Origin of the sequence: Achromobacter sp. ACM03, assembly GCF_014851665.1 — a bacterium.
GTDB lineage: Bacteria > Pseudomonadota > Gammaproteobacteria > Burkholderiales > Burkholderiaceae_B > Achromobacter > Achromobacter aegrifaciens.
Genome location: NZ_JACVAD010000006.1, coordinates 1 through 112032, shown reverse-complemented (window position 1 = coordinate 112032; position 112032 = coordinate 1). Strand labels below are relative to the sequence as shown.

General features: G+C 66.1%; 109 protein-coding genes, 4 tRNA genes and 1 pseudogene (1 of these 114 only partly in view). 42 read left to right on the top strand and 72 right to left on the bottom strand.

The window, feature by feature from the left end; translation table 11 throughout:
* Positions 1-630: the final stretch of a sensor histidine kinase gene (locus IB257_RS24130; protein WP_192493002.1), read on the top strand. 750 nt of this gene lie to the left of the window's left edge; 630 of the gene's 1380 nt are visible here — the last part of the coding sequence; its start codon lies off the left edge, out of view; it ends in the stop codon at positions 628-630.
* A gap of 194 nt (positions 631-824) precedes the next feature.
* Positions 825-2486, top strand: a complete 1662-nt coding sequence (locus IB257_RS24125; protein ID WP_054451052.1) for an MFS transporter — start codon at positions 825-827, stop codon at positions 2484-2486.
* Positions 2487-2577: 91 nt separating this feature from the next.
* Here IB257_RS24125 and IB257_RS24120 read toward each other — a convergent pair whose 3' ends face one another.
* The gene (locus tag IB257_RS24120; RefSeq protein WP_082400689.1) at positions 2578-3549 is read right to left on the bottom strand and encodes a fimbrial protein; all 972 of its coding nucleotides are present in this window, start codon (positions 3547-3549) and stop codon (positions 2578-2580) included.
* Between the two features lie 473 nt (positions 3550-4022).
* Positions 4023-4232 (bottom strand): hypothetical protein, encoded by a 210-nt coding sequence (locus tag IB257_RS24115; RefSeq protein WP_054451050.1) that lies wholly within the window; start codon positions 4230-4232, stop codon positions 4023-4025.
* Between the two features lie 148 nt (positions 4233-4380).
* Between IB257_RS24115 and IB257_RS24110 the strand changes: the two genes are divergently transcribed.
* Positions 4381-5280, top strand: coding sequence for a recombination-associated protein RdgC (locus IB257_RS24110; protein WP_054451049.1), 900 nt, complete (start codon positions 4381-4383; stop codon positions 5278-5280).
* Between the two features lie 76 nt (positions 5281-5356).
* Here IB257_RS24110 and IB257_RS24105 read toward each other — a convergent pair whose 3' ends face one another.
* The 5 genes from IB257_RS24105 to IB257_RS24085 all read right to left on the bottom strand — a co-directional run bounded on the left by IB257_RS24105 (position 5357) and on the right by IB257_RS24085 (position 9475).
* Positions 5357-6793 (bottom strand): diguanylate cyclase, encoded by a 1437-nt coding sequence (locus IB257_RS24105; RefSeq protein ID WP_192492918.1) that lies wholly within the window; start codon positions 6791-6793, stop codon positions 5357-5359.
* Positions 6794-6934: 141 nt separating this feature from the next.
* The gene (locus IB257_RS24100) at positions 6935-8227 is read right to left on the bottom strand and encodes an aspartate carbamoyltransferase (RefSeq protein WP_054451047.1); all 1293 of its coding nucleotides are present in this window, start codon (positions 8225-8227) and stop codon (positions 6935-6937) included.
* Between the two features lie 97 nt (positions 8228-8324).
* On the bottom strand, positions 8325-8738 hold the full coding sequence (locus tag IB257_RS24095) for a hypothetical protein (RefSeq protein ID WP_054451046.1): 414 nt from the start codon (positions 8736-8738) through the stop codon (positions 8325-8327).
* Between the two features lie 3 nt (positions 8739-8741).
* Positions 8742-9173, bottom strand: coding sequence for a BPTD_2524 family lipoprotein (locus IB257_RS24090; protein ID WP_054451045.1), 432 nt, complete (start codon positions 9171-9173; stop codon positions 8742-8744).
* Positions 9174-9343: 170 nt separating this feature from the next.
* Complete coding sequence (locus tag IB257_RS24085; RefSeq protein ID WP_042792633.1) at positions 9344-9475, bottom strand: entericidin A/B family lipoprotein; 132 nt, start codon at positions 9473-9475, stop codon at positions 9344-9346.
* A gap of 180 nt (positions 9476-9655) precedes the next feature.
* Between IB257_RS24085 and IB257_RS24080 the strand changes: the two genes are divergently transcribed.
* Together IB257_RS24080 and IB257_RS24075 are read left to right on the top strand one after the other, a co-directional pair.
* Entirely contained in the window at positions 9656-10015 is a 360-nt protein-coding gene (locus IB257_RS24080; RefSeq protein ID WP_054451044.1) for a hypothetical protein, read from the top strand.
* Between the two features lie 66 nt (positions 10016-10081).
* Complete coding sequence (locus tag IB257_RS24075; RefSeq protein ID WP_054451043.1) at positions 10082-10489, top strand: hypothetical protein; 408 nt, start codon at positions 10082-10084, stop codon at positions 10487-10489.
* A 12-nt stretch (positions 10490-10501) separates the two neighbouring features.
* Here the strand turns inward: IB257_RS24075 and IB257_RS24070 are convergent, their stop codons facing one another.
* The 4 genes from IB257_RS24070 to IB257_RS24055 all read right to left on the bottom strand — a co-directional run bounded on the left by IB257_RS24070 (position 10502) and on the right by IB257_RS24055 (position 13076).
* Positions 10502-11773: a TIGR03862 family flavoprotein gene (locus tag IB257_RS24070; RefSeq protein ID WP_192492917.1), complete on the bottom strand. Its 1272-nt coding sequence runs from the start codon at positions 11771-11773 to the stop codon at positions 10502-10504.
* 286 nt (positions 11774-12059) lie between these two features.
* Complete coding sequence (locus IB257_RS24065; protein WP_054451041.1) at positions 12060-12404, bottom strand: hypothetical protein; 345 nt, start codon at positions 12402-12404, stop codon at positions 12060-12062.
* A 194-nt stretch (positions 12405-12598) separates the two neighbouring features.
* Positions 12599-12675: transfer RNA gene (locus IB257_RS24060), tRNA-Met, on the bottom strand.
* 20 nt (positions 12676-12695) lie between these two features.
* Positions 12696-13076 (bottom strand): hypothetical protein, encoded by a 381-nt coding sequence (locus IB257_RS24055; protein WP_192353280.1) that lies wholly within the window; start codon positions 13074-13076, stop codon positions 12696-12698.
* Between the two features lie 169 nt (positions 13077-13245).
* On the opposite strand from IB257_RS24055, the gene IB257_RS24050 reads away from it, so the two are divergent.
* Positions 13246-14685 (top strand): PLP-dependent aminotransferase family protein, encoded by a 1440-nt coding sequence (locus tag IB257_RS24050; RefSeq protein WP_054451039.1) that lies wholly within the window; start codon positions 13246-13248, stop codon positions 14683-14685.
* Positions 14682-15245, top strand: a complete 564-nt coding sequence (locus tag IB257_RS24045; protein WP_192492916.1) for a DedA family protein — start codon at positions 14682-14684, stop codon at positions 15243-15245. The genes IB257_RS24050 and IB257_RS24045 overlap by 4 nt, the downstream gene beginning before the upstream one ends.
* A gap of 6 nt (positions 15246-15251) precedes the next feature.
* Here IB257_RS24045 and IB257_RS24040 read toward each other — a convergent pair whose 3' ends face one another.
* Positions 15252-15479: a hypothetical protein gene (locus tag IB257_RS24040; RefSeq protein ID WP_223283424.1), complete on the bottom strand. Its 228-nt coding sequence runs from the start codon at positions 15477-15479 to the stop codon at positions 15252-15254.
* 244 nt (positions 15480-15723) lie between these two features.
* Positions 15724-15969 carry a hypothetical protein gene (locus IB257_RS24035; RefSeq protein WP_054451036.1) on the bottom strand — a complete coding sequence of 82 codons (246 nt, stop codon included), beginning with the start codon at positions 15967-15969 and terminating at the stop codon, positions 15724-15726.
* 184 nt (positions 15970-16153) lie between these two features.
* Between IB257_RS24035 and IB257_RS24030 the strand changes: the two genes are divergently transcribed.
* The 5 genes from IB257_RS24030 (at position 16154) to IB257_RS24010 (ending at position 19819) form a co-directional block, all read left to right on the top strand.
* Entirely contained in the window at positions 16154-16759 is a 606-nt protein-coding gene (locus IB257_RS24030) for a hypothetical protein (RefSeq protein WP_054451035.1), read from the top strand.
* Positions 16760-16868: 109 nt separating this feature from the next.
* A complete protein-coding gene (locus tag IB257_RS24025) occupies positions 16869-17327 on the top strand; it encodes an Lrp/AsnC family transcriptional regulator (RefSeq protein WP_054451034.1) in 459 nt (152 codons plus the stop codon).
* A gap of 42 nt (positions 17328-17369) precedes the next feature.
* Positions 17370-17678, top strand: a complete 309-nt coding sequence (locus IB257_RS24020) for a hypothetical protein (RefSeq protein ID WP_054451033.1) — start codon at positions 17370-17372, stop codon at positions 17676-17678.
* Positions 17679-17724: 46 nt separating this feature from the next.
* The gene (gene pdxA, locus IB257_RS24015) at positions 17725-18705 is read left to right on the top strand and encodes a 4-hydroxythreonine-4-phosphate dehydrogenase PdxA (RefSeq protein WP_175214011.1); all 981 of its coding nucleotides are present in this window, start codon (positions 17725-17727) and stop codon (positions 18703-18705) included.
* A gap of 136 nt (positions 18706-18841) precedes the next feature.
* On the top strand, positions 18842-19819 hold the full coding sequence (locus tag IB257_RS24010) for a bile acid:sodium symporter family protein (protein ID WP_054451031.1): 978 nt from the start codon (positions 18842-18844) through the stop codon (positions 19817-19819).
* A gap of 64 nt (positions 19820-19883) precedes the next feature.
* On the opposite strand, the gene IB257_RS24005 is transcribed toward IB257_RS24010, so the two are convergent.
* The 12 genes from IB257_RS24005 to IB257_RS23950 form a co-directional block, all read right to left on the bottom strand.
* Positions 19884-21266: a replicative DNA helicase gene (locus IB257_RS24005; RefSeq protein WP_054451030.1), complete on the bottom strand. Its 1383-nt coding sequence runs from the start codon at positions 21264-21266 to the stop codon at positions 19884-19886.
* The gene (locus IB257_RS24000; protein WP_192492915.1) at positions 21263-22102 is read right to left on the bottom strand and encodes a hypothetical protein; all 840 of its coding nucleotides are present in this window, start codon (positions 22100-22102) and stop codon (positions 21263-21265) included. Before IB257_RS24000 ends, IB257_RS24005 begins: the two co-directional genes overlap by 4 nt.
* Positions 22103-22229: 127 nt before the next feature.
* The gene (rplI, locus tag IB257_RS23995; protein WP_054451028.1) at positions 22230-22685 is read right to left on the bottom strand and encodes a 50S ribosomal protein L9; all 456 of its coding nucleotides are present in this window, start codon (positions 22683-22685) and stop codon (positions 22230-22232) included.
* A 14-nt stretch (positions 22686-22699) separates the two neighbouring features.
* Entirely contained in the window at positions 22700-22972 is a 273-nt protein-coding gene (rpsR, locus tag IB257_RS23990; protein WP_006218308.1) for a 30S ribosomal protein S18, read from the bottom strand.
* Between the two features lie 110 nt (positions 22973-23082).
* Positions 23083-23406 (bottom strand): primosomal replication protein N, encoded by a 324-nt coding sequence (gene priB / locus IB257_RS23985; protein ID WP_054451027.1) that lies wholly within the window; start codon positions 23404-23406, stop codon positions 23083-23085.
* A gap of 51 nt (positions 23407-23457) precedes the next feature.
* Positions 23458-23835: a 30S ribosomal protein S6 gene (rpsF, locus tag IB257_RS23980; RefSeq protein ID WP_013392507.1), complete on the bottom strand. Its 378-nt coding sequence runs from the start codon at positions 23833-23835 to the stop codon at positions 23458-23460.
* A gap of 192 nt (positions 23836-24027) precedes the next feature.
* Complete coding sequence (locus IB257_RS23975) at positions 24028-24951, bottom strand: DUF817 domain-containing protein (RefSeq protein WP_192492914.1); 924 nt, start codon at positions 24949-24951, stop codon at positions 24028-24030.
* A 7-nt stretch (positions 24952-24958) separates the two neighbouring features.
* On the bottom strand, positions 24959-25756 hold the full coding sequence (gene folE2, locus IB257_RS23970) for a GTP cyclohydrolase FolE2 (RefSeq protein ID WP_054451025.1): 798 nt from the start codon (positions 25754-25756) through the stop codon (positions 24959-24961).
* A 193-nt stretch (positions 25757-25949) separates the two neighbouring features.
* Positions 25950-27812, bottom strand: coding sequence for a 1-deoxy-D-xylulose-5-phosphate synthase (gene dxs, locus IB257_RS23965; RefSeq protein ID WP_175162470.1), 1863 nt, complete (start codon positions 27810-27812; stop codon positions 25950-25952).
* 53 nt (positions 27813-27865) lie between these two features.
* Positions 27866-28777, bottom strand: coding sequence for a polyprenyl synthetase family protein (locus tag IB257_RS23960; RefSeq protein WP_054451023.1), 912 nt, complete (start codon positions 28775-28777; stop codon positions 27866-27868).
* A 7-nt stretch (positions 28778-28784) separates the two neighbouring features.
* Positions 28785-29051, bottom strand: coding sequence for an exodeoxyribonuclease VII small subunit (locus IB257_RS23955; RefSeq protein WP_054451022.1), 267 nt, complete (start codon positions 29049-29051; stop codon positions 28785-28787).
* Positions 29052-29143: 92 nt separating this feature from the next.
* A complete protein-coding gene (locus tag IB257_RS23950) occupies positions 29144-29998 on the bottom strand; it encodes an IclR family transcriptional regulator (protein ID WP_175181706.1) in 855 nt (284 codons plus the stop codon).
* 155 nt (positions 29999-30153) lie between these two features.
* On the opposite strand from IB257_RS23950, the gene IB257_RS23945 reads away from it, so the two are divergent.
* The 3 genes from IB257_RS23945 to IB257_RS23935 all read left to right on the top strand — a co-directional run bounded on the left by IB257_RS23945 (position 30154) and on the right by IB257_RS23935 (position 33728).
* Positions 30154-31122 carry a tripartite tricarboxylate transporter substrate binding protein gene (locus IB257_RS23945; RefSeq protein WP_192492913.1) on the top strand — a complete coding sequence of 323 codons (969 nt, stop codon included), beginning with the start codon at positions 30154-30156 and terminating at the stop codon, positions 31120-31122.
* Positions 31123-31325: 203 nt separating this feature from the next.
* On the top strand, positions 31326-32336 hold the full coding sequence (locus tag IB257_RS23940) for an acyltransferase (RefSeq protein ID WP_054451019.1): 1011 nt from the start codon (positions 31326-31328) through the stop codon (positions 32334-32336).
* A 243-nt stretch (positions 32337-32579) separates the two neighbouring features.
* A complete protein-coding gene (locus IB257_RS23935; protein ID WP_054451018.1) occupies positions 32580-33728 on the top strand; it encodes an aromatic ring-hydroxylating dioxygenase subunit alpha in 1149 nt (382 codons plus the stop codon).
* A gap of 75 nt (positions 33729-33803) precedes the next feature.
* Here the strand turns inward: IB257_RS23935 and IB257_RS23930 are convergent, their stop codons facing one another.
* The 5 genes from IB257_RS23930 to IB257_RS23910 all read right to left on the bottom strand — a co-directional run bounded on the left by IB257_RS23930 (position 33804) and on the right by IB257_RS23910 (position 39838).
* Positions 33804-34934, bottom strand: coding sequence for a TIGR03364 family FAD-dependent oxidoreductase (locus IB257_RS23930; protein WP_175214010.1), 1131 nt, complete (start codon positions 34932-34934; stop codon positions 33804-33806).
* 95 nt (positions 34935-35029) lie between these two features.
* A complete protein-coding gene (locus tag IB257_RS23925) occupies positions 35030-36052 on the bottom strand; it encodes a putative 2-aminoethylphosphonate ABC transporter substrate-binding protein (protein ID WP_054451016.1) in 1023 nt (340 codons plus the stop codon).
* Positions 36053-36145: 93 nt separating this feature from the next.
* Positions 36146-36967, bottom strand: coding sequence for a phosphonoacetaldehyde hydrolase (gene phnX / locus IB257_RS23920; protein ID WP_054451015.1), 822 nt, complete (start codon positions 36965-36967; stop codon positions 36146-36148).
* Between the two features lie 23 nt (positions 36968-36990).
* The gene (locus tag IB257_RS23915) at positions 36991-38757 is read right to left on the bottom strand and encodes a putative 2-aminoethylphosphonate ABC transporter permease subunit (RefSeq protein WP_225589135.1); all 1767 of its coding nucleotides are present in this window, start codon (positions 38755-38757) and stop codon (positions 36991-36993) included.
* 7 nt (positions 38758-38764) lie between these two features.
* Positions 38765-39838 carry a putative 2-aminoethylphosphonate ABC transporter ATP-binding protein gene (locus IB257_RS23910; protein ID WP_175162474.1) on the bottom strand — a complete coding sequence of 358 codons (1074 nt, stop codon included), beginning with the start codon at positions 39836-39838 and terminating at the stop codon, positions 38765-38767.
* A 147-nt stretch (positions 39839-39985) separates the two neighbouring features.
* Between IB257_RS23910 and IB257_RS23905 the strand changes: the two genes are divergently transcribed.
* Positions 39986-40849 carry a LysR family transcriptional regulator gene (locus IB257_RS23905; protein ID WP_054451329.1) on the top strand — a complete coding sequence of 288 codons (864 nt, stop codon included), beginning with the start codon at positions 39986-39988 and terminating at the stop codon, positions 40847-40849.
* Positions 40850-40887: 38 nt separating this feature from the next.
* Complete coding sequence (locus IB257_RS23900; RefSeq protein WP_192354507.1) at positions 40888-41457, top strand: phosphonate degradation HD-domain oxygenase; 570 nt, start codon at positions 40888-40890, stop codon at positions 41455-41457.
* Here the strand turns inward: IB257_RS23900 and IB257_RS23895 are convergent.
* On the bottom strand, positions 41435-42568 hold the full coding sequence (locus IB257_RS23895; RefSeq protein WP_175181724.1) for an MFS transporter: 1134 nt from the start codon (positions 42566-42568) through the stop codon (positions 41435-41437). The genes IB257_RS23900 and IB257_RS23895 overlap by 23 nt on opposite strands.
* Before the next feature lie 214 nt (positions 42569-42782).
* Here IB257_RS23895 and IB257_RS23890 point away from each other — a divergent pair, with 214 nt between their 5' ends.
* Positions 42783-43715, top strand: coding sequence for a LysR family transcriptional regulator (locus IB257_RS23890; protein WP_054451011.1), 933 nt, complete (start codon positions 42783-42785; stop codon positions 43713-43715).
* On the opposite strand, the gene IB257_RS23885 is transcribed toward IB257_RS23890, so the two are convergent.
* Positions 43709-44563, bottom strand: coding sequence for a sulfurtransferase (locus IB257_RS23885; protein ID WP_192492912.1), 855 nt, complete (start codon positions 44561-44563; stop codon positions 43709-43711). The genes IB257_RS23890 and IB257_RS23885 overlap by 7 nt on opposite strands.
* A 37-nt stretch (positions 44564-44600) precedes the next feature.
* Positions 44601-45455 carry a DMT family transporter gene (locus IB257_RS23880; RefSeq protein ID WP_054451009.1) on the bottom strand — a complete coding sequence of 285 codons (855 nt, stop codon included), beginning with the start codon at positions 45453-45455 and terminating at the stop codon, positions 44601-44603.
* Between the two features lie 151 nt (positions 45456-45606).
* On the opposite strand from IB257_RS23880, the gene htpX reads away from it, so the two are divergent.
* A complete protein-coding gene (gene htpX / locus IB257_RS23875; protein WP_013392481.1) occupies positions 45607-46488 on the top strand; it encodes a protease HtpX in 882 nt (293 codons plus the stop codon).
* Between the two features lie 226 nt (positions 46489-46714).
* Entirely contained in the window at positions 46715-47842 is a 1128-nt protein-coding gene (locus IB257_RS23870; RefSeq protein ID WP_192492911.1) for a lactonase family protein, read from the top strand.
* Positions 47843-47881: 39 nt separating this feature from the next.
* Here the strand turns inward: IB257_RS23870 and IB257_RS23865 are convergent, their stop codons facing one another.
* On the bottom strand, positions 47882-49273 hold the full coding sequence (locus tag IB257_RS23865; protein ID WP_119450578.1) for an L-serine ammonia-lyase: 1392 nt from the start codon (positions 49271-49273) through the stop codon (positions 47882-47884).
* Positions 49274-49465: 192 nt separating this feature from the next.
* On the opposite strand from IB257_RS23865, the gene IB257_RS23860 reads away from it, so the two are divergent.
* Positions 49466-51127 (top strand): Na/Pi cotransporter family protein, encoded by a 1662-nt coding sequence (locus IB257_RS23860; protein WP_054451007.1) that lies wholly within the window; start codon positions 49466-49468, stop codon positions 51125-51127.
* A 75-nt stretch (positions 51128-51202) separates the two neighbouring features.
* On the opposite strand, the gene IB257_RS23855 is transcribed toward IB257_RS23860, so the two are convergent.
* The 3 genes from IB257_RS23855 to polA all read right to left on the bottom strand — a co-directional run bounded on the left by IB257_RS23855 (position 51203) and on the right by polA (position 55738).
* Complete coding sequence (locus IB257_RS23855) at positions 51203-51991, bottom strand: dienelactone hydrolase family protein (protein ID WP_125470911.1); 789 nt, start codon at positions 51989-51991, stop codon at positions 51203-51205.
* A gap of 72 nt (positions 51992-52063) precedes the next feature.
* Positions 52064-52903, bottom strand: a complete 840-nt coding sequence (locus tag IB257_RS23850) for a ZIP family metal transporter (RefSeq protein WP_054451005.1) — start codon at positions 52901-52903, stop codon at positions 52064-52066.
* Positions 52904-53020: 117 nt separating this feature from the next.
* Entirely contained in the window at positions 53021-55738 is a 2718-nt protein-coding gene (polA, locus tag IB257_RS23845; RefSeq protein WP_192492910.1) for a DNA polymerase I, read from the bottom strand.
* A 64-nt stretch (positions 55739-55802) separates the two neighbouring features.
* On the opposite strand from polA, the gene IB257_RS23840 reads away from it, so the two are divergent.
* Positions 55803-56429, top strand: coding sequence for a TIGR00730 family Rossman fold protein (locus IB257_RS23840; protein WP_042792592.1), 627 nt, complete (start codon positions 55803-55805; stop codon positions 56427-56429).
* 88 nt (positions 56430-56517) lie between these two features.
* Here the strand turns inward: IB257_RS23840 and IB257_RS23835 are convergent, their stop codons facing one another.
* Both IB257_RS23835 and IB257_RS23830 read right to left on the bottom strand, forming a co-directional pair.
* The gene (locus tag IB257_RS23835; protein ID WP_054451003.1) at positions 56518-57942 is read right to left on the bottom strand and encodes a M20 family metallopeptidase; all 1425 of its coding nucleotides are present in this window, start codon (positions 57940-57942) and stop codon (positions 56518-56520) included.
* 43 nt (positions 57943-57985) lie between these two features.
* Entirely contained in the window at positions 57986-58969 is a 984-nt protein-coding gene (locus IB257_RS23830) for a tripartite tricarboxylate transporter substrate binding protein (RefSeq protein WP_082400683.1), read from the bottom strand.
* Between the two features lie 129 nt (positions 58970-59098).
* Here IB257_RS23830 and IB257_RS23825 point away from each other — a divergent pair, with 129 nt between their 5' ends.
* Positions 59099-60037 (top strand): LysR family transcriptional regulator, encoded by a 939-nt coding sequence (locus IB257_RS23825; RefSeq protein WP_192492909.1) that lies wholly within the window; start codon positions 59099-59101, stop codon positions 60035-60037.
* 13 nt (positions 60038-60050) lie between these two features.
* On the opposite strand, the gene IB257_RS23820 is transcribed toward IB257_RS23825, so the two are convergent.
* From IB257_RS23820 to IB257_RS23805, 4 genes are all read right to left on the bottom strand, one after another.
* The gene (locus tag IB257_RS23820; RefSeq protein WP_054451000.1) at positions 60051-60839 is read right to left on the bottom strand and encodes a 1,6-dihydroxycyclohexa-2,4-diene-1-carboxylate dehydrogenase; all 789 of its coding nucleotides are present in this window, start codon (positions 60837-60839) and stop codon (positions 60051-60053) included.
* A 22-nt stretch (positions 60840-60861) separates the two neighbouring features.
* Positions 60862-62208 (bottom strand): MFS transporter, encoded by a 1347-nt coding sequence (locus IB257_RS23815; protein WP_054450999.1) that lies wholly within the window; start codon positions 62206-62208, stop codon positions 60862-60864.
* Positions 62209-62318: 110 nt separating this feature from the next.
* Positions 62319-63233, bottom strand: a complete 915-nt coding sequence (locus tag IB257_RS23810; RefSeq protein WP_175214004.1) for a dioxygenase — start codon at positions 63231-63233, stop codon at positions 62319-62321.
* A 42-nt stretch (positions 63234-63275) separates the two neighbouring features.
* Positions 63276-64502, bottom strand: a complete 1227-nt coding sequence (locus IB257_RS23805) for a muconate cycloisomerase family protein (protein ID WP_054450997.1) — start codon at positions 64500-64502, stop codon at positions 63276-63278.
* 153 nt (positions 64503-64655) lie between these two features.
* Between IB257_RS23805 and cynR the strand changes: the two genes are divergently transcribed.
* Positions 64656-65567: a transcriptional regulator CynR gene (cynR, locus tag IB257_RS23800; RefSeq protein WP_192492908.1), complete on the top strand. Its 912-nt coding sequence runs from the start codon at positions 64656-64658 to the stop codon at positions 65565-65567.
* A 76-nt stretch (positions 65568-65643) separates the two neighbouring features.
* Here cynR and typA read toward each other — a convergent pair whose 3' ends face one another.
* The 8 genes from typA to scpB all read right to left on the bottom strand — a co-directional run bounded on the left by typA (position 65644) and on the right by scpB (position 77246).
* The gene (gene typA, locus IB257_RS23795) at positions 65644-67467 is read right to left on the bottom strand and encodes a translational GTPase TypA (protein WP_054450995.1); all 1824 of its coding nucleotides are present in this window, start codon (positions 67465-67467) and stop codon (positions 65644-65646) included.
* A complete protein-coding gene (gene truB / locus IB257_RS23790) occupies positions 67464-68216 on the bottom strand; it encodes a tRNA pseudouridine(55) synthase TruB (RefSeq protein ID WP_054450994.1) in 753 nt (250 codons plus the stop codon). Before truB ends, typA begins: the two co-directional genes overlap by 4 nt.
* 37 nt (positions 68217-68253) lie before the next feature.
* The gene (gene rbfA / locus IB257_RS23785) at positions 68254-68655 is read right to left on the bottom strand and encodes a 30S ribosome-binding factor RbfA (protein WP_054450993.1); all 402 of its coding nucleotides are present in this window, start codon (positions 68653-68655) and stop codon (positions 68254-68256) included.
* A gap of 24 nt (positions 68656-68679) precedes the next feature.
* Positions 68680-71721, bottom strand: a complete 3042-nt coding sequence (infB, locus tag IB257_RS23780; protein WP_054450992.1) for a translation initiation factor IF-2 — start codon at positions 71719-71721, stop codon at positions 68680-68682.
* Between the two features lie 91 nt (positions 71722-71812).
* Complete coding sequence (gene nusA, locus IB257_RS23775; RefSeq protein WP_054450991.1) at positions 71813-73291, bottom strand: transcription termination factor NusA; 1479 nt, start codon at positions 73289-73291, stop codon at positions 71813-71815.
* A complete protein-coding gene (gene rimP, locus IB257_RS23770) occupies positions 73288-73791 on the bottom strand; it encodes a ribosome maturation factor RimP (protein ID WP_054450990.1) in 504 nt (167 codons plus the stop codon). The genes nusA and rimP overlap by 4 nt, the downstream gene beginning before the upstream one ends.
* A gap of 390 nt (positions 73792-74181) precedes the next feature.
* Complete coding sequence (locus IB257_RS23765) at positions 74182-75966, bottom strand: pseudouridine synthase (RefSeq protein ID WP_054450989.1); 1785 nt, start codon at positions 75964-75966, stop codon at positions 74182-74184.
* Positions 75967-76001: 35 nt separating this feature from the next.
* A complete protein-coding gene (gene scpB / locus IB257_RS23760) occupies positions 76002-77246 on the bottom strand; it encodes an SMC-Scp complex subunit ScpB (protein WP_054450988.1) in 1245 nt (414 codons plus the stop codon).
* A 62-nt stretch (positions 77247-77308) separates the two neighbouring features.
* Between scpB and IB257_RS23755 the strand changes: the two genes are divergently transcribed.
* Positions 77309-77385 (top strand) — tRNA-Met (locus tag IB257_RS23755).
* Positions 77386-78037: 652 nt separating this feature from the next.
* Here IB257_RS23755 and IB257_RS23750 read toward each other — a convergent pair.
* The 3 genes from IB257_RS23750 to IB257_RS23740 all read right to left on the bottom strand — a co-directional run bounded on the left by IB257_RS23750 (position 78038) and on the right by IB257_RS23740 (position 80217).
* Entirely contained in the window at positions 78038-78943 is a 906-nt protein-coding gene (locus IB257_RS23750) for a LysR family transcriptional regulator (protein WP_119450881.1), read from the bottom strand.
* 121 nt (positions 78944-79064) lie between these two features.
* Positions 79065-80063 carry a GTP-binding protein gene (locus IB257_RS23745; protein WP_192492907.1) on the bottom strand — a complete coding sequence of 333 codons (999 nt, stop codon included), beginning with the start codon at positions 80061-80063 and terminating at the stop codon, positions 79065-79067.
* A 78-nt stretch (positions 80064-80141) separates the two neighbouring features.
* Positions 80142-80217: transfer RNA gene (locus IB257_RS23740), tRNA-Asn, on the bottom strand.
* 208 nt (positions 80218-80425) lie between these two features.
* On the opposite strand from IB257_RS23740, the gene IB257_RS23735 reads away from it, so the two are divergent.
* The 4 genes from IB257_RS23735 to IB257_RS23720 all read left to right on the top strand — a co-directional run bounded on the left by IB257_RS23735 (position 80426) and on the right by IB257_RS23720 (position 84123).
* Positions 80426-80501, top strand: a tRNA-Thr gene (locus IB257_RS23735).
* A 130-nt stretch (positions 80502-80631) separates the two neighbouring features.
* Positions 80632-81291, top strand: coding sequence for a response regulator (locus tag IB257_RS23730; RefSeq protein WP_054450985.1), 660 nt, complete (start codon positions 80632-80634; stop codon positions 81289-81291).
* Positions 81288-82616, top strand: coding sequence for an ATP-binding protein (locus tag IB257_RS23725; protein WP_192330022.1), 1329 nt, complete (start codon positions 81288-81290; stop codon positions 82614-82616). The genes IB257_RS23730 and IB257_RS23725 overlap by 4 nt, the downstream gene beginning before the upstream one ends.
* A gap of 64 nt (positions 82617-82680) precedes the next feature.
* Positions 82681-84123 (top strand): DegQ family serine endoprotease, encoded by a 1443-nt coding sequence (locus tag IB257_RS23720; RefSeq protein WP_054450983.1) that lies wholly within the window; start codon positions 82681-82683, stop codon positions 84121-84123.
* Positions 84124-84146: 23 nt separating this feature from the next.
* Here the strand turns inward: IB257_RS23720 and maiA are convergent, their stop codons facing one another.
* The 3 genes from maiA to IB257_RS23705 are packed head-to-tail and all read right to left on the bottom strand — an operon-like array spanning position 84147 to position 86300.
* Positions 84147-84791: a maleylacetoacetate isomerase gene (gene maiA / locus IB257_RS23715; protein ID WP_054450982.1), complete on the bottom strand. Its 645-nt coding sequence runs from the start codon at positions 84789-84791 to the stop codon at positions 84147-84149.
* A 55-nt stretch (positions 84792-84846) separates the two neighbouring features.
* Positions 84847-85824, bottom strand: a complete 978-nt coding sequence (gene ispH / locus IB257_RS23710) for a 4-hydroxy-3-methylbut-2-enyl diphosphate reductase (protein WP_125473831.1) — start codon at positions 85822-85824, stop codon at positions 84847-84849.
* Positions 85824-86300: a peptidylprolyl isomerase gene (locus tag IB257_RS23705; protein WP_119450885.1), complete on the bottom strand. Its 477-nt coding sequence runs from the start codon at positions 86298-86300 to the stop codon at positions 85824-85826. Before IB257_RS23705 ends, ispH begins: the two co-directional genes overlap by 1 nt.
* A 50-nt stretch (positions 86301-86350) precedes the next feature.
* On the opposite strand from IB257_RS23705, the gene radC reads away from it, so the two are divergent.
* The 6 genes from radC (at position 86351) to IB257_RS23675 (ending at position 92542) form a co-directional block, all read left to right on the top strand.
* Positions 86351-87028 (top strand): DNA repair protein RadC, encoded by a 678-nt coding sequence (radC, locus tag IB257_RS23700; RefSeq protein ID WP_054450979.1) that lies wholly within the window; start codon positions 86351-86353, stop codon positions 87026-87028.
* Positions 87029-87110: 82 nt separating this feature from the next.
* Entirely contained in the window at positions 87111-87737 is a 627-nt protein-coding gene (gene kynB / locus IB257_RS23695; RefSeq protein ID WP_054450978.1) for an arylformamidase, read from the top strand.
* Positions 87738-87916: 179 nt separating this feature from the next.
* The gene (gene kynA, locus IB257_RS23690) at positions 87917-88765 is read left to right on the top strand and encodes a tryptophan 2,3-dioxygenase (RefSeq protein WP_054450977.1); all 849 of its coding nucleotides are present in this window, start codon (positions 87917-87919) and stop codon (positions 88763-88765) included.
* A gap of 259 nt (positions 88766-89024) precedes the next feature.
* Complete coding sequence (locus IB257_RS23685) at positions 89025-89291, top strand: type B 50S ribosomal protein L31 (protein WP_054450976.1); 267 nt, start codon at positions 89025-89027, stop codon at positions 89289-89291.
* A 123-nt stretch (positions 89292-89414) separates the two neighbouring features.
* The gene (locus tag IB257_RS23680; RefSeq protein ID WP_054450975.1) at positions 89415-91145 is read left to right on the top strand and encodes a glycosyltransferase family 39 protein; all 1731 of its coding nucleotides are present in this window, start codon (positions 89415-89417) and stop codon (positions 91143-91145) included.
* Positions 91142-92542, top strand: coding sequence for an MATE family efflux transporter (locus IB257_RS23675; protein ID WP_119450886.1), 1401 nt, complete (start codon positions 91142-91144; stop codon positions 92540-92542). The genes IB257_RS23680 and IB257_RS23675 overlap by 4 nt, the downstream gene beginning before the upstream one ends.
* A 33-nt stretch (positions 92543-92575) precedes the next feature.
* Here the strand turns inward: IB257_RS23675 and paaK are convergent, their stop codons facing one another.
* From paaK to paaA, 9 genes are all read right to left on the bottom strand, one after another.
* On the bottom strand, positions 92576-93889 hold the full coding sequence (gene paaK / locus IB257_RS23670; RefSeq protein ID WP_054450973.1) for a phenylacetate--CoA ligase PaaK: 1314 nt from the start codon (positions 93887-93889) through the stop codon (positions 92576-92578).
* 111 nt (positions 93890-94000) lie between these two features.
* Positions 94001-94471: a hydroxyphenylacetyl-CoA thioesterase PaaI gene (paaI, locus tag IB257_RS23665; RefSeq protein WP_054450972.1), complete on the bottom strand. Its 471-nt coding sequence runs from the start codon at positions 94469-94471 to the stop codon at positions 94001-94003.
* A gap of 2 nt (positions 94472-94473) precedes the next feature.
* Positions 94474-95262, bottom strand: a complete 789-nt coding sequence (paaG, locus tag IB257_RS23660; RefSeq protein ID WP_119450887.1) for a 2-(1,2-epoxy-1,2-dihydrophenyl)acetyl-CoA isomerase PaaG — start codon at positions 95260-95262, stop codon at positions 94474-94476.
* A gap of 14 nt (positions 95263-95276) precedes the next feature.
* The gene (gene paaN, locus IB257_RS23655; RefSeq protein WP_192492906.1) at positions 95277-96941 is read right to left on the bottom strand and encodes a phenylacetic acid degradation protein PaaN; all 1665 of its coding nucleotides are present in this window, start codon (positions 96939-96941) and stop codon (positions 95277-95279) included.
* A gap of 48 nt (positions 96942-96989) precedes the next feature.
* On the bottom strand, positions 96990-98078 hold the full coding sequence (paaE, locus tag IB257_RS23650; protein ID WP_054450969.1) for a 1,2-phenylacetyl-CoA epoxidase subunit PaaE: 1089 nt from the start codon (positions 98076-98078) through the stop codon (positions 96990-96992).
* 13 nt (positions 98079-98091) lie between these two features.
* Positions 98092-98598 (bottom strand): 1,2-phenylacetyl-CoA epoxidase subunit PaaD, encoded by a 507-nt coding sequence (paaD, locus tag IB257_RS23645; protein WP_054450968.1) that lies wholly within the window; start codon positions 98596-98598, stop codon positions 98092-98094.
* The gene (gene paaC / locus IB257_RS23640) at positions 98595-99359 is read right to left on the bottom strand and encodes a 1,2-phenylacetyl-CoA epoxidase subunit PaaC (protein ID WP_119450888.1); all 765 of its coding nucleotides are present in this window, start codon (positions 99357-99359) and stop codon (positions 98595-98597) included. The genes paaD and paaC overlap by 4 nt, the downstream gene beginning before the upstream one ends.
* A gap of 15 nt (positions 99360-99374) precedes the next feature.
* Positions 99375-99659, bottom strand: coding sequence for a 1,2-phenylacetyl-CoA epoxidase subunit PaaB (paaB, locus tag IB257_RS23635; RefSeq protein ID WP_006388300.1), 285 nt, complete (start codon positions 99657-99659; stop codon positions 99375-99377).
* A gap of 83 nt (positions 99660-99742) precedes the next feature.
* The gene (gene paaA / locus IB257_RS23630) at positions 99743-100732 is read right to left on the bottom strand and encodes a 1,2-phenylacetyl-CoA epoxidase subunit PaaA (RefSeq protein ID WP_192492905.1); all 990 of its coding nucleotides are present in this window, start codon (positions 100730-100732) and stop codon (positions 99743-99745) included.
* A 173-nt stretch (positions 100733-100905) separates the two neighbouring features.
* Here paaA and paaX point away from each other — a divergent pair, with 173 nt between their 5' ends.
* Positions 100906-101835 carry a phenylacetic acid degradation operon negative regulatory protein PaaX gene (paaX, locus tag IB257_RS23625; RefSeq protein ID WP_119450889.1) on the top strand — a complete coding sequence of 310 codons (930 nt, stop codon included), beginning with the start codon at positions 100906-100908 and terminating at the stop codon, positions 101833-101835.
* Positions 101836-101863: 28 nt separating this feature from the next.
* Here the strand turns inward: paaX and IB257_RS23620 are convergent, their stop codons facing one another.
* A complete protein-coding gene (locus tag IB257_RS23620; RefSeq protein ID WP_192492904.1) occupies positions 101864-102490 on the bottom strand; it encodes an NAD(P)H-hydrate epimerase in 627 nt (208 codons plus the stop codon).
* 180 nt (positions 102491-102670) lie between these two features.
* Here IB257_RS23620 and IB257_RS23615 point away from each other — a divergent pair, with 180 nt between their 5' ends.
* From IB257_RS23615 to IB257_RS23605, 3 genes are all read left to right on the top strand, one after another.
* Entirely contained in the window at positions 102671-104032 is a 1362-nt protein-coding gene (locus IB257_RS23615) for an acyclic terpene utilization AtuA family protein (protein ID WP_054450963.1), read from the top strand.
* A gap of 12 nt (positions 104033-104044) precedes the next feature.
* Positions 104045-104371: a DUF4387 domain-containing protein gene (locus IB257_RS23610; protein ID WP_013392433.1), complete on the top strand. Its 327-nt coding sequence runs from the start codon at positions 104045-104047 to the stop codon at positions 104369-104371.
* Positions 104372-104442: 71 nt separating this feature from the next.
* A complete protein-coding gene (locus IB257_RS23605; protein WP_225589124.1) occupies positions 104443-105393 on the top strand; it encodes a tripartite tricarboxylate transporter substrate binding protein in 951 nt (316 codons plus the stop codon).
* Positions 105394-105396: 3 nt separating this feature from the next.
* On the opposite strand, the gene IB257_RS23600 is transcribed toward IB257_RS23605, so the two are convergent.
* Both IB257_RS23600 and orn read right to left on the bottom strand, forming a co-directional pair.
* The gene (locus IB257_RS23600; RefSeq protein ID WP_192492902.1) at positions 105397-106371 is read right to left on the bottom strand and encodes a sigma-54-dependent Fis family transcriptional regulator; all 975 of its coding nucleotides are present in this window, start codon (positions 106369-106371) and stop codon (positions 105397-105399) included.
* 13 nt (positions 106372-106384) lie between these two features.
* Positions 106385-106930: an oligoribonuclease gene (orn, locus tag IB257_RS23595; RefSeq protein ID WP_042792554.1), complete on the bottom strand. Its 546-nt coding sequence runs from the start codon at positions 106928-106930 to the stop codon at positions 106385-106387.
* Between the two features lie 63 nt (positions 106931-106993).
* On the opposite strand from orn, the gene IB257_RS23590 reads away from it, so the two are divergent.
* Both IB257_RS23590 and rsgA read left to right on the top strand, forming a co-directional pair.
* Entirely contained in the window at positions 106994-108244 is a 1251-nt protein-coding gene (locus IB257_RS23590; protein WP_054450959.1) for a M48 family metallopeptidase, read from the top strand.
* A complete protein-coding gene (gene rsgA / locus IB257_RS23585; protein ID WP_054450957.1) occupies positions 108241-109146 on the top strand; it encodes a ribosome small subunit-dependent GTPase A in 906 nt (301 codons plus the stop codon). Before IB257_RS23590 ends, rsgA begins: the two co-directional genes overlap by 4 nt.
* Positions 109147-109282: 136 nt before the next feature.
* On the opposite strand, the gene IB257_RS23580 is transcribed toward rsgA, so the two are convergent.
* Positions 109283-110014, bottom strand: a complete 732-nt coding sequence (locus IB257_RS23580) for a CoA pyrophosphatase (protein ID WP_119450892.1) — start codon at positions 110012-110014, stop codon at positions 109283-109285.
* Between the two features lie 135 nt (positions 110015-110149).
* On the bottom strand, positions 110150-110530 hold the full coding sequence (gene rplS, locus IB257_RS23575; protein ID WP_006218237.1) for a 50S ribosomal protein L19: 381 nt from the start codon (positions 110528-110530) through the stop codon (positions 110150-110152).
* A 298-nt stretch (positions 110531-110828) separates the two neighbouring features.
* On the opposite strand from rplS, the gene IB257_RS23570 reads away from it, so the two are divergent.
* A complete protein-coding gene (locus IB257_RS23570; protein ID WP_054450952.1) occupies positions 110829-111701 on the top strand; it encodes a DMT family transporter in 873 nt (290 codons plus the stop codon).
* Between the two features lie 88 nt (positions 111702-111789).
* Here IB257_RS23570 and IB257_RS23565 read toward each other — a convergent pair.
* Positions 111790-112032, bottom strand: a pseudogene (locus tag IB257_RS23565) (hypothetical protein); the annotation flags it as partial.

The window sequence follows — 112032 nt, the reverse complement described above, 5'->3', positions numbered from 1 at the left end:
CTGGCCCTGCGCGACGCCAGCCCCGAGGAAATGCAGTCCAGCCTGCGCCAGCTCGTGACCGGTTCCGAGCGCGCCACGCGCCTGGTGAACCAGTTGCTGTTGCTGGCCCGGGCCGAAAACCCCAGCGCCATCGGCATGACCCGCACGGACATCAACGCCATCGCCTACGAACAGGCCATGCACTGGGTGCCGCAGGCGCTCTCGCTGAGTACCGACCTGGGCTTCGAAGGCTCGGACCACCCGGTCGAGATCAACGGCAACCCGCTGCTGCTGGCCGAACTGCTCAACAACCTGGTGGACAACGCGCTGCGCTACACGCCGCGCGGCGGCCACATCACGGTGCGCACGCAGATCCTGGGTGCGCATGCGGTGTTGGAGGTAGAGGATTCCGGCCCCGGCATCCCGCCTGAAGAGCGCGAACGGGTGTTCGACCGCTTCTACCGCGTGCTGGGCACCCAGTCCGACGGCAGCGGCCTGGGGCTGGCCATCGTTCGGGAGATCGCCCAGAAGCACCAGGCCAGCGTCGAAATCGGCGATCACCCCACGACGTATTCGAACCTCCCCGGTATGCGGATTCGGGTGATCTTTCCGCTTTACGCCGAGTTGTCAGACCTCTCCGACGTCTCCTAGGACTATCCCTAGCCTCCCAGGGAGCAGTTACTTTCAGTTTCAATTTTAAGACTCAAGTAAGTATCCCGTCAGAACCTCGTCAGCCTCACCCCCCAATGTTGCATATAGCTCAATGTCGGCTCGCCGGCGGCGGGCGCAGCACGGCGGACCACCGCCGGCCATAAAACCGAGGAGACATCATGAGCACAACAACCATGGCAGGCCGCGGTCCATCCGCGGATCCGCGCCCGATGACCAAGGATGAACGCCGCGTCATCTTTGCGTCGTCGCTGGGCACGGTTTTCGAGTGGTACGACTTCTACCTGTACGGCTCGCTAGCCGCCATCATCGCGCAACACTTCTTCTCGGGCGTGAACCCCACCGCGGGCTTCATCTTCGCCCTGCTGGCGTTCGCCGCCGGTTTCGCCGTGCGTCCGTTCGGCGCACTGGTGTTCGGCCGACTGGGCGACCTGGTCGGACGCAAGTACACCTTCCTGGTCACGATCGTGATCATGGGCCTGTCCACGTTCCTCGTGGGCGTGCTGCCCAGCTACGCCAGCATCGGCCTGGCCGCTCCCGCCATCCTGATCGTCCTGCGCCTGCTGCAAGGCCTGGCGCTGGGCGGTGAATACGGCGGTGCGGCGACCTATGTCGCCGAACACGCGCCGCATGGCCGCCGTGGCTTCTACACGTCCTGGATCCAGACCACCGCGACCCTGGGCCTGTTCCTGTCGCTGCTGGTCATCCTCGGCATCCGCACGTTCATGGGCGAAGACGACTTCAAGGCCTGGGGCTGGCGCATTCCGTTCCTGATCTCGGTCGTCCTGCTGGGCATCTCGGTGTGGATCCGGTTGCAGTTGAACGAATCGCCGACCTTCCAGCGCATGAAGGACGAAGGCAAGGGTTCCAAGGCGCCGATCGCCGAATCGTTCGGCCAGTGGAAGAACCTGAAGGTCGTGATCCTGGCGCTGCTGGGCTTGACCGCCGGCCAGGCCGTGGTCTGGTACACGGGCCAGTTCTACGCCCTGTTCTTCCTGACGCAGACGCTGAAGGTCGACGCCAACACCGCCAACATCATGATCGCGATCGCGCTCCTGATCGGCACGCCCTTCTTCGTGATCTTCGGCGCGCTGTCCGACAAGATCGGCCGCAAGCCCATCATCATGGCCGGCTGCCTGATCGCCGCGGCGACGTACTTCCCGATCTTCCAGGGCATCACGCACTTCGCCAACCCGGCGCTGGAAAAGGCCCAGGCTTCGGCGCCGGTCACCGTGATCGCGGACCCGGCCACCTGCTCGTTCCAGTTCAACCCCGTGGGCACCGCCTCGTTCACCAGCTCTTGCGACGTGGTCAAGTCGTTCATGGCCCGCAACTCGGTGAACTACAAGAACGAAGCGGCCCCGGCCGGCTCGGTCGCCAAGGTCAAGATCGGCAACGACGAGTTCGCCTCGTTCGACGGCAAGGCCCTGGCGCCCGCCGACTTCAAGGCCAAGGCCGCCGAACTGGACAAGTCGCTCACCACCGCCATCCGCAGCCACGGCTACCCCGCCAAGGCTGATCCGGCCCAGAGCAACAACGTGATGGTCGTGGTGCTGCTGACCATCCTGGTGATCTACGTGACCATGGTCTACGGCCCGATCGCCGCCATGCTGGTGGAAATGTTCCCGACGCGCATCCGCTACACGTCGATGAGCTTGCCTTACCACATCGGCAACGGCTGGTTCGGCGGCTTCCTGCCCCCGGTCGCCTTCGCCGTGGTCGCCGCCACCGGCAACATCTACGACGGCTTGTGGTATCCGATCATCATTGCAGTCATGACCCTGGTCATCGGCACGCTGTTCGTGCGCGAATCCAAGGACAACGACATCAACGCTTAAAAGGCCATCCCCCGCCGGACGGGACTGCTGCGCCCGCCCGGCCTTTCAAAAGCTCCTTATGGAGCTTTTTTTTTTGCGCGCGCATTGGGGGCTATGGATAGCTCATCGTGAACGTCGCCCGGCCATTGGCCGATCCACCCTTGACCGTGGCCCCGGTTTGCACGTAGCTCGCCGACAGCGGGATCAGGAACGTGCCATTGGCGGCCGCCCCCGCGTACCAACGATTGGGGTTGTCCTGCGCAGCCGAGTCGGGGCCATAGCTGATAAGCGTCGTCCCGCTCTTGACCTGAATGCCTAAACCCTGCGCCGTTGACCCCGAGGTCAGCGACAGCACGGCCGTGCGGTTGGAAGGCGCAGTCTGGTCGGTCAAGGTCAGATGGATGTCGGTGGTGCGGCCGGCGTCGCCACCCGAGCACTGCAATGCGATGTTGAAGCTCTCGGACTTCGAAGTGCTTCCCACCCCAGAGAACTTGCTGGCTGGAATGGTGCCGAGCGGGACGGGAATGGACGGCGTGGCGACTTTGCAGGTAGGGATCACCGGCTTGACGGTGACACTGCCCCGCCAACTGTAGCGCAAGTACTGTTCAGCGCCGACCTTCCATTCCGCGAATATCCCGCTCAACGTTCCGCCGGTTGTGATCGGCCCGGTCTTCACCAGTTCGACCAGAAGGCTGTGAGTACCCATCGTGCCCGACCATGAGTCGGTGCACGAAGACGGCCACCAGACTTTGGTGCAAGATCCCGAGCTTGTGAACTTCAGCCTGTAGCCGATCCCCGAAATCCCAGAATCGTAGAGATTGTTTCCCTGGTAGGTCTTCGAACCCACGAAATCAATCCTGAACGTACCGGAACTGCAGCCACCGCTACCGCCACTGGATGCATTGACAGAACCGCTCCAAAGCGTGGCGCCGACAGTAAGCGCAGGGTCGAAGGCAATAGAAGCGGGACCTTGAAGCGTGAACGCGTACGGATTCGTACAAATTGCCGCCGAGCTGTCGTTTGCAAACAAGTGCGACAGGACAATTGCGCCAGCCGCAGCCAGGAGCCGGACTGCTTTCTTCATGTTTCACCTCGCATCACGCATCACCTCGCCGAAAAGTACGAGTTCTGAGTACCGAAGACCGGCATCGACAAACCTCGATAGCGAGAGAAAAGTGTATTTTTTCGACCCGAGGCGGAAAATCAGCCCAGTCCCAGACCAAGGTCGCCAACGATAGGCCCGGTCCGAATTCGCCTATGTCGCTCCATCGCAATTGAGTCCGCACTTTCAGGACCATGTCAGACCCGCGCCATTAGACTGGGCGCTCAGATTACGGCCTTGCGCCAGATTGACCGACGATTGATCCCCCTGTCGGCCGATTGCAGGGCCAGTGTTCTGACACCGATACCGCGTTCCCCGCGAGCCTTTTATGACGCGGTATTGCGTGCTCCCGTACCGGCCCGGCCCTCAATGAGCCGGGCCGCTTTTTTTTGCCTGCGCGCGCAAAAATGGCGACCCTGCGGTCGCCATCGGCGGATCTTGCAGACAGCCCGCAGTCAGCGGCGCATGCCGACGCCGATCGCCACCACGCCGGCCACGATGGCCGCAATGCCGGCCCAGGCCGGAATCGCCACCGACTTCTCGGTCTCGGCGGTGGCCTTCACCGAACCGATCTGCAGCACGGTCTCCTCGGACTTGTAGTTGAAGCCCTTGTAGGCCAGGGCGGCGATACCCAGGCCGATCAGAATGGCGCCGATGATCTTCATTTTTTATCTCCAGTTCGACTTGCTGCGCGGACAGTAGCGCATCGGCCCGCCGCTGTCAGTGACAGAAGGTGTCGCGTCACGCTGCGGTATTGCCGCACTTCGGCAAAGCGGCCGGGTCGTATAGAATCAACCCTTTTGGCCGACGCTCATGTGGTTCAAGAATCTCAAGATTTATCGCCTCTCCTCGCCGTGGACGCTGGTCGGCGACCAGCTTGAAGAAACGCTCGCGCGGCATGCCTACCAAAGCGGCAACAACCTCGAAATGCAAAGCCTGGGCTGGGTTCCTCCGCGCGAGAACGGCGGCCTGGCGCATGTGGTCAACGGCCAGATCCTGCTGAGCCTGCGCGCCGAAAAGAAGCTGCTGCCTGGCACCGTGGTGAACCAGGTCGCCAAGGCCCGCGCCCAGGAAATCGAAGAGCAGCAAGGCTACAAGCCGGGCCGCAAGCAAATGAAGGAAATCAAGGAACGCGTCACCGACGAGCTCCTGCCGCGCGCCTTCAGCGTGTACCGCGACACGCGCGTCTGGATCGATCCGCAGAACCATTGGCTGGTGATCGACGCGGCCGCCTCGGCCAAGGCCGACGAAGTCATCGGCCTCCTGGCCAAGTGCGTGGATCCGTTCCCGCTCGAAAACCTGTACGTGGCGCAGTCGCCGGCTTCGGCCATGACCGGCTGGCTGGCCGAGGACGAGGCTCCGGCCAACTTCTCGATCGACCAGGACACCGAGCTGCGTTCGTCGGGCGAAAGCGGCGCAGCGATCCGCTACGTCAAGCATTCGATCGACGCCGATGACGTGCGCCGCCATATCCAGTCGGGCAAGCAGTGCACCCGCCTGGCCATGACCTGGGCCGACCGCATTTCGTTCGTGCTGACCGAAGGCCTGGACGTCAAGCGCGTCGCGCCCCTGGACGTGCTGAAGGAAGGCAACGAAGGCGTGGCCGCCAACGACGACGAGAAGTTCGATTCCGACATGATGCTGATGACGGGCGAATTGGCCAAGATGATGGCCGAACTGGTCGACGCGCTCGGCGGCGAAAAGAAGGTGTAAGCCGCGGGCGCCATGGCGCCAGGCAAACCGCGGGCCGCCCCTGACCGGGCGGCCTTTTTCATGCGCGCGCCGGGCCTCAGGCCGCCACGGCGCGGTCGCGGCCGGCCTGCTTGGCCTGGTAGAGTGCCTGGTCGGCGCGGTCGATCAGATAGGCATAGTCCGGGTGGCCGTCGAAGGTCGCCACGCCAATGCTGGCCGTGATATGCAGCGGCCCCGCCTCGGGGATGTTGAACACATGGCGGCGGATCTCCGCGCCCAGCTTCTCGGCCGTCGCCAGCGCGGCCTCCTGCTGCGCATCCACCAGCACCACGAGGAATTCCTCGCCGCCGTAGCGGAACACGAAATCGCTGGAGCGGCACGATTGGTGCAGCACTTCCGCAAACTGGCGCAACACCTGGTCGCCGCCCGAATGGCCGTGCTGGTCGTTGATGGCCTTGAAATAGTCGATGTCCAGCAACAGGACGGAGAATGCGCTGCGCTGGCGCCGCGCGATCGAGATTTCGCGCCCGACCACCGAGGGCAGGAAGCGCCGGTTCAGCACATTGGTCAGGGGATCGCTGCCGCTCTCGATCTCGGCCACCATGTCGAACAGGCCGTTGAGCAGATGCTTGATGCGCGCCACCAGTTCCTGCAATTCGCGCACGTGGTCCGGCATCGAGGCGGCGAGCCCCTGTTCTTCGCCCCGCATCAATTGCGGCAGCACTACCGAGTCCAACTGCGCGACGGCGTCCGTGATCTGCTGCAGGCCCGGAGCGCTTTCGAACATCGCCCCGCCCTTGTGCTGCAGCCACAGCCCGAATTCCGAGGCCGCCAGCCGCGGCAGGCTTTGCCCTGGCGCACGGTAATGCAAGCCGATCAGCACCGCCTGGCTCCACTCCAGCAAGGCGGCGCGCTGGCGTTCGCGTTCCGTGGAAATGTTCTGGCCCAGGGCGAAAAGGCGATAGGCCTCGTCGTTGCGGGCGCCGCGGCTGATGTCGCGCATGAAGGCGCGGCTCATCTGCTCGACCGCCAGGTCGAACAGATTGCACACGTACTGGGTGGCGACCGATGCGGCCATGCCGTCCAGGTCGCTGGCGCGCAGGCGCAGCGCGATCTCGTTCTTCAGGATGCGGGCGCCCGCCATCACCAGATGGATCGGAATGTGGACGCGGGCGTGCACCTCGCCCACTTTTTTCTGCGTAGCCATCAGGACGGCGATGTCGCCCTGGTCGCGCACGCACAGCAGCCCCTTGAGCCAGCGGGTCATGCCCGCGTGCAAACGGCTGGATACGATGTCGTGGGACAGGCGGGGGCCGGCTTCGGCGTCGGCCAGCAGCGTGGAATAAAAGGCGTCGACCAGGGCGGACAGGCTGTCGCCCACCACTGCGGCGACCTGCCCGCGCGTATAGGCGTCAACCGACTGGTAGACCGCTATCCAGGCCTGCTCGTCGGATGCGCTCAGGTAGCACGCCTGGCCGGATGCGCCGGCGTGCCGATCGGAAGATGGCGCGACGCCAACACTGCTAGTAGACATAGATAATCCGTCCGTAGGCCCTACGGCGTGTCCGGAAACGACACGCGACAGAAAAAGCCAGCGCGGATTATGCTTGAAAACCCCGGCTCCAGGCCGCGTAGCGGCTGGAGTCCAAGGGGTATTCGACCCGGCGCCGCGCGCTTATTCGAGTCCGTGGAAAGCGGAATCGTCCGGACCCACGTGCGACGGATGCTGCCAGGTCACGTCGCGCAAGGAGTGCTGCACCAGGCCCTCCACGCCCAGCAGCACTGCGAAGATCGCCATGCGGATGGGAATGCCGTTATCGGTCTGGCGGAAGATGGCCAGGCGCGGATCGTGGTTCAGGTCCACGCTCAGGTCGTTGGCGCCGGGACGGCTGTCGCGCGGCAGCGGGTGCATCACGATGGTATCGGGGCCGCAGTAGGCGTCGATGATGGCGCGGCTGATCTGGAAATCCGGCGTGTAGCCTTCGTTTTCTTCGTTGGCGAAGCGCTCTTTCTGCACGCGCGTCGCGTAGATCACGTCGGCGCCGGCCAGGCCTTCGGCCAGCGTGCTCTTCTGCTCGATGATGTTGCCGTTGCGGCTGGCCTGCTCGATGATGTAGGCCGGCATTTCCAGGCCCTTGGGCGACACCAGCGAGAACTTCACGTTCTTGTACAGCGCCATCAGCTTGATGAGCGAGTGCACGGTGCGGCCGTACTTCAGGTCGCCGACCATGGCGATGTGCGCGCCGTCCAGCAGTTTGCCCAGGCGCGAGAACTCGGTCAGGATCGTGTACAGGTCCAGCAGGGCCTGGCTAGGGTGTTCGCCCGGGCCGTCGCCGCCGTTGACCACGGGGATGTTGGTGGCGCGCGCGAATTCCGCGACCGAACCCTGGTCCGGATGGCGGATGACCATGGCGTCGACGTAGCCGCTCATGACGCGGCTGGTGTCGTAGATCGACTCGCCCTTGGCCATGGACGAGAACGTGAAGCCGGTGGTGTCGCAGACCGAGCCGCCCAGGCGGCAGAATGCCGAACCGAAGCTCACGCGGGTACGGGTGCTGGCCTCGAAGAACAGGTTGCCCAGCACCGCGCCTTCCAGCACGCGCGACACTTTCTGGCGGCGGGCGATGGGCTGCATCATGTCGGCCACGCGGAACAGGTCCTCGACCGATTCACGGGTGAACTGGTCCACCGACAGCAGTTGGTGCTTGCCTTCCACGGCGATGCGGTCACGCAGCGGACCTTCTTGTACGCTTTGCGTATATTTTTCCAGCAAAACACCGTTCTGGACGATTTCGCTGACGAAGCGCTGCACCACTTCCGGCATGGCGCGGAATTCCTGCGAGCCCTCGGGCAGCAACCAGGTATCAAGCGCCCGGCGTTTGACGCCGATGCGGGTCGCGAACACGTCGCGGGTGAGATTCAGGCGCCGCATGGCGTCGCGCAGGAAGGCTTGCTGGGAAATGGTCATGACGGGCCCCGAACAGGAGATTTATATACGCACTGCGCATATTATTCTCAACGCAAATTCAAGTCCAACACTTTTGCGCACACGGGTTTACCCGCAACTACCGCCTCGCATAGGCGGTCGTCGTCTGAGGCGCATCCGTGACCGCCTGTCCAGCCGCCAGCCAGCAGGCGGCGCAGAAGGCAAGCGCACTGATCAGATAACAAACCATGGCCAGAAGCTGCGCGGGCCAGTGGGCACGCGTCAGATGTCCGGTGTAGCCCTGGCGCAACAGGCTGACCTGCGCCAGGTAGGCAAACAGAATTCCCAGGCAGGCGGCCAGCAGGCCGCCCAGCAGCAGCGCCAGCGGCAGTTGCAGATCCGGCGCGGCGATATCGCCGCCGACCACGCCCAGCGAAAACCCCGTCAGGACCAGCGCCGCGCCCCCATTGAGCCAGCCCAGGAAGCGGAACGCCCCCGCCAGCAGCGAGAACGACAGGCCGCTAGCACGGATCTGCTGGGCGCGGGCATCCATGGATCAGCCTTCGCCGCCCTTGCGGCAGACCGGCGTTGCGCTCTGGATGGAGGCGCGGGCAGCGGCGATTTCAGCAGCGTCCCAACGCCCTTCGCCCAAGACCGTGATGGTTACCTTGGCGGTGGAGGGGCTGGCGCTTTCGGCGGCAATCAGTTCCAGCACCTTGGCGGGTTCCGTCACCTTATAGAGCTGCACTTCGTCCGGCGCACCCTTTTCGCCCTTCACGTGGCGCCAGGCATAGGCGACGTTATAGGCGTGCTGCACTTGCACGTGGCAGGTGCGCACGTACTCGCCGGCCCGGCGGAAAGCCGCTTCGTAGTTGGTATTGACGGTGAAGGTCTCCGTGACGACGGCATCGGATTCGTAGACCCCTTTGCTCGCGCAGCCGGCCAACAAGGCCGCAAACGCCATTCCCAACCACAAAGACTTGCGCATGACACTTCCCACGATCGAATTCAACTCCGCGAATTATGCCAGGGGGAAAGCCCTCGCACCGCCTCCCGCTTGCAGCCCCTCCCTACGTGCGCGCCAACAAAAAAGCCGCGAGAGGGATGCCAAGGCATGTCTCGCGGCTTCCAGGCCGGATTGCGGCGCAGGGCGCGGGCCTACTTGGTGGCGGCGCCCTCTATCTTCTCGCCGCCCCGCTGGATGTCCTTGCCTGCCCCCGCTACGGTGTTGCAACCGGCCGAGAGCGCGGCGATCGAAAGCAACATGACGAGAAAGACTTTGTTCTTCATAGACATCTCCTGTCTGGGCTTGGAAAGTGAAGCCAGCATACCCCAAAGACCCTCATTTGCGCATCGACCGGACCGGCTCGCGGCGGCTCCCCTATGGGAGGCTGAGCCGGGATCAAACACCGTTGGAAAGGCTTGCGTTCGCCTGTCGCGCATTTAGCGCCAATCGATTAGGATGCGGACATGACCAAGAAACACACATCGCAAAGCGCCGGCTCGGCCCACCAGGGCTGGGGCTGGGAACAGCCGCAGTGCCGCGGGCAGGCGGCTTTGGCGCTCTTCATCGACGATCTCCATCGCATTTTGCAGGCGCATGCCGCTGGCAAGCTGGCTGAAAGCAGCACGCTCGCCGACGCGCAGCAGAACGTGAACGAATTGCTGGCCCGCTACAACGAAATTGGCGCCGCACCGGATATTTTCCTCGGCCAATCGGTCGAACTCAAAGAGGGCGTCGACCGCGATGGGGTGTCCCATACGGTACCGATTTTTTCGGCACGCCTGAAAAAGTCATTGGTATCGATGCTGGGCCAAGGCCCGGCCTGAAACGCCGCCCGGCTTGCCTGCAGGCTCAGGGCCATAACCAGAACAGTCACCACAGGAGACCGCACAATGAAGAATACCGACAACGTCGTAGAGTTCCTGCGCCTGCTGTCGCTGGATGTCTCCCTGGGAGCCGCCGCCCAGCATGCGGCCAGCCAGGCAGACGCGCCGCTGGCCCTGGCCCGCCTGGCCACCGCTCACGGCTTGCCTTGCAACGCATCGGACTGGTCGGCCTTTGCCCGCAGCTGCCTGGACAGCTCCGACCTGACCGAACAGACCGCAGTCCCCGAAGAAGCCACCATCTGGCAACTGGTGCAGGATCCCGCGCACGGCACGGACATTCCGGCCAGCGCGATTACCCGCGTCATCGGCATCGTCACGCAACCGGAAGGGGGCGAACCCGTCGTGGGCCACGTCGTCGGCGATCTGGCGCCGCGCGCGCCGCTGGGCCTGGCGCCCTATTCCTCGGGCTCCTGAGCTCATGCGGCTTCAGGCATCCGCCTGGCCGCGCCCACCCGATCGCAAGAATTCAATCGCTCCGGCCGCGGCGGCCACGCCGCTCGCCATGCAGGCCGTCAGCAGATAGCCGCCTGTCGGCGCCTCCCAATCCAGCATTTCCCCTGCGCAGAACACGCCTGGGATTTCGCGCAGCATCAGGCCGGAATCCAGCGCGGCGAACGACACGCCGCCTGCGGTGCTGATCGCTTCGTCGATAGGCCGCGCACGCAGCAGACGCAGCGGCAAGGCCTTGATGCGCAGGCCCAGCAGCGCGGGGTCGCGGAAATCTTCCGCCGAGGCGCATTCGCGCAGCAACCCCGCCTTGACCCCGGTCAGCCCCAACCGGCTTTGCAGATGGCTGGACATTGACCGCGAGCCGCGCGGGTGCGTCACGGCAGCCATCACTTTCTCCTGCGACCAGTCCGGAGCCAGATCCAGCATGGCGACGGCATGGCCTTGGGCATCGATACGGTCGCGCAGCGGCGCGGACAGGGCATACACCAGGCTGCCTTCTATGCCGGTTTCCGACACAACGAACTCTCCCTGACGGGCGGGAGCCACGCCGGCTGCGGTTTCGCAGGCCATGGCCACGGATTTCACGGGCTGTCCCGCATAGCGTTCGCGAAAATGATCCGACCACGCCACGTCGAATCCGCAATTGGCCGGCCGTAGCGGCGCGACCGTAACGCCGTGCGCTTGCAGGCCGTCGACCCAGGCGCCATCCGATCCCAATTTGGCCCAGCTGCCTCCGCCCAGCGCCAGCACCACGGCGTCAGCCGCGTAGCACTGCTCGCCCTCGGGCGTATCAAAGCGCAGCGCGCCCGGGCCAGGCCGGGAACCCGCCGGCCATCCCAGCCAGCGGTGCCGCATGTGCAGGCGCACGCCGCCGGCGCGCAGCCTGGCCAGCCAGGCCCGTAACAGGGGCGCCGCCTTCATCTCCTGGGGAAAAACCCGGCCGGACGAACCCACGAAGGTCTGGATGCCCAGTCCGTGGGTCCATTCCCGCAATCCGTCCGCGTCGAGCGCCTGCAGCCAAGGCGCGACATGGGACGCGCGGTCGCCGTAACGCGCCAGGAACGGCTCGGCCGGCTCGCTGTGGGTCAGATTCAGGCCGCCCCGCCCCGCCATCAGGAACTTGCGGCCGACCGATGGCATCGCATCGAACACATCCACCTGCACGCCTTGCGCGCTCAGGCGCTCGGCGGCCATCAGACCGGCGGGACCGCCGCCGATGACGGCGACGCGCGCGACAGCTGGACTCATGGCGTCGGCGCCTTCAGGCCGCAGGAATGGATACGCGTAGCACTAAGCATGGGGAACGGACCGGGAGGGAATGGCAAAACAGGGGCGGGCACGCCAGGGAGGGAAAAGATTGTCGCATAGCCGGACCGTCGTGCAGGAGGGAAGCAATAAACGCCCCAGTGGGGCGTTTATTGACCGGCGTTACCAAGTCATTGTTCTGGCAGGGAAAACCCGAAATGCGCAGAGGCTATCCCAAGGCTTGTCCACAGTTGCTGTGGGTAATTCAACCTGGGCTCGCGGCCAGGATTCAGGCGTGGGCGGCAGACTGCATCGGGCCGGACCAGGGTTCGGCGTCGATCTGGAAACGCAGTTCCTGGTATTCGCCATCCACCGAGACGGACGGCAACAGGCCCGCACCCAGCGCCTGGCCCAGCGCACGGCGGCAAAGGGTTTCAGGATCGTCGGGCAAGGACTGGAACACCCCGTCCGGTATGCGCAGGCGCAGCATCGCCTGGGGATCGCCACGTTCGGCGGGCCTGCCGATATGGATATGGGCGGGATAGCCGTGGGGGCACCAGATGCCCACGTGGTACTTGCCGTCAGCGCCCGTATCGGCGACATAGCCGGGATGATCGTATTTTGCTGTTCCCATGGACCCTCCTCGAGTGCGGCAACCTAGCGCGCGTGACCCATGGTAGCGCAGGGCTGCGGGCCTGTGCGGCCGTGAACACCAGGGAAAGTCCGGACTGGAACAAAGGTTTGACGCAGAGCAAGCGGCGCGGGAAATCCTGCCGCAAGGCGAAAAAAAAGCCGCGATGAAAATCGCGGCTTTCTTCTGCTTGAAACTGGTTGCGGGGGCAGGATTTGAACCTACGACCTTCGGGTTATGAGCCCGACGAGCTGCCAGACTGCTCCACCCCGCGTCTGATGTGTGAATCATACATCATTTTGAAATCTTGTGCAGCGCACCGAGGGAATTTTTTCGGTTTTTGGCTAAATCCAGCCGAAAAAATGCGGCCGCCGCCTGAAAAAAGCGCTGCGCATAGCCCGGTACGTCCAGGCATATCACCTCGGCCTGGCCGATGGCCGTGACCTGCGCCACGCCGCCGTAGCCCAGGCCATGCCCCTCACCCGCATTAATGCGCACCGATACCGCGCGAGGCAGTCCGCCCGCGGCTTCCGGGCCATTCACGGGTTCCTCGATCCGCACGCTGCCGCTGACGCACACCAGCGTGGCGCCGGCGCGCAGGACCAGTTTCCGGCTGGCGCCGGCGGCAAGTTCCAGGCGGCGGGCCTGGGCATCTGGGGTGTAAGTCGCAATCATCGTCGTCTCCTGTGGGACAACTACAGACTACGCGCGCCCTGCTATGCGCAACAGTCACACCCCCGAGGTTTCTGTACCGATGCAGATCCTCGATTTCCGCGCTGTTATGGTGTACTTTGCTTGAATCTGTGCCTAGTCTCACACCAACCTCGGGGAGCATGATCGGCGCATGGATCCGCAACCGCTCTATCTACGCCTGGCCAACCATTACCGGCGCGCCATCCAGACCGGCGTGCTGGCGCCCGCCCAGCGCATGCCCTCGGTCCGCACGCTGGTGCGCACCCACCACGTCAGCCTGTCCACGGCCTTGCAGGCCTGCCGCCAGCTGGAAGACGACGGCCTGATCGAAGCGCGGCCCCGCTCGGGCTACTTCGTGCTCAAGCCCCGCCGCAACACTATCCCGCCCGTGGACGAGCCGGACATCCGCCAGGCACTGGGCGCGGCGCAATACGTGGGCATCCACGATCGGGTCTCGGACTTCGTGGCCAAGTGCGAAGCGCATCCGGTCAGCGCCAACTTCGCCCTGGCCGCGGCAGTGCCCGAAGCCTATCCGCTGGAAGAACTTAAGCAGGCCATGATCCGCGCTCTGCGCCAGTCGCCGCAGGTGCTGGTCAGCCCGGTTCCGCCGCAGGGGCATCCGGACCTGCGCACCGTGCTCGCCCGCCGCGCACTGGCCAACGGCATCAACGCCACGCCGGACGACGTCATCGTCACGCATGGCTGCATAGAAGCGCTGAACCTGGCGCTGCGCGCGGTGGCGCGCCCCGGCGACACGATTGCGGTCGAATCGCCCGCCTACTTCGGCCTGCTGCAGATCCTGGAAAGCCTGGGCATGCGGGCGCTGGAGATTCCCACCAGCCCGCAGCACGGCCTATCGATCGAAGCGCTGGACCTGGCGTTCCAGACCCACGGCAACATCCGCGCCGTGGTGGTGGTGCCCAATTTCCAGAACCCGCTGGGCTGCGTCATGCCCGACGCGGAAAAGGCGCGGCTGGTTGCGCTGTGCGAACGCCAGCAGGTGCCCCTGATCGAAGACGACACCTACGGCGCGCTGACGGACGACGACACGCCGCTGGCCGCCGCCAAGTCCTGGGACGCGACCGGCAACGTCATCTATTGTTCGTCCATGCACAAGACGCTGGCGCCAGGCATGCGCCTGGGCTGGCTGCTGGGCGGCCGCTGGAAGGCCCGCATCGCCATGCTGAAGTTCGCCCAGAGCCGGCCCAACGAACCATTGGCGCAAATTGCCGTGGCCGAGTTCATGGGCTCGCGCGCCTACGACCGCCATCTGTCGCGCCTGCGCCGGCACCTGAAGATGCAGCGCGACCAGACGGCCGAGACCATCGCTGCGCACTTCCCTTCCGGCACCCGCCTGAGCGTGCCGCAGGGCGGCATGCTGCTTTGGGTGGAGATGCCCGACGGACGCTCAGGCATGGACGTGTTCGAAGCCGCGCTCCGGCAAGGCATACGGGTCGCGCCGGGCGCCATGTTCTCCAATGGCACACGCTACAACCATTTCCTGCGCATCAGCTGCGGACAACGCACCACGCCCGAGATCACCGCTGCGCTGCAAACGCTCGCGCGCATCGTGGGCGAGCGGCCCAGATGAATCCCGCCCTGCACCAGTTCATCGTCGACTACGGCCTGTGGGCGGTGCTGGCCGGCACGCTGCTCGAAGGCGAAAGCGTGGTCGTTTTCGCCGGCTTCCTGGCACACCAGCACCTGCTGCACCTGCCCTATGTGGTGCTGTGCGCGTTCGCCGGTTCATTCCTTGCGGACCAGGCCCTGTTCCTGCTGGGCCGCCGCTATCGCGATCATCGCTATGTCCGGCGCATCCGCGAGAAGCCCGCTTTCGAAAAGGCCTTGGCCGCGGTGGACCGCTATCCGCACGGCTTCATCCTGAGCCTGCGTTTCCTGTACGGCCTGCGCACGGTGGGGCCAGTGGCGCTGGGCGTGTCGAATGTGCCGCCGCTGCGCTTCCTGGTGCTCAACGCCATCGCCGCCGCCATCTGGGCGGTGTGCTTCAGCGCCCTGGGCTATCTGTTCGGCCAGACGATCGAATCCATGCTGGGACGCCTGCACGGCGTCGAGACCAAGCTGGCCGTGGCCATCGCGATCGGCGTGCTCATCTGGCTGGCTTATCACCTGCTGGGCAGGCGCCGCAAATAACTGCGCTCAGACCACCAGCTTGCCGCTGGCGCGCAGCACATAACGGCGCCGCGCGTTGCGGTACCAGCGGCCCACCAGGGGCAAGCGCGCCAGGCGGCGCAGGATGGGGTGGCGCTGGTCGAAGTCGTGCCAGGCCTTGAAGCCATGCCCCATGCGCTCCCAGCTCTGGCGCGCCTCGGGGGAAAGTTTGCCGGGGTCGAACGCCGCCAGCTTTGCTGCTTCCGAGACGCGCATCGCGATCGATCCGCCCCGGCATTCCAATGAATACTGATTCCGCATGGGGCCGCATATTACCCGGCTTGCGTGACCTGCGGCAGCGTGCAGCAAGCGCTGCCGCAGCGAGCAAATGGAGCCAGCTTTGACCGCTCCATGCAAGCCTTTGTAATTAAAGGAAAATGAACATCTATGCCCGCACTATCCCAAGGCTTGTCCACAGAAGTTGTGGGTAACTCCCGCAAGCCTGGACCCGCAAGCCAGCCTATTTCAAGGCGCCCAGAATCATGTCGCGCACGCTCTCGAAACCGGCCACGTACTGCGGATTCTCGGAGCGGGCCAGCAGGCTGGAATAGTTCTGTTCGAGCTGGGCTTCGATGGCCTCGCGCAGGCCGGGCGAAGCCTTGGCCAGATGCAGCATCGACAGCACGGTCGAATTCAGCGCATCGATGCGGCCGCCTTGATGCGAAATGGTATGCACGATGACGGCGATTTGTTCCTGGATGTCCATGTGTAAGCCTCCTGGCATTGAAGTCGGCGCAAATCCTAGCACGGCGCCACGCCGGCCCATGCTAGGCAAGCCCTGCGCGCCGCGCTAGCATGAAGCGTAGCCGCAGAGGCACGGCGGCGCACGTCACCGGCTCCGTCTCCAGGGCTGCGCGCCCGCGAGCATCCGGTGCAACCGGAGGCCTCCGATGAAGACGATCCAGAACTACGTTGCGCCGGACGCCCAGTCCATGCGGCGCCTGCAGGACCGGCTGGGATACAGCGACGCGCGCATGGCGGAGCTGGCCGGACTCGACGCAGCCATTCCCTGGCACAGTTTCATCGGCGGCCCCGAACCGCGCTCGCTGGGCCGCCAGCGCCTGTTCTACGTGGCGGCCCGCCTCACCTTGGACGAAGCGCAATGGCAGCGCGTGCTGGCCGCCATGCATGACCTGGGCGCGCGTTTCGATTATCAGGACACCCGGCATCCCGACGCCCTGCCCGCGCCGGAACCCGTCGCCGACGAAGAGCGCAAGTTCGGCATGTTGCTGGTCAGCCGTAACGGCTCCTTCCACGAAATGGAGCAGTTGCGCGAATTCGCGCATTTCGCGCACGAGGCCGATGTCAGCCGCTATGTGCATTCGGCCTTCTACGATAGCGACATCGATCTGTGCCGCTTCAGCTTCGCCGACCACGACGGCCTGGACGATGCCAGCCGCGATCGCATCTTCGATGCTGCGCGCAAGACCATCACGCGCTTCGAGTTCGACGGGCGCATCTATCAAGGCGGCATTCCACCCGAATCCGATGGCTAGCGCCTGGCGCCATGCTGGCGTGCGAGGGCCGGCTGCGCATTGACGCGGGCAGGCCCGGGCCTGTACCGTCGGCACTCGCGCCCTCTCGCTCCATGCCGCCCATTTCCGTATGAACGAACGACTCGACGCCATCGACCGGCAACTGCTCAGCCTGCTGCAAGCCAATGCGCGCGAACCCGCGGCCATCCTGGCGCGCAAACTCGGCCTGGCCCGTACCACGGTGGTGGCGCGCATTGCGCGGCTCGAACGCGAGCACATCGTGGCGGGCTATGGCGTGCGCCTGGGGCGCTTGCTGGAAGAAGCGGCGGTGCGCGCCTATTGCTTCATCAGCGTGCTACCCAAGACTCCCGCCGCGGTCATACGCGAACTGGAGAAGATGCCCGAAGTCGAGGAGGTCTCCTCGGTCAGCGGCCCCTACGATTACCTCATCTTCCTGCGCTGCGAAACCCACGAACAGCTGGACGAACTGCTGGACCGCATCGGCCTGATCGACGGGGTCAAGCAGACCCAGACTTCCATCGTCCTGAGCCGCAAGCTCGATCGCCGCAGCGCCGTGGCCGCACCATGAAATGATGGTGTAATTGAGGTAATCGCCATTCCAGGACGCCTCATGTTTGCACGCCTTGCCCCCGCCGCCGTATTGCTTGCCCTGCTGACCGCCTGTTCCAGCATGAGCGAGGTCACGCCCGCCGGCAAGGACACCTACAGCGTCACCCACAGCTCCGGCTCGCAGATGATGACCTGGGTGGAAATCAAGAACCAGGCCCTGCTGCGGGCCGAACAGTATTGCCAGTCGATCGACCGCAAGCTGGTCAAGCCCAAGATCACCTCCAACCACGCGACCGGCCTGGGCCCCAAGCGCGCCACCGTGACCTTCGAATGCGGCGTCATCGAGCCGCCCAAGAATTCCTCGAAGTAAGGCGGCGGCCCACCCAGATCCGCAACACAACCTCAGTCCCCGCATCGTGAACACCTCCCTGCCCGTAGGCATCACCATGGGCGATGCCGCCGGCATCGGTCCCGAAATCGTCGTCAAGGCCTACGCGCAAGGCCTGAACGCGCCTTGCGTGGTGTATGGCGATGCGGGCGCACTGCGCCGCGCCGCCGCCCAGCTGGGCGCAAGGCTGGAGATCGTCGAGGTCGCCGACGTCGGCCAGGCAGCGCCGGGCGCGGACCACATCAACGTCATCGCCTGCAGCCCCGCCCTGCCCGCCGACCTGCCCCTGGGGCAGATCAGCGCGGCCGCGGGACGCGGCGCCTACGATTATGTCTGCGCCGCCATCGACGACGCGCAGGCCGGCCGCATCCGCGCCATCGTCACCGCGCCGCTGAACAAGAAATCCATGCATGCCGCCGGCATCGACTATCCCGGCCACACCGAGATCCTCGCGGAACGCTCGGATACGCAAGACTTCGCGATGATGCTGGCCAACGACGAGTTGCGCGTGCTGCTGGTGACCATACACGTGGCGCTGGCCGACGTGATCCCGCGCATCACGCCGCAGGCGGAACTGACTGCCATGCGGCTGGCCGACCAGGCCTGCCGCCAGATGGGCATCGCCCAGCCGCGCGTCGCGGTCGCGGGCCTGAATCCGCACGCGGGCGAAGGCGGCAAGTTCGGCCGCGAAGACATCGACATCATCGAGCCCGCAATCGCCGCTGCCCGCGCGCAAGGCATAGACGCGAGCGGGCCCTGGCCCGGCGACACGATCTTCATGCGCGCCCGGCGCGGCGAGTTCGATATCGTGGTGGCGCAATACCACGACCAGGGACTCATTCCGGTCAAGTACCTGGGCCTGGACCACGGCGTGAACGTGACGGTAGGCCTGCCTTTCGTGCGTACCAGCGTGGACCACGGCACTGCCTTCGACATCGCGGGCAAGGGCCTGGCCGACCATGCCTCGCTGGTCGCGGCGTTCGACCTGGCGCTGGCCATGACGCCCTGAGCGCCGCGCTGCGGCGCTGCTGCGACCTGCAGCGCTGACAACTGGCTGTCAGGAAGCAAGACGTCCCGGGGACTACAATACTGCCCGTTTACGGCGCCCGCGGCGCTTTCCGTCCGCCCTCCCCCTTCCATCCCTCATGTCACGCCTTGCCCGCCTTCTTCCCGATCGCTTCACCCTCTATCTGATCTGCACCGTCATCATCGCCAGCATCGTGCCCGCTCATGGGCAAGGCGTGGTGGTGTTCGGCTGGATCACCAACATCGCGGTCGGCCTGCTGTTCTTCCTGCACGGCGCGCGCCTGTCGCGCGAGGCCATCATCGCCGGCCTGACGCACTGGAAGCTGCACCTCACGATCTTCTCCGCGACCTTCCTCATGTTCCCGCTGCTGGGCCTGGCGCTCAAGCCGGTGCTGGAACCGCTGGTCACGCCCGAACTCTATCTGGGCATCCTGTTCCTGTGCTGCCTGCCCGCCACGGTGCAATCGGCCATCGCCTTCACCTCGATGGCGCGCGGCAACGTGCCGGCTGCCGTGTGCAGCGCCTCCGCCTCCAGCCTGCTCGGCATCTTCATCACCCCGCTGCTGGTGGGCACGGTAGTCGCCAACGCGGGCAGCGCGCCGATCTCGTTCGACGCCGTCGGCAAGATCATGCTGCAACTGCTGTTGCCCTTCGTGCTGGGCCAGTTCGCCCGCCGCTGGATCGGCGCCTGGGTGCACAAGCGCAAGGCCATGCTGAAGTTCGTCGACCAGGGCTCCATCCTGCTGGTGGTCTACACGGCGTTTTCTGAAGCCATCAACGAAGGCCTGTGGAGTTCGACCCCGATCCCCGCGCTGGCCGGCCTGGTGGTGGCTTGCGCCGTCATCCTGGCGCTGGCGCTGGGTCTGTCGGCCCTTGCCGGCCGCGTGTTCGGCTTCAATGTCGAAGACCGCATCACGCTGCTGTTCTGCGGCTCGAAGAAAAGCCTGGCCAGCGGCATTCCGATGGCGCAGGTGCTATTCGCCGGCCACGCCGTGGGCGCGATCGTGCTGCCGCTGATGCTGTTCCACCAGATCCAGCTGATGGTGTGCGGCGTGCTGGCCGCGCGTTTCGGCAAGCGCCCCGAGGCGCAAGCCTGAAGCGGGTTCGCAGCCGCAATGAAAAACCGCGCCGAGGCGCGGTTTTTTCTTGGACCGGACAGGTTCAGTACATGTCGCGCGGCTGCGCGCCCGAGAAGTTCAGGAAGCGCGTGCTGGAGCCCTGGAAGGTCAAACGCACGGAACCAATGGGACCGTTACGCTGCTTGCCGATGATGATCTCGGCGGTGCCCTTGTCCGGCGAATCGGGGTTGTAGACCTCGTCGCGGTAAATGAACAGGATCACGTCCGCGTCCTGTTCGATAGCGCCGGATTCGCGCAGGTCGCTCATCACGGGGCGCTTGTTGGGACGCTGTTCCAGGCTTCGGTTCAGCTGCGACAGCGCGATCAGCGGGCAGTTCAGTTCCTTGGCCAGACCCTTGAGCGAGCGGCTGATTTCCGACACTTCGGTGGCCCGGTTTTCGCCCGAGCCATTGCCCGACATGAGCTGCAGGTAGTCGATGATGATCAGGCCGAGCTGGCCGCATTGGCGCGCCAGGCGGCGCGCGCGCGCCCGCACTTCCATCGGGCTGAGCGCCGGCGATTCGTCGATGTAGACCTGCGCGTCCTGCATCAGCTGGACTGCGTGGGTCACGCGTGGCCAGTCCTCGGCGATCAGCTTGCCGGTCCGCATGCGATGCTGGTCCAGCAGGCCCACGGAGCCCAGCATACGCATGGCCAGCTGGACCGCGCCCATTTCCATGGAGAACACCGCCACCGGCAGCCCTTCCTCGATGGCGACGTGTTCGCCGATGTTCATCGAGAACGAGGTCTTGCCCATGGATGGGCGGCCGGCCACGATGATCAGGTCGCCGCCCTGCATGCCCGAGGTCATCTTGTCCAGATCGGTGAAGCCCGTGGGCACGCCGGTCACGTCGGAGGTGCTCTCGCGGTGATAGAGCTCGTCGATGCGCTCCACCACCTGCGTCAGCAGCGGCTGGATTTCCTGGAAGCCCGCGGCGCCGCGTGCGCCTTCCTGGGCGATCTGGAACACCTTGGACTCGGCCTCGTCCAGCAGTTGGCGCGCTTCCTTGCCCTGCGGGCTCATGGCGGCCGCGGAGATCTCGTCGGCGATCGCGACCAGCTTGCGCAGCATGGCGCGCTCGCGCACGATCTCGCCATAACGGCGGATGTTGGCGGCCGACGGCGTGTTGTGGGCCAGCGCGTTCAAATAGGCCAGGCCGCCGGCATCCTCGGCCTTGCCGGCGCTGACCAGCGACTCGTGGACGGTGATGACGTCCGCCGGGCGCGCCAGCCCGATCAGGCGGGCAATATGGTGCCAGATAAGCCGGTGGTCGTGCCGGTAGAAATCCTCTTCGACCAGCACGTCGGCGATGCGGTCCCAGGCTGCGTTGTCCAGCAGCAGGCCGCCCAGAACCGACTGTTCCGCCTCGATGGAATGGGGGGGAACGCGCAGGTATTCGAGCTGGGAGTCGGCAGGTGTATTCATGACTTCAATAGTAACGGCTGCAGGATGTCCGCGACGCGGAAGAATCCCTGGATATCGCGCGAGGGCAATCGGCCCAGCACCACGCGCAAGGGCGCGGCAATGCCGCAGAGCACGCGCGCCAGGCGCGTCAGGCGGGCTCGGACCTCGGGGTCGGGGTTGCTTTCGAAATAGACTTCGAACGCCAGTTTACCCAGCGTGCGGGCCGCGTCGTCCGGCAATTTACGCAAAGACACCAGAGAGGCCAGCATCTGGAACAGGTCATAGGCCTGGGCCAGCGGGCGCGACAGGGTCGAACCGATGTTCTCTTCGAAATCGATGCGCCACAGCTCGCCGTCCTGCAGGGTGATGTTGCGGATCTGGGCGCCGCCATGCCACATGCCGCGGGCATGGAAAGCGGCCAGGTCTGCTGCCGCGGCGCGCGCCAGCCACAAGCGGGACGTCGTGTCCTCGTTGCGGATCAGGTCGGCCAGGTCTTCGCCCACGTATTCCAGCACCAGCAGGCCTTGCTCCTGCCACCAGACCTCGGGCACGCGGCAACCGGCCCTGAGCAGTTGCGCCAGGCGCTGCGACTCGTGCGTCAGGCCGTTGCGCAGCAACACGCCCGGACGTGGAAACTCGCCGAGGAAAATCTTGCATCCCACGCCCAGGAACAGGGCGCGCACATAGCGCAGCGCGTAGCTCACGCCCTGACCGATGCCGGGACGGCGGCGCTTGATGATGCAGCGCACGCCATCTATCGTCACATCCCTCACCGAAGGTTCACGCGACGCATCCACGCTATCCAACCAGGCTCGCAGGCCGGGGGGCGCGTTGTGGTGAACGGGGGGCTGAGTCAAGACGTCCTCTGAGGAATGCGGCGCGGGGCCTGGATCGTGGAGTCCGAAGACTACACGCAATACGCGATGGACAAAAAGAAAAAAAGCCGGCGCGCGGGCCGGCTTCTTTTTTACTGCGGGTACCGGCTTAGGACAGTTCGCCTTCGACCAGGATCGTCACGTCGACCAGAACGTCGGCGTGCAGGGCAACCTGGGCCGGGAACTCGCCGATCGACTTCAGCTGGCCGTTGGGCAGGCGGATTTGCGCCTTTTCCACGGCTTCGAAGCCGGCCTTGCGCAGGCCTTCAGCGATGTCGGCGTTGGTGACCGAGCCGAACAGACGGCCGTCGACGCCAGCCTTCTGGACGATCTTCAGCTGGAAGCCGGCGACGCGCTCGCCCAGAGCCTGGGCGGCGGCCAGCTTTTCAGCCTGGGCCTTTTCCAGTTCGGCGCGGCGCGCTTCGAATTCCTTCAGGGCGGCGTCGGTTGCGCGACGGGCCTTGCGCTGGGGGATCAGGAAGTTGCGGGCGTAGCCATCACGCACGCGGACGACTTCGCCGAGGTTACCCAGGTTGACGACTTTTTCGAGCAGAATAACTTGCATTTCAGTGCCCCGGATTAGTTGTGGTTGTCGGTGTAAGGCAACAGGGCCAGGAAGCGCGCGCGCTTGATGGCGGTGTCCAGCTGACGCTGGTAGATTGCCTTGGTGCCGGTCAGGCGAGCCGGGATGATCTTGCCGTTTTCTTGCACGAAGTCGCGCAGGGTGTCCAGATCCTTGTAGTCGATCTCTTCCACGCCGGCAGCGGTGAAGCGGCAGAACTTACGACGCTTGAAGAGCGGGTTCTGCTGCGTGAATTTGCGTTTTTCCTTGCGTTTTCCGAAGAAAGCCATGATATGTGCCTCTTTGTTTGAGGGGGCCGGGTTCTACCCAAAACGGGCCCAAACCCCCATAACCTATCCGTAATCAGAAGGCGCTCATCGCGCCTCTTGCCCAATTCCCTTCAAGCCACCAGCGGATCGCGCCCTGCGCTGCCGCTGATCCTGCGTGCCTGCTGCAAATGCAGCTTGACCTTCACCGAGTCCTTGCGGGTGGGAGCCAGAAACCCCTGCACCAGCAATTCGGACCCTAGCGCGGTGTCCTTCAGCAGCAACGCCAGATCGCCCAGTGCCACGGCCGCGATAGTCAGTTCGACGCGGCGCGGGTGGCCTGCTTCGATGACTTCGGACTCGTGCGCCAGCACCATTTCCAGTGCGGGCAAACCGGCGGGAGTGTGGCGCAAAGGCTCGCATTCGAGAACGCGGGCGCTGAGTTCCAGCTTGTTCATCCTGCCAGGCACCGAGGGGACTTCATGGGATGAGCTCTGCGTGAGCCCTGCTTACTCGGCCTGAGCCGGCGCTGCTGCTTCAGCCGAAGCCTTGCGGGCTTCTTCGCGTTCGACCGACTTCATCATGATCGAGGGCGTGGCTTGAGCCTTCTTGGTCTTGATGACCAGGTGGCGCAGAACGGCGTCGTTGTAGCGGAACGAGTGTTCCAGCTCATCCAGCGTGGCTTGGCCGCACTCGATGTTCAGGCAGACGTAGTGAGCCTTGACGAGCTTCTGGATCGGGTAGGCCAGTTGACGGCGACCCCAGTCTTCCAGGCGGTGAACCGAGCCGCCTTGGCCCGTGACCAGCGCTTGGTAACGCTCGACCATGGCGGGCACTTGCTCGCTTTGGTCGGGGTGAACGATAAACACCACTTCGTAGTGACGCATGAGTAAAACTCCTTGAGGATGTCTCGCTGGCCGACCGTCCTGCGCCCCCGCTTTCCATCAGGGGCGGATCGCAATATGCATCTTGAACAGTGGCCCGCAAGGGGCAGCCCGCTACCCAAAAACCATGGGCGGTCGAGCAAGAAAGCTCTCGATTATCACCGATTGAGCGGTCAGACGCAAGCCAGAGGCCGGTCAGGAAATAAGGGACGGACTATTTCCATCGCCCTGCCCCGCCTGCCGCGGCAAATCGGCAACATCGATTTCATGGGGACGGTTGACCACGCCGACCATCACGTAGCTGATGATCATCAGCAGGAACCATGAGCCCAGCTTGGCGATGGACACGAGTTGCCAGCCCTGCGACTGGTTTGGATAGCGCCAGGCGTTGGCGAAGGTGCCGATGTTCTCGGCGAACCAGATGAACAGGGCCACTAGCACGAAACCCAGCAGCAGCGGCATGCGGCGGTAGACTCGCCAAATGCGGAAATACACCCAGGTGCGGGCGAACAGGATGGCGGTCAGCGCGAACAGCGCCCACCGGATATCCATGATGTAGTGGTGCGCGAAGAAGTTCAGGTAGATCAGCACCGACAGCGCCACGCAGGCCGCCAGCGGCGGATGCGCGCGGAAGCGGAAGTCGAACAGGCGCCAGACGCGGGCGAGATAGCTGCCCACCGCCGCGTACATGAAGCCCGTGAACAGCGGCACGCCGCCGATGCGCAGCACGCTGGCCTCGGGATAGATCCACGAACCCGCGGCGGTCTTGAACACTTCCATGCCCGTGCCCACCACATGGAACAGCAGGATCACGCGGGCTTCGCTCCAGGTTTCCATGCGCAGCGCCAGCAGCAGCGCCTGGATGCCCAGCGCGGCCAGGGTCAGGAAGTCGTAGCGGGCCAGCGCGGCGTCTTTCGGATACCACCAGTGCGTGCCCAGCAGCAGCGCGCACATCAGGCCGCCGAACAGGCAGGCCCAGGCCTGCTTCACGCCAAAGCGGAAGAACTCGTAAAGGGCCACGCCAAAACGGCCGCGGCCGGCCAGATTGCTGGCCAGCCGCGATTCCCACTCCTGCAGCCCCGCGATGAGCGGCCAGTCATTGGCCGCCGGATGGCTCACGGAAAGCTCAGCCTTCCACGACGGCGTAGGCCGAGTGGTTGTGGATGGATTCGAAGTTCTCGGCTTCCACGCGGTAGCGGGCGATGCCGGGATGCGCGTTCAGGCGGGCAGCCACGTCGCGCACCAGGTCCTCGACGAACTTGGGATTGTCGTAGGCGCGCTCGGTGACGTACTTCTCGTCCGGGCGCTTGAGCAGGCCCCACAGTTCGCACGAGCCTTCTTCTTCGATCAGGCGGATGACGCCGTCCATGCCGATGTCGGCATTCAGGATGGCCGACACCGTGACGTGCGAGCGCTGGTTGTGCGCGCCGTATTCGGAGATGGCCTTGGAGCAGGGACAGAGGCTGGTGACGGGCACCTGCACGATCAACTCGAACTCGACCTCGTCGCCCTGGGCGCGGGCGATCCATTGCACTTCGTAGTCCAACAGGCTTTGCACGCCGGAAATCGGGGCGGACTTGTTGATGAAGTACGGGAAGGCGGCGGTGATGTCGCCGCGCTCGGCATGCAGCAGCGGCAGCATGTCGGCAGCCATGGCGCGGAACAGGGTCGGCGTCATGGGGATGCTGCGGTACTTTTCCAGCAGGGCCACGAAGCGGGACATGTGCGTCCCTTTTTCTTCGGGCGGCAGCGCCACCGTGAGCGTCCAGTTGGCCACGGTGCCCTGGGGCGAGCCGTCGCCGCTTTCAATCAACATGGGGTGGCGCACGCCACGGATGCCCACGCGCTGAATCGGGATGTGCCGGGTGTCCGCCGAACTCTGGACGTCGGGCATCACGATGGCGGGGTCGATCGGAGAATTCATTTCGGCTTACCTGTCTAGGCAATCAGTCGTGAAAACGCACGGGCCTAGGAATCTTTGAGAAGGGGGCCATTATCGCCCATAGTCCGCGGATCGCCAGGGAAAACCCTTTTATCCGTAGGTTGGCGGGGCCGGAACAGTGTGTTTCATTGCCGCGGACAGTGGCCTGGCCCCTGCCCGCGGAATCGGGCCGGATTCAGCCCAGCAGATTGGCGTAACGGGCGCGGATCGCGCTTTCGATGCCCGCCGCGTCCAGGCCGATGCCGGCCCACAGCGCCGACTGCTCGCCGTGGTCGATGAACTCGTCGGGCAGGCCCAGTTGCAGGACCGGGATCGCAACCCCCGCCGCGCTCAGCGTTTCCAGCACCGCGCTGCCGGCGCCGCCCATGATGGAAGCGTCTTCCAGCGTAACCAGGGCGTCATGGCGGCTGGCCAGGTCGAGGATCAGTTCGCGGTCGATCGGCTTGACGAAGCGCATGTCGGCCACGGTGGCATCGAGCTTTTCAGCCGCGCCCAACGCGGCCTGAAGCAGCATGCCGAATCCCAGGATGGCGATCTTGCGGCCCTCGCGGCGCACCACGCCGCGGCCGAGCTCGACCGTGTCCAGGCCGGGCGCTTCAGCCGCGCCGCAGCCCGCGCCGCGCGGATAGCGCACCGACGCCGGGCCGGGATACTGATAACAGGTCGACAGCAGCAGCCGCGTTTCGTTTTCGTCCGAGGGCGTGGCCACGACCATGTTGGGCACGCAGCGCAGAAAGGCGATGTCGTAATTGCCCGCATGCGTGGCGCCGTCCGCGCCCACCAGGCCGGCGCGGTCCAGCGCGAAGGTCACGTCCAGGTTCTGCAGGGCCACGTCGTGGATGAACTGGTCGTAGCCGCGCTGCATGAAGGTGGAGTAGATCGCGACCACGGGCTTCTGGCCTTCGCAGGCGATGCCCGCGGCGAACGTCACGGCGTGCTGCTCGGCGATGCCCACGTCGAAGTAGCGCTGCGGAAAGCGCTTTTCGAATTCCACCAGCCCGCTGCCCTCGCGCATGGCGGGCGTGATGGCGACCAGGCGGGAATCCTGTTCGGCCATGTCGCACAGCCACTGGCCGAACACCTGCGTGAAGCTGCGCTTGCCCGGCGCCTTCGATTGCTGGATGCCGACGGCCGGATCGAACTTGCCCGGACCGTGGTACAGCACCGGGTCGGCCTCGGCCAGCTTGTAGCCCTGGCCCTTCTTGGTGACCACGTGCAGGAACTGCAGGCCTTCCAGGGCCTTGAGGTTCTGCAGCGTGGGCACCAGCGCGTCCAGGTCGTGCCCGTCGATCGGGCCGACGTAGTTGAAGCCGAATTCCTCGAACAGCGTGGCCGGCGTGACCATGCCCTTGGCATGCTCTTCGAAGCGGCGCGCCAGTTCCAGCACCGGCGGCACGTGTTGCAGCACCGCGCGGCCGACGTTCTTGGCGGCCGCATAGAAGCGGCCCGACATCAGGCGCGCCAGGTAGCGGTTCAGCGCCCCCACTGGCGGCGAGATCGACATGTCGTTGTCGTTCAGGATCACCAGCAGGTTGATGTTGGGCGTGACGCCGGCATTGTTCATGGCTTCGAAGGCCATGCCGGCGGACATCGCGCCGTCGCCGATGATGGCGATGTGCTGGCGCTGCACGCCGGCGTTGCGCGAGGCCACCGCCATGCCCAGCGCCGCGGAGATGGAAGTGGACGAATGCGCGGTGCCGAAGGCGTCGTACTCGGATTCACTGCGCTTGGGGAAACCCGAAATCCCGCCCTGCTGGCGCAGCTTGGCCATGCCGGCGCGGCGGCCAGTCAGGATCTTGTGCGGGTAGGACTGGTGGCCTACGTCCCAGACGATGCGGTCATGCGGCGTGTCGAACACCTGATGCAGGGCCAGGGTGAGCTCGACCGTGCCCAGGTTGGACGACAGGTGCCCGCCCGTTTTGGACACCGATTCCAGCACGAAGCCGCGCAGCTCGTCGGCCAGCTTCTTCAGCTCGCGGCGATCCAGGCGCTTGAGGTCAGCCGGGGATTGAATGCGGTCCAGTAAATCTGTCGTCATGCTTTTATGTGGTTCGTTGGCCCGGCCTGCCTCCAGCCCGGGCTGGTCCCGGTTCAGCGGTCTCGTAGGACGATGAAGTCGGCCAGTTCAGCCAGGCGCGATCCGGCCTCGCCCAGCGGAGCCAGGGCGGCCAGCGCGTCCTCACGCAGTTCCTGGGCGAACGCGCGCGCGCCGTCCAGGCCCAGAAGCGATACATAGGTGGGCTTGTTCTCGGCGGCGTCCTTGCCCGGCGTCTTGCCCAGGCTGGCGCTGTCGGCGGTCACGTCCAGGATGTCGTCGACCACCTGGAAGGCCAGGCCCACCGCCTGCGCGTAGGCGTCCAGCGCCTGGCGCGAGGCCGAGCTGGCGCCCGCCACGATGCCGCCCAGGGCCACGCTGCAAGCCAGCATGGCGCCCGTCTTCATGCTGTGCATGGTTTGCAGTTCGTCGCGCGACAGCGCGCGGCCGACGCTGAACAGGTCAATGGCCTGGCCGCCGGCCATGCCCTGGCTGCCGGCGGCGCGCGCCAGCGACTGGGTGGCCTGCACGATCAGCGCGGGCGCGATCGGCATGGAAGCCAGCAGATCGAAGGCCAGCGGTTGCAGCGCATCGCCCGCCAGCATGGCGGTGGCTTCGTCGAACTTCACGTGGGTGGTGGGACGGCCGCGGCGCAGCGTGTCGTCGTCCATGCAGGGCAGATCGTCATGCACCAGCGAATAGGCGTGGATCAGTTCCACCGCCGCGGCGGCGCGGTCCAGCGAGGCCTGCACGGCCAGCACGCTGCCGCTGACGGGGCAGGCCTGCCCCGCCGCGTAGACCAGCGCGGCGCGCACCCGCTTGCCGCCGCCAAGCACGGCGTAGCGCATGGCTTCATGCAGCCGCGCGGGCAACGCGTCCGCCGGGGGGAGCAGATCGTCCAGGACGTCTTCGACGTGCTGGACACGGCCTTGCAACCATTCCGGGAAGGCGAGTTGAATTTGCTTCATCGGGTTCTTATTCGTCATCCAGCGCCGCCGGGTCCAGCGGACGCAGCAAGTCGCCCTCCAGGACCTTGACCTGCTGTTCGGCCTGCGCCAAGCGTTCCTGGCAGACCCGCGTGAGCGCCACGCCGCGCCGGTAGGCGGCCAGCGACTGCTCCAGCGGCAACGAGCCGTCTTCCATGGCCGCTACCAGCGATTCGAGTTCGGCCAGCGCCGTTTCGAAATCCTGGGGCAAGGGACGGTCATCGATCTGCGGATCGGCTTGTGAAGATTTGGCCAAACGGGTCTCCGAGGGCGCTAGGGGTGGATCAATCCGTGAATTGTACGAGATACCCGCAAGGCCGTCGGGCTTGCCGCCGCGCGCGGCGCGTCTCAGGCCGCAGCGCCTGCCAGCCCCGCAATGGCGCCCTGCAGCAGCGGCGCCACGCGCGTACGCAGGTCCGCCTCGGGCAAGAGGCTGGCGGGCCCGCCGCAGCTCATGACGAAGACGCCCTCGCCCGTGATGGAGGCAAACGGCACGGCGACCGCATTGATCCCCGACTGCCATTCGCCGATGGCGTAGCAGCAGCCCGTGTCGCGCAGTTCGGCGCGGGCGCGCTCCATGGCGGCCGCGTCCGGCGCGGTCTCGCCCAGCCGGGCCAACGCGTCGGCGCAGGCCTGGGGCGGCAGGCTGGCCAGGTAGGCCCGGCCCATGGCGCTGTCCAGGCTGGCGCGATAGCCGACGGGCAGGCGCAGGTAGAGCGCCGAAGACCCATGGATGGCCTCGACGTAGGTCATGGCATCGCCATCGAAGGCGCCCAGGGCCACCGCGCCGCCGGTGGCGCGCGCCAGCTCGGTCATCGAGGCCTTGGCCAGTTCGCGCACCTCCAGCCCGGCCAGCAGACCGAAGCCCAGCGCCAGCACGCCATAGCCAGGCGAATATTTGCCGGTGTCCGGGTGATAGCGCAGATAACCCAATTCAGTAAGGGTGTAGGTGATGCGGCTGATGGTGGGCTTGGGCAAACCGGTCAGGCGCGCCAGGTCCAGATTGCCCAAGGCCGTCACGCCATGGCGAAAACAGCGCAGTACATCCAGCCCGCGCGCCAGTGCGGTAATGAAATCAGGCGAGTTGGCGCCCACGCCCGCGCCGGCGGCGCGCTTGCGGCGCGCGGGCAGGCTGAGTTCGACCTTGCCGTCCGGTTTGGCGGCGGGATGGGCGATGCGCTTGGCGTCAGAAAAAGATTGCATTTCTATTCGCTTCGTTTTTATAGTTTATTTCGAATAACAAAATTAAATTCCATTTTACGGAATTTAATGCACCCAAGGAGACTTGGCAAGCGCTACCCGCAGCGCCAAGCCAGGCCCGACCATCCACTCATGCACGCGATTTCAAGGGGAAAAACATGATTCGCACTAGCTTCAAACTGCTGGCCACCCTGCTGCTCAGCGCCGCCGCGGTGGGCGCCCAGGCCGAAACCTATCCGGCCCGGCCGATCAAGGTGGTCTCGCCCTTCCCCGCCGGCGGCGCCACCGACGTGCTGACCCGCATCCTGGCCGAGCGCATGGCCAAGACGCTGGGCCAGCCCATGATCGTCGAGAACAAGGCAGGCGCCGGCACCTCGATCGGAGCGGCCTTTGTTTCGCGCGAAGCGCCGGACGGCTACACCATCCTGATGGCGACCAACTCCACGCTGGTCACCAACCGCTATCTATACAAGGAACTGCCCTACGATCCCGATGGCTTCGCCCGCATCGGCATGGTCGGCGTCGGGCCGCTGGTCCTGCTGTCCAGCCCCAAGCGGCCGTTCAACAGCACCCAGGACGTGGTGGCCTACGCCAAGCAGAATCCAGGCAAGCTGACCTTCGCCACCTTCGGCCCGGGCACGTCCTCGCACCTGGCGGGCGAACTCTTCAAGGAACGCGCGGGCATCGACATCCTGCACGTGCCCTTCAAGGGCGCGACCCAGGCCCTGCCCGCCCTGGTCAGCGGCGACGTGGACCTGTTCTTCGACATGGTGGCCACCGGCATGCCGCAGGCCGATGCCGGCAAGGTCAAGGTCTTCGCCATCACCAGCCCGGGCCGCCTGGCGACGCAGCCCAAGCTGGCGACGCTGGCCGAACAAGGCTATCCCGCGTTCGACATGACCGCCTGGTTCAGCTTCGTGGCGCCCAAGGGCACCCCCGCCCCCGTGATGGAAAAGCTGCAGCAGGCCCTGGCCGAGACCCTGCAGGACGAGACCATCAAGAAGCGCATGCTGGACATGGGCATCGACCCGCGCTCGGGCACGGCTGCCGAACTGGACAAGCAGATCAAGACCGAACAGCCGATCGTGGCGCAACTGATCAAGCAGGCCAATATCGTCCTGCAATGATGGCGCGGCTGGTTTCGTGACAAAACGTAGGCGGGCCCGCGCCCGCCCGTGAATGCGCCGCGCCGCGCGGCGTCCGCCGGCAGAGGGCTCCAGCGCCCCTGCCGGTTTTTCATGCGCGTCGATATGCCCTCTAACCCCTGGATACAGAACCAGGACGCTGCCCGCTGCTATGGTGAAAAAGTAGACACCGCCATGGGAGCCCGATGCCGTACGCCGAAGAGAAATATGCGCGCCTGGATGCCGCCCGCTGGTTGGCGGCGGTAGCCGTCGTGCTGCTGCACAGCGCCGCCATGGTGGTAAGCAACCCCGCAGTGTACGGCGGGGGAGCGTGGCTGGCGGCCAATCTGTACGACTCGGCGGCGCGCTGGTGCGTGCCCGTGTTCGTCATGGTCAGCGGCGCCCTGCTGCTGGATCCCGACAAGCCGCAGGACGCGCGCCAGTTCTACAGCCGGCGCATGGCGCGGATCTGCGCGCCGCTCTTGTTCTGGACGTTTTTCTATCTGGCCTGGCGCACGGCGCTGGATTGGTGGGACGACGGCCGCATCGATTTTTCGTTCTGGCCGCGCAAGCTGGTGCAGGGCGAGCCGTACTACCACCTGTGGTACCTGTACATGATCGTGGGCCTGTATCTGTTCGCGCCGCTGGTGCGCGTCCTGTATGCGCGCAGCACGCCGCGCGCCCGCGCCTTGTGGGTGGTCGGCATCCTGGGCGTGGCGATCCTGGACGCGCTGTACCGCCGCGCGCTGGGCGCGCCCGCGGGCTTCTTCCTGACCTGGTTCCTGCCCTATCTGGGCTACTTCGTGGCGGGCCGCCTGATCTTCGACGGCCAGATGCGCATCCCGCGTCCCGGCCTGATGCTGGCGGCCAGCGTCGCCGCGACCGCGCTGGGCGTGTACACGATGTCGAGCAACCGCGCGCTGGATACCTACTTCTACGATTACTTCAGTCTCACGGTGCCGTTCATGTCGCTGGCCGCATTCCAGTGGATCGTTGGGTCGCCGCGCCTGCCGCGGCTGGCCTCGCTGGCGCCTTTGACCTTCGGCGTCTACCTGATCCATCCGCTGTTCCTGGACGTGGCGCATCGCGCCGGCGCCTTGACGGGCGCGCGCAACGAGGCCTGGACGCTGCCCATGCTGGCGGTGGCCGTGTTCATGTTGTCGGCGGCCAGCAGCTGGCTGATGAGACGCCATCCGGCCACCCGGCGCTTCGTCTGAAAGGCCTACATCTTCAAGGGGTTATGCCTCGCGCAGCGCGTGCACGACGGCTACGGCATAACTTCACGAAGCTTCGCAGATCTTCACGGGCGCGGGGTAAGGGCTTGGGGTACAATTCACGGCTTATTTGATCGGCCAGACACCGATTTTTCTTCGCGCCAGCACGGAACGCATCCTGCGGATTTCAAAGCCGCCAGGCAAAAGCCCCTCCGTCCTGGCTTTTTTATCCGAGCGGGGGGAATCATGACCGACATCGGTCGGATGGCACATGTAGTGCCAGCTCGCACCCAGCTACCCGTCAGCGCGTATTTTGACGAAGCCCTCTTTGCCCGCGAGCAAGAACTCATTTTCAAGCAATCCTCACAATACGTCGGCCACCAGAAAGTGGTGCCCGAAATCGGGGATTGGCGTACGTTGGTCCAGGAAGACGGAGGACGCGTGCTGGTTCGCAACCAGCAAGGCGTCGAACTCATCTCAAATGTCTGCCGCCACCGCCAGGCGCTGATGCTTGGCGGCGAAACCGGCAATGTGGCCGGCAACTGCAATACGCATGGCAATCTGAAGGCAACCGGCGGCAATATCGTCTGCCCCTTGCATCGTTGGACGTACAACAACCAGGGCGAGTTGTTGGGCGCGCCCCAGTTCGCCACCACGCCCTGCATGAACCTGCAGAAGTTCCGCCTGCGCGACTGCCATGGCCTGCTGTTCGAAGGCCCGCGCGATCCGGCCGCCGACATGGCGCCGCTGTTCTCGCGCCCGGAATTCGACTTCGGCGACTACGTGCTGGACCACGTCGAAGTGCACCAGTGCAACTACAACTGGAAGACCTTCATCGAGGTCTACCTCGAGGACTACCACGTCGGTCCGTTCCATCCGGGCCTGGGCCGCTTCGTCACCTGCGACGACCTGAGCTGGGAGTTCAACGACTGGTACAGCCTGCAGAAGGTCGGCGTGCACAACGCCCTGGCGCAGCCGGGGTCCGACGTGTACAAGCAATGGCACGACCGCCTGCTGGCGTTCCGCGAAGGCGATGCGCCTGATTTCGGCGCGGTCTGGGTCACGTACTTCCCGACCCACATGATCGAGCTGTATCCGCATGTGCTGGTGCTCTCCACGCTGTACCCGAAGGGCCCGCAGGAAACTGTGAACGTGGTCGAGTTCTACTACCCCGAGGAAATCGCCGCCTTCGAACGCGAATTCGTCGAGGCGCAGCGCGCCGCCTACATGGAAACGGCGATCGAGGACGACGAGATCGCCGAGCGCATGGACGCGGGCCGCAAGGCGCTGATGCTGCGCGGCGTGAACGAAACCGGTCCCTACCAGTCGCCCATGGAAGACGGCATGCAGCACTTCCATGAATGGTATCGCCGCATCATGCAGGAGCGGGTCTGAAGCCTGGCTCCGGCGCCTGTCCCATGCAAAAAGGCCTCGCACATGCGAGGCCTTTCTTCTTTCCGGCTGCCGCGATCAGCGGCCCAGCACACCCGCCACCGTGCGCTCGCCGATGGCCAGTCCCACCGTCATGCCCACGCCCGAATGCATCACCGCAACCGTCGTGGCCGGGTCCACCGGCATGACCGAGAACGGCGCGGGGCCATGCGCACCATAGACGCCCTGCCAGCGCTCCAGCACGCGCAGGCGCGCGCCCAGCGCCTGGGTCGCCAGGTCCAGCATGGCATTGTCGACCGCCTCGTCGTTGAACGGCGGCGCGTCCTGGCCGTAGCGGTGCGAATCGCCGATGATCAGTTCGCCATAAGGCGTGGGGCTGATCAGCAGGTGGATGCCGTTCTCCAGCAGCATGGGCGTGCGCGCCTGGATCACGTCGCGCAACGCCAGCGCCGACGGCAGGTCCGAGAATGCGCCGTAATGCACGCAGGACAGGCCGGTCAGCAAGGGGCGGTCCAGCGCGATGGGATTAGTCTCGAACGCGGCGCGCAACATCTGCAGGCGCGTGACCTCCAGGTTCATCGGCGCAAAGCGCTCGGGCAGCAGGGTCAGGTAGTCATGCCCGGGGCAGACGAACACGTGTCCGCCCTTGAATTCGCCAGCCGAGGTACACACCAGCCCGCCCTCGACCGCGCGCGCCAGCGTGCCGGTGATGAACTGCACACCCAGCGATTCCGCGAGGTAGCGCGTGATGGCCGGCAGCGCCTCGCGCGAATAGATCTGCAGATCGTCATGACCTTGCAAACCCGCGCAGTGGTGCGCCAGCTGGCCGCCGTACAACCGGGCCACCTCGCGGGCCGACAGCAGGTCGGCCCGATAGCCTTCCTGGCGCATGCGCGTGTCGGCGAATTCCTGCAGCACGTCCGCCTCTTCGGCATTGCGCGCCAGCACCAGGGCGCCGTTGGCGCGCACATGGAAACCCGCTCGGTCCGCCAGTTCCAGCCACAGTTCGCGCGCCTGCTGGGCGTGCGACAGCATCATGCCGGGGGCCTGGCCCGTCACGATGACCTGGCCGAAATTGCGGATGGTGGCGCCATGCGCCTGGCGGCTGCGCTCGATCACGGCCACCGACAGGCCGCGCTTGGCGGCGGCCCAGGCGTGGGCGATGCCCAGCATGCCGGCGCCCACCACGACTACGTCGAAATTTTTCATCTGTGGAACATTGCAAAGGGAAATGCGGCGGGAGCCGCCCTGGCGGGCGCCCCCCGGGGCGCGGCGGCGTCCGGCGCCGCCGCGGTCAAACGGACTTACTTCTTCTTCGGCTCGGACTTGCCGTCGTAGCGCTTGGTCCACTCGGCGATGATGCGGTCGCGGTTGGTGGCGGCCCAGGTGAAGTCGTTCTTGATCATGCGTTGCATCAGGTCGGCCGGCAGGTTCGGATTGGACGTGGCGATCGACGGGATGGCCAGCACGGCGAAGTTGGCCTTGTACAGTTCGTTGGCTTCGCGGCTGGCGGAGAAGTCGGCCAGCTTGCGGGCGGCTTCCAGGTTCTTGGTGCCCTTCATGATGGCGGTGGCTTCCACTTCCCAGCCCAGGCCTTCCGAGGGGAACACGGCTTCGACGGGCGCGCCGTCGGCCTTCAGCTTGGCGGCGCGGTAGTCGAACGACACGCCGATCGGGAATTCGCCGGCGGCAGCCATGTTGCAGGGCTTGGAGCCCGAGTGCGTGTACGAACCGATGTTCTTGTGCAGGGCGTCCATGTAGGCCCAGCCCTTCTCTTCACCGAAGATCTGCAGCCAGGCGCTGACGTCCAGGAAGCCGGTGCCCGACGAAGCCGGGTTCGGCATCACGATCTTGCCGGCGTACACCGGCTTGGTCAGGTCCTGCCACGAAGTGGGCTTGGGCAGCTTCTGCTTTTCGGCTTCGATGGTGTTGAAGCAGATGGCGGCGGCGAAGCCGTCCATGCCGACCCAGCTGGGCTCGGCCTTGGCGTCGCGCATGTTGGCGGCGATCTGGTCCAGGCCCTTGGGGGCGTAGGGCTGCAGCATGCCTTCCTTGTCCATCAGGCCCAGCGAGGTGCCGGCCAGGCCCCAGATGGCGTCGGCCTTGGGGTTGTTCTTTTCGGCCAGCAGCTTGGCGGTGATGATGCCGGTGGAGTCGCGCACCCACTGGATCTTGATGTCGGGATTGGCCTTCTCGAACGCGGCCTGGTAGGCCTTGATCTGGTCGGCTTCGAGCGCGGTGTAGACCGTCAGCGTGGTCTCGGCGGAGGCGGCGCCCATCACGCCCGTCAGGGCGGCGGCCAGTGCAAGCAGCTTGTAGCGATTCATGAAGTACTCCGTGGGTAGGCGGAAAAAGGCTGAGGGAGGCCCCCGGGGCTGGCGCGAACCGGCCCCGGCAAGCGGTGCAGACAGGTGAGAGGGTTAGGGGCGCTGGCCTGCGGACAAGCGGGCTTCGATATCGGAGATCACGCCAGGCAGGTCGGCGACGGTATCGATCAGGTAGTGCGGCGCGGCGGGCGACAGCTCCAGGCTGGCGGCGGTGCGCGCTTTCTGGCGGCCTGCGTCGTCCAGGCTCAGGTATTCCTCCAGCGTCAGGCCGGCGGCGTTGCCCGACAGCAGCAGGCCCACGGTCCACATGCCGGCGCGGCGTCCTTCTTCGATGCCGGGCGCGGTGTCGTCGACCTTGACGCAGGCGGCCACGTCGGACAGGCCGAGTTCGACCACATTCTTCAGCGCCATCGCGGGCGCCGGGCGCGCGCGCGGCACGTCGTCGCTGGCGACGATGCAATCGGGCTCCAGGCCTTCGGTGGCGGCGCGCTCGACCACGCGGCGCATGACGCTGGCGGGGTAGCCCGAGCACGAGCCGATCTTCAGGCCGTGCTGGCGCAGAGCGCGCAGCAGTTCTGCCGCGCCGGGGATCGCCGCCGAATACTGGGCAACCTTGTCCAGCTGCATCGGCAGGAAGCGCTCGTAGATGGCGGTCACGTCGTCATCGGTGGGCAGGCGGCCGAACTGGGCCTGGTACTGGCTGGCGATGACCGGCTCATTGCAGAGCGTGCGGATGTGGTCCCACTTGCCCATGCCCATCGGGCCGCGGGCCTGCGCCAGCGACATTTCCACGCCGAACTGCGAGAACGCGTCCACGAACACCTTGGTGGGCGCGAAGGAACCGAAGTCGACCAGCGTGCCGGCCCAGTCGAAGATCACCGCCTCCAGGCGGACGGGCAAAGGCGAAACAGTCATGAGGGTCATCCTTGAAAAATCGTTCAATGGGCCGCGGGGCGGCGCCAGGCCTGGCTGCGCGCCACCAGCGCGCGGCTGGCCAGGTGCAGGACCAGGGCGGCCACGGCCGAACTGGCCATGATCACGGTGCACATGGCGGCAGCGGGACCGATGAAGCCGGCGTCGTCCATGTTCAGCACCGCGACCGCGGCCAGCACCGTCGACGGGCTGTACAGAAACACGACCGCGGACACCGTGGTCATGGCGGAAACAAACAGATAGCGGGCCACGTCCAGCGCGGCCGGCAGGCACATCGGCAGCGTCACGCGCAGGAAGGTCGTCAGGCGCGGCACCTTGAGCGACGCGGAGGCCGCTTCGAATTCGGGGTCCAGCGCATTGAGCGCGGTGGCAGCCGTGAGGTGCGCGCTGGTGTAGAAGTGGACGATGGTGCACAGGACCAGCAGCGGCATGGTGCCGTACAGCACGTTCAGCGGGTTCGACAGGCTGTTGAAGAAGAAGATGTAGCCCAGGCCCAGCACCAGGCCCGGCACCGCCATGGGCATCAGCGCCAGCATGCCGACCATGCCGCGCAGGCCGCGCGCGAGCTGGCCGCGGGCGGGCACCTTCTCCATCATCCATGCGCCGGTGAAGACCACGGCCGTGCCGGCCAGGGCGGTGCAGAACGCCAACTGCAGGCTGTTGCGCCAGGCGAGCCAGCCGCCGCCGTCCATATTGTCGAAGTCGTACGAACGCAGCGACATCGACAGGTTGTAGGGCCACATCTTCACGAAGGACGCCCACACCGCCACGCCGATGATCAGCAGCAGGAACGCCGCCAGCACGCCGGCCAGCGCCAGGAACGCGGCATCGCGGCGGCGGTTGACGCCCGCGGCATAGGGCTGGGCCCGGCCGCTCAGCTGAGCGCCTTGTCGGGCGCGCAGCCGCCGGTCCAGGGCGAAGGTCAGGATCGCGGGAAGCAGCAGCAGGATGCCGATGGCCGCGCCCTTGGGAAAGTTCTGCTGGCCGACCACGGCCTTGTAGGCTTCCATCGCCAGCACGTTGTAATCGCCGCCCACGACCTTGGGCACGCCGAAGTCGGTCACCGTCAGCGTGAACACCACGCAGCAGGCCGAAAACACGGCGTAGCGGGTGCCCGGCAGAGTCACGGTCAGGAAGGTGCGCCAGGGGCCGGCGCCCATGGCGCGCGCGGCGTCATAAAGACGGCCGTCGGCCAGGGCCAGGCCGGTCAGCAGAATCATCAGCGCGTGCGGGAAGGTATAGAAAGCCTCGCCCACGACGATGCCCCAGAAACCGTAGATGGTCGCGCCGCCCGTCAGGCTCTTGAGCAGACCCTGGTTGCCTAGCAGGTACACCAGCGCTATACCCGGCAGCAGCGACGGCGCCAGCAGCGGCAGCAAGGCGACGGTGCGCAGCAGGCCCTTGCCCGGCAGGCGCGTGCGAGTCAGGCCATAGGCGAATCCATAGGCGCAGGGCACGACCAGCAAGGTCGTCACCACGCCCACCGCGAGGCTGCGCGCGACCATGGCCATGAAGCCGTCGCCGCCGATGATGTCCGCAAGCACCGACAACCCGGCCCAGGCGCCATCGCTGTCGGTCACCGACTTGAGCAGGATGGCGGCCAGCGGCAGCGCCAGGAACAGCAACAGGCCCAGCGCCAGGGCGCCCTGCCCGGTGGCCAGGCCGAAGGCGCCGACCCAGGCCGGCAGCGGGCGGCGGCCCAGCGCCGGGGCCGGCATGGGCGCTGCGATATTTCCAGCAGCCGGCGCGGCGGCGTTGGAGGAACGGTTCATGGCCGGATCAAGCGTAGGCGCGTATCGCATGGCGCGGCAGCTCCACCCAGCAGCGGCTGGCGGCGTGAGGGCCCAGCAGGGCGTCTCCGATTTCGGGGGACACGATGGAATGCACCGTGCTGCCGGGCACGCCCTCAAGGCGCAAGGCCAGGCGATAGCCGCGGCCGAGGAACACGCCGTCCAGCACATCGGCCAGCATGGCGTTGGGCTGATCCGGGCGCGCGGTGCTGACGCGCACCGCTTCCGGGCGCACGAACAGCTTGCCGCTGGCGGCGTCCAGCGCCTCGTCCACGGCCAGCTCCTGGCGTCCGACGCGGGCGCGGTGCGCGTCCATGCGTTCGAACGGCAGCCAGTTCGCCTCGCCCACGAAATCGGCGATGAAGGCCGAGCCGGGCTGGCGGTAGAGTTCCCGCGGCGTGCCGTACTGCTCGATGATGCCGCCATTCATTACGGCGATGCGGTCGGCCATCACCATGGCCTCTTCCTGGTCGTGCGTGACCATCAGCGTGGTGATGGACAGGCGCTTCTGCAGGGCCCGCAGTTCGATGCGCAGATGCTCGCGCACACGGGCGTCCAGCGCCGACATGGGCTCGTCCAGCAGCAGCAGGGACGGCGATGGCGCCAGCGCGCGCGCCAGGGCCACGCGCTGCTGCTGTCCGCCGGAAATCTGTCCCGGATATTTATCCGCCGCGCCCGCCAGGCCGACCAGCGTCAGCATTTCCTCGACGCGGTTGGCGACGTGGTTGCGGTGGGCGCGCTTGCCGCTCAGGCCGTAGGCCACGTTCTGGGCCACCGTCAGGTTGGGAAACAGCGCGTACGACTGGAACAGGATGCCGTAGTCGCGCGCCTGCGGTTCGGCGTGCGAGATGTCGCGCCCGGACAGCACGATGGTGCCGCTGTCCTGGCGCTCGAGGCCGGCGATGGCGCGCAGCAAGGTGGTCTTGCCGCAGCCCGAGGGGCCCAGCAGGCACACCAACTCCCCGGCGCGGATGTCGAGCGAGACGTCCGACAGCGCGGTGTGGCTGCCAAAGCGCTTCACCAGATGCCTGACAGAGAGAAATGCGGTATCGCGTTCGGCCATGGGGCCTCCGGTTTGGGAACGAAGGCAGTATGGAAGACGCGTATTGAGTGTTTATGACACTTCGCGCAAATGCAGTAATAAAAACATCAAATTATTTTGGTGTACTGGCGGTCTTGCGCATTGCGCCCCTATTCCGCCCCCTGCACCGTGCTTGTCGCCGAACTCAAATCCTTCTACGCCGTGGCCCGCTGCGGCACCGTCACCAAGGCCGCCGCCCAGTTGGGCGTCAGCCAGCCCACGGTGACGGGGCAATTGCGCCAGCTGGAGTCGCGTTACGGCGTCGAGCTGTTCCACCGCCAGGGGCGCGGCATGCGCCTGTCGGACGCCGGCCACAGCCTGATGCCCATGGTGGAAAAGCTGGTCCAGCAGGAAACCGAGATCGACTTCCGGCTGCGCGACGCCAGCGACCTGCGCGAAGGCAATCTGCGCATCGGCGCCACCGGCCCCTACTACATCATGGACACGGTGCGCGCCTATAACCAGCGTTATCCGGGCATAGACCTGACGCTGGCTATCGGCAATTCGCAAAGCATGCTGCAGGCGCTGCATGACTATCGCATCGAGATTGCCACGTCGTCGTTTCTGATGGATGACAAGCACCTGTACCGCCGCATGATCGCGGCCGACCCCATCCGGGTGGTGGCGCATCGCGACCATCCCTTGGCGCGCCACGGCCACGTCCGTCTGGCCGACCTGGCCGAACACGCGCTGCTGCTGCGCGAACCCGGCTCCATGACGCGGCAGCTGACGGAGGACGCCTTGCAGGCGGCCGGCGTCACGGTAAGCCGCACGCTGGAAATCGGCAGCCGCGAGTCCATCCGCCAGGCCATCCTGTGCGGCCTGGGGATCAGCCTGATCCCCTCGCGCGAAATCCCGTCCCATCCCGATCTGGCGGCCCTGGACATCGAGGGCGCCGACATCGTGATGCACGAATACCTGTACTGCCTGCGCGAGCGCCAACCGGTGCAGCTGATCGCGCGCTTTCTGGAGATGGCGCCAGCCGCCGGCTGAGCGCCGCCCTCCCCTATGCGGCCACCCAGGAGACAACCATGGCCTTGACCTTGCAAGATATCGAGCAGATTTTCCTGGAGCGCGGGCACCGCTCCTATGACGGCGAATCCGTCAGCCACCTGCGGCATGCGCTGCAGACCGCGTCGCTGGCCGAGCGCAACGGCGCCGGCGCCCACCTGATCACCGCCAGCCTGCTGCACGACCTGGGCCATCTCATCGCCGACCGGCCTGGCACGCCGACGCTGCGCGGCATCGACGACAAGCACCAGTACTTCGTCCTGCCCTTCCTGCGCGGCCTGTTCAGCTCGGCGGTGCTGGACCCGATCCGGCTGCACGTGGAAGCCAAGCGCTACCTCTGCTATGTGGAACCGCAATATGAAGCGTCGCTCTCGGAGGATTCGAAACGCAGCCTGGCGCTGCAGGGGGGCAGTTTCGATGCGAGCCAGGCGGTGGAATTCGCGAGCATGCCGGGCGCGCCGGATGCGATCCGCCTGAGGCGCTGGGACGACATGGCCAAGGTTCCGGGGCTGGCAACGCCGCCCCTGGACCACTTCCTGGAAATCGCCGAGAGCATCTCGGGCCGGGTCAAGCTGGCTGCCATCTGGTAGGGCTGGCCGGAAAGCCGTGCGTCCTGGCGGCCCAGACCACCGCCAGCGTCGCCGCCAACAGCGCCAGCAGCACCGGTACGAACGCGGCCACGCCCAGGCGTTCGAGCAACGCGCCGCCGACGATCCCGCCTGCGGCAATCGCCGTGTTCCACGCGGTCACCAGCATGGACTGCGCCACGTCCGCGGCATCGCCCGACGTCTTGGCCAGCGCGGTCTGGAACAGCGTCGGCGAGCCGCCGAACGCCACGCCCCAAGCCCCCACCGACAGATAAAGCATGGCCGGCATGCCGCCCGCGATACCCAGCGCCAGCGCGGCCAGGCCGAACAGGGCGATGCAGGCCAAAGTCAGCGCCCGCAGATGACGGTCGATCAACGTCCCGATCAGCCAGATGCCGGCCAGGGAGCTGAGTCCGAACACCAGCAGCACCAGCTCGGTGTTTGCAGCCATGCCCAGCGATGCCAGGAACGGCGCGATATAGATGTAGAGAATGTTGTGCGCCAGGACGAACGCCAGCACCGCGAACAGCACCGGGCGCACGCCGGGCAGCAGGAATACGCGCCGCAGCGGCAGTTGCCGGCCCCGGGCCTGTCCCGCAAAGTCCGGCACCCGCAAACGCACCCAGACCATCAGGACCAAGGCCAGCCCGCTCATGATGCCAAAGCCTGCGCGCCAGCCCCACAGCGCGCCCAGGAACGTGCCGGCCGGAACGCCCAGCGACAGCGCCAGCGGCGCACCCAGCATCGCCACCGCGATCGCGCGCCCTTGCTGATGTGCGGGCACCATGCGCGCGGCGTAACCGGCCAGCAGCGCCCACAACAGTCCCGCCGACACGCCGGCCAGGAAGCGCGCGGCCAGGGTCAGCACATAGCCGGATGACAGCGCGGTCACCGTGTTGGCCAGCACGAACCCGGCGATCGCCGCCAGCAGCAGCGGACGCCGCCGTACGCCCTGGGTCGCGGCGACCAGCGGGATCGCCGCCACCAACGACCCGATCGCGTAGATGGTGACGGTCTGGCCGATGCTGGCCTGGGACACGGCCAGGCCCTGCGCCATCTGCGGCAGCAGCCCGGCCGGCAGCGCCTCGGTCAGGATAGTGATGAAGCCGGCCATCGCCAGCGCCAGCAAGGCGCCCAGCGGCAGGCGGTCGCGACCGGCGGGGGGATACGTGGGCGCAGTACGCGGACGCGGGGAATTCGTGGCTTTTTTCATCTCAGGCACCTTGGTTGAAGCTTGGTGCCGAGACGATAGAGCCCCCCGGATTAAAGAAAAAGTAGGCTACATTTCCTTCTTATGCGGAACTATATGTCCGCAATCGAGGAAACAGATGGATAGCCTCAATGGCTTTGTCGTATTCGTGCAGGTCGCCGAAACGCGCAGCTTCGTCGCCGCCGGCCGGCTGCTGGGCGTGTCGGCATCCGCCATCGGCAAAAGCGTGGCGCGGCTGGAAGAAAAACTGGGCGTGCGCCTGTTCCACCGCAGCACGCGCAGCGTCACCTTGACGGCCGAGGGGGCGCTGTTCCTGGAACGCAGCCGCCGCATCCTGGCCGAGATCGAAGCGGCCGAACTGGAGCTGTCGCAGGCCGCCGCCGCGCCGCGCGGACGCCTGCGCGTCAGTCTGCCGCTGGTCAGCGGGCTGGTGCTGCCGGTGCTGGGCGAGTTCATGCGCGAGTATCCCGAGATCGAACTCGACCTGGATTTCACCGACCGGATGGTGGACGTGATCGAAGAAGGCTTCGATGCCGTGGTGCGCACGGGCGAGCCGGCCGACTCACGCCTGTCGGCGCGCCGCCTGGGCGCCTTCCAGATCCTGCTGGTCGCCTCCCCCGCCTACCTGGCCAGCCGCGGCACGCCCAAAACGCCGGCCGACCTGCTGCGCCACAGCTGCCTGCACTACCGCTTTCCCAGCAGCGGCAAGCTGGAGACCTGGGCCCTGCGGCAAGCCGACGACGAGCCTGAACTGCAGTTGCCCGTCTCGATGATCTGCAACAACATCGAGACGCGCGCCTGCTTCGCGCTGCAAGGATTGGGGATTGCCTACCTGCCGGACTTCGCCATCCGCGAACCCCTGGCGGACGGCCGCCTGGTGCAGGTCCTGAAAGGAAAATCGGAGCGGACCAACGTCTTCCACATCCTGTGGCCCGCCAGCAAGCACCCGTCGCCGAAGGTCCGGGCGCTAGTGGACTTTCTGGGTTCCCGGGTCTTTGCCGACGCCCGGGCGTCCAGGCCCGGGCGTCAGGCCCAGGCCTCGGGTCACTGAGCGCCCGTAGCCACCGGGTGGGACGGATCGCTGCACCACTCGCTCCAGGAGCCCGGGTACAGGCGCGAACCGGACAGGCCCGCGATCTCCATGGACAGCAGGTTGTGGCAAGCCGTGATGCCCGAGCCGCACTGGTGCACGATGGCAGCCGGATCGCGGCCGTCCAGCAGCGTGGCGAATTCCTCGCGCAACTGCGCGGCCGGCTTGAAACGGCCGTCGGCCTGGAGGTTCTCGCCGTTGGGGCGGTTCAGCGCGCCCGGAATGTGGCCGGCGACCGGGTCCATGGGCTCGACCTCGCCGCGGTAGCGGTTGGCCGCGCGCGCGTCGATCACGGTGAAGGCCTGGCGGGAAATATTGTCCAGCACCGCCTGCGCATCCACCGAACCCGCCAGCGAGGCGCCCGGCTCGACGGGCTGGCCCGCGCGCACGGCGGCGCCCGCCTCGGTCGTGGTCGGCAAACCGGCCGCCGTCCAGGCCTGCCAGCCGCCGTCCAGCACTGCCACCTGGTCATGCCCCAGCCAGCGCAGCATCCACCACAGGTGCGCAGCGTACATGCCGCCGCTGGCGTCATAGGCCACCACCAGGGTCTTGGGCGTCACGCCGTGGGCGGCCATGAGCGCGCCGAACGCGGCGCGCGACGGCAGCGGATGACGGCCGTTCTTGCCGGTGCGGGCCGCGGCCAGTTCGGTTTCGTGGTCCAGGTAGCGCGCGCCGGGGATGTGGCCCGCGTCATAGGCCTGACGGCCCGCCGCATGGTTGGTCAGGTCGTGGCGCACGTCGAACACGCGCACGTCCGGCGCATCCAGGCGCGCGGCCAGGTCGGCGGCGGAAATCAGGGTCATCGTCATTCGGTGTGCTCCTGTAAGGGTGTTGGGCGACCGCGGCTCAGGCCGGCTTGGGATCGCGCATGGTGCGCCAGATCGACAACAGGCCCGCGAAAATGATCAAGCCCATGCCGGCCCAGGCCAGGGCGTCCAGCTGTTCGCCCCAGAAACCCATGCCCAGCAGGGCCGCGAAGATGATGGTGCTGTACTGCAGCGCCGCCGTCAGCAGCGCCGACCCCAGGCCGAAGGCGCGGGTCATGGCCAACTGGCCGAACAGGCCCGTCACGCCCACGCCCAGCAGCGACAGGTAGCCGGTCCAGTCGGCGTGGCCCCAGCCCTCGAACAACAGTCCGGCCAGGCTGGACACGCAAACGGCCACGGAGAAGAACAGCACCGTGCGCCATTCGGGTTCGCCGACCCGGCCCAACTGGCGGATCTGCATCATGGCGATGGCCGACATGGCGCCGGCGGTCATCCCCAGCAGGGCAGCCAGCCACTGGTCCTCGTTGATGCTGGGCCGCAGCACCGCGATCACGCCCAGGAACCCCAGCGCCACCGCCACGATGCGCACGGGGTCGCGCTGCGCGCCGCCCCAGCCCAGCATCCAGCAGGCGATGAACAGCGGCGCGGTGTAGTTCAGGCTGGTGGCGGTGGCCAGGGGCAGATGGGCGATGGCGAAAAAGCCCAGCCACATCGAGGTGACGCCGGACAGGTTGCGCCACAGGTGGAGTTTCCAGCTGACGGGGATGATGGACTGGCGGCCGGCGCGGGCCCAGATCAGCAGCAGGATGACCGACGGCAATCCGCGAAATAGAACGACTTGCGGCAGCGAGGCGCCGTGTTCGGTGCCGAGCTTCACGAACGAACCCATGATGGCGAACATGGCGGACGCCAGCAACATCCAGAGTGCCTGCATGGGGGTCTACGCTAAGGGAAAAGTGAGGAGGAATAAGGGAAAGCGATACTATACTCTCCGTCACCGGAAGCGGCGCCGCGAGTCGGGGAACTGGCGGCCCGCAGCAGTGTCGAATCCCGGCATATCCTGCTCGCAGAGGAACACAAAAAACATGAAACGCATTGTCCTGTTCGTCCTGACCAACCTGGCTGTCATGCTGGTGCTGTCGGCCACGCTGCGCATCCTGGGCGTGGACCGCTACATCACCGCCAACGGCCTGAACCTGAACGCCCTGCTGATTTTCTCGGTGGTGGTCGGTTTCACCGGCGCGATCATCTCGCTCCTGATCAGCAAGCCCATGGCCAAGTGGAGCACCGGCGCCCAGGTGCTCGACCCGAATTCGCCCCGCAACCAGCGCGAAGCCTGGCTGGTCGACACCGTGCACCAGCTGGCCGACCGCGCCGGCATCGGCCGCCCGGAAGTCGCCATCTATGAAGGCGCCCCCAACGCCTTCGCCACCGGCGCCTTCAAGAACGACTCGCTGGTCGCGGTGTCCACCGGTCTCCTGGAAAGCATGAGCGAGGAAGAAGTCGCCGCCGTGCTGGCGCACGAAGTCGCGCACATCGCCAACGGCGACATGGTCACGCTGACGCTGATCCAGGGCGTGGTGAACACCTTCGTCGTGTTCCTGGCCCGCGTGGTCGGCTACTTCATCGACCGCGTGGTGTTCAAGAACGAACGCGGCATCGGCCCGGGCTACTACATCACCGTGCTGGTCTGTGAAATCATCTTCGGCGTGCTGGCCTCGATCATCGTGGCCTGGTTCTCGCGCCAGCGCGAGTACCGCGCCGACGCCGGCTCGGCCCACCTGATGGGCGCCCGCGAACCCATGATCCGCGCCCTGGCCCGCCTGGGCGGCCTGGAACCGGGCGAGCTGCCCAAGTCCTTCGAGGCCTCGGGCATCACCGGCAAGGGCGGCCTGGCCGCGATGTTCGCCTCGCACCCGCCGATTCCGGCCCGCATCGCCGCGCTGCAGAATGCGCGCGTGATCTAAGCCTTTCGCTCAGACGGGCCTCGCGCCCTGCAGCCCTGACTCGATGGCCCGCTTGCGCGGGCCATCGTCTTTTCCGGCTCCGTCCAAAAATGGTCCCCAGGATGCGAGGCAGACCCCGAAGACGACCAACGATCAGACATTCCTGCTTCAATGGGGTGGGCGCATAATTTCAGGGGCCTGGCGCCGGTCCTGGCCGTATGGATAGACGTGATGTCGAGGGCAGACCGTGGCTGAATCGAGTACGCACTCCCCGGCCCGCGGAACGGGCAGCTGGCTGGTTGCCGTGGGCACGTATACGCGGCCGATGCCGCATGTGCACGGCATAGGGCGCGGCATCCACTTGCTGAGGTTCGACGCCGCGACGGCCACGCTGCGTGAATTGCAGGTGGACAGCCATGGCGTCAATCCCTCTTACCTGTGCCATTCCGCGTCCCTCGGCCTGCTGTACGGCGTGAGCGAGCAGGAAGTGGGCGCCAGCATCGACGTCTACGCGGTCGACGGCGCGGCCACGCTGCGGCATTTGCTCAATGTGCCTACGCCTGGCGCCAGCCCTTGCCACATCAGCCTGACGCCTGCGGCGGACCGCCTCTTCGTCTCCAACTATGGCAGCGGCGAACTCCTGAGCTACCGGCTCGACGGGCAGGGGTTGCCCAGCGCCCCGCCCGACATCATCGTGCGCCATGGCAGCGGTCCGCGCAGCGACCGCCAGGCGAGCCCCCATGTGCATTGCGCCCAGCCGACCCCGTCCGGCGATGCGGTCTACCTGTGTGACTTGGGTACCGACAGCGTCGCCCGCCATGCCTTGCGGGGCGCCGCGCTGGATCTGCTCCCGGACCTGCAGGTGCAGATAGGACCAGGTTCCGGGCCGCGCCACCTGCGGCTGAATCCGGCCGGTACCCGCGCCTTCGTGCTCAACGAACTGTCCAATAGCGTGAGCGTCGTTCAACTGCCCACGGCACGCGATCCCCATGCACACGCGCTCGCCCGGATCGGCACGCTGCCGGCAGATTGGCAAAACGCCAACTCCGCGTCCGCGCTTTGCCTGCATCCGAGCGGACGCTGGCTCTACGCGACCAACCGCGGCCACGACAGCATCGCAGGATTTCGGCTATTGGAATCCGCCCCTTGGCTTGAGCCGATAGGCTTGTGGCCCGCCGGCGGGCGCACCCCGCGGGACGCCGCCATCACCCCGGACGGCGGCTTCCTGCTGGTCGCCAGCCAGGACGAGCACCGCATTTCCTGCATGCGCATCGACCCGGACAGCGGCCAGCTGCAGGCTGCAGGCGTGCCGTTTGCCATTTCCTCCCCGGCCTGCGTTCTTCCCTTGCTTCGGAAAGAAACCCCGAGGCCATGACAGCCGCTCGCCCTCCCGCATCGTCGTCACCCCGTGCCCTCAGCACTCGACGATGTTCACCGCCAGCCCGCCGCGCGCGGTTTCCTTGTACTTGGTCTTCATGTCGGCGCCGGTCTCGCGCATGGTCTTGATGACGGAGTCCAGCGACACATAGTGCTGGCCGTCGCCGCGCAGCGCCATGCGGGCAGCGTTCACGGCCTTGATGGAGGCCATGGCGTTGCGCTCGATACAGGGGATCTGCACCAGGCCGCCCACGGGGTCGCAGGTCAGGCCCAGGTTGTGCTCCATGCCGATCTCGGCCGCGTTCTCGACCTGTTCGACCGTGCCGCCCAGGGCCGCGGCCAGGCCGCCCGCCGCCATCGAGCAGGCCACGCCGACCTCGCCCTGGCAGCCGACTTCGGCGCCCGACAGCGAGGCGTTGTACTTGTACAGCAGGCCCACGGCCGCCGCGGTCAGCAGGAAGTCGCGCACGCCCTCGCGGTTGGAACCAGGCACGAAGCGGTCGTAGTAATGCAGCACTGCCGGGATGATGCCGGCCGCGCCATTGGTCGGCGCCGTCACGACGCGCCCGCCCGCGGCGTTCTCTTCGTTGACCGCCATGGCGTACAGATTGACCCAGTCCATCACGGACAGGGGATCGGACAGGGTGCGCTCGGCGCGCTGGGTCAGGTTGCGGTAAAGCTCGGGCGCGCGGCGGCGCACGCGCAGGGGACCGGGCAGTTCACCGTCCGCTTCCGGATAGTTGATGCCGCAGCCGCGCGACACGCAGTCCTGCATGACCTGCCAGATGCGGTCCAGCCCGGCGTGCACCTCGGCCTCGTCGCGCCAGGTCAGCTCGTTCTTCATCATCAGCTGCGCCACCGACAGGCCGCTCTCGCTGCACATGCCCATCAGTTCGCGACCCATGCGGAACGGGTACGGCAACTGGTCGTGCGCGGCGATGACCTGGCTGTTGGACGCGCCGGCCGTCACCACGAAACCGCCCCCCACCGACAGGTAGCGGGCCTCGCGCAGGGATTCGCCATTGGCGTCAAAGGCGTGAAACTTCATGCCGTTAGGATGTTCCGCCATGGCTTCGCGGCGGTAGAACATCATGTGTTCCTTTTCGACGAAAGGAACCGGATAGCGTCCCAGCAGCGGCAATTGGCGGCTGGCCCGCACCGACGCGATCATGCCGGCGATGGCGGCGGGGTCGACGGTGTCGGGGGCTTCGCCCATCAGGCCCAGCAGCACGCCCTTGTCGGTGCCGTGGCCCTTGCCCGTGGCGCCCAGCGAGCCGTAAAGCTCGGCGCGCACCGTGGCCACATTGGGCATCAGGCCGTCGCGCTCCAGGCCTTGCGCGAACAACAGGGCGGCCCGCATGGGGCCCACCGTATGGGAGCTAGACGGGCCTATGCCTATCTTGAACAGGTCGAATACGGAAACAGCCACGCAAAACTCCATTGCATCTGCGATTGATGAGGCAATGATACGCGTAGGCCAGCCCACGCGCAGCTAGCGTCCTGCCCCGCAGATGCGCCCGCAGGCGTATGCTGTATTGCGGGGACAGGTTCCCCCGGCAGCGCCGCGCATGCGATCATTACAGAATTATTACTTGTCATAAAAGAATGGAAATACGCCAGGATGTCCGGACTCATTACCCTGCTTGACTTCGCCGGCTACGTCGCCCTGCTCCTCTGGGGCGTGCATATGGTCCAAACAGGCGTGCAGCGCGCCTTCGGGGCCGCCCTGGGCGCGGCGTTGGGCAAGGCCTTGGGAACCCGGCTGCGGGCATTCGCCGCCGGACTGGGCATTACCGCCGCGTTGCAGAGCAGCACCGCCACGGGCCTGATGATCACCGGCTTCGCGGCCGGCGGCGTCGTCGGCCTGGCACCGGCCCTGGCCGCCATGCTGGGCGCCAACGTCGGCACCACGCTCATCGTCCAGCTGCTGTCCTTCGACCTGACCTCGCTCGCCCCCATCCTGATCCTCGCGGGCGTATGGATGTTCCGCCGCTACCCGCCGGGCCGCACGCGCGACCTGGGGCGCGTCTTCATCGGCCTGGGCCTGCTGTTGCTGTCGCTGCACCAACTGGTCGAACTGTTCCAGCCCTTCCAGACCGCGCCCATGCTGGGCATGATCCTGGACGCGCTGGCGACCCAGCCCGTGGCCACGGTACTGCTGGCGGCCGCCTTCACCTGGGCGGCGCATTCCAGCGTGGCCGTGGTGGTGCTGGTCATGTCGCTGGCCAGCCACCACATGGTGGCCCCGCACGTAGCCTTCGCGCTGGTGCTGGGCGCCAACCTGGGCACTGCCATCAACCCCATGATCGAAGGCGTGACCGGAGACGACCCCGCCGCGCGCCGCCTGCCCCTGGGCAACCTGCTGACCCGGGTGCTGGGCGTGCTGATCGGGCTGATACTGCTGCCCTACCTGCAGCCGATGATGAGCGATCTGGCCTCCGACCCAGCCCGCGCCGTGGCCAACTTCCACACCCTGTTCAACGCCGTCATCGCCCTGGTGTTCCTGCCGCTGTTGACGCCCTACGCCGCCCTGCTGACGCGCTGGCTGCCCAAGCGCGCGGATCCGAACGACCCGTCGCGCCCGCAGTACCTGGATGAATGGGCTCATGACGTGCCCGCCGTAGCCTTGGGCAACGCCGCGCGCGAGGCCCTGCGCATGGCCGACATGCTGCAGACGCTGCTGCTCTACGCCCGCGCCGGCTTCAAGCGCGATAACCGCCACCGCATGGTGCAGGCGCGCCAGCTGGACGCCGCGCTGGACAAGCTGGAAAACGCCATCACCACCTACCTGGCCACCCTGGACCAGGAGAACATGACGCGCGAGGACATCCAGCGCCTGGACGACATCCTGGCCTTCACCAGCAATATCGGCCATGCCGGCGACATCGCCCACCACGGCCTGCTCAGCCACGTCGCCAAGCTGCGCAAGCAGGGCTGGATCTTTTCGCCCGAACAGCGCGCCAGCCTGGACGACACGCTGGGCCAGCTCATCGCCAACCAGCGCACCGCCGCCGCCCTGTTCGTCAACGACGACCTGCGCCAGGCCCGTGCGCTGGCGGGTGAAAAGGCGCGCTTCCGCTCGATCGAGACCCATGCCGCGGACACGCACCTGCAGAAAATCAAAGGCGGCGAGGTCGACGCCGCCGAGGTGGGCGCGCTCTACCTGGACATCCTGCGCGACATGAAGGGCATCAATTCCCATCTGGTCGGCGCGGCGGCCTATCCGCTGCTGGCGCGGCACGGCGAACTGCTGCCCAGCCGCTTGCGCGAGGCTGGGAACTGAGCAGAACGAAAAAGCCGACCTTATGTGGTCGGCTTTTTTCACCGCGCTCTTGGGCAGCTTTCGCTGCCCCGCATCCTACAAATAGCGCTTGAACCACTCCAGCATGCGCTTCCAGCCATCCTGCGCGGCCTCGGCCTTGTAGCTGGCGCGGTAGTCCGCCAGGAAGGCGTGGTCGGCCTCGGGATACACCACGAATTCCGAGCGCCGGGCGTTGTCGTTGCCGGCGGCCAGCTTGGATTTCATGGTTTCGACGTCGGCCAGCGGAATGCTGGCGTCCTTGCCGCCATACAGGCCCAGCACCGGGGCGTGCAGTTCGTTGACCACGTCGAAGGCAACGCGCTTGATCAGCGGGCCATGGCCCACGCTGAGCTTGCCGTACCAGGCCACGCCCGCCTTCACGTCGGGATTGTGCGCGGCGTACATCCAGGTCAGGCGACCGCCCCAGCAAAAGCCCGTCACCGCCACGCGCTTGGGATCGCCGCCGTGCGCGGCCGCCCAGGCCACGCTGGCGTCCAGGTCGGCGAACACCTGTTCGTCCGGCACCTTGCTGACCAGCTCGGCAATGAGTTTCGGGATGTCGGTGTAGACCGAGGCATCTCCCTGGCGTTCGTACAGATTGGCGGCGACGGCAAGGTAGCCGGCCTTGGCGACCCGGCGGCACAGGTCCTTGATGTGCTCGTGCACGCCGAAGATCTCCTGCACAACCAGCACGATGGGCAGGTCGCGCTTGCCTTCGGGCGCGGCGTAATAGGCGGCGATCGTGCCGTCGGCCACGGGCAGTTTGAAATCCCCGTGGACCAGGCCCTGGGTGTCCGTGTGGATCACGGTGGGCGCGACGTTGCCGGCTGCGGCGGAAAAACTCATGAAGAACTCCTGTGTAGGGATGATCAACCAAGCCGGATATCCCGTCAGCGCCTGCACGGCCCCGCGCCTGTCCTAGTGCCGGTGGCCATGCTCCACTTGCGGCGCAGCCTGGCCGGCTTCGGCCTCGTGGTCGTGCCCATGGTGCATCACCGTGGTGACGCTGTAGATCAGCACCACGCCCACGCCGACCAGCAGCAATTGCGGGACGGCATCGGCCAGGGATACCCGTTCGTGCATCTGCGGCATCAGGTCGGCCACCGAAATGTAGAGGAAGCTGCTGGCTGCAACCACCAGGACATACGGCACCCATTGCTGCGCCTGCTGCAGCACGAAGTACCCTATTATGCCGCCCACGGCTGAACACAAGCTGGTGAACAGGATCAGGGAGAACGCGCGGCGGCGCGCCAGGCCCGCGTTGAGCAACACCACGAAGTCACCCAGCTTGTGCGGCACCTCATGGATGATGATGGACGCCGCGGTCAGCACGCCCAGCAGCGGATCGGTCAGGAAAGCCGCCGCCACCAGCACCCCGTCGCACAGGTTGTGCAGCGAGCTGCCGATCAGGATCAGCACGCCGCCGCGGCCCGCCTCGTGGCGGTCATGCCCCTTGTGGTGGTGATGGCCGTCGCCCTCGTGGTGATGGCTGTGGCGCAGCAGCGCAATCTTCTCCAGCACGAAAAAGCCGATCAGCGATGCCAGCATCAGGCCGAACAGCACGTGGGCATCGCCCACCCCCGTCTCGAAGGCCTCGGGCAGCAGGTGCAGCAGCGCCACCGACAGCAGCACCCCCACCGACAGGCTGACCATGTGGTGCAGGTATTGCGCGAAAACCTTGTAGGCCAGCCAGCTGGCGACAAGGACGGCGATAAGCCCGCCGGTGACGGTGGCGAGCAAAATCCAGAGCAGCAACATTTTTGGGGGGACGCTTTAAGGCGGAGGGAAGCGAAACATTATATTGTTTCAATACCAAAAACGGAAATGGGCCGCCCGCAGGCGGCCCATGTGTCCTGGAACCGGCTGCTTCCGGCCCTAGTGGGCCTGCTCCCAGTTCTTGCCCATGCCGACTTCCGCCACCAGCGGCACGCGCAGTTCCGCCACGTTGCACATGAGGCGCGGCAGCGCTTCCTTGACCAGTTCCAGCTCGGCGTCGGGCGCTTCCAGCACCAGTTCGTCGTGCACCTGCATGATCATGCGCGTCTGCAGCTTTTCGGCTTCCAGCCAGTCCTGCACCGCCACCATGGCCATCTTGATCAGGTCGGCCGCCGTGCCCTGCATGGGCGCGTTGATGGCCGCGCGTTCGGCCGCCTGGCGGCGCGGACCCGAGGCGCCGCGGATTTCCGGCAACTGCAGGCGGCGTCCGAAGACGGTTTCCACGTAGCCCTGCTCGCGCGCGCGGCGGCGGGTGTCGTCCATGTACATGGCCACGCCGGGATAGCGGGCGAAATAGCGGTCGATGTAGGCCTGCGCGGCATCGCGCGTGATACCCAGGTTGGACGCCAGGCCGAACACCCCCATGCCGTAGATCAGGCCGAAGTTGATGGCCTTGGCGGCGCGGCGCTGGTCGGTGGAGACGTCGGCCAGCGACACGCCGAACACTTCCGAAGCGGTGGCGCGGTGGATGTCCTCGCCCGCTGCGAAGGCGCGCTGCAGGTTGGCGTCGTCCGACACGTGCGCCATGATGCGCAGCTCGATCTGGGAATAGTCCGCCGACAGCAGCATGCCCTGCTCGGCGATGAACGCCTCGCGTACGCGCCGGCCGGCCTCGGTGCGCACGGGGATGTTCTGCAGATTGGGATCGGACGAAGCCAGGCGGCCGGTAATCACCGCGGCCTGCGAATAATGCGTGTGCACCCGCCCGGTATCCGGGTTGATCATGCGCGGCAGCTTGTCCGTATAGGTGGACTTCAGCTTGGACAGGCCGCGGTACTCCAGCAGCACCTGCGGCAGCGGATAGTCCTGGGCCAGCTTGCTCAGCACCTCTTCGTCGGTGGACGGCGCGCCGCTGGCGGTCTTGCGCACCACCGGCAGCTGCATACGGCCGAACAGGATCTCGCCCAGCTGCTTGGGGGAATTCAGGTTGAAGGGCTGGCCGGCCAGTTCATAGGCCTTCTGTTCCAGCTGCAGCATCTCCTGGCCCAGCTTGTGGCTCTGGCGGCCAAGCTCCGCGGCGTCTACCTTGACGCCGTTGCGCTCGACCGTGGTCAGCACCGAGGACACCTGCATTTCCAGCAGGTAGATACGGTTCAGTCCCGCATCGGCCGCCACCATGGGGCGCAGCACCTGGTGCAGCTGCAAGGTGAAGTCCGAGTCTTCGGCCGCGTAATGGCCGGCCTTGTCCACCGCCACTTCGTCAAAGCCGATCTGCTTGGCGCCCTTGCCGCAGAGGTCCTCGTAGGACACGCCGCTGCGGCCCAGATAGCGCTGGGCCAGGTCGTTCAGGCCCACGCCGCGGTGCGATTCCAGCACATAGGCCTGCAGCATCGTGTCTTCGGCGATGCCGGCCAGCTTGATGCCTTCGTTGGCGAACACGTGCGCGTCGTACTTGGCGTGATGCAGCAACTTGCCGCGGGACGCGTCTTCCAGCCAGGGCTTCAGGCGCGCCAGCACCTCGGCCTTGGGCAGCTGCGGCGCATTGTCCGGACCGCGATGCGCGACCGGGATGTAGCACGCCACGCCCGGCGCCACCGCCAGCGACATGCCCACCATCCTGGCCTGCATTTCGTCCAGCGAGGTGGTCTCGGTGTCCACCGCGACCAGGGGCGCGTCCTTCAGCTTTTCCATCCAGGCGTCGAACGCGGCCCAATCGGAAATGATCTGATAATCCAGCTCCACGGGCGCGGCGGGCGCCTCGTGCGCAACGCGGGCGTCGCCCGTGGGCACGCGTTCGGCGTCGCCGGTCAGGTCGCGCAGCCAGGTGCGGAAACCGTAGCGTTCATAGAGTTCGGTCAGCGTCGCATCGTCGCGCGGACGCGGCGTCAGGTCATCCACGTTGTCCACGTGGCCGGCCAGGTCGCAGTCGTACTTCACGGTGAGCAATTGGCGCGTCAGCGGGAAGTTGGGAATGGCCTCGCGCAGGTTGCTGCCCGCCACGCCCTTGACGCCTTCCGCGCCTTCAATCAGCTTGTCTATCGAGCCGAATTCCGTAAGCCATTTGACCGCCGTCTTCGGGCCCACCTTGGTGACGCCGGGGACGTTGTCCACGGCGTCCCCCACCAGCATCAGGTAATCCACGATGCGGTCGGGCGGCACGCCGAACTTGTTGACCACGCCGGCCTCGTCCAGCACTTCGCCCGTCATGGTGTTGACCAGGGTGACGTGGCTGTTGACCAACTGCGCCAGATCCTTGTCGCCGGTGGACACGATGGTGTGCACGTCATGCTCGGCGGCGCGCTTGGCCAGGGTGCCGATCACATCGTCGGCCTCGACGCCCTCGATGGCCAGCACCGGCCAGCCCAGCGCGCGCACGGCGCGGTGGATGGGCTCGATCTGCGCGGCCAGGTCTTCCGGCATGGGCGGGCGATGCGACTTGTAGTCCGGATAGATATCGTCACGGAAGGTCTTGCCGCGGGCATCGAAAATACATGCGGCATACTCTGCCTTATGATCAGAGACAAGTTTGCGCAGCATATTCACCACGCCGTAGAGCGCCCCCGTGGGTTCGCCTTGCGCGTTGCGCAAATCAGGCATAGCGTGGAAAGCGCGGTACAAGTAACTTGAACCGTCGACCAGTAATAAGGTTTTTTTCATGGTTACAAAGGCAGATATGGCAATAGCTGCGGAAACACCCGCCAACAAACAAATTCCGCTGATTATGTCAGAGATACGGACGGCGGCAGACAAGCTCGCGAACATCGGGCCTGCTGTCAGCGTCTTCGGCAGTGCGCGAGTCAGCCGTAATTCCCCCCACTATGAAACCACCGTCGCAATTTCCGCCGCCCTGGCGGATGCGGGTTTCGCGGTGATCGCCGGCGGCGGTCCCGGCATCATGGAGGCAGCCAACAAGGGCGCGTTCGAAGCAGGCGGCACCAGCATCGGTCTGAACATCAGCCTGCCCCACGAAGCGCACAACAACGAATACCAAACCATCAGCCTGTCATTCGAGTATTTTTTCTCGCGCAAGGCAACCTTCTTCATGCACAGCTTCGCCTATGTGGCGATGCCTGGCGGTTTCGGCACCCTGGATGAACTCTTCGAAGCGCTGACGCTCATCCAGACGGGCAAGGTCCCGCCCGCTCCCATCGTGCTGGTGGGCAGCGAGTACTGGTCCGGACTGGTCGAATGGCTGGGCGGCCAGGTGCTGGCCAACGGCATGATAGGCGCGCATGACCTGGATCTCTTCATCATCGAAGACGATCCCGTCAAGGTGGTGCGCAAGGTGGTGGAATTCCACGCCAAGGTCAATTCGGACGCGCAATACGCGCCGTCCCTGCCGGCCTGAAATCGCATGTAGCTCGAGGCCCGCTTGCCGCCCCCTCGGAGGGGCAGCAAGCGCGCGAAGCGTGCGCAGCGTGGGGGCCCTTTCCCTGTTATTTGCGCATGAACGAGGGCAGCACGTCCGGCGGAATCGGGCAGACGTAAGGTTGCCCGCGGCGCGTCTCCATCAGTTCCTCCTTGGCGCGCGCCAGCGCCTCGGGCTGCGTGTACAGATCGGCGGCGGTCGCCGCGATGATCTTGGCCGCGTGCACCATGCCCTTGTGCGCCATGGACATCTTGCCCTGCGCCACCATCTGCCAGGAATGGAACGGCGTGCCGTAGGCGTAGCAAGCGCCCCAGCATTGCGCGGTGGGCGCGACCCAGCTCACGTCGCCCACGTCGGTGGAACCGTAGGTGATCTCAGCCTTGCCGGGCTCGTAGGGCGCCACGCCGGCAAACAGCGGCGTGGGATTGCGCAGCACCGCGCCCAGGTTCTTGCCGGCGTTGTCGATGTCGTCCGTAGAGATCGCATCCCACATGCGGCGAGCGGCCTGCTGCTCGCCCGCGGTGTAATCGGGACCCTGCAAGGCCAGCATGTTGGCGTACATGATCTGGTTCAACACGCCGTTGGGAATGTAGTTCGAGCAGGCTTTGTCGAACACGATTTCCAGCTCGCAACCCGTCATCAGCGCCGCGCCACGCGCCACGTTCTGCACGCGCTCGTATAGTTCGGACGCCTGCGAATTGATGGGTGCGCGCACCAGGTACAACACTTCGGCGCGGGCCTGCACCACGTTGGGTGAAATGCCGCCGCTGTTGGTCACGGCGTAATGCACGCGCGCATCCGGCACCATGTGCTCGCGCAGGTAGTTCACGCCCACGTTCATCAGCTCGACCGCGTCCAGCGCGCTGCGGCCCAGGTGCGGCGAATTGGCCGCGTGCGCGGCAACGCCGCGAAAACGGAAATAGGCCTGGATGTTGGCAAGCGAGGACTGGTGGAAGATCCCGGTGTGCGATGCGGGATGCCAGGTGAGCGCCGCATCCACGTCGTCGAACAGGCCCGCGCGGGCCATGAAGGTCTTGCCCGAGCCGCCCTCTTCGGCCGGACAGCCATAGAAGCGGATGGTGCCGGGCAGGCCGTTGGCCTCCAGGAATTCCTTCACCGCCACTGCCGCAAAATGCGCGGCCGTGCCCAGCAGATGATGGCCGCAGCCGTGGCCGTTGCCGTTCGGCGTTTCCGGCGAAGGCTGGCAGGCGTAGGCGCCGCTCTCCTGGCTCAGGCCCGACAGCGCGTCGTACTCGCCCAGGATGCCGATCACCGGGCCGCCGTTGCCGGCCTCGGCCACGAAGGCGGTGGGAATGCCGGCGGCGTCGCGCGTGACGCGGAAACCCGCTACTTCCAGCATCGCGATGTGCAGCTCGGCGGACTTGTGTTCGTCGTAGCGCAGTTCGGCCAGGCTCCAGATGCGGTCGCTCAGTTCCGCGTAGCGCTCGCTGCGCGCGTCGATGAACGGCGCAAGTTTATCGATGGCACCCATTGTTTCTCCTGTGGCTGTAATGGCGGGGAAAAAACCGGTCAGGTCACTCGTCGAGCTTGATGCCGGCAGTTTCAATGATTTTGCGGTTGGCGGCCAGCGTCTGCGCGATGCGCTCGGCAAAGGCTTGCGGCGTGCCGGCGTCGGGCTGCGCGCCCATGCCCGCCAGGCGCTGCACCAGCCCAGGCTCGGCCAGCGCACGCACTGCGGCCTGATTCAGGCGCTGCACCACGGCATCGGGCGTACCGGCGGGCACGACCAGGCCGAACCAGGTCTGGCCCAGCGCGTTCAGCTGCGGATAACCCAGTTCCGTCATGGTCGGCAGGTCCGGCATGTCAGGCATCCGCGCGGGCGCCGACACGGCGATGGCGCGCAGCTTGCCGGCCTTGACCAGCGATTGCGCGGACGCGTACTGGTCCTGCTGCACCTGCACCTCGCCGCCCACCGCGGCGGTCAGCGCCGGCCCCATGCCGCGGTACGGCACGTGCAGCACATCGACCTTCAGATCGGCATTCATCGCCGCCAGATTCAGGTGGCCAAGCGAACCGACGCCGGGCGAACCATAGGAATACTTGCCCGGATGAGCCCGCAGCTCAGCCAGGAACTGCGCAAAATCCTGCGCCGGAAACGCCGGATTCACCATCCACACGACCGGCACCGTCGCCACCGAGGCCACTGGTTTGAGCTGCGTTTCGGGGTTGACCCGCTTGGTGCCGTACAGCAGCGGATTGACGGCCATGGTGCTGACCGTGGCCATGCCCAGCGTGTAGCCGTCGGGTTCGGCCCGGGCCACCGCCTCGGTGCCGAGCAGGCCGCCCGCGCCGGCGCGGTTCTCCACCACCACGCTCTGGCCCAGTTCCTTGCGCAGGCCCTCGGCCACCGCGCGGGCCAGCGCGTCCGTGGACCCGCCGGGCGCGAACGGCACGATCAGCCGCAAGGGCTGGGAGGGATAGGCATCCTGGGCGGCGGCCAGGGACGAAACACTGAAAGTTACGGCGCAAACCAGCGCGTGCAGCAGACGGGACTTCATGGACCAGCCACTCCTGGGGAACGGGAAGCGATGTAAGGGATCGCTGCATTGTGTCCAGGGCATATCCTTATTTCAAATACATTAATGCGTGGATATATTCGTATTTTGAATAGCTTCCCTCCCCGAGCCATGGACGTCGCTCCCGCCACCCTGCTGTCCCGCCTGCTCGCCAAAGGCCGCCTGCGCCACCTGCAATTGCTGGCCAGCATCGCCGACCTCGGCAGCATTCAGCAGGCGGCCAGCCATATCGGCCTGAGCCAACCCGCGGCCACCCATGCGCTGGCCGACATCGAAGATCTGCTGGGCGTGCAACTGTTCGAGCGCCATGCCCGCGGCATGCGCACCACGCGCAGCGGCCAGCTCATGGCGGAGTGCGCCCGCAGCATGCTGACGACGCTGCGCGCTTCCACCGATTCGGTGGCGGCCCTGCGCCAGGGCGCCACGGGCAATCTGCGCCTGGGCGCCATCCCGGCAGCCACGGGCGGCCTGCTGGCCGAGCGCTTGCCCGCCTACATGAACGCGCGGCCCGGACTGCAAGTAGAGGTGGTGGAAGGCAGCCGCGAGCAACTACTGCCGCAAGCCGCCAGCGGCAGCCTGGACATGTTGCTGTGCCGGCGTCCGGAAGCCGTGCCCGCCGGCCTGGAATTCGTGCCGCTGCAGGAAGACGCGGCGGTGATCGTGGCTGCTGCCGGCCACCCGCTGCTGGATCCGGACGACGCCCCCACGCAGGCGCAGGTGGCATCCCAGCTATGGATAGAACCTCGCCCGGAATTGGCCATCCATGCGGTCTTCAAGGCCTTCTTCGAACGCGCCGGCGTGGTGCCGCGGCTGTGCCGGCTGAGCAGCGCCGCCCCGCCCATGCCGCTGCTCATCGCCGTCATGCAGGCGCAGAAGGCCTTGGCCATGGTGCCGCAGACCCTGGGCAACTGGTACATGCAGCACGGACATTTCCAGCGCGTGCGCATCGAATCGCCCGGTTCATTCCAGCCCATCGGCGCGATCGTGCGCGACCAGGGACCGGGCCGCGACTTCCTGGACTGGCTGGCGGCCGGGCGCAAGGCCAGCTGAGCCAGCCCGGTCTTCAGCCTATGTCGCCGCCCGCCACATACATGATCTGCCCGGTGATGTAGGACGCCTCGGGCGCCGCCATGAAGCAGATCGCCGCGGCGACTTCCTCGGCCTGGCCCAGGCGGTCCTGCGGCGTGTCGCGCAGGCAGGAGGCATACATCTCGCTGACCCAGGCGGCTTCCTGCGCGGATGGCGTCTCGTGATTGCGCGGAATCGCGCGCACGCCGTTGTCCAGCGCGCCCGGCGACACGCAATTGACACGCACGCCCGACTTCGCCAGCTCCAGCGCCATGCAGACGGTGGCGGCGTGCACGCCGCCCTTGGAGGCCGAATACGGCACCCGGTAGATGCCGCGCGTGGCGTTGGAACCCACGTTGACAATGGCGCCCGCGCCCTGCGCCCGCATCACCGGTATGACTTCACGGCAGGACCACAGCGTGGGCCACAACGAACGGTTGACCTCGCGCTGCATCTGCTCCGGCGTGTATTCCCAGAACGGCCGGGTCCAGATCGTGCCGCCCACGTTGTGCACCGACACGTCGATGCGGCCGTTGATCTCCAACGCGGCGCGCACCATGGACTGCGCGCCCTCATGGGTTTCCAGATCGGCCTGTGCGAAGCTCGCACGTCCGCCCGCGGCGCGGATCTCCTCGGCCACGGCGGCGCCCTGCTCCTCCGCCCGGTCCACCACGACCACGTGCGCGCCTTCAGCCGCCAGGCGCCGGGCCGTTGCCCGGCCCACGCCCTGGGCGGCGCCGGTGACCAGGGCCACCAGGCCCTCGAAGCGTAGATGTGTGCTCATGCTTGTATCGTCCTTTGCTATATCAATGGGCCGCCGAAAGCGCGCCGTCCGGCCGCGCGTGCTTGAGCTTGAGGCTCAGCACCGCCAGGGCCGCGACCGCCAGGGGTATCGCCAACGCGATGAAGAATCCCGACGGTCCGCCCCAGGCCAGGAAGCTGCCGCCGATGGCCGAACCCGCGATCGCGCCCGCGCGGCCCATGCCGATAGCCCAGCCGGTGGCGGTGGCGCGCAAGGCGGTGGGGTAAGCGCCCACGACCAGGTAGTTCAGTGCAATCTGCTGACCACCGATGCCGAAGCCGGCCGCGCCGACCAGGATGAAGACCAGCGTCCAGTTGTCGCCGGCCTGGCTCAGGCCGACGGCCACCACGATGCCTAGCGCGAACATGCCGCCAAGCAGCCTCCTCGTGTTGACGCGCGGCAGCACGAAGGACAGCGGAATCGCGCAGATGATGAAGACGGCGTTGACGATGACCGTGCCCATGGGCGCCTGCTCGGCGGGCAGGCCCGCGGCCTTCAGCACCGTCGGCAGCCACGACAGCAGCATGAACCACGCCACCCAGTTCAGCAGGTACACCGCCCAGATCGCCACGGTCTTGGCGCCGTGGCCATCCGAGAACAAGGCGCCGACGCCGGCGCGCGCGACGGATTCCTCCGGCACGGTGAACTGCGTGTCGGCGTCCAGCTTGCGGCGCGAGATGGCCGACAAGACGCGCGCGATGTAGCGCTGGCTTTCCGGATCGCGGCGCGTGGCCTTGAAGTACAGCGACTCGGGCAGCATCAGAAAGGCGACGGCAAGCAGGACCAGCGGCGCCAGGCCGCCCACGATGAAGATGCCTTCCCAGCCGATGACGGGCAGCATGCGGGCGGCCAACAGGCCGCCCAGCATGGCGCCGGCCGGCAGGCCCAGCAGCACGCCGGTCATGATGGCGCCGCGCAAACGGGCCGGACCGTACTCGGCGGCCAGCGCCAGCAGCACCGGCGTGCAGCCGCCCATGCCCAGGCCGGCGATGAAGCGCAGCACCAGGATATGCGTGGTGTCGGTGGCCCAGGCCGTCGCGAGCGTGGACAGGCCGAACAGGGCCAGGCCCAGCATGATGGCCGGACGGCGGCCGATACGGTCGCCGATCAGGCCCAGGGTCATGGCGCCCACCGTCATGCCGACGATGCCAGCGGTCAGGATGGGCGCCAGCGCGCCCGCCTTCAGATCGAAGGCGGCCAGGATCGCCGGCCCGGTGAAGGCGATCGCCTGTGTGTCGAAGCCGTCGAACAGCGCGATCAGAAAGCACAGGATCAACACGCGCCATTGAAAGGCGCCCAGTCGTTCCTGGTCGATCAGCGTCGGAATCGACCAGCTGGAAGTCGCGGTCATGATGGTTGTCTCCATGGCGCGGCCGAACCCGGCCTCGCGCCTGCGCGTTGTTCTAGGTGATTTGGGGGAAAAAATGGCGGCGCCGCTTGCGGGCGCCGCCCGGGCATCGGTCAGGCGGTGGCGCGGTCCATGCGGGCTTGCGGACGGGCCTCGTCGGCGTCCAGCGCTGGCTGCAGCACAAAGTCGAAACAGACGCGCGTGAACGGCGCGTTCACGCCCAGGCTCTCATAGCCGGCGGCCGGCGTATTGGGCTGCAGTTCGACCACCAGGCCGTCGCGCGTGGCGAAGGCGAAGTCATCGTCCAGGAAGGTGTCGCCCGGGATGTTGACCTGCGTGGTCAAGGTGCGCTGCCCGTCGGCCGCCACCAGGAAGTGGATGTGGGCCGGCCGGTTGCCATGGCGGCCCAGCGCCCCGAACAGTTCGGACGTGGGGCTGTTCGGCGGAATCGCGTAGCCCGGCGGGATGAAGCTGCGAAAGCGGTAGCGGCCTTGCGCGTCGGTCTTGATCTTGCGGCGCAGGTGGTAGTCCGCCTGGTCGGGATCGAAGTGCGAATAACGCCCCAGCTCGTTGGCGTGCCACACGTCCACCAGCGCGCCGGCGACGGGATTGCCGTCCACGTCACGCACCTGCCCTTCCATCACCAGCACCGTGCCGGCTGCGGGATCCTCGTCCAGGCGGGCTTCGCCGTCGGACAAGGGCGCGCCCGCGATGTAGAGCGGTCCCTCGATCGCGCGCGGCGTGCCGGCGGCGCGGCCGGCGGCCTCGTCGGCCTCTTCCTCGCGGATGTCGATCAGGCGGTCAAAGCCCAGGCCTGCCGTGATCAACCCCAGTTGGCCGCTGCCGCCCAGGCGCGCAAGCCAGTCCACGCCCGCCCAGAATTCATCGGGCTTGATGTCGAGATCGTCGATCGCGCGGAACAGGTCCGACACGATGCGCTGCGTGATCTGCCGCACGCGGTCGTTGCCCGGATTGACCTGGGAGCTGTTGACCAGATCCAGTAGTTGTTGCTGGGTATATTCAGCCATGATGCGTCTCCTGCTTTTTGGAATGATCGGGAAAGTGATGGGTCAGGTCGCAGCGGCCTCGCCGCGGCGGCCGAAGTCGACCGTGGCGGGCGTCAGGCCCGCCCTTGCGCGGTCAAAACGTTCCAGCCGTTTTTCGTCGACGACGACGCCAAAGCCGGGGCCGTCGGGAAGGTGGAGTTCGAAGTCGCGCACGGTCATGGGCTGCTCGACGATGTCGTCGACCAGCAATTGCGGGCCGAACAGTTCGCAACCGTGGTGCTGGTCGGACAGCGTGGCGAACACGTGCGCCGACGCCGCGCTTCCCAGCGAGGTTTCCAGCATGGTGCCGCCGTACCAGCCGATGCCGGCCGCTTGCGCCACGGCCGCGACCTCGCGCGTGCGCAGCAACCCGCCGTGCTTGGCAACCTTCAGGGAAAACACATGGCAGGCGCGCTGCGCGGCCAGCATGTAGGCGTCCTGCGCGGAGCACACGGTTTCATCCGCCATGATCAGCGCGGCCGAACCCAGCGACTGCGTCGCTTCGCGCAGCGCCTGCACGTCCCACTTCGCCACGGGCTGTTCGATCAGGGTCACGCCGGCCTCCACCAATTGCGGCAGATAGCGGCGGGCGGTGTTGCCGTCCCAGGCCTGGTTGACGTCCACCGTCATGTCGGCGCGGCCGTCCAGGCCGCGCGCAATGCGCGTCACGTGTGCCACATCGTCCGCCGGACTGCGCGCGCCGATCTTGAGCTTGAAGAGGCGATGGCGGCGCGCCTGCATCATCTGCTCGGCCTCCTCCAGATCGCGTTGCGAATCGCCGCTGGCCAGCGTCCAGGCCAGCGGCAGGCGTTCGATGCGCTTGCCGCCCAGCAATTGCCAGGCCGGCACGCCCAGGCTGCGCGCCACGGCGTCCAGCAGCGCCATCTCGACCGCGCTCTTGGCGAAGGTATTGCCCTTGCAGACCGCATCGAAGCGGTTGAGGTGTTCGGCGAATCTGCGCGCATCCGCGCCGGCCACGGCGGGAGCCAGGTAGTTCTGGATCGCATGCAGGATGGTTTCCGGCGATTCCTCGTTCCACGACGGGCCGCCTATCGTGGCCGCTTCGCCAAAACCGCAGGCGCCGTTGGCTAGCCAGAGCTGCACGATCACCGGGCTTTGCCGGTTGATGGCGCCGAACGAAAACTTGTGCGGCCGGATCGTCGGGATGTCGACGATTCTTGCGTGGATGCGCTCGATGCGCCAGGTGGCATCGTCTGCCGTGATCGGAGCCGGGGTCGAAACGGATGTCATAAAGCCTGAAGCCCTGCGTGAGTGATGCGGCAAGGTTAGGGCTCGGCCGGTTTTGCATCCAATGATTTATATTGCATTTATCATTCGATATGGTCGAACGATACACTTACAATCATCGACCGCCCAGACCGGCATAGCGCCAGGAGCCCCTCGATGGAATTGCGCCAGCTGCGCTACTTTCTCAGCGTCGCCGACACCGAGCACCTGACCCGCTCGGCCGACGCCCTGCACGTCACCCAATCCACCCTGTCGCATGGCCTGCGCCAGCTGGAAGAAGAGCTGGGCATGCCCTTGTTCGACCGCATCGGCCGGGGGCTGCGCCTGTCGCAGGCGGGCCGGGTGCTGCGCGACCACGCCAGCCGGGCGCTACAGGAAATCGAAGCCGGCAAGATGGCGCTGGCGGATCTGGCCGGCCTGCAGGCGGGGTCCCTGACCATAGGCGTCATCCCCACCTTCCTGACCCATTTCGTGCCGGACGCAGTGGCCGGGTTCAGCCTGGCCTTTCCCAAGGTCCAGATCCAGGTGCGCGATCTGCGGGCTGGCCCCATTGAAGACCTGCTGGTCAGCGGCCAGCTGGACCTGGGCATTTCATTCCATCCGGCGCTGCGGGAAGAAATCGAGGCGCAACCCCTGTTCGACGAACGCCTGCAGGTCGTGGTTGGCAGAAACCACCCGCTGGCCTCGCGGCGCAGCCTGCGCATGCGCGATCTCGCGGGTGTGCCGCTGGCGCTGCTGCCGCGCAGTTTCGCCACGCGCCGCATGATAGACGCGGCCTGCGCCCAGGCTGGGCTGACGCCCGACGTGCGGGTCGAAATGGAGTCGGTGGACGCCTTGATCCACCTGTGCCGGCAGGGCGAACTGGCGACCATCGCCGCCGAGCATGCGGCGGGCGCGGCCGGATCGGGGTTGAAGAGCATCGCGCTGACCGACCCCACCACCATCCGCCGCGCGGCCATCCTGTGGCGCAAGGAAGCCTCGCGCAGCCGCGCCGCCCAGGAGTTCGCCGCCCGGCTGCTGGACGCGGTGCAGCGCCTGCCTGGCGCGGCAAGCGCGAACCGCCCCTGACACTGCGGCCCCCAAAAAAAACGCAGCCCGAAGGCTGCGTTTCTTTGTAGCCGCGCAGCCAAGCTGCGCCATGCCATCAGACGGCGGATTCGCGCGCGGCGCGCTTGCGCTCGTTTTCCAGCAGGAAGCGCTTGCGCAGACGGATCGACTTGGGCGTGATTTCCACGAGTTCGTCGTCGTCGATGAATTCCACGGCGTATTCCAGCGACATCTGGATGGGCGGAACCAGGCGCACGGCTTCGTCGGTGCCCGAGGCGCGCACGTTGGTCAGCTGCTTGCCCTTGATGGGGTTCACGACCAGGTCGTTGTCGCGGCTGTGGATGCCGATGATCATGCCTTCGTACAGCGCATCGCCCGGGCTCACGAACATGCGGCCGCGATCCTGCAGCTTCCACAGGGCGTAGGCCACGGCGTCGCCGTGATCCTGGCTGATCAGCACGCCATTGCGGCGCTCGCCGATCGAGCCTTCCTTGATGGGCGCGTATTCGTGGAAGATGTGGCTCATCAGGCCGGTGCCGCGCGTCAGCGTCAGGAACTCGTTCTGGAAACCGATCAGGCCGCGAGCCGGGATCAGGTATTCCAGGCGGGTACGGCCGCGGCCGTCCGGCTGCATGTCCTGCAGGTCGCCCTTGCGGCGGCCCAGCTCTTCCATCACGCCGCCCTGGTGGGCGTCTTCGACGTCGACGGTCAGCGATTCGAACGGCTCGCACTTCACGCCGTCGATATCCTTGAACACCACGCGCGGACGCGACACGGCCAGCTCGTAGCCTTCGCGGCGCATCGTTTCCAGCAGAATGGTCAGGTGCAGTTCACCGCGGCCCGACACCTCGAACACCGTGTCGTCGCCCGTGTCGCGCACGCGCAGCGCCACGTTCGACTTCAGTTCGCGGTCCAGGCGGTCGCGCAGCTGGCGGCTCGTCACGAACTTGCCTTCGCGGCCGGCCAAGGGCGAGGTGTTCACCATGAAGTTCATGGTCAGGGTGGGCTCGTCGATGCGCAGCATCGGGAACACGTCCTGATTGGCGGTGTCGGTCACCGTGCAGCCGATGCCCAGCTCTTCGATGCCGTTGATCAGCACGATGTCGCCGGCTTCGGCTTCGTCCACGACGATGCGCTCCAGGCCGTGGAACTTCAGCACCTGGTTGATGCGGCCGCGGCCGCCCTGGCCTTCAGGACCGAACTTGTAAGCCACTTCCATGCCGGGACGCATGCGGCCGCGGTTGATGCGGCCAACGCCGATCTTGCCAACGTAGCTGTTGTAGTCCAGCGAGATGATCTGCATCTGCAGCGGACCATTGGGATCGTCGTCGCGCTGCGGCACGTGTTCGAGGATGGCTTCGAACAGCGGGCGCATGTTGCCTTCGCGCACTTCAGGATTCAGGCCGGCGTAGCCCGACAGGCCCGAGGCGTAGATCACCGGGAAGTCCAGCTGCTCGTCGGTGGCGCCCAGCTTGTCGAACAGGTCGAAGGTGGCGTTGATGACGAAATCGGTGCGGGCGCCCGGACGGTCGACCTTGTTGACCACGACGATGGGCTTCAGGCCCAGGGCCAGCGCCTTGCGGGTCACGAAGATGGTCTGGGGCATGGGGCCTTCAACCGCATCCACCAGCAGCAGCACGCCATCGACCATGGACAGCACGCGCTCGACTTCGCCGCCGAAGTCCGCGTGTCCCGGGGTGTCGATGATGTTGATGTGCGTGCCTTCGTATTCGACGGCACAGTTCTTGGCCAGAATCGTAATGCCGCGTTCTTTTTCCAGGTCGTTCGAGTCCATGACCCGTTCGGTCAGCGCCTGGTTTTCGCGGAAGGTGCCGGATTGGCGCAGCAGCTGGTCGACCAGGGTGGTTTTACCGTGGTCCACGTGGGCGATGATGGCGACGTTGCGCAAGGCGCGAGTCATAGCGAGTCCTTTAAGGTCAGGGTGGAGGGCAGCAAGCCCTCCGGCAATTCGTTCAATGCAAGCAATGCCTGCTTGGGGTCTGGCATGGCCTGCAAGGCATCCAGCGCAACGGCGCGTTCCAGGGAAAACGGCCCGACGTGCGTGCGCCGCAGCGCCGTCAGGTGGGCGTAACAGCCCAGCACGCGCCCGATGTCCTGGGCCAGCGTCCGGATGTATGTGCCTTTACTGCATGCCACATCGATCTCTGCCTCGGTTCCGTTCAGGGACAGCAGTTCGATGCGGTAAATCGTGATCTGGCGCGGCGGCCGTTCCAGCTCGATGCCGGCGCGCGCGTACTCGTACAAGGGCTTGCCGTCGCGCTTGAGCGCGGAATACATGGGCGGAATCTGCTCGATCGTGCCCGAGAAACGTGACAGCGCATCGCGCAGCGCCTGCTCATCAACGGTAAAGCCCGGCTCGGCGGTGGACACGACATTGCCGGTCAGGTCGCCGGAGTCGGTTTCGGAGCCAAATTGCAGCGTAGCGCGATATGCCTTGTCGGCGTTGAGCATCGCGCCGGAAATCTTGGTTGCGCGCCCCATGCAGCACACCAGCAGACCGGTGGCGAAGGGATCCAGCGTGCCAGTGTGGCCGGCTTTTGCCGCGTCCATGGCGCGTTTGGCGCGTTGCAGGGCGTGGTTGCTCGACAAACCCACGGGTTTGTCGAGCAACAGCACACCGTCGAGCGTAAGCCCGCGTCGTTTAGCCATCGTCGGAATCCGGTTTAAAGCAGTGACGACAGCCCGATCAGGACTGGTCTTCAGGTTCGTCGGGCACGCCCGAATGCGGGCCGGGCCGGTTTGCGCGGTCGATGAGGATCGACATTTCGATGCCACGGGCGATCTGCTCGTCGTGGAAGAAGCGCAAAGTGGGGACAGTATGTATGTGCAGCAGCTTGTACAGCTGGGAATGCAGCCAACCGGCTTTTTCGTTCAGCAAGGCGGTCGCGGCTTCGGGCTCGGCGCCCAGAACCGTGAAATACACCTTGGCATGCGCGTAGTCGGTCGACAATTCCACACCAGAGAGCGTGATCAGTCCAGCGCGGCTCGTGTCGATCTCGCGCTGGATGATCCCGGCCAGATCCTTCTGGATCTGGTCGGCCAGCCGCAGATTGCGGCCGGGGATGGCTTTGGACTTGTGACGGCTCATTAGAAAAAATGCCTCGCGGTCGCCTTACAGCGTACGCGCGATTTCCTTGATTTCAAAGACTTCCAGCTGGTCGCCCACCTGGATGTCGTTGTTGCCGCGCAGCGTAAGGCCGCAGTCGAAGCCCGACTTGACTTCCTTGACGTCGTCCTTGAAGCGGCGCAGCGAATCGAGCTGGCCGGTCCACTGGACCACGTTGTTGCGCAGCAGGCGGACTTGCGAATCGCGACGCACCAGGCCGTCCAGCACCATACAACCGGCGATGTTGCCGATGCGGGAAATGCTGTAAACCTCGCGGATCTCGACCAAGCCGATGACTTCTTCCTTTTTCTCGGGCGCCAACATGCCCGACATGGCTGCCTTCACTTCATCCACGGCGTCGTAGATGATGTTGTAGTAGCGCACGTCGATGCCGTTGTTCTCGGCCAGCTTCTTGGCGCTGGCTTCGGCGCGGACGTTGAAGCCGATGACGACGGCGTTCGAGGCGATGGCCAGGTTGATGTCGCTTTCCGAGATGCCGCCCACGGCGGCGTGCACGACCTGCACGCGCACTTCGTCTGTCGACAGCTTGACCAGGGACTGCACCAGCGCTTCCTGCGAACCCTGGACGTCGGTCTTCACGATCAGGGCCAGGGTCTGCGTGCCCTCGCCCAGGTTGTCGAACATGGACTCGAGCTTGGCGGCCTGTTGGCGGGCCAGCTTGACGTCGCGGAACTTGCCCTGGCGGAACAGCGCGATTTCGCGCGCCTTGCGCTCGTCGGACAGCACCATCAGCTCGTCGCCAGCGGCCGGCACTTCGGTCAGGCCCTGGATTTCCACGGGGATCGACGGACCGGCTTCCTGGATGGGCTTGCCGTTTTCGTCCAGCATGGCGCGCACGCGGCCAAAGCTTGCGCCGGCCAGCACCACGTCGCCACGGTGCAGGGTGCCGCTTTGCACCAGGATGGTCGCGACCGGGCCGCGGCCCTTGTCGAGACGAGCTTCGATCACCAGGCCCTTGGCGGGCGCGTCGACGGGAGCCTTCAGTTCCAGCACTTCGGCCTGCAGCAGCAGGTTTTCCAGCAGATCGTCGATGCCTTCGCCGGTCTTGGCCGACACGGACACGAACGGCACGTCGCCGCCGTATTCTTCCGGCACCACTTCCTCGGCAACCAGTTCCTGCTTGACGCGGTCGGGGTTGGCGGAAGGCTTGTCGATCTTGGTCATGGCCACGACCATCGGAACGCCGGCGGCCTTCGCGTGGTGGATGGCTTCGCGGGTCTGCGGCATCACGCCGTCGTCGGCCGCGCAGACCAGGATGACGATGTCGGTCGCCTTGGCGCCGCGGGCACGCATGGCGGTAAACGCCTCGTGGCCCGGGGTGTCAAGGAAGGTCACCATGCCGCGCTCGGTCTGAACGTGGTAGGCGCCGATGTGCTGAGTAATGCCGCCGGCTTCGCCCGCGGCAACCTTGGCGCGGCGGATGTAGTCCAGCAGCGAGGTCTTGCCGTGGTCGACGTGGCCCATGACGGTGACAACCGGCGCGCGCGGCAGTTGTTCGGCTTCCGACACGCTCGCGGTTTCGTCCAGGAAGGCTTCCGGGTCGTCCAGCTTGGCGGCGATTGCCACGTGGCCCAGTTCCTCGACCACGATCATGGCGGTTTCCTGGTCCAGCACCTGGTTGATGGTGACCATCTGGCCCAGCTTCATCAATTGCTTGATGACTTCTGCGGCCTTGACGGACATCTTGTGGGCCAGGTCGGCCACGCTGATGGTTTCCGGCACGTGAACTTCACGCGCGATGAATTCCTGCGGCGCCGGCTCGTTGCGGCGATCGTTCTGCTGGTTGCGGCCGCCTCGGCCGCCCTTGCCGCCGCCCTTGCCGCCAGCGCGCCAGCCGTCGCGGCTGGCCGGGGCTGCCGGCTTGTCCGCGGGCTTCTTGCGCGAAGCGTCATCGGACCAGGTCGAAGCGACTTCGGCGGTCTTGATGGTCTTCTTCGCACCGGGAGCGGCGGGCTTGGCGTCCTTCTTGGCGCCGGGAGCGGCGCCCGGCTTGCCAGCCGGCTTGTGCAGCGTGCCGGAGATCGGCGCGGCAGCGGCGGGCGCTTCCGGTTCGGGAGCGCGCAGCACCTTGCGCGGACGGTTCAGCATCTCGCGCAGAGCGGCGGCTTCAGCCTCGGCCTTGCGGCGGGCCTCGTCGCGGGCCGCCGGCGCGGCGGAAGCCGCGAGAGGCGGGCCGGCGCGGCGGTTGTCCGCACGGTTGCCAACCTTGACGGCGGGCGCGGCGGGCTCGGGCTTCGCGGCGGTTTTGACGGGTTCGGACTTCGCGGCAGGCTGAGCCTGGGCGACAGGCGCGGCGGCCTGGGAGGAAGATGGTTCGGACTTATTGGCTAGCACAACGGGTTCCGGCTTGGCTTCTTCAGCCTTGGGCTCGGTGGATTCAGTCTTGACTTCGGGCTTGGCCTCTTCGGCCACGGGCTCGGCAGGAGCAGGCGCCGGCGTCGGTTCGGGTTCAGGCTGGGCCTGGACTTCGGCGGCTTTCGCCTCGACGGGAGCGGGCGCTTCGGCCGCGACGGATTCAACAGGCGCGGGCGCTTCGACCGGCGCGGGCGCTTCTGCAGCAACGGGCTCTTCCGCCTTGGCCGGGGCAATAGCCTCAGCCTGGACGGGAGCGGTCTCGCGAGGAGCGGCAGCTTCGGGTGCGACGGGCGCCGACACTTCCTGCGGCGCCGCTTCGGCGGCTGCCTCATCTTCGGCACGCGCGGACGCGGCCTGTTCCAGGGCGATTTCGGAGGGATCACGCTTGACGAACACGCGCTTCTTGCGCACTTCGACCTGGATCGTGCGCGAACGGCCGGTGGCATCCGCCTGGCGGATCTCGGACGTCTGGCGGCGCGTCAAGGTGATCTTCTTGCCTTCGGTCGCGCCGTGGGCGCGACGCAGCGATTCGAGCAATTTCGCCTTGTCGCTGTCGGTGACGGAATCGTCGACCGATTTGAGGTCAACGCCAGCCGAGCGCAGCTGATCCAGCAGCACATTGGCAGGCATTTTCAGCTCGGTAGCGAACTGCGCGACGGTATTACTCGACATTAGGCTCTCTCTTCCCTATATGCAGCTATTACAAACAACGTGAACTCGCGGCGGCGGATATTCCGTCCGCCGCGGACCCGTGTCCTTTTGGTTATTCCTCGTCGAACCAATGGGCGCGGGCACGCATGATGAGATCGCTGGCTTCCTGCTCGGTCAGACCGGCGATTTCCGCCAGTTCGTCCGTCGCCAGTTCGGCCAGATCATCACGCGTATGCACTTGGCGCTCGGCCAGCTTGGCAGCCAGTTCGGGCGTCATGCCTTCGAGTTCGAGCAAATCCTGCGCGGTCTCAAGGCGCTCTTCCTGGGCGATCGCCTCGGTCAGCAGCGCATTGCGGGCACGGGCGCGCAACTCATTGATGGTGTCTTCGTCAAAGGCCTCGATTTCCAGCAGTTCCTGCATGGGCACGTAGGCGATTTCCTCGATACCGGTAAAACCTTCGTCGATCAGGATGTCAGCGACTTCCTCGTCGACGTCCAGCTTGCTCATGAACGTGGCGCGCAGGCCCGAACGCTCGACTTCCTGGCGGTTCAGGCTTTCTTCCGGCGTCATGATGTTGATCTGCCAGCCGGTCAGCTCGGAAGCCAGGCGAACGTTCTGACCCTTGGCGCCGATGGCCTTGGGCAGGTTTTCCTCGTCCACCACGACGTCCATCGCGTGCTTGTCTTCATCAACGACGATGGACTCGACGTTGGCCGGCGCCAGGGCGCCGATGACAAACTGCGCGGGGTCTTCCGACCACAGCACGATATCGACCTGTTCGCCGCCCAGCTCGTTGCGCACGGCGGTCACGCGCGAACCGCGCATGCCCACGCAGGTGCCGATCGGGTCGATGCGCTTATCGTATGCCACCACGGCGATCTTCGCACGCACGCCGGCGTCGCGGGCCGCGGCCTTGATCTCCAGCAGGCCCTGCTCGATTTCGGGGACTTCATTCTCGAACAGCTGGCGGATGAATTCCGGCGCGGTGCGCGACAGGATCACCTGCTGGCCGCGCGCGGCGTGGTCTACGCGCAACACAAAGGCGCGGACGCGGTCGGCCACCCGGAGGTTTTCCTTCGGGATCATTTCGGAACGCGGCAGGCGCGCTTCGATCTTGCCGGTTTCGACGATGGCGTCGCCCTTGTCCATGCGCTTGATCGTGCCGGACACGATGGTCTCGCCACGGTCCAGGAAGTCGTTCAGCACCTGCTCGCGCTCGGCGTCGCGGATCTTCTGCAGAATGGCCTGCTTGGCGGCCTGCGCGCCGATGCGGCCGAACTCGATGGGTTCGAGCGGCTCTTCGATGTACTCGCCTTCCTTGATGCCGGGGACGATTTCCTGCGCGTCCGACAGCATTTCCTGCTTGTCGGGCTCTTGCAGGCCAGCCTCGTCGGGCACGACCAGCCAGCGGCGGAAGCCTTCGTGATCGCCCGTGTCCCTATCGATGGCGACACGGATGTCCGCATCATCCTTGAAGCGCTTTTTCATCGCCGAGGCCAGCGCGCTTTCCAGCGCTCCGAACACGACGTCGCGCGTGACGTTCTTTTCACGCGCCAAGGCATCGACCAACAGAAGAATTTCGCGACTCATCGCTTTTTGCCCTTGAAATCCAGAACGGGATCCAGTTTTGCACGTTCGATATCGTCGACCGTGAAATTCAATACCTGGACGTCGTTCTTTTTTGCCTCAAATTCGAGACCGAACACGGTCTTTTGCATTCCAGCAGCCGCGTCGGAGGCTGCGGCGTCGTCTTCGGGCACCGTCAGGGTGCCGGCAAAGACCTTGCGGCCGTCCAATGCCTCGCGCAGCTTGATTTCGATGCGCTCGCCTGCGAACCGGCGGAAGTCGGCCTCGTTGCGCAGCGGGCGGTCGACGCCCGGCGAACCGACTTCCAGCCGCTTGTAGTCGACGTTCTCGACTTCGAACACCCGCGACAACTGGCGGGACACCTGTTCACAGTCTTCGATGCGCACACCGCCGACCCGATCGATCGTGACGCGCAAAAGGCCCAGGGCGGCACGCTCGACGTCCACGAGTTCGACGTCCATGCCGGCCAGAGCCTCTTTGGTCAATGCGAATAAATCAGCCATATACTCAAAAAAAATGGGCTGCACGCCCAGCCCACCGTATTGCACAGCGCCCAGCCGCCACCCTACTGCACGTAAGGAGCAATGCTGGGCAGTGCCCTATATTGCGACCTAAATTTGGCTTGCGCCGCCCCAGGCCATTAAGACCCGCCGCCCCAACCCGCAACCCGGGCCAGGCAGCACCAGGCGCAAAGTCCGATGCAAACTGCCAGCTCTTGCCGCCCCTGTATTTGCGTGCTTTTCCTTGCGGGCACGCAAAAGGCGACGGCGCGAAGCCATGAAAACCATTGATTTTACCAGATAAACTGGAAAAACGCCTGATTCGTCGCGGGCTTACGTTTATGCGGGACATATCCCGCGCAGCGGCGCGTCCGGCGCGCCGCCCGCAGGCCTTCAGCGACCCTGACGACCGCGCCCGCCCATCACGCCCAGACGGGATTCGTGCGCCGAAGCGCCGCGCGGCTGCCAGTCATCGCCGCGCGGGGACGACGAGGCATTACGGGGTGCGCGCGGCTTGCCGCCAGCGTTCGGCCCCTTATTGCCGCCGGCGCCGCCCGACTTGTTACCGCTACGGCCGCCACCGGCGCCTGCCGGCTTGCCGCCGCGACCGCTATTGCCACGCGCACCGGCAGGCTTGCCGCCAGCCGAGCGACGACCGCCAGCCGGCGCTTCCGCGACGTTGCCGCCGCCAGCCTCGACCGACACGGCATTGCCAGGCTGGCCGCCCGCCGCAGCCGCGCGCGGACCGCGCGGCTTGCCGCCGGACTTGCCACCAGGCTTGCCCCCGCCCTGCTTGCCGCCGGCCTTGCCGCCCGCCCCCGCTGCGGAACGGCCGCCGCCAGGCTTGCCGCCCTTGCGGTTGCCGCCAGCGCCTTCTCCCGACAGGGGATGGCCGTTGGCATAACCACCAGCAATCATCAGGCCCGTGCCAAAAGGATCCGACGGACACGCGGCCGCCTGGCCTGCGCTGCCCAAGCGACCGCCTTGCAGCTTGCCGCGGCGGCCGATGCGCGCGCCGTTCATGCCGTTGCGGTCCATGGTGCCGAAACCCGGGGGCAGCGCGCTGTCATGCGACTGCGGCTGCTTGGAGCGGCGACGGTTGCCGCCGGATTCATCGTCGTCGCGTACCAGGCCCAACTGGACCATCAAGGCCGTGACCAGGGAAGAATCCAGTTCTTCCCAACGGCCGCGGCGCAGCGTACGCGGCAGGACCACGTCGCCGAAACGGGTGCGGATCAGCCGGCTGACCGTGACGCCCACGGCCTCGAACATGCGGCGGACTTCGCGGTTGCGGCCTTCCTGCAGGGTGACGCGGTACCAGCGGTTGCTGCCGTCGCCGCCCAGGTAGTCCAGGGCGCCGAAGGCAGCCATGCCGTCGTCCAGCTCGATGCCGTCGACCAGCGATTGGCGCTGAGCCTCGTCCATTTCTCCCAGCACACGCACCGCGTACTCGCGTTCCGTGCCGTAGCGCGGATGCATGATGCGGTTGGCCATGTCGCCGGAGGTCGTGAAGATCAACAGGCCTTCCGTGTTCAGATCCAGACGGCCGACCGACAGCCACTTGCCCGTGCGCAGCTTCGGCAGGCGGGCAAAAACGCTTGCGCGGCCGCCCGGGTCGTCATGACTGACGATCTCGCCAGCGGGCTTGTGATACAGGATCACGCGCGGCGGCTTTTTCGTATTGACGCGCATGATGGGCTTGCCGTTGACGCGCACCTGGTCATTGGGCGCCACGCGCTGGCCGATATGGGCCGGCTCGCCGTTGACCGACACGCGGCCCGCAACGATCAGTTCTTCCATTTCGCGGCGCGAACCGATGCCGGCGTCCGCCAGCACCTTGTGCAGCTTGGGCATGACCGAATCGCTGTTCAGGTACTTGCCCAGACGCTGCTCCATGCGGTCAGCGGTTTCCAGGTACGACAACGCCTGCTCGGCTTCCTGCTCGGTGCCGCGCGACTCCTGCGGCTCGGCCTGAGGGGCGGCAGCCGCCGCGGGCTGCGCTTCGCCGGCCGGCGCCTGCTCGGCGGCGGTATCGCCGCGGCGACGGCGGAACGGCGTTCTCAGCTTGCGGCCCCTGCCGCGGGCTCCCGTCTCGCCTTCAGCCGCCGGCTCACGCGCGGCGGATTCCGGCTGGCCATTGGAAGCGGCATCATCCGAACGGGGATTGTCGTCCTGCATTGCTGTATTCGTTGTCACTGGGACAGCTCCGAATTTCAAACTTGGGTGGGCCTGCCTGCGGCAGGCTCGTCATCATCTGGGGACGCCGGCTGTCGGTCGGCCTCGGGCCGCTCGACGCCTGCCTCGTCCGATTCCGGAGAGGCGGCATCCGGGCCAGGCCGAACAGGATCGGCAAGACCGGAAGCGGGCTCATGCCCGGCGGCGTCAGGCGCCGCGGTATCGGTCTCGTCAATCGGGTCGGTCGGTTCCGCGTGTTTTGCGTTCTCGACGCTTTCCTTTGCAGCGCCGGCTTCTGGGGCATCGGCGGCCATATCGGAAATGTCGTTGTCAGCCGCATCGTCGGGAAAACCGGACGTGGCTGACGTATTGGACAAGCCTTCGGCTTGCTCCCGGACGGTGGATTCGTCGGCGGGATCCGCGCCTTCTTCTGTGCGCGAAAGCATGGATTCTACGCTATCGACGGGAGCGATGGGTACATCCTGTTCCGAAACAGACAATTCCGCAACCGGAATACTGACTTCGGACGCCTCACCCTCGCCTGCCGTAGCCGCAGGTTCGCCGTCAGGACGAGCCTCGGCTTCGCCGCCAACCTCGCCCTCGGCGCTCGCCTCACCCTCGACGCCCTCCGCAGCCTCGGCAACCGCTTGACCGGCAGCTTCGGCACCATCGGTGGGCGCATCCTCGGTGGCGGGCGCTTCGCCGCCCAGGACCTGCTGCACTTCACCCAGATCCAGCCCGGCGAGCGCGGCGGCGGCCTGCGCGGATTCCAGCGCCGGCAATTCATCCAGGGCGCGCAGGCCCAGGTCATCGAGAAACTGGCGCGTCGTGCCGAACAGCGCCGGACGGCCCGGCGCGTCGCGGTGGCCGATGACCTCAATCCAACCGCGGTCCTCCAGCGCCTTCACGATCTGCGAAGACACGGTGACGCCGCGGATATCCTCGATGTCGCCCCGCGTCACCGGCTGGCGCCAGGCCACGATGGCCAGCGTTTCCATCACGGCGCGCGAATACTTGGGCGGCTTTTCCGGATTGAGGCGCTCAAGGTAGCGCTGCATGCGCGGACGGCTCTGAAAGCGCCATCCGGTGGCCAACTGCACCAGCTCCAGCCCGCCATCGGCCCAATTGGCCTGCAACGTTTCCAGAAGCGTGCGCAATGCGCTGTTGTCGAATTGTTCATCGTCCCCGAATAGCTTGCGCATATCGGACAGTTGCATCGGCTGCGCCGCGCAAAGCAGCGCGGTTTCCAACACGAGTATTGCCTCGCTATCGTTCATCGACATTCAAATTCAAAAAGGGCTAACTTGCGCTAGGTTGAAAATAAGGCTACTATTCATTTCTCAGACGCGGGGTGGAGCAGTCTGGCAGCTCGTCGGGCTCATAACCCGAAGGTCGTAGGTTCAAATCCTGCCCCCGCAACCAAATTGATTCAGGCCTGGCGATTTCGCCGGGCCTTTTTCATTTGCGGCGCCGGAAAAAATCCGCAGATCCAGCAAACCCGGCTGCACCGACGTGCGCAGCACGGCAGCCCAGGCACCCGCCGCCGCACCGGCAGCCTCGGCGGCTCGCCAGCAACAGACTGCATGGGTTTGCGTAGTTCTCACTGGATTCCTGTGTTTACCGCCATGCGCCCCGGATAGAGATACCCCGGACATGTGCCGAAACGACCGCGCCAATCGGGATTGAGCGGGATGCCTGCCGCGCCCCGCGCAGCAAACACTCAAGCAAATTCTGGAAAAGCCGGCACAAATCGCCAGCCAGCCCGCGGAGCACGCCGGCAACCCGGCGCCGCCTTCCCGCGGCAATCGATATCAAGGACCTGAATCATCAAGGTTCGGGCGCCACGGACAGACCGCCACAACCCACAAACCCGATACGCTTCCCCTGGCGCACGCGAAAAACCAGTTCCGCAATGCCCGCGGCCCACATAAGCCGCAACCACGATTCTTGGATGTTTTCTAACCAGACAAGGCCGGCATCCGCCCGCCGCGTCCAACATATTCAAGCAGTTGTTTCATTATACCGCCATATACCCCACCCTCAAGCCCGCACAGCGCCTTGCGCGGCGCAAAAACTACGGAGCAGGCTTGTCCCACGGCGTGGATTCCAGGCGGTCCACCAGAAAATCCAGCATGGACCTCAAGATCAGAGGCATCTGGCGGCGCGAGACATAAACACCATAAATACCCAGCTCCTGCGGCTTGCTTTGCGTCAGGATGGCCCGCAGGCGGCCCGATGCGATGTAGTCCGCGGCATAGTAGGTCGGCAGCATCGCAATACCCGCACCCTCCAGCGCCGCGCGCGACAACACCGACACCTCGTTCGCGCTGATATTGCCACTGACCGGCACATCCACCGGCTCGCCGTCGCGCTCGAAGCGCCACAGGCTCTTGCCGAAATACGAATGAGTCAGACAGTTGCGCAAGGACAGGTCCTCGATGCGCGCCGGCACGCCTTCGCGCTGCAGGTACTCGGGCGAGGCGCACACCACCGAACGGCAGACCGCCAGCTTGCGGGCGATCAGGTTGGGATCCAGGTCATTGGTGATACGCACCGCCAGATCCACGCGCTCTTCCACCAGATTGACGGCGCGGTCGACCAGCATCAGGTCAACCGAGGTGCCCGGATGCAGCTTGACGTAGTCGGTAATGGCGCTGGCCAGATGGCGGGAGCCAAACGACATGCTGGTGGTAATGCGCAGCAGCCCGCGGGGCGTGTCGTCCGGGGTCGATACCGCATTGCGCAGGTCTCCCACCATGTCCAGCATCTGGCGGCAGCGCGGCAGCGTTTCGGCGCCGGCCGGCGTCAGACTCAGGCGCCGCGTCGTGCGGTGCAGCAGGCGCACCCCCACCCATTGCTCCATTTCCGCGAGATAGCGCGACACCATGGCGCGCGACATGTCCAGATGGATCGCCGCCGCCGACAGGCTGCCCCTGTCAGCGACTTCCACGAATACCTGCATGGCTTTCAAACGATCCATGATTGTCTCGATTCTTGCACCAGACCGCTCCGGTTATACCGTATTTCGGCGCAACATCGACACCATAATCGAGACGGCCACCCGCAAGCCCTGACCAGACCAGACGCTCAGACGCAGACGATCAAGGAGCCGGCTGCCCGAGCGCAACGCCCAAGGCGGCACGAACCTCAATGACATCCAACCCCCGCAGGATGCAGACCAGCCGTGACGCCCGCTCCTCGTCCGGCCACTGCTCCAGCTGATTGATCGGATAGAGCTCGCCATGCACGCCATGCACCTCGCACGGCAGCGCCTCACCCTCAAAGCACACCAGCCCCTTCATGCGCAGCAAGCCCTGCCCAAAGCGTTCCAGAACCCGCGACATGCCCGCAAGAAACGCCGCCCGCCCGACAGGAGCAGCCAATACCAGCGAGAAACTGCCCACATCTCCATGAACGGCGGCTCTCGACTGTGCGAAGGGCCGCAACCAGTTCGCAAGAGTCACGCCATCGCGCCTGGCCCGCAGGTCGAGACCCGTGCGCAGCGGATCCGCAAGCGGCGCATCAGGCCATTGCACGCAGCGCTGCGCCCCCGGATTAATGGCGGCGACGGCCTGATCCAGAAGATCCAGACTCGCGGCGTCCGCCAGGTCCGGCTTGCTGAACACCACGACATCCGCCAGGGCCAGTTGCCGCGGGGCTTCGGGCTGCCGCTCCAATTGGTCCAACCCATTGCGGGCGTCCGCCAGGACGATCGCGCCCCGGTACGCATAGCGCTCGGCGAGGAAACGGTCGTGTTTGAGGGTGAACAGGATGGGCGCGGGATCGGCCAATCCGCTGGTTTCGATGACCACGCGACGAAAGGGCTTGATCTTGCGGCTGAGCGCCAACATGAATAATTCGCGTAAAGCGTCGACTACCGCGCCGCTGACGACGCAACACAGGCAGCCGCCTTCAACCAGGACAATGTTGTCGCGGGCCTGGCGCACCAGGTGATGGTCCACACCGATCTCACCGTACTCATTGACGATGACGACAGCGTCAGCGTATGCCGGACCCCTCAGCAGGCGATTGAGCAGCGACGTCTTGCCGCTACCCAGGAAGCCGGAAATCACCGTCACGCCTATGCGTTTGTCGTCCATACCCGATCTTCCATGCTCGCCGCCCTGATGGAGAAAACCAAAAGGGCCATTCACTTGCGTGAATGGCCCTGAATTCTTTGGCTCCCCGAGCTGGGCTCGAACCAGCGACCTGCGGATTAACAGTCCGTCGCTCTACCGACTGAGCTATCGGGGAACTGCTAAGAAACGAGATTATGAACTAAAAATTTGAAGTGTGCAAATCGCTGATTTTTTCGCCTGTTTGGCCCGCTTGGTTTCCCATCGCAAAAAAACTCTGATATGATCTCGGTCTTTCCAGATCGGACCCCATAAACAGGGTGACGGACCGGAAAAAACGAAGATGTTTTGCTTGCGGCTCTTACAGGAGCGGAGCAAATGGTCTTGCCGGCATAGCTCAGTTGGTAGAGCAGCGCATTCGTAATGCGAAGGTCGTAGGTTCGACTCCTATTGCCGGCACCAGATTCCAAAAAGCAGCCCGCTCGGGCTGCTTTTTTCATTTCCGCGCCGGTTCGCGCGCCGAACCCTCACCCGGGAACTCCCGTCCGCCGCCACGCGTCCAATCTGCTGGACCATCCTGGCGGACACGACCATGCGCATCCTTCTAGTCGAAGATGACCTCATGATAGGCGAGAGCGTGCTGGACTGCCTGCGCGCCGAACACTACGCCGTAGACTGGGTCAAGGACGGCAATGCCGCGGAGCTCGCGCTGCGCACCGATACGTACGACCTCATACTTCTGGATCTGGGGCTGCCCAAGCGCGACGGCCTGTCGCTCCTACGGGACCTGCGCACGCGCAAGGACCGCACGCCGGTGCTGATAGCCACCGCCCGCGATGCCGTGAGCGACCGGATCGCGGGACTGGACGCCGGCGCCGACGACTATGTGGTCAAACCCTACGACGTGGATGAATTGCTGGCCCGCATGCGCGCCCTGATCCGCCGTAGCGCAGGCCGCGCGGAACCGGTGTTCGAGCATGAGGGCATCACCATCGATCCCCAGTCGCACGCCGCCATGGTGGACGGCGCTCCGGTCACGCTGACCGCGCGCGAATGGGCGGTGCTCGAACCGCTGATCGCTCGCCCGGGCATGATTTTTTCGCGCGCCCAGCTGGAAGAAAAGCTGTACAGCTGGAAAGACGGCATCAGCAGCAACGCTGTTGAGGTTTATATTCATGGCCTGCGCAAGAAGCTGGGTCCGAACCTGATCCAGAACGTCAGAGGCGTCGGCTATGTCATCCCCAAAACATGAGCATTCCGCTTAGCTACTCACTGAGAGCCAGGCTGCTTTTCTTCCTGTTGGCCGCCATCGTGGTCGGCGCGCTGGTGCAAGGCGCCATCGCTTACCGCAGCACTTTGGCGCAGGCCGACGATATCTTCGACTCGCTGCTGCAGCGCACCGCCCTGTCGCTGGGCACCGGCGACGGACTGCTCAGCACAGGCCCGGCGCACGCGCGCGGCGCGGGTTCGCCCGTGGCGGACGACCTGATCATCCAGATCTGGACGCCCGACGGCGTGCGCGTCTTCAATTCCCGATCCCGCCGGCCGCTGCCGGACCAGATCATCCTCGGCTTCTCCGACGCGAAGATGGAGGGCAGCACCTACCGCGTATATTCGCTGGCCACGCCCTTCCAGGTCATCCAGGTGGCGCAGGACATGACCGTGCGCACCAGCATGGCGCGCGCGCTGGCGCTGCGCACCATCGCCCCCATCGCCGCCGCCGCTCCCCTGCTCATGCTGATCGTCTGGTGCGTGGTCAGCTGGTCGCTACGGCCTGTGAAGCGGGCGCGCGCCCAGGTTGCGGCGCGCCAGCCGGAAGATCTGTCGCCCGTCAGCGTGGAGGGCCTGCCCGATGAGATCCGGCCGCTGGTGCTGGAACTGAACCTGCTGCTGGAGCGCATGCGCGGCGCCTTCGCGCAGCAAAAGCAGTTCGTCGGCGATGCGGCGCACGAACTGCGTTCGCCCCTGACTGCGCTACGCCTGCAATTGCAGGCCCTGCAACGCGCGGGCGACACGGATGCGCGCCGGCTGGCCGAACAGCGGCTGGCAGCCGGCATCGACCGCGCGACACGCCTGGTCGAACAGCTGCTATCCATGGCGCGCCATGAAAGCGCGGCCGGACAGGCACCCGCCGAAACCGTGGACCTGGCCGACGTGCTGCGCCAGGCGCTCTCTGAAATGCTGCCCCAGGCCAACGCGAAATCGATCAGCATCGACCTGGACGGCGCGCCGCAAGCATCGGTGCAGGGACATCGCGACGCGCTGACGCTGCTGGCACGCAACCTGCTGGACAACGCAATCAAGTACACGCCCGCCGGCAAGCGCGTCCACCTCCATCTGGAACAGGCTTCCGGCGAGACGACCCTGCTGATCGACGACGAGGGCCCCGGCATTGCGCCGGACGAGCGCGAGCGCGTGTTCGACCGTTTCTACCGCGTCGAAGGCAATTCGCAGCACGGCAGCGGCCTGGGGCTGGCGATCGCGCGCAGCATCGCCGACCAGCACGGCGCCACCATAGAACTGCAGGACACGCCGGTGGGCGCAGGCCTGCGCGTGAAGGTGGTTTTTCCGACTTAAGACTCGCCTAAGTGTCAGGCCCGAAGATAGCGCCATGTCCTTCAACATGAACGCAGGAGCCGACATGAAGACCACCCAAATGAAACCCTCGCGCCTGGTGCTGGCGCTGCTGGCAGCCGGCGCCATAGGCGGCGCGGGCGCAACCGCCTTCACCGGCGGCGTTTCGATGGCGGCCACCGCGCCGGCCATCGCTTCCTCCTTCCAGGCGCCGGGCACGTCCAGCCCGCCCAACTTTGCGCAGATCACGCGCGACTTCGGTCCGGCCGTGGTGAACATCAGCGTCAGCGGCACGCGCAAGGTGTCCGCCGACGAAGGCGATCCGTTCGCCCAATTCTTCGGCCAGATTCCCGGCGCGCGCGGCCAGCGGCCCGCGCGTGAAGTGCCCATGCGCGGCGAAGGCTCCGGCTTCATCGTCAGCGCCGACGGCATCATCCTGACCAATGCGCACGTGGTGCAGGACGCCAAGGAAGTCACGGTCAAGCTGACCGACCGCCGCGAATACAAGGCCCGCGTGCTGGGCTCGGATCCGCAGACCGACGTGGCCGTCCTCAAGATCGACGCCAAGAACCTGCCGGTGGTGAAGGTGGGTGACGTCAACCAGCTGCAGGTGGGCGAATGGGTGCTGGCCATCGGCTCGCCCTACGGCCTGGAGAACACGGCCACCGCCGGCATCGTCAGCGCCAAGGGCCGGTCGCTGCCCGACGACACCTCGGTGCCCTTCATCCAGACGGACGTGGCGGTCAACCCCGGCAACTCGGGCGGCCCGCTGTTCAACGACCGCGGCGAAGTCGTGGGCATCAATTCGCAGATCTACAGCCGCACCGGCGGATTCCAGGGCCTGTCGTTCTCGATCCCGATCGACGTGGCCTACAAGATCAAGGACCAGATCCTCGAACACGGCAAGGTGCAGCACGCCAGGCTGGGCGTGACGGTGCAGGAAGTGAACCAGGACCTGGCCAACTCCTTCAAGCTGGATACCCCCTCGGGCGCGCTGGTTTCCAGCGTGGAGAAAGGCAGCGCCGCCGACAAGGCCGGCCTGCAGCCTGGCGACGTGGTGCGCAAGATCGACGGCAAGACCATCGTGTCCTCGGGCGACCTGGCCTCCACCATCACGCTGGCGACTCCGGGCGAAAAGATCAAGCTGGACGTCTGGCGCAACGGCTCGCAGAAGGAGCTGGTCGCCACCCTGGGCGGCGTGCCCAAGGACAAGACGCAGGCCTCGGCTGGCGACCAGGAGGTTCAGCGCGGCCAGCTCGGCCTGGCACTGCGTCCGCTGAGCCCGCAAGAGCAGCAGGCGGCTGGCGCCGAGGGGCTGCTGATCGAACGCTCGATCGGACCGGCCGCCAAGGCCGGGATCGAACCGGGAGATGTGCTGCTGTCGCTGAACGGCGTACCGGTGCGCAACGTCGCTCAGGTGAAGGACGCGCTGTCCAAGGCGGGCAAGACGGTCGCCCTGCTGGTACAACGCGGCGAAGACAAGATCTTCGTGCCGGTGCAGATCGGCTGAGCCGGTCCGCACCCGGATAGGCGCTACTCCGCGTCGGGCTGCTTGCCCGGCGCGGCCGCGTCGAACGCCGGCAACGCACGGCAGGCGGCATCGATGCGCACGACGTTGGGCATGGCCGACAGGTCGCAGTCGAAACGCTGGGCGTTCGCCACCTGGGGCACCAGGCACAGGTCGGCAATGGTGGGCGTATCGCCGTGGCAGAAGAGGCCGGTGGCGGAAGAACCGGCCAATTGCGCCTCCAGGGCTTCCAGGCCCTGATGCACCCAGTGCTTGTACCAGGCGGTCTTGGCCGCCTCGTCCACGCCCAGGGTGTGCTTCAGGTACTTCAGCACGCGCAGGTTGTTCAGGGGATGCGTGTCGCAGGCGATGCCCAGCGCCAGGTCGCGCACCCGCGCGCGGCCTACCGCGTCCGCCGGCAGCAACGGCACTTCAGGATGCGTTTCTTCCAGGTATTCGATGATGGCCAGCGATTGGCCGATGACGGCGTCGCCATCGACCAGCGTGGGCACCAGCGCGGTCGGATTCACCTTGCGATAATCCGCCGACAGTTGCTGGCCGCCGTCCTTCAGCAGATGCACGGGCAGGTATTCGTAGGGCAAGCCCTTCAGGTTGAGGGCGATGCGCACGCGGTACGCGGCCGAGCTGCGAAAGTAGCTGTACAACTGCATGAAGTCTCCTTGATTTTCTGTTGCGGCGCCGCGCATGCGCGCGGCGCCCGCCTGCTTATTCCAGCGATTCCGTCTGCGCCGACTTGCGGGACAGACCCTTGGGCAGCGGGAACGCCACATTCTCTTCCAGGCCGGGCATGGTGCGTACCGACACCGCGCCCAATTCCTTGACCCGATCGATCACCTGCTGCACCAGGATCTCCGGCGCGGAAGCGCCCGCGGTCACGCCGATGCGCTTGCGGCCCACCAGCCAGGCCGGATCGATCGATTGCGCACCGTCGATCAGATAGGACGCGACGCCCTTGCGCTCGGCCACTTCGCGCAGCCGGTTGGAGTTGGAACTGTTGGGACTGCCCACCACCAGCACCAGGTCGCAATCCGGCGCCATCACCTTGACCGCGTCCTGGCGGTTCTGGGTGGCGTAGCAGATATCGCTTTTCTTGGGCTCGACGATGTTGGGAAAGCGTTCTTTCAACGCCCGCGACACGGCCGCCGCGTCGTCCACCGACAGGGTGGTCTGCGTGACGTAGGCCAGGTTCTCGGGATCGGTGACCTGCAGGCCGGCGACGTCCTCGACGGTCTCGACCAGGTACATGCCGCCCTGGGCCTGGCCCAGCGTGCCCTCGACCTCGGGATGGCCCTTGTGGCCGATCATGATGATCTCGCGGCCGGCCGCGCGCATGCGGGCCACCTCGATGTGGACCTTGGTGACCAGCGGGCAGGTGGCGTCGAACACGCGCAGCCCACGGGCGTCGGCTTCGGCCCGCACCGCCTTGGACACGCCGTGCGCCGAGAACACCACGATGGCGCCGGCGGGCGCGTCGTCCAGTTCATCGATGAAGATGGCGCCCTTGGCGCGCAGGTCTTCCACCACGTAGCGGTTATGGACGATTTCGTGGCGCACATAGATGGGCGCGCCATGCAATTCAAGCGCGCGCTCGACGATGTCGATGGCGCGATCCACACCGGCACAGAAGCCGCGCGGCTGCGCCAGCAGGACTTCGGCGTCGGTGGCGGTGACAACCTGGCTCATCAGAGGACTCCCAAGAGCGCCACGTCGACCCGCAAGCTGATGCCCGCGAGCGGGTGGTTGAAATCGAACAGGGCCGATTCGTCGTTGATTTCCTTCAGGACGCCCGAATAGCGGCCGCCGTTGGGCGCGGTGAATTCCACCAGGTCGCCGGGTTCGAAGGTGGCGTCGGCGCCCGCATGCTCGGCCAGCATGGCGCGCGTGACGCGCTGGATCAGTTCGGGGTTGCGTTCGCCGTAGGCGTCGGCGGGTTCGACCGTGACGCTGAAGCGCTCGCCTTCGGCGCGGCCGACCAGCGCCGCTTCCAGGCCAGGCGCCCATTGGCCGCTGCCCATCTGCAGCGTGCCGGGACGGCCATCGAAGGTGTCGGCGAACACGGAATCCTTGCCCGGGCCCGAGGCCAGCGTGATGCGATAGTGCAGCGTCAGGTAGGAATCCGGACGGACCAAAACGTTCACTTCATTAGAGGCGATGCTCAAGATCTGCCACCGTATATGCAATTGAGTAAACCTTGATTTTAGAGCCTCTTATGAAATTGTCCGACCGGCTGCCCAAACACGAGCGCCCCAGGGAGCGGTTGCTGCGCCACGGCGCCGCTGCGCTCCAGGACTCGGAACTGCTCGCCATCGCCCTGCGCACCGGTATTCCCGGCCTGGACGTGGTTGAATTGGGCAGCCGGCTACTGACCCGATTTGGCGGCCTGCGAGGCCTGCTGGGCGCGACGCCCGAGGAACTGACCGCGGTTCCCGGCCTGGGGGTTTCGAAGGCGTGCATGCTGGCCGCCCTGCTGGAACTGGCCCGCCGCGCCATCGAGGAAGATCTGGCCCGCAACAGCAATCTGGATCACCCGCTGCCGGTAAAACAATATTGCAAGATGGCGCTGGGGCACCGGCAGGTAGAACACTGCATTGCGCTCTACCTGGACAACCGCCTGCGCCTGATCGCCACGGGCGAGCTGGCGCGCGGCACCCTGTCGCAGGCATCGGTCTATCCCCGCGAGGTCGTGCGCGAAGCCCTGCGCCATCACGCGGCCGCCCTGATCATCGCCCACAACCATCCGTCCGGCCTGGCCGAGCCCAGCGCCGCGGACCGCATATTCACCCAGCACCTGAAGCAGGCGCTCGCGCTGGTGGACATCCGGCTGGTGGACCACCTGATCGTGGCTGCCGGCACGGTCGTGTCCATGGCCGAACTCGGCGGCCTGTAGGCTGCGGCCCGCGCCGGAATTCGTTAGACTAGCGCCCGCAATTGCTTTAGGCTTAACGCATCTCTCGATCCCCCCGCCTGACATGAAACGCTTGTGGGACATTTCCCCGCCCGTGTCCACCGCATCGCCAGTCTTTCCTGGCGACACGCCGTACCGCCAGCAATGGAAATGGTCGCTTGCGCCCGGCTGTCCGGTGAATGTCAGCGAAATCACCATGTCGCCGCATATCGGCGCGCACGCTGACGCTCCCCTGCACTACCAGAACGGCGCCGCAGCCATCGGGGCCGTATCACTGGAACCATTCCTGGGTCCCTGTCGCGTCATCCACGCCATCGATTGCGGCCCCCTCATCACGGTGGACCACCTGGCCCATGCGGCCCTGAACCTGCCGCCGCGCGTGCTGGTCCGCACCGCCAAGCATGCCGCGCAGGACTGGTGGACCGACGATTTCTCCGCCTACGCGCCCCAGACCATCGAATGGCTGGCCGAACGCGGCGTCATGCTGATCGGCCTGGATACGGCCAGCATCGACCCCGCGTCCAGCAAGACCCTGGACAGCCACCACACGATCTTGCGGCACGACATGCGGGTACTGGAGAACCTGGTGCTCGACGATGTGCCGGAAGGCGATTACGAGTTGATCGCACTGCCGTTGGCGCTGGTCCAGGCCGATGCCAGCCCGGTTCGCGCCGTCCTGCGCGAACTGTAGGCTGGTCCGCTGGCCATGGCGGCCGATCCGAAGTCGGCCGCCGGTTCTGGAAGCACGACCATGAAAGACCATTCCGATTTGCATGCGGCGCTTGCCTGCGCCCGCCCCCACGCGCCCTCGTGGCGCGCCCTGCCCGCCTCGGCGCGCCGCGCCGCCCCGCCCTGCAAGGGAGGCCGCGCATGAGCCACTCCGAACGCCCCGAAGACATCGTCCGCCAGGAAAAAGCGCAGCTGGATTTCACGCGCGACATGACCTATGGCGATTACCTGCATCTGGACGAACTGCTGGGCGCGCAGCATCCGCTGTCGCCCGAGCACAACGAGATGCTCTTCATCATCCAGCACCAGACCAGCGAACTCTGGATGAAGCTGATGCTGCACGAACTGCGCGCCGCCATCGCCAATGTGGCAGCCGACCGCTTGCAGCCCGCCTTCAAGATGCTGGCCCGCGTCAGCAAGATCATGGAACAGCTGGTCCATGCCTGGGACGTGCTGGCGACCATGACGCCGCCCGAGTATTCGGCGCTGCGTCCCTATCTGGCGCGTTCCAGCGGATTCCAGAGTTATCAGTACCGCCAGGTCGAATTCCTGCTCGGCAACAAGAACGCGGCCATGCTAAAGCCGCATGCGCACCGCGAGGACCTGCTGGCCCAGGTGCGCAGCGCCTACGAAGCCCCGTCGCTGTACGACGAGGCGCTGCGGCTGCTGGCGCGCCACGGCCTGGACGTGCCGGCCGATCACCTCGAACGCGACTGGACCCAACCCTACCAATCGTCGGCTGGCGTGGAAGCTGCCTGGCTGACGGTCTACCGCCAGCCCGACCGCTACTGGGACCTGTACCAGTTGGGAGAAAAGCTGACCGACCTGGAAGACGCGTTCCGCCTGTGGCGCTTCCGCCACGTCACGACGGTCGAACGGGTCATCGGCTTCAAGCGCGGCACCGGGGGCACGTCGGGCGTGGACTACCTGCGGCGCATGCTGGAAGTGGTGCTGTTCCCCGAGATCTGGAAGCTGCGCACGGATCTTTAAGCGCCGAATTTATCTGGCCCCAATTTTTGGCCAAGGGGAGCCCCTGAGCGGGGCCTCCTTTCCTCTTGGCCTGGCCAAAATTCCCATGCTAGAATTTGGGGTTACTTTTTGGATACGTGGCTGGAACAGTCAACGAGTATCCGGCCGCTGGGCAAACCCGATCCGCATATCGGCGGGTTCGCCAGGCAGGCGGGACACCGGACACCCGGCTGGCGACCCTAACAACTTGCAAGGCTCGACAGAGCCCTAGGAAAGCACCATGAAAGAAGGCATTCACCCCGAATACCGCGAAGTCGTCTTCGCCGACCTGCAAACGGGCAACAAGTTCATCACCCGTTCGACCGTCCAGACGCGCGAAAGCATCGAACTGGATGGCAAGACGTACCCGCTCTTCAAGTGCGACGTGACCTCCGAATCGCATCCGTTCTACACGGGCGCCCAGACGCGCATCGTCGAAACCGGCCGCGTGGAAAAGTTCCGCGCCCGCTTCGCCCGCACCGCAGGCACGGTCAAGTCCGCTTCCTGATCTGTCGCTCCCCCGGGAGCCGCAGCGAAAAGGCAGCCTCCGGGCTGCTTTTTTTTCTCCCTGGCCGTCCGATTCTGACGCTGGGTACTAGCGCAACCAGACCACTCGGTTACATTAACGCCCGTGTCCCCACTTTCCATTTCCACTCCAGCCCGGCTCACGTCCGTGGCTACCGCGAAACTGCCCAGACTGATTCTGCTGGGCTTGTCGCTGGCCTATATCGTGGCCGGCCTGTTCATGCGCGACCCGTGGAAAACAGACGATGCCGTGGGGCTGGCGACCATGATCACGGCGATCCGCGAAGGCGGCATCACCTGGTTGCTGCCGCAGGTGGGACACCTGGCGCACGCCGAGGAAGGCCCCCTGATCACCTGGGTGGGCGCGATCTGCATCTGGCTGTTCGGCCCCTACATCGGCGACATCACCGCCGGCCGCCTGCCCAATCTGCTGTGGTTCGGCATCACCGCCACCAGCGTCTGGTACGGCACCTATCTGCTGGGCCGCCGCGCCGAGGCGCAACCGCTGGCCCTGCCCTTCGGCGGCGAACCCGAACCGCGCGACTACGGACGCATGCTGGCGGACGCCGCGCTGTTGTTGCTGCTGGCCACGGTCGGCATCCTGCAGCGCACCCACGAAACCACCGTGGTGCCCGCCATCATGGCTTGGCAGGCGCTTGCCTTCTATTCGCTGGCGCGCAGCATAGACCGACCATTCACCGGCAGCACCACCCTGGGCATCGCACTGGCGGCCAGTTTCCTGACCCGCGGCTGGGTCGGCGCCATCCCCATCATGGTGGGCGCGGCCCTGGCGTTCTACCCCCGCAGCCGACTGTGGAAATGCCGGCGCTGGCTGCCGTGGGCCGCGCTGCTGGCCGCCGTCCTGATTCTGGCTTGGTGGATACCCGCCAGCCACAGCAGCGAATACTGGATCCGCAACTGGAAGACCTGGAACCTGTCGTCCTTCGCCGTGCCGCCCTGGCATGACATCGGGCGCACCCTGCGCGACCTGCCCTGGTACCTGTGGCCGACCTGGCCGCTGGCCCTGCTGGCCATCTGGCGCTGGCGCGCCTGGCTCTACGCGCCGCACATCTGGCTGCCGCTGGTCCTGCTGGTGTGCTCGGCGGTCGTGCTGTTCGGCCTGGAAGAAGCCTCGGATTCCGAGTACGTGCTGCTGGCCGTGCCCTGCGCGGTGCTGGGCGCGTTCTCGCTGCCCACGCTGCGCCGCGGCGTGGTCAACACGCTGGACTGGTTCGCCGTCATGTGCTTTTCGCTGACGGCCATCACGGTCTGGCTGGGCTGGGTTGCCCTGCACTTCGGTTGGCCGGCGCAGATTTCCCGCAATATCGCCCGCCAGACCACCGGCTACCAACCCGAGATCTCCTGGGTCGCGTTCGCGCTGGCCGTGGGTTTCACCGTGGGCTGGATCGCGCTGGTGGTGTGGCGGCTGCGGGTGCGGCCGCAGGCGCTGTGGCGCGGCACGGTGCTGTCGGCCGGCGGCCTGACGGTGACCTGGATCCTGCTGGTGCTGCTGTGGCAACCCGCCGTGGACTACGCCCGCAGCTACCGCACCGTGTCGGGCCAGTTGGCCCAGGCACTGCAGCAGAACGTGCGCCCCGGCGAGTGCGTGCGCGGGCTTAGCCTGGGCAGCGGGCAGCGCGCCTCGTTCCTGATCTTCAATAACCTCACGTTCACGTTCGACTCCAAGTGCACGCTGGTGCTGCAGCAGACCAGCAACCAGAGCTTGCGGGACAACACCGCCGCCTACAGCGACGGCGCCGAGGTGCTGTGGCAAGGCGGCCGGCGCGCCGACCGCCAGGAAGTCTTCCGCCTGCTCCGAGTCGGCGCCCCCCGATGACGCCCGCGCCCGCCGCGCCGATGAGTTTCGGCGCCACCCTGCGCGGCATCGCCAGGCAGGCCTGGCCGGTGCTGGTCAGCCAATGGGCCGGCATCTCCTTCGGCGTGCTCGACACCGCCATGACCGGCCATTCCAGCGCCGCCGACCTGGCGGCAATGGCGCTGTCCGCGTCGATCTACATCACCATTTTCGTCGGACTGATGGGCGTGGTGCACGCCCTGATCCCCATCCTGGCCCAGCACTTCGGCGCAGGCAACAATCTTGAGGTCGGCCGCAGTTGGGGCCAGGGCGTCTGGCTGGCGCTGGGATTGTCCGTGGTGGGCGCCGTGCTGATGCTGTTCCCCAACATGTGGCTGTCCATGTCCGGCGAGGTCGCTCCCGGCGTGCGCGAACGCATCGGCTCGTATCTGCAGGCCCTGGTGCTGGCCCTGCCCGCCGCGCTGGTGTTCCGCACCATCTACGCGCTGGGCACGTCGGTTTCGCGGCCCAAGCTGGTCATGGCGATCAACCTGACAGCCATAGTCTTCAAGGCCTTCTTCAACTGGCTGTTCATCTACGGCAAGCTGGGATTGCCCGCCATGGGCGCCACCGGCGCCGGACTGGCCACCGCCGTGGTGTCGTGGATGAGCCTGGGCCTCGGCTTGTGGGTCATCACCCACGACCGCTACTACCGCCGCTTCAAGCTGCACGTCGGCAAGCCCGACTGGAAGACGCTCAAGGAACTGCTGCGCCTGGGCATCCCCATGGGCGGTTCCTACCTGGTCGAAGTGTCGGCCTTCACTTTCATGGCCCTGCTGGTGGCGCGCGAAGGCACTTACGTGACCGGCGGCCATCAGATCATGTCCAACCTGGCCGCGCTCTGCTACATGATGCCCATGGCGCTGGGCGTCGCCACGGCAGCCCTGACCGCGCAGGCCATCGGCGCGGGCAACCTCGCCCATGCGCATCGCACCGGCATGGCCGGCCTGACGCTGGGCATCCTGGGCGCCCTGCTGACGGCGGCGGTGCTGCTGGCCGGTCGTCCGCTGATCCTGGCCGCCTATACCGACAATCCGGAGGTGGCCGCGGTGGCGACCACGCTGCTGGCCGTCCTGCCCCTGTTCCACCTGTTCGACTCGATGCAGTGCATCAACTCCTACCTGCTGCGCGCCTACAAGGTCGCGGTGGTGCCGCTGCTGCTGCAGGTGGTGGCGCTGGCGGGCGTGGGCCTGGTCGGCGGCTGGTGGTTCGGTTTCGGCCCGGGCCGCGGTGGCCTGGACGGCGTGCGCGCCATCCTGGTCCCTGGCTCCCCCCAGGGCGCGGGCAGCATGTGGCTGATGGCCATGGTCGGCCTGGGACTGTCGGCGGCCTTGCTGCACTATTGGTACCGGCGCATCGTGCGCGGGACGATCAAGTAAAAAAAGCAGCCTTGCGGCTGCTTTTTTTGGACCTTATTTCGGCCGCTTGTCGATCACGCGGCGAGCCTTGCCGGTCAGCGTGCGTTCCACGTGCCCGGAATCCGACACCTGGATGCGCGCGCTCACGCCGATGTGCGTCTTCACGGCATGCTGGAGCTGCTTGCCCAGGTTCGCGCGCTCGGCATCCGACAGGGTCGAGAATTCGGCGCGCAGTTCGGTCAGGATTTCCAGCTCGTCCATATTGCCGGTGCGCGACAGCACCAACTGGTAATGCGGCGCCAGCTGGGCGATCTTCAAGACCAGTTCCTCGACCTGGGTCGGGAACATGTTCACGCCGCGCACGATCAGCATATCGTCGCTGCGGCCAGTGATCTTGCCGATGCGCCGCATGCTGCGCGCGGTGGGCGGCAGCAGGCGCGTCAGGTCGCGGGTGCGGTAGCGGATGATGGGCATCGCTTCCTTGGTCAGCGAGGTGAACACCAGTTCGCCCGGCTCGCCGTCGGCCACGGGCTCGCCCGTGTCGGGATTGATGATTTCCGCGTAGAAATGGTCTTCCCAGACCACCGGACCGTCCTTGGTCTCGACGCATTCGCTGGCAACGCCAGGCCCCATCACTTCGGACAGGCCGTAGATGTCCACGGCGTCGATGCCGGCTTCGGCCTCGATGTCGGCGCGCATCTGCCCGGTCCAGGGTTCGGCGCCGAAGATGCCGATGCGCAGCGAACTTTGACGCGGATCAATCCCCTGGCGGCGCTGTTCCTCCAGAATATTGCAGAAGTAGGAGGGCGTGACCATGATGATGTCCGGACGGAAATCGTTGATCAACTGCACCTGCTTTTCGGTCTGTCCGCCCGACATCGGGATGACCGTGCAGCCCAGGCGTTCCGCGCCGTAATGCGCGCCCAGGCCGCCCGTGAACAGGCCGTAGCCGTAGGCCACGTGCACCGTGTCGCCGGGCTTGCCGCCCGCCGCGCGGATCGAGCGCGCCACCAGGTTGGCCCAGTTGTCCAGGTCGCCCTTGGTGTAGCCCACGACCGTCGGCTTGCCGGTGGTGCCGCTGGAGGCGTGGATGCGCGAGATGCGCTCGCGCGGCACGGCGAACATGCCGAAAGGATAGTTCTCGCGCAGTTCCTTCTTCGTGGTGAAGGGGAACTTCGAGATATCGGACAGCTGCTTCAGATCGTCGGGATGCACGCCGGCTTCATCGAAAGCCTTCTTGTAGTGCGGCACATTGTCGTAGGCATGCTTGAGCGACCACTTCAGGCGCTCGAGCTGCAGCGCGCGCAGCTCATCCTGGCTGGCATGCTCGATGGGGTCCAGCCCCGGCTTGCTCATGGTGTTGGACATGGTTATCTCTCTCCTGAAATTCTCTCTGCGCGGGGCCGGATCGCGGCGGGCATATACCCTGCCCGCTCGCGGCGCGGCCCGCGGCCGTATAGCTTTGGTTGGCTGGCTGCCTCAAGCGTCCGCGGGGACGCCGACGATCTGGCCCTTGATGCGGTAGGAACGGCCGCGGAACAGCGCCACGTTGCGTCCTTCCTGGTTGGTGACGGTGACGTCATAGACGCCGGTGCGGCCGGCCAGCGAACGCTCCTGCGCCACGGCAGTCAGCAGATCGCCTTCGAAGCCCGGGGCCAGATAGTCGATGGTGCAGCCCGAGGCCACGGTGCTGACGTTGCGCGAATTGCACGAAAAGGCGAAGGCGCTGTCCGCCAGGGCGAAGATGAATCCGCCGTGGCAGGTCTTGTGGCCGTTCAGCATGTCGGCGCGCACGCGCATGGTCAGCCGCGCGTAGCCCGGCGCCATTTCCTCGACTTTCATGTCCAGGCCCTGCGAGGCCGCATCGCCCGCAAACATGACGGTGCCGACGGCCTGCGCCAGCTCCTGGGGATCGGCCGGCACTTCGACCGCGGGAACGTGTGCGTTCATTCTTATTGCCCCTTGAATTGCGGTTCGCGCTTGCCGAGGAAGGCGGCCACGCCTTCCGCGTAGTCTGCGCTGCGGCCGAGTTCGCGCATCATGTCGCGCTCAAGGTCCAGCTGCGTGGACAGGTCATTGCCCAGGCTGGCCTGCATGGCCCGCTTGGTGTACGCCAGGCCCTTGGTCGGCGCCTTGGCGAAGTGCTGCGCCAGGCGTTCCAGCGTGGCATCGAATTCCTCGTCCGCCACGCATTGCCAGATCAGGCCCCACTCTTCGGCCTGCTTGGCGCTGAGCTTGTCGCCCAGCATGGCCAGGCCCATGGCGCGGGCACGGCCGACCAGACGCGGCAGCACAAAGGTGCCGCCCGTGTCGGGGATCAGCCCGAGGCGGCAGAACGACTGGATGAACGTTGCCGAAGCCTTGGCGATGACGATGTCGCCCGCAAACGCCAGGTTGGCGCCTGCGCCGGCCGCCACGCCGTTCACGCCCACCACGACGGGCATGGGCAAGGCGTTGACGCGGCGCACCAGCGGCCCGTAGAACTTGTCGACGGTTTCGCCGAGGTCGGGCGGCGTGCCGTCGGCGGCGGGCTTGCGCTCGCTCAGGTCCTGGCCGGCGCAGAAGCCGCGGCCGGCTCCCGTCAGCAGCAGCACACGCGCGCCCTCGGTCTCCACGCGCGTCAACGCGTCGGCCACTTCGCCGTGCATGTTGGCGGTGAAGCTGTTCAGCTTGTCGGGACGGTTCAGCGTCAGGCGCGCGATGCCGCCGGACAGGTCGAATTGGATATCCTGGTAGCTCATGTCATCGCCCCCGTTCAGACATGACGGCGGGTTTGCACCACGCGGAAGCGGTTGGACACGAAGGCCGAATCCGACAGCGCGGCGTTGGCGGCCGGGTTGGCGCCGGTGCCGTGGAAGTCGCTGAAAGCGGCGGTCTGGTTGACGAACACGCCGCCCGTCAGGTTCAGCGACAGCGGCACGCCCGAGACTTCAGCCGCGTCCTGCACCTGATCGGCGACGGCGTCGCTGGTGGTGTAGGCCGACAGCGACAACGCGCCATGCTTGATGACGCTGTCACGCGCCAGCTGGATGCTGTGGGTGGTGGAATCGGTAGCCACCACGAAGGCGATCGGGCCGAACCATTCCTGGCTGATGGCGGCGTTGCCAGCTTCCGTGCGCAGCAGCAGCGGCGTGCGGACGCGGGCGTTCTCGAACTGCGGGTGCGTCAGCGCCTTGCTGTCGGCCACCACCGGCAGGCCCAGCGCGCGGGCCTTCTCGATGCGCTCGACGATGCCTTCGTTCTGGATCGCGCCGGTCAGCTCGACGGCCTTGGCCGCATCGGCGCCGACCTTCTCGACCGCGGCGCCCAGGGCAGCAGCGACCTCGTCGAAGCTGACGCGGCCTTCCGGCGTCTGGATGCCGTCGCGCGGCACGTAGATGTTCTGCGGCGCGGTGCACATCTGGCCCGAGTACAGGGCCAGCGAGAACGCCAGGTTGCGGGCCACGCCCTTGAGGTCGTCGGTGGAATCGATGATGACCTGGTTGACGCCGGCCTTCTCGGTGTAGACCAGCGCCTGGCGGGCGTTGTTCTCCAGCCAGTCGCCGTTGGCGGTGCTGCCGGTGAAGTCGACGATCTTGACCGCCGGGTCCAGCGCCAGCTTCTGCGCGGTGTCATCGCCGGCAGCGTGCGCGGCCAGCAGGACGACGTCCGGGTCGAAGCCCGCTTCCTGCAGAACTTCGCGCGCCACCTTCACGGTGATGGCCAGGGGCAGGATCGCGCCGGGGTGCGGCTTGACGATGACGGTGTTGCCGGTAGCCAGGCTGGCGAACAGGCCGGGGTAGCCGTTCCAGGTCGGGAAGGTGGAGCAGCCGATCACCAGCGCCACGCCTCGCGGCACCACGGTGAACTGCTTTTCCATGCGGATCGGGTCGTTCTTGCCTTGCGGCTTTTCCCAGACGGCCACGCCGGGGATGCGCGACATTTCCTGCCAGGCGTAGGTCACGGCTTCGAAGCCGCGGTCCTGCGCGTGCGGGCCGCCGGCCTGGAAGGCCATCATGAAGCCCTGGCCGGTGGTGTGCTGGACCGCGTAGGCGATCTCGAAGCTGCGTTTGTTCAGGCGCGCCAGGATTTCCAGCGACACGCCCACCCAGGCGCGCGGGCCGGCGCGGCGCCAGTCTTCCAGCGCGCGCTTGGAGGCGGCGATCAGCTTGTCGGCGGGCACGTGCGGATAGGTGATGCCCAAGTCGAAGCCGAACGGCGATTTTTCGCCGCCGACGGTACCGTCGGCGTCGTGCAGGTTCAGCGGGAAAGGCTTGCCTTGCAGCGCTTCAAAAGCCGCGCGGCCGTCGTCGTTGGCGGTTTCGCCATAGTTGCGGGGGCTGGGCGACTCGGCAAAGGGGCTCCAGTAGCCGCGCAGGGAGGCGGCGGCCATGGCTTGTTCCAGCAGGGGCTGATGGCGTTCGAAGAATTGTTGGGACACTGCGTCTCTCCAAATGGATATGGTTTTATCTGCCTGGCGCGGGCCGGGTCAGGTTTCCTGGTCGAAGTCGATGACCAGGCGGTCGCTGACCGGAAAGCTCTGGCAGCTCAGGATGAATCCGCGCGCCACTTCGTAGTCTTCCAGGGCGAAGTTGGCGTCCATGTCCACCTCGCCTTCGATGACCTTGCAGCGGCAGGTGGAACACACCCCGCCCTTGCACGAATACGGCAGTTCGATACCTTGCGCCAGCGCCGAATCCAGCACGCTGTCTTTATTCTTTTCAATCACGAACATACGGCTGTGGCCGTCCTGCACCACGGTCACCTCGCACTGGCCCTTGCCGGGCGCCTGGCGGGCGTCCTGGCCGGTGCGCAATGCGCGCGGCCCCTTGGGCGCGCCGAAGAGTTCGAACTTGATGTTCGACTTCGGAATGCCGCGGGCCTGCAGCCGCTCGACCACGCTTTCGGTCATGGTCTGCGGACCACAGACAAAAGCGTAATCGATATCCTCGGGGCTCATCCAGGCCGACATCAGCTGGTCGACCTTGTCGCCGTCCAGGCGGCCGTTGAAGAGTTCGATGTCCTGGGTCTCGCGGCTCATGATGTAGACCAGCGAGAAACGCTCCATATAGAGGTTCTTCAGGTCCTCGATCTCTTCGCGGAACAGCACCGCGGACGAAGCGCGGTTGCCGAAGAACAGCGTGAACTTGCTGTCGGGCTCGGTCGACAGCGCGGTCTTGACCAGGGAGAACACCGGCGTGATGCCGCTGCCTACGGCAAACGCCACATAGTGGCGCTTGTTCTCGGGGGAAAAATCGACGGTGAAGTTGCCGGCCGGCGCCATGACTTCCAGGGTCTGGCCGGGCTGCAGTTCATGGTTGGCCCAGCTGGAGAAAACGCCCTCGTCCACCTTCTTGATGGCCACGCGCAGCAGCTTGTCGTGGGGCGCGGAACAGATGGAATAGGAGCGGCGCTGCTCCTGGCCGTTGAGCTCGGTGCGCAGCGTCAGGTACTGGCCCGGCAGGAAGGCGAACTCTTGCGCCAGCGTCTCGGGCAGGTCGAAGGTCACGACCACGGCGTCGCGCGTGTTGCGCGCCACCGAAGCCACCGTCAAGGAATGGAATTGGTTCTGGCTCATTGCGAAACCGCTCTCAGTGAGTCTTGAAATAATCGAAGGGCTCGCGGCAAGACACGCAGCGATACAGCGCCTTGCACGACGTGGACCCGAAGTTGCTGACCAGGCGCGTGTCTTTCGAGCCGCAGCGCGGGCAGGCGATGGCGGGGCCGGCCGCGCGCCGGCTGATGCCCGAGATGTCGACGGCGCGTTCGGCGGGCGCGGCGATGCCGTAGCCCTTGAGCGCCTCACGTCCCTTCTCGCTCATCCAGTCGGTGGTCCAGGCTGGCGCCAGGCGGGTTTCCACGCGGACCTCGGCGACGCCGTGGCGGGCCAGCGTCTGCTGGATATCCTGCGTGATCTCGCGCATGGCCGGACAGCCGGAGTATGTGGGCGTGATGACCACGACACAGGCCTCGCCGTCCCAGGACACGTCCCGCACCACGCCCAGATCCACCACGGACAGCACGGGGATCTCCGGGTCGGGGACCTCCTGCAGCCAGGCGTAGACCTGGTCGGCGGAAACGGGCGCCAGCGCGTTCACCAGGTGGCTCCCGGGTAGGCGCGCGGTAGGAACTGCATTTCGGCGAGCACGTAGCCCAGTTCCTCGGTGTGCTTGCCCTGGCGTCCGCCACGGTATGCCAGATGGCTGGCGGCGGCTTCGTCGGGCACCGTCAGGGTGGCTTCTTCCAGGACTTCGCGCACATGGGCCAGCCAGGGCTGGCGCAGGGCCGACAGTTCACAGCCGATGCCGCGGGCGGCGACGTCCAGGTCGACGGCGTCGTCGGCGAACAACTCACCGGTGAAACGCCAGGCATCATCGATGGCGGCCTGCATCTTGGCATGGCTTTCCGCCGTGCCGTCGCCCAGGCGCACCACCATGTCCGACGAACGCCGCACGTGGTAGGTCACTTCCTTGATGGCCTTGGCCGCAATGCCGGCGACGCGTTCGTCGCTGGACTTTTCCAGGCGCTGCAGCAGGAAATAGTGCCAGACGTCGAACAGGAACTGGCGCGCCATGGTGTCGGCGTAGTTGCCGTTGGGGCGTTCAACCAGCAACGCGTTATGGAACTGGTGCGCATCGCGCAAATAGGCCAGTGCGTCTTCGTCGCGGCCGGCGCCTTCGACTTCGCCGGCCAGCGTCAGCCACATGCGGGCCTGGCCCAGCAGGTCGAGCGCGGTGTTGGTCAACGCCAGGTCTTCTTCCAGGATCGGGCCGTGGCCGGTCCAGGCGCCGAGCCGCTGCGACAGGATGAGCGAGGAATCGCCCAGGCGCAGCAGGTATTCAAACAGAGTCTTGTCCATGTCTCCCCCGCCGTCTTACATGTGCTTGATTTCTTCGGGCATCGGGAAGAACGTGGGATGCCGGTAGACCTTGCTGTTGGCCGGTTCGAACAGCGGATCCTTGTCGCCGGGGCTGCTGGCCGAAATATCGGAGGCGCGCACCACCCAGATGCTCAGGCCTTCGTTGCGGCGCGTGTAGACGTCGCGGGCGTGGTTGATCGCCATTTCGGCGTCGGGCGCGTGCAGGCTGCCGACGTGCTTGTGCGCCAGGCCGTGCTGGCTGCGGATGAACACTTCCCACAGGGGCCAGTCTTTGCTCATGATGGATGTCCTTGAATGCCGGGCGCGCGCGGCGCGCTCCGGTTTGCAATGGTGGTGAAGAAGAGTGGAGCCCGCTCGCGGGCTCAAGCTACCTTGCGCTCGGCCTGCTTGTCGGCGTAGGCGACTAGCGCATCGCGCACCCAGGCGCCGTCCTCGTGCGCCTTGACGCGCGCGGCCAGGCGTTCGCGGTTGCAGGGGCCGTTGCCCTTGAGCACCGCGTAGAACTCGGACCAATCGATCTCGCCGAAGTCATAGTGGCCGCGTTCGGCGTTCCACTTGAGTTCGGGATCCGGCACCGTCAGGCCCAGGTATTCGGCCTGCGGCACGGTCTGGTCCACCATCTTCTGGCGCAGTTCGTCGTTGGAGAAGAGCTTGATCTTCCAGGCCATGGACTGGGCGCTGTTGGGCGAGTCGGCATCGGACGGGCCGAACATCATCAGCGCGGGCCACCACCAGCGGTTCAGCGAGTCCTGCACCATGGCCTTCTGCTCGGGCGTGCCGTGCAGGCACATCTGCATCAGCAGGTCGTAGCCCTGGCGCTGGTGGAAGGACTCTTCCTTACAGACGCGCACCATGGCCCGCGCATAGGGGCCGTAGGAACAGCGGCACAGCGGGATCTGGTTGATGATGGCCGAGCCGTCGACCAGCCAGCCGATCATGCCGATGTCGGCCCAGCTGAGCGTGGGGTAATTGAAGATGCTGGAGTACTTGGCGCGGCCGGCGTGCAGGTCGTCGATCAGGTCGTCGCGTGACACGCCCAGGGTTTCCGCGGCGCTGTACAGGTAGAGGCCGTGGCCGGCTTCGTCCTGGACCTTGGCCAGCAGGATGGCCTTGCGCTTGAGCGAAGGCGCGCGGGTGATCCAGTTGCCTTCGGGCAGCATGCCCACGATTTCCGAGTGCGCGTGCTGGGAAATCTGGCGCACGAGCGTCTTGCGGTAGGCGTCCGGCATCCAGTCCTTGGCCTCGATGCGGACGCCGTCGTCGATCCGGCGCTGGAACGTCTGTTCCCGGCCTTCGAGCTGGTCCGCGGTCTTGACCTGCTTGACGCCGGTTTCGACGAGTTGAGCGTACATGTTTGTCTCCTTGAAGACGGTTTGCGAAAACGCAAAGCAAACGTTCCGCAGTGCCGTCATGTCATAGGCGGATTATTTAATACAAAAAATTCATTGTCAAACTCAAATCTGTATCACATTGGATTTATGTATCATATTGCGGATCCCGATATCGGCCACTCTGGCCCCCTCTAATGGCAAACCCTCAGTCGCCCCTGGACCGCTTTCTGTCACGCCTGATCAAGAACGATCCGCCGCGCGCGAAATCGCTCTGCGTCAGCCTGCTCGGGGACGCATTGGCGCCGCACGGCGGCGCCATCTGGCTGGGCGATCTGATCGAGCTGCTGGCCCCGCTGGGCATCAATGAACGGCTGCTGCGCACCAGCGTGTTCCGCCTGGTGGCGCAGAACTGGCTGCAATCCGAACGCCACGGACGGCGCAGCCTCTACCTGATCTCCGAGCAGGGCCTGCGCCACACCGCGCACGCCTCGCAGCGCATCTATGTCGGTCCGCCCCTGGAATGGAACGGCGAATGGACGCTGGTCGCCCTGCCGCGCACCGGCAACGGACTGGCCGAGCGCGCCGAGTTGCGCCGGGAACTGGTCTGGGAAGGCTTCGGCATGATCGCGCCGGGGCTGTTCGCGCATCCGCACACCGAGGCAAGCGCCGCGCACGACATCCTGGAAAAGCTGGGTATCCCCGACCGCGCGCTGGTACTGTCGGCGCGCGACCTGGCCGGCGCAGGCGGTCTGCCGATAGCCAGCCTGGCCTCGCAATGCTGGAACCTGGACGAGCTGGCCGAGCAGTACCGCCAGTTCGCGAAGAATTTCGGCCCGCTGGAAAAGCTGCTGGAAACCCCGCCCGCCCCCGCCGATGCGTTCATCGTGCGGGTCATGCTGCTGCACAGCTGGCGCCGGATCGTGCTGCACGATCCGCAACTGCCGGGCCCCATGCTCCCTGACGACTGGCCCGGCCATGCCGCCCGCGAGATCTGCGGCCGCATCTACTGGCAGGTGTTCGACGCGTCGGAAGCGCATCTGGATGCACTGGCCGGCCGCGACAACGAGCGCTACGCGCCGCTGGCGGCCGACATCGCCTCGCGCTTCGGCGGCAAGCCCGCCTAGGCCAAGACGCCAAGACCTGCCTTTCGGATCAGGCCGCCGGCTCGATGGTCACGCCCAGCGTGTCCACTGCCGACACGCCGCAGGCGTCGCGTCCCGGGCCTGGCCGTTCCAGCCCCCTGGCCCGGCCGATGAAAGACAGCGTCCAGCGCGCCCGGATGGGCCGCCCCAGGGCCTCGCCGCTGTCCGCGTCTATGCCGCTGGGCACGTCCAGCGCCAGCACCGGCACGCTCCAGGCGTTGACCGTGTCCACCAGCGCCTGCCAATCCGCGCCCAGCGGGCGATTCAAGCCGATGCCGAACAGGCCGTCTATGACCAATTCCGGCACGAAGCCCGTTTCCAGTTCCGACCAGGTTTCACCGCCCGCGGCCAGCCAGCCGGCATAGGCGCGGGCGGCATCCGGCGGCAGGCGCTGCGCCCCCGCCGGCAACAGCACCCGCACGTCATGTCCCATGGCGCGCAGGCCGGCCGCAGCTTCCAGCGCATCGCCGCCATTGTTCCCAGGCCCCGCCAGTGCCAGCACCCTCGCCCCCGGCCCGAGCCGCGCCGCCGCGTAACGGGCCGCAGCGGCCCCCGCCAGGGGCATCAAGTTTCTGCCGGCGGCCAAGGCCTGGCGTTCGGCGTCGCGGATCCGGGCGACCGGGTATGAAGATGGCATCGCTTTTTATGTGTGAAATTCACGCATTGCGTGAAAATTTACCCGCAAATTTAAAGAGGTCGCGCCGACAAGCCCGCAAATGCGCGGGATTTGCGCTTCCCGCCAGTTGGCACGCATCTTGCGTTGTAGTCATTGCCGGTACGAGCGAGACCGGACGACTCAACTGAAGAGACTACACCCATGCGTTCCATGAGCATCATCTGCCCGAACGGGCACTTAGGATTCGCCCCCTTGCGCACCGAGAGCTTCCAGCTCGGCGTCGCCGCCGGGCCGGACTGCATCGCCGCCGACTCGGGCAGCGACGACGTGGGTCCCGTGCCGCTGGGCTCCGACACCTCCACCAGCCCGCAAGCCTGGCAGCGCCACGACCTGGAACAGATGCTGCTGGCCGCGCGCAAGCTGGGCGTGCCCATGGTCATCGGCTCGGCCGGCGACACCGGCTCCAACAGCCGGGTCGACCTGTACGTGCGCCTGATCAAGGAGATCGCCGCCGAGCACAAGCTGGCGCCGTTCAAGGTCGGCTACTTCTATTCCGAAGTCGACAAGGAACGCGTGCGCCGCGCGCTGCGCGCGGGCCAGCAGGTGGCCGGCCTGGACGGCTACGCTGACCTGACCGAAGCCGAGCTCGATGCCAGCGACCGCATCGTGGCGGTGGCCGGCGTGCATCCCTACATCAAGCTGCTGGAAGCTGGCGCGGACGTGATCATCGGCGGCCGCAGCTCGGATGCCGCCGTGTTCGCCGCCCCTGCCCTGCACCGGGGCTACGACGCCGACCGCGCCTATTACCTGGGCAAGGTGCTGGAGTGCGCTTCGTTCTGCGCCGAACCCTATGGCGGCAAGGAAACCGTGATGGGCGAGATCTCGGCCGAGGACGTGCGCGTCACGGCCATGCATCCCGACCAGCGCTGCACCATCGCGTCGGTCGCGGGCCACGCGATGTACGAGCGCTCCAATCCCTACGAAGAATTCTTCGCAGGCGGCCGGCTGGACATGGCCGATTGCCGCTACGAGCAGTTGAGCGAAAAGACCACCCGCATCACCGGCTCGCGCTTCGAACCCGCCGCCCAGGTGCGCGTAAAGCTGGAAGGCTCCGGCAAGGTCGGCGAGCGCTACATGGGACTTTGCGGCATACGCGATCCCTACACCATCGCCAACGTCGACCGCGTCATCGCCTGGGCGCGAGACAAGGTGCGCGAACGCTTCGGCGACTCGGGCTATGAGCTGCACTACAAGGTCTACGGGCGCGACGGCGTCATGGGCGACCTGGAGCCGCTGCGCGACCAGCCGGGCCATGAGCTGTGCGTCATGGTCCAGGGCGTGGCGCCGACCGCCGAAATGGCCGAGGAACTGACGCTTACGGGCCTGCGCCAGATGTTCTACGCCCGCCTGCCCGACGTGAAAGGCACGGCCGGTTCGGTGTCGTTCCCGCTGGACGAGGTGGTGCGCACCAGCGCCGCCTACCGCTGGACCCTGAACCACACGCTGCCGGTGGAAGACGCCGGCGAACTCTTCCCGACCCACCTCACCGAGGCTGGCGCCTGAGCCGGCAAGACCATGAGCACCCAGAAACTCAGCACCCTGGCCAAGACCATCCGCAGCAAGAACGCGGGCGTGAACAAGATCACCTTCGACATCATCTTCCGCGAGCCGGCGACCTACGAGGCGGTCAAGCGCTCCGGCGCGCTGACGCGCGCCAGCATGGCGGCCCTGTACCGCATCGACGACAGCCGCATATCGGACTTCGTGCATTACGATCCCGGCCTGGCCATCAAGTTCACGATCTACCGGCTGGCTCCCAGCGGGTCCGCGGGCGATGGCGACATCTTCGGCGCGCAGCAATATGCGCCGCTGCTGGACGTCGCCGTCCCCATGCCGGACTGAACGCCGCGGGCGCCGCACCCGGCGCCCGCTCCAACCTCCGCTCTCCTAGAGAATCGATCATGAAAGCGCTAATGCAAACAACGTTGTTCCTGGCGGCATCCCTGCTGGCCGGCGCGACAGCGGCCCAGACGGAAGTGCCCAAGCAGGTCAAGATCGTGGTGCCGTTCACCGCCGGCGCCAGCAATGACGCGATCGCCCGCGCGATCGCGCCGCAGCTTGCGGCCCGCTTCGGCAACACGGTGATCGTGGAAAACCGCGGCGGCGCGGCCGGCGCGATCGGTTCCGAGTACGTGGCCCGCTCGGCCAAGGACGGCTCGGTGCTGCTTCTGACCTCGTCGACCTTCCTGACCACCGCCGCCACGCAGCCTCACCTGCCCTACGACCCGCTGAAGCAGTTCGCGCCGGTGGCGATGATAGGACAGGGGCCGCTGGTCATCGCCGCCTCGGCGCAGACGCCCTATACCTCGTTGAAGCAGCTGCTGGAAGCGGCGCGCAGCAAGCCGGGCGCCCTGAACTACGGCAGCGCCGGCGTCGGTTCGCTGGCGCATCTGGCCACCGTCATGCTGGACGACGCGGCCGGCACGGAGATGACCCACGTGCCCTACAAGGGCGCGGCCAACGCCGCCTCCGACCTGGCCGGCGGGCTGATCCATGTCATGCTGTCCAACTACAGCACGCTGGCCCCCGTGGTGCAGGGCAAGAAGGTCAAGCTGCTGGCTACCACCGCGCAATCGCCCTCCGCGGCGTTCCCCGACCTGCCGCCGGCCGCGCAGGCACTGCCGGGATATTCGGTGCAGATCTGGGTGGGTGTGTTCGCGCCGGCGGGCACGCCGCAGCCTTATATCGACAAGCTCAACGCCGCGCTCGTCGAGATCTCGGCTTCGCCCGAAATGAAGGCATTGCTGGACCTGGACGGCACCGTGCCGTCGCGCATGGACAGCGCCGAATTCGCCACGCGCGTGCGCGAGGAACTGGCCCTGTGGCAAGGCATTGCGCGCAAGCACAACATCAGCGCGGAATAGGCCTCAGCCTTCCAGCCCCAGCTTGAGCATCTGGTGGCGCAGGGCGTGCCGCGTGAGCCCCAGGGACTCGGCGGCGCGCCCCAGGTTGCCGTCCTGGGCCTGCAAGGCCGCCCGGATCAGGCCGCGCTGGAACTGCGCGGACAGTTCGGCGTAGGTGCCGGCGGCGGCAGACGAGGCCGCCGGCGCGGGCTTGCCCGCTTCGCGCAGGATGCGCTGCGGCAGGTGCCGCGCCAGTACCGTGTCGCCGTCTTCCAGGATGCAGATGCGCTCCAGCAGATTGCTCAGTTCGCGCACATTGCCCGGCCAGGCGTAGGCCTTGAAAATGCGCCGCACCTCGGGATCGATGGCGGTGAAACGGCTGCCGTGGGTGGCGTTGTAGCGTTCCAGGAAACGCTGCGCCAGCACGATCACGTCGTCGCCGCGCTCGCGCAACGGCGGCAGGTTGATCGACACCACCTGCAGGCGGTAATACAGGTCGTCGCGAAAGCGCCCGGCCTGCACCTCCCCCAACAGGATCTTGTTGGTGGCGGCGATGAAGCGCGCATCGACTGAAACCTCCTGGACGGAACCGATGCGCCGGAAGCGCCGGCTGTCCAGCAAGGTCAGGATCTTGGCCTGCATGACCGGATCCAGCTCGCGGATTTCGTCCAGGAACACGCTGCCGCCATTGGCGGCTTCGAGCAGGCCGGTCTTGCGCGCCACCGCCCCGGTGAACGCGCCGCGTTCATGGCCGAACAATTCGGACTCGAGCAGGTTGCCCGGGATGGCGGCGCAGTTGATCTCGGTATAGCCCTTGGCCGCGCGCGCCGACTGCGCATGCAGGTTGCGGGCGACCAGCCCCTTGCCGGTGCCGGTTTCGCCGTAGATGAGGACGATGCTGGCCTTGCTGCGGGCGACCCGGCCGACCAGATCGCGCAGCGCCGTCATCGACGGGTGATCCCCGATGAGCGGCTCGCAGGCGGACGGGGCGGCAGGCATGGGCGGGGGCCGCTTATACCTTCAGGAAGTGTTCGCGGTAGTACTTGAGCTCGTCGATCGATTCGTAGATGTCGGCCAGCGCTTCGTGGCGGCTCTTCTTCTCGAATCCCTTGTAGACGGCCGGCGCCCAGCGGCGGGCCAGTTCCTTCAGCGTACTCACGTCCAGGTTGCGATAGTGGAAAAACTGCTCCAGGCGCGGCATGTAAGCAAACATGAAACGGCGGTCCTGGCTGATGGTGTTGCCGCACAGCGGCGACTTGCCCGCCGGCACATGCTGCGCCAGAAACGCCAGCAGCGTATCCTCGGCCTGCGCCTCGGAAATCGTGGACGCCTTGACCTTGTCGATCAGGCCGCTCTTGCCGTGCGTGGACTTGTTCCAGCTGTCCATGGCGTCGAGCAGGCTGTCGGGCTGGTGCACCACCAGCACGGGGCCCTCGGCCACGACGGTCAGGTCGGGTTCCGTCACCACCACGGCGACTTCGATGATGCGTTCTTTCTCGGGGTCCAGGCCGGTCATTTCCATGTCCAGCCAAACCAGGCGGTTTTCGTTCACAGCCATATAATTTGCCTATAAAACGTTCGATTTTCGCACATACCCACACTTGAGCACGCCGCATCGCCCATGTTCACATTGCTGTTCGTTGCCTTCCTGCTGACCGATATCGCCGTGCGCCTGTGGCTGGCTACGCGCCAGATCCGCCATGTCGCGCGCAACCGCGACCAGGTGCCGTCCGAATTCTCTCACCGTATCGGGCTGGCCAGCCACCAGCGGGCGGCGGACTACACCGTGGCGCGGGTCAAGCTGGGCATGCTGGAACGCACCTACGACGCCATCCTGCTGGTGTGCCTGACCCTGATGGGCGGACTGCAGCTCATCGACCTGATGGTGGCCCAGATTACCAGCAACGACTTCCTGCGCCAGATGCTGCTGCTGGTCGTGGTGGCGCTGTTGCTGGGCGTGCTGGGCCTGCCCTTCACGTTGTGGCGGCAGTTCAAGCTGGAAGCGCGCTTCGGCTTCAACCGCATGACGCCCGGCCTGTTCATCGCCGACGCCGCCAAGGGCCTGCTGGTCGCGGCGGTGCTGGGCCTGCCGCTGGCGGCCGCGGTGCTGTGGCTGATGGGCAGCGCGGGCGCCTACTGGTGGGTGTGGGCCTGGGCGCTGTGGACCGCGTTCAACCTGGCGCTATTGATCGTCTACCCGATGTTCATCGCCCCGCTCTTCAATAAATTCACGCCGCTGTCCGACCCGGAGCTGGCCGGCCGCATCCAGCGCCTGGCCCAGCGCTGCGGCTTTGCGCTCAACGGCCTGTTCGTGATGGACGGCTCGCGCCGCTCCGCCCACGGCAATGCCTACTTCACGGGCTTCGGCCGCTCGCGCCGCATCGTGTTCTTCGACACCCTGCTGGCGCGCCTGAACGGCGACGAGATCGAAGCCGTGCTGGCGCACGAGCTGGGCCATTTCGCCAAGCGCCACATCGTCAAGCGCATCGTCTTCAGCTTCGCCGCCGCGCTGGTGTTCTTCGCCATCCTGGGCTGGATCTCGCAACAGCCCTGGTTCTACGTGGGACTGGGCGTCATGCCGCAACTGGGCGGACGCAACGACGCCATGGCGCTGCTGCTGTTCTTCCTGGTGATCCCCGTCTTCACTTTCATGCTCACGCCCGTGGCCAGCTGGTACTCGCGCCGCGACGAGTTCGAAGCGGACCGCTACGCGGCCGAACAGAGCTCGCCGGAACGCCTGGTGTCCGCGCTGGTCAAACTCTACGACGACAACGCCGCCACCTTGACTCCCGACCCCGTGCACTCCGCCTTCTACGACAGCCATCCCCCCGCCGCCGTGCGTATCCGCCACCTGACGGCGGCCGCTGCATGACCGCGCCGTCCAACGAAGGCCGCATCATCGCCGCCCACGGGCGCCACTACACGGTGGAGCTCGCCGACGGCACGCTGCGCAAGTGCTTCCCGCGCGGCAAGAAGGCAGGCGCCGCCGTCGGCGACCGCGTGCGCATCACCCCCCAGGGCAAGGACGAAGGCGCCATCGACGCCATCCTGCCGCGGCGCAATCTGCTGTACCGCTCGGACGAAATGCGTTCCAAGCAGTTCGCCTCCAACGTCGACCAGTTGCTGATCGTGGTCGCCGTGCAGCCCACGTTTTCGGACGACCTGACCGGCCGCGCCCTGGCCGGCGCCTGGAGCGCGGATATCGCGCCCATCATCATCCTCAACAAGACCGACCTGGCGGACGAACTGCCGGCGGCGCGCGCGCGGCTGGCGCCGATCGCCGCGCTGGGCGTGGACGTGATCGAACTCAGCGCGCTGGAACCCGAAAAGGTGCATACGCTGCTGGCGCCGCGCCTGGCCGGACACACCAGCCTGCTGCTGGGCCAGAGCGGCATGGGCAAGTCCACGCTGCTCAACGCCCTGGTGCCCGACGCGGCCGCTCCCACCCGCGAGCACTCCACCGCGCTGGACATGGGCAAACACACCACCACCAGCACGCGGCTCTATCACCTGCCCGCGCCGGGCGGCGACCTGATCGACTCGCCGGGCTTCCAGGCCTTTGGCCTGCAGCATCTGAGCCGTGAGGACATCATCCGCGGCTTCCCGGAGTTCACCAAGCCCATCGAGGAGTGCCGTTTCTACAATTGCACCCACCGCCAGGAACCCGGCTGCGGCGTGGTCGCGGCCTTGCAGGCGGGCGCAATCGATCCGGCGCGCTACGCCTTGTACCAGCGCATCCTGGAAGAAAACCTGGCGGGACAGCAGCGCTACTAGCGTGTCGTCCAATGGGAACTTGCTGCGGAGTCCGACACACACTCCCCTGGACGTTCCGTAATTGAATACGGCCCCTGTACGGGGCCGTATTCATTGGCAGCGAAAGCCGGAAACCAAGGCCGGCTTGCGGCGGGGATCAACGGGGCGTAAAGCCGTGGCGCAGCAGATGGTACAGGTTGCGCAACATGCCGGCTGTCGCGCCCCAGATGAAATGCTTGCCGTAAGGCATGCCGTAGTACTGGCGCACCCGGCCGTCGTCCAGGCGGGCCTCATAGAGCCGGTGATTGGCGGGATCCATCAGGAAGGACAACGGCACTTCGAATACTTCCGCCACCTCGAAGGCGTCGGGCGCCAGGTCAAAGCCTGGACGCACCAGCGACACCACCGGAATGATGGAGAACCCCGTCGCCGTCAGATACGGCGGCATGCTGCCCAGCACTTCGACGTGGTTGGCGGGCAGCCCGGTTTCTTCCTGCGCTTCGCGCAAGGCCGCGGCCTCCGGCGTGGAGTCGCTGGTTTCGATGCGCCCGCCCGGAAAGCTGATCTGGCCGGCATGGTCATGCAGGTGGGCGGCGCGCTGCGTCAGCATGATGTGCACGCCGTTGTCGCGCGTTACCAGCGGAATCAGCACCGCCGCAGGCACGGGCACGCCTTCGCGGCCCGGATAACGCAGGTCGGTGTCGCGCGACAGCTCCAGCGTCCAGGTGGACGGCTGGCTGAGCGTGCCCCGCAACGAATCCGGGGTCAACAGGCTGGCGGGCACGGCCGGCAAGGACGCGTTGGCCACCACCCAGGGTTGCGTCGCCGGATCGAAGCCGGGACGCGCCAGCGGCCGCCGGGGCCGCGGGGAAGACGAGGAATCAGACATACGTCTCTGCAAAAGACTCTGCAAAAAGAAAAAGGCACCCTCGCAGGTGCCTTTTTAACCCGGAAACCCGTGCCGAACGAAAACGCTGGATGGCGTGAGCGTCCGACACTGGTAGGGCCGTGTGCCGATAAGCGATCAAGCCGCCGAGGCTTGCTTGCTGACCAGCTTTTCCTTGATACGCGCCGACTTGCCCGAGCGGTTGCGCAGGTAGTACAGCTTGGCGCGGCGCACGTCGCCGCGGCGCTTGACTTCGATGCCGGCGATTTGCGGCGAGTACAGCTGGAACGTACGTTCCACGGCTTCACCCGACGAAATCTTGCGCACGGTGAACGCGGAGTTCAGGCCGCGGTTGCGCTTGGCGATCACGACGCCTTCGAAAGCCTGCACGCGCTTGCGGGTGCCTTCAACGACGTTCACGCTCACGATGACGGTGTCACCAGGAGCAAATTCAGGCTTGGCTTGACCGCCGGTCAGGCGGGCAATTTCTTCCTGTTCCAGGATAGCGATAAGGTTCATGAGAACTCCTAGATCATCATGTCTTTGCGGACTAAAACTTTTGCCGTTCGATGTTGTTCACGCGGCTTCTGCAGGATTGCGCTATAAGCACAAGCCCGCATCCATCGCGTGTTGCACGGCCAACTGACGCTAAGGCCAGCTCCCGTTGCATGTGCCGCAAGCAGAGGATGAGATTTGGCAAACCAATGATTCTACACCAAAAATCGCTCCGGGCATCAGGTAACATGGCCCCGGTTCTCGCGGTTTGGAGTACCCTTCCGTCTTCTGTAACAAACACGTCATCTGGCGCTGTTCCTTCATGTCGTATTCGTCCCTGATATTGGTCGTCCTGGCGGCAATGGCCCACGCCACGTGGAATCTGCTCGCCAAGCGCGCGGCCATGGTGGGCGCTCCCTTCGTCTTCGCCTATGGCCTGTGCGCCTCGGTACTGTATGCGCCGTGGGTCATCTGGGTGCTGTTGCACGACGGCATGACCTGGACCTGGCCCGTGGTCGGCGCCATCCTGACTTCCAGCCTGTTGCATCTGGGCTACAGCCTGTGCCTGCAACGCGGGTACCAGGTGGCCGACCTGTCTGTGGTCTACCCCATCGCACGGGGCACCGGGCCGCTGCTGTCCACCACCGGCGCCTTTCTGCTGCTGGGCGAACCCGCCACCAGCACCGGCATCATCGGCATGCTTTGCGTAGTGGGCGGGGTGCTACTGATCGCAACCCAGGGCCGCCTGGCCATTTTCAAGCAGGCCCAGGCCTGGGTGGGCGTGCGCTGGGGCGTGGTGATCGGCCTGTTCATCGCGGCCTATACCGTCGTCGACGCCTACGGCGTGAAGGTGCTGCTGATCAGCCCCGTGCTGTTCGACTGGTTTACCTGCGTGACCCGCACGACCATGATGGCCCCCCACATGCTGCGCCGCCGCCCCCAGTCCTGGGAGGCCATGCGCGGGCACTGGCATCTGGCGCTGGCCGTGGGCCTCTTGTCGCCGCTGGGCTACATCTTGGTGCTGTACGCGCTGCGCAACGGCGCGCCGCTGAGCCTGGTAGCCCCTGCCCGGGAAATGTCCATGATGTTGGGCACCCTGGCCGGCATGTTCCTGCTGCGCGAAAAAGTCGGGCCGGGCCGGTTGGCTGGCTGCCTGGCCATCCTGGCGGGCGTCGTTCTGCTGGGTTCAAGCTGACGAACCCTGCTCCGGGCAGTTCCGGCTGGCGGGGCTGGCGCGTACCGATTACGCCTTGCCTGCCGGCTACCGCCGGGCATCCGACGGTTCAGAATCCGGCGGCCGCGCCCAGCCACATCAGGCCAGGAATGATCGCGCCCCAGGCCAGCACCATCACCACATCTATCACCATGGCCTTCATGGTCACTTGAGCCGTCACGGGTTCCACCGTGGCGTTACCCAGGCTGCGCTCGCGCGCGGCAGGCGCGGCGGCAACCGCGGCCTCGACCGGTGCTGCGGGCGCAGGCATCGGCGCGGCGACGGCCGGGCCTGCCGGCGCGCCAGCCTCGGC

Bases quoted from the DNA above. Each gene is read 5' to 3' on its own strand.
- IB257_RS24125 (WP_054451052.1), top strand. From the start codon at position 825: ATGGCAGGCCGCGGTCCATCCGCGGATCCGCGCCCGATGACCAAGGAT.
- IB257_RS24120 (WP_082400689.1), bottom strand. From the start codon at position 3,549: ATGAAGAAAGCAGTCCGGCTCCTGGCTGCGGCTGGCGCAATTGTCCTG.
- IB257_RS24115 (WP_054451050.1), bottom strand. From the start codon at position 4,232: ATGAAGATCATCGGCGCCATTCTGATCGGCCTGGGTATCGCCGCCCTG.
- IB257_RS24110 (WP_054451049.1), top strand. From the start codon at position 4,381: ATGTGGTTCAAGAATCTCAAGATTTATCGCCTCTCCTCGCCGTGGACG.
- IB257_RS24105 (WP_192492918.1), bottom strand. From the start codon at position 6,793: ATGTCTACTAGCAGTGTTGGCGTCGCGCCATCTTCCGATCGGCACGCC.
- IB257_RS24100 (WP_054451047.1), bottom strand. From the start codon at position 8,227: ATGACCATTTCCCAGCAAGCCTTCCTGCGCGACGCCATGCGGCGCCTG.
- IB257_RS24095 (WP_054451046.1), bottom strand. From the start codon at position 8,738: ATGGATGCCCGCGCCCAGCAGATCCGTGCTAGCGGCCTGTCGTTCTCG.
- IB257_RS24090 (WP_054451045.1), bottom strand. From the start codon at position 9,173: ATGCGCAAGTCTTTGTGGTTGGGAATGGCGTTTGCGGCCTTGTTGGCC.
- IB257_RS24085 (WP_042792633.1), bottom strand. From the start codon at position 9,475: ATGAAGAACAAAGTCTTTCTCGTCATGTTGCTTTCGATCGCCGCGCTC.
- IB257_RS24080 (WP_054451044.1), top strand. From the start codon at position 9,656: ATGACCAAGAAACACACATCGCAAAGCGCCGGCTCGGCCCACCAGGGC.
- IB257_RS24075 (WP_054451043.1), top strand. From the start codon at position 10,082: ATGAAGAATACCGACAACGTCGTAGAGTTCCTGCGCCTGCTGTCGCTG.
- IB257_RS24070 (WP_192492917.1), bottom strand. From the start codon at position 11,773: ATGAGTCCAGCTGTCGCGCGCGTCGCCGTCATCGGCGGCGGTCCCGCC.
- IB257_RS24065 (WP_054451041.1), bottom strand. From the start codon at position 12,404: ATGGGAACAGCAAAATACGATCATCCCGGCTATGTCGCCGATACGGGC.
- IB257_RS24055 (WP_192353280.1), bottom strand. From the start codon at position 13,076: ATGATTGCGACTTACACCCCAGATGCCCAGGCCCGCCGCCTGGAACTT.
- IB257_RS24050 (WP_054451039.1), top strand. From the start codon at position 13,246: ATGGATCCGCAACCGCTCTATCTACGCCTGGCCAACCATTACCGGCGC.
- IB257_RS24045 (WP_192492916.1), top strand. From the start codon at position 14,682: ATGAATCCCGCCCTGCACCAGTTCATCGTCGACTACGGCCTGTGGGCG.
- IB257_RS24040 (WP_223283424.1), bottom strand. From the start codon at position 15,479: ATGCGCGTCTCGGAAGCAGCAAAGCTGGCGGCGTTCGACCCCGGCAAA.
- IB257_RS24035 (WP_054451036.1), bottom strand. From the start codon at position 15,969: ATGGACATCCAGGAACAAATCGCCGTCATCGTGCATACCATTTCGCAT.
- IB257_RS24030 (WP_054451035.1), top strand. From the start codon at position 16,154: ATGAAGACGATCCAGAACTACGTTGCGCCGGACGCCCAGTCCATGCGG.
- IB257_RS24025 (WP_054451034.1), top strand. From the start codon at position 16,869: ATGAACGAACGACTCGACGCCATCGACCGGCAACTGCTCAGCCTGCTG.
- IB257_RS24020 (WP_054451033.1), top strand. From the start codon at position 17,370: ATGTTTGCACGCCTTGCCCCCGCCGCCGTATTGCTTGCCCTGCTGACC.
- IB257_RS24010 (WP_054451031.1), top strand. From the start codon at position 18,842: ATGTCACGCCTTGCCCGCCTTCTTCCCGATCGCTTCACCCTCTATCTG.
- IB257_RS24005 (WP_054451030.1), bottom strand. From the start codon at position 21,266: ATGAATACACCTGCCGACTCCCAGCTCGAATACCTGCGCGTTCCCCCC.
- rplI (WP_054451028.1), bottom strand. From the start codon at position 22,685: ATGCAAGTTATTCTGCTCGAAAAAGTCGTCAACCTGGGTAACCTCGGC.
- rpsR (WP_006218308.1), bottom strand. From the start codon at position 22,972: ATGGCTTTCTTCGGAAAACGCAAGGAAAAACGCAAATTCACGCAGCAG.
- priB (WP_054451027.1), bottom strand. From the start codon at position 23,406: ATGAACAAGCTGGAACTCAGCGCCCGCGTTCTCGAATGCGAGCCTTTG.
- rpsF (WP_013392507.1), bottom strand. From the start codon at position 23,835: ATGCGTCACTACGAAGTGGTGTTTATCGTTCACCCCGACCAAAGCGAG.
- folE2 (WP_054451025.1), bottom strand. From the start codon at position 25,756: ATGAATTCTCCGATCGACCCCGCCATCGTGATGCCCGACGTCCAGAGT.
- dxs (WP_175162470.1), bottom strand. From the start codon at position 27,812: ATGACGACAGATTTACTGGACCGCATTCAATCCCCGGCTGACCTCAAG.
- IB257_RS23960 (WP_054451023.1), bottom strand. From the start codon at position 28,777: ATGAAGCAAATTCAACTCGCCTTCCCGGAATGGTTGCAAGGCCGTGTC.
- IB257_RS23950 (WP_175181706.1), bottom strand. From the start codon at position 29,998: ATGCAATCTTTTTCTGACGCCAAGCGCATCGCCCATCCCGCCGCCAAA.
- IB257_RS23945 (WP_192492913.1), top strand. From the start codon at position 30,154: ATGATTCGCACTAGCTTCAAACTGCTGGCCACCCTGCTGCTCAGCGCC.
- IB257_RS23940 (WP_054451019.1), top strand. From the start codon at position 31,326: ATGCCGTACGCCGAAGAGAAATATGCGCGCCTGGATGCCGCCCGCTGG.
- IB257_RS23935 (WP_054451018.1), top strand. From the start codon at position 32,580: ATGACCGACATCGGTCGGATGGCACATGTAGTGCCAGCTCGCACCCAG.
- IB257_RS23930 (WP_175214010.1), bottom strand. From the start codon at position 34,934: ATGAAAAATTTCGACGTAGTCGTGGTGGGCGCCGGCATGCTGGGCATC.
- IB257_RS23925 (WP_054451016.1), bottom strand. From the start codon at position 36,052: ATGAATCGCTACAAGCTGCTTGCACTGGCCGCCGCCCTGACGGGCGTG.
- phnX (WP_054451015.1), bottom strand. From the start codon at position 36,967: ATGACTGTTTCGCCTTTGCCCGTCCGCCTGGAGGCGGTGATCTTCGAC.
- IB257_RS23915 (WP_225589135.1), bottom strand. From the start codon at position 38,757: ATGAACCGTTCCTCCAACGCCGCCGCGCCGGCTGCTGGAAATATCGCA.
- IB257_RS23910 (WP_175162474.1), bottom strand. From the start codon at position 39,838: ATGGCCGAACGCGATACCGCATTTCTCTCTGTCAGGCATCTGGTGAAG.
- IB257_RS23900 (WP_192354507.1), top strand. From the start codon at position 40,888: ATGGCCTTGACCTTGCAAGATATCGAGCAGATTTTCCTGGAGCGCGGG.
- IB257_RS23895 (WP_175181724.1), bottom strand. From the start codon at position 42,568: ATGGCCGGCTTCATCACTATCCTGACCGAGGCGCTGCCGGCCGGGCTG.
- IB257_RS23890 (WP_054451011.1), top strand. From the start codon at position 42,783: ATGGATAGCCTCAATGGCTTTGTCGTATTCGTGCAGGTCGCCGAAACG.
- IB257_RS23885 (WP_192492912.1), bottom strand. From the start codon at position 44,563: ATGACGATGACCCTGATTTCCGCCGCCGACCTGGCCGCGCGCCTGGAT.
- IB257_RS23880 (WP_054451009.1), bottom strand. From the start codon at position 45,455: ATGCAGGCACTCTGGATGTTGCTGGCGTCCGCCATGTTCGCCATCATG.
- htpX (WP_013392481.1), top strand. From the start codon at position 45,607: ATGAAACGCATTGTCCTGTTCGTCCTGACCAACCTGGCTGTCATGCTG.
- IB257_RS23860 (WP_054451007.1), top strand. From the start codon at position 49,466: ATGTCCGGACTCATTACCCTGCTTGACTTCGCCGGCTACGTCGCCCTG.
- IB257_RS23855 (WP_125470911.1), bottom strand. From the start codon at position 51,991: ATGAGTTTTTCCGCCGCAGCCGGCAACGTCGCGCCCACCGTGATCCAC.
- IB257_RS23850 (WP_054451005.1), bottom strand. From the start codon at position 52,903: ATGTTGCTGCTCTGGATTTTGCTCGCCACCGTCACCGGCGGGCTTATC.
- polA (WP_192492910.1), bottom strand. From the start codon at position 55,738: ATGAAAAAAACCTTATTACTGGTCGACGGTTCAAGTTACTTGTACCGC.
- IB257_RS23840 (WP_042792592.1), top strand. From the start codon at position 55,803: ATGTCAGAGATACGGACGGCGGCAGACAAGCTCGCGAACATCGGGCCT.
- IB257_RS23835 (WP_054451003.1), bottom strand. From the start codon at position 57,942: ATGGGTGCCATCGATAAACTTGCGCCGTTCATCGACGCGCGCAGCGAG.
- IB257_RS23830 (WP_082400683.1), bottom strand. From the start codon at position 58,969: ATGAAGTCCCGTCTGCTGCACGCGCTGGTTTGCGCCGTAACTTTCAGT.
- IB257_RS23825 (WP_192492909.1), top strand. From the start codon at position 59,099: ATGGACGTCGCTCCCGCCACCCTGCTGTCCCGCCTGCTCGCCAAAGGC.
- IB257_RS23820 (WP_054451000.1), bottom strand. From the start codon at position 60,839: ATGAGCACACATCTACGCTTCGAGGGCCTGGTGGCCCTGGTCACCGGC.
- IB257_RS23815 (WP_054450999.1), bottom strand. From the start codon at position 62,208: ATGACCGCGACTTCCAGCTGGTCGATTCCGACGCTGATCGACCAGGAA.
- IB257_RS23810 (WP_175214004.1), bottom strand. From the start codon at position 63,233: ATGGCTGAATATACCCAGCAACAACTACTGGATCTGGTCAACAGCTCC.
- IB257_RS23805 (WP_054450997.1), bottom strand. From the start codon at position 64,502: ATGACATCCGTTTCGACCCCGGCTCCGATCACGGCAGACGATGCCACC.
- cynR (WP_192492908.1), top strand. From the start codon at position 64,656: ATGGAATTGCGCCAGCTGCGCTACTTTCTCAGCGTCGCCGACACCGAG.
- typA (WP_054450995.1), bottom strand. From the start codon at position 67,467: ATGACTCGCGCCTTGCGCAACGTCGCCATCATCGCCCACGTGGACCAC.
- truB (WP_054450994.1), bottom strand. From the start codon at position 68,216: ATGGCTAAACGACGCGGGCTTACGCTCGACGGTGTGCTGTTGCTCGAC.
- rbfA (WP_054450993.1), bottom strand. From the start codon at position 68,655: ATGAGCCGTCACAAGTCCAAAGCCATCCCCGGCCGCAATCTGCGGCTG.
- infB (WP_054450992.1), bottom strand. From the start codon at position 71,721: ATGTCGAGTAATACCGTCGCGCAGTTCGCTACCGAGCTGAAAATGCCT.
- nusA (WP_054450991.1), bottom strand. From the start codon at position 73,291: ATGAGTCGCGAAATTCTTCTGTTGGTCGATGCCTTGGCGCGTGAAAAG.
- rimP (WP_054450990.1), bottom strand. From the start codon at position 73,791: ATGGCTGATTTATTCGCATTGACCAAAGAGGCTCTGGCCGGCATGGAC.
- IB257_RS23765 (WP_054450989.1), bottom strand. From the start codon at position 75,966: ATGCAGGACGACAATCCCCGTTCGGATGATGCCGCTTCCAATGGCCAG.
- scpB (WP_054450988.1), bottom strand. From the start codon at position 77,246: ATGTCGATGAACGATAGCGAGGCAATACTCGTGTTGGAAACCGCGCTG.
- IB257_RS23750 (WP_119450881.1), bottom strand. From the start codon at position 78,943: ATGGATCGTTTGAAAGCCATGCAGGTATTCGTGGAAGTCGCTGACAGG.
- IB257_RS23745 (WP_192492907.1), bottom strand. From the start codon at position 80,063: ATGGACGACAAACGCATAGGCGTGACGGTGATTTCCGGCTTCCTGGGT.
- IB257_RS23730 (WP_054450985.1), top strand. From the start codon at position 80,632: ATGCGCATCCTTCTAGTCGAAGATGACCTCATGATAGGCGAGAGCGTG.
- IB257_RS23725 (WP_192330022.1), top strand. From the start codon at position 81,288: ATGAGCATTCCGCTTAGCTACTCACTGAGAGCCAGGCTGCTTTTCTTC.
- IB257_RS23720 (WP_054450983.1), top strand. From the start codon at position 82,681: ATGAAGACCACCCAAATGAAACCCTCGCGCCTGGTGCTGGCGCTGCTG.
- maiA (WP_054450982.1), bottom strand. From the start codon at position 84,791: ATGCAGTTGTACAGCTACTTTCGCAGCTCGGCCGCGTACCGCGTGCGC.
- ispH (WP_125473831.1), bottom strand. From the start codon at position 85,824: ATGAGCCAGGTTGTCACCGCCACCGACGCCGAAGTCCTGCTGGCGCAG.
- radC (WP_054450979.1), top strand. From the start codon at position 86,351: ATGAAATTGTCCGACCGGCTGCCCAAACACGAGCGCCCCAGGGAGCGG.
- kynB (WP_054450978.1), top strand. From the start codon at position 87,111: ATGAAACGCTTGTGGGACATTTCCCCGCCCGTGTCCACCGCATCGCCA.
- kynA (WP_054450977.1), top strand. From the start codon at position 87,917: ATGAGCCACTCCGAACGCCCCGAAGACATCGTCCGCCAGGAAAAAGCG.
- IB257_RS23685 (WP_054450976.1), top strand. From the start codon at position 89,025: ATGAAAGAAGGCATTCACCCCGAATACCGCGAAGTCGTCTTCGCCGAC.
- IB257_RS23675 (WP_119450886.1), top strand. From the start codon at position 91,142: ATGACGCCCGCGCCCGCCGCGCCGATGAGTTTCGGCGCCACCCTGCGC.
- paaK (WP_054450973.1), bottom strand. From the start codon at position 93,889: ATGTCCAACACCATGAGCAAGCCGGGGCTGGACCCCATCGAGCATGCC.
- paaI (WP_054450972.1), bottom strand. From the start codon at position 94,471: ATGAACGCACACGTTCCCGCGGTCGAAGTGCCGGCCGATCCCCAGGAG.
- paaG (WP_119450887.1), bottom strand. From the start codon at position 95,262: ATGAGCTACCAGGATATCCAATTCGACCTGTCCGGCGGCATCGCGCGC.
- paaE (WP_054450969.1), bottom strand. From the start codon at position 98,078: ATGAGCCAGAACCAATTCCATTCCTTGACGGTGGCTTCGGTGGCGCGC.
- paaC (WP_119450888.1), bottom strand. From the start codon at position 99,359: ATGGACAAGACTCTGTTTGAATACCTGCTGCGCCTGGGCGATTCCTCG.
- paaB (WP_006388300.1), bottom strand. From the start codon at position 99,659: ATGAGCAAAGACTGGCCCCTGTGGGAAGTGTTCATCCGCAGCCAGCAC.
- paaA (WP_192492905.1), bottom strand. From the start codon at position 100,732: ATGTACGCTCAACTCGTCGAAACCGGCGTCAAGCAGGTCAAGACCGCG.
- paaX (WP_119450889.1), top strand. From the start codon at position 100,906: ATGGCAAACCCTCAGTCGCCCCTGGACCGCTTTCTGTCACGCCTGATC.
- IB257_RS23620 (WP_192492904.1), bottom strand. From the start codon at position 102,490: ATGCCATCTTCATACCCGGTCGCCCGGATCCGCGACGCCGAACGCCAG.
- IB257_RS23615 (WP_054450963.1), top strand. From the start codon at position 102,671: ATGCGTTCCATGAGCATCATCTGCCCGAACGGGCACTTAGGATTCGCC.
- IB257_RS23610 (WP_013392433.1), top strand. From the start codon at position 104,045: ATGAGCACCCAGAAACTCAGCACCCTGGCCAAGACCATCCGCAGCAAG.
- IB257_RS23605 (WP_225589124.1), top strand. From the start codon at position 104,443: ATGCAAACAACGTTGTTCCTGGCGGCATCCCTGCTGGCCGGCGCGACA.
- IB257_RS23600 (WP_192492902.1), bottom strand. From the start codon at position 106,371: ATGCCTGCCGCCCCGTCCGCCTGCGAGCCGCTCATCGGGGATCACCCG.
- orn (WP_042792554.1), bottom strand. From the start codon at position 106,930: ATGGCTGTGAACGAAAACCGCCTGGTTTGGCTGGACATGGAAATGACC.
- IB257_RS23590 (WP_054450959.1), top strand. From the start codon at position 106,994: ATGTTCACATTGCTGTTCGTTGCCTTCCTGCTGACCGATATCGCCGTG.
- rsgA (WP_054450957.1), top strand. From the start codon at position 108,241: ATGACCGCGCCGTCCAACGAAGGCCGCATCATCGCCGCCCACGGGCGC.
- IB257_RS23580 (WP_119450892.1), bottom strand. From the start codon at position 110,014: ATGTCTGATTCCTCGTCTTCCCCGCGGCCCCGGCGGCCGCTGGCGCGT.
- rplS (WP_006218237.1), bottom strand. From the start codon at position 110,530: ATGAACCTTATCGCTATCCTGGAACAGGAAGAAATTGCCCGCCTGACC.
- IB257_RS23570 (WP_054450952.1), top strand. From the start codon at position 110,829: ATGTCGTATTCGTCCCTGATATTGGTCGTCCTGGCGGCAATGGCCCAC.